Origin of the sequence: Actinocatenispora rupis (genome assembly GCF_016861975.1) — a bacterium.
Classification (GTDB): domain Bacteria; phylum Actinomycetota; class Actinomycetes; order Mycobacteriales; family Micromonosporaceae; genus Actinocatenispora; species Actinocatenispora rupis.
Genome location: NZ_BOMB01000021.1, coordinates 115,344 through 228,980, shown reverse-complemented (window position 1 = coordinate 228,980; position 113,637 = coordinate 115,344). Strand labels below are relative to the sequence as shown.

Here is a 113,637-nt window from a genome sequence, read left to right as displayed (position 1 = left end):
CGCGCTGGTGGTGGGGGACGTGATGGGCAAGGGGATGAAGGCCGCGGCGGTGATGGGGCAGCTGCGCACCGCGGTCCGGGCGTACGCGGGGCTCGACCTGCCCCCGGCCGAGGTGCTGCGCCGGCTCGACACGCTGCTCGGCCAGCTGCCCGTCCCGCAGCTCGCCACCTGCGTGTACGCGGTGCACGACCCGCTCGCCGACACGCTGTCCGTGGCCAGCGCCGGACACGTACCGCCGGCGGTACTCGGCGGCGACGGCACCGTCCGGTACGTGGACGACCGGTTGGGCCCGCCGCTGGGTGTCGGCTCGCGGCCGTTCGTGCAGCGGCGGGTGCCGTTCGGCGCGGGCGCGGCGCTGCTGCTGTTCACCGACGGGCTGATCGAACGGCGCGGGCAGGACATCGTCGACGGGCTGTCCCGGCTCGCCGCGCAGCTCGCCGTACCGGCGGACAGCGACGAGCGGCTCGTCGACCGGCTCGTCGCCGCCGCCGAACAGTCCGACGACACGGCCGTACTGCTCGCGCGGTGGCGGCCGACGACACCCCGGCGTACGGCGGCGTGCCGGCTGGCGCCGAGCCCCGGGTCCGCGCGGGCCGCGCGCCGGTTCGTGGCGGACACGCTGCGCGCCTGGGACGTACCGGAGGATCTGGTGGCGGACGCGGTGGCGGTCGCCGACGAGCTGGTCGTCAACGCGGTCCGGCACGCCGGTACGGACGCGCGGCTGCGGGTGCACCGGGCGGACGGCCGGATCCAGGTGGACGTGGCCGACCACGATCCGCGGCTGCCGCGCCGGATCCCGACCGGCCCGTACGACGAGGGGCACCGCGGCCTGCAGATCGTCGAATCGTTGAGCCACCGGTGGGGCGTCCGCGCCACCGAGGACGGCAAACTGGTCTGGGCCGAGCTGCGGCCCGCGGCGACGGGAGCGGCACCATGACCTCCACGTACTCCGGCGACGGCGCCGGGCTCACGTTCCGCACCGGCGACCTGCCGGACGGGCTCCGGCTCGCGGTGGGCGGCGAGATCGACTTCCAGTCCGCGCACGTACTCCGGGCCCGGGCGGCGGGGCCGGCCGCCGACCCCGCCCTGGCCCGCCTGGTACTCGACCTGACGGACGTGACGTTCTGCGACTCCAGCGGACTGGGCGCGCTGATCGCGCTGCACAAGACGCGCGCGGCGGCGGGCGGCCGGCTGGAGCTGGCACACGTACCGGCACCGCTGCGTCACCTGCTGCGCATCACCAACCTGGACGAGGTATTCACGCTGATCGATGAGCCCGTGTAACACGGTCCTTCGGTCAGCGAACTATCCGGGTGTGAGGCTCCTCCGTTCGGCCGATGCCGCAGGTACGTCCGGTGGACCCCGGGGACGGCGATGACCGCCGGGGCGTGGGTGCTCGCCGCCGTCGGCACGCTGATCCTGCTGCGGCTGCTCGTACCGGCGCTGGTCCGGCCGCGGCCGGCGCGGGATCCGGGGCCGGGCCTGCCCGCCGTCTCGGTGCTGGTCCGGGCCGGCGCCGACGAGCCCGCCACCCTCGCCGCCGCGGTCCGGTCGATCACCACCGGCCGGTACCCGTGGGTCGAGGTGATCGTGCTGGCGCCCGGGCACGCGGCGGACGACCTGGCCCGACCGGACGTGACCGTACTGACCGGGGTGGACGTGGACGCCGGGGTGGCCGCCGCGCACGCCGACGTGGTGGTGGGTACCGACGGGCACACCGCGTTCGGCCCGGACACGCTCGGCCGGCTGGTGCATCCGCTCGGCGACCCGGAGGTCGGTGCGGTGTGCGGCGCCCCGGCCGTACCGGACGGGCCCGGGTACCGGCTGCGCCGCGTGGACGACGCGGTGCTGGCGCTCGACCGGCGCGGCCACGACGCGCTCGGCTGGCTGCCGACCACGCCGGGCACGCTCGTCGCGTACCGGAAGGCGGCACTGACGGACGCGGCGGGCGCGGATCCGTTGCTGTCGCTGGCCCGTACGGGGTGGCGCGTGGAGTACCTGCCGGACGTGGGGGCGACGACCCGGCCCCCGGCCACCGCCGCGGGACATCTCGCCGACCACCGGCGGTACTGGCGGCGCAGCCTGCGCGCCGTCCGCCAGTTGCGCCCGGGGGCGGCGGGCGGCGCGGCCCGGCGTACGGCCGGCTACCTGGTACTGGTCTGGCTGGTGACGCTCGCCGCGCCGGTCGCCGACGTGTGCGCCGCGTACGGGCTGCTCACCGCGGACCCGGTGGTACTGCTGGGCTGGGCCGCGCTGCTCGTGGCCGAGTCGGCGCTGCTCGCGCGGGCGCTGCGGCCGGCGTGGCTGCTCCCGCCGTACGTGCTGGCCCGCCGCTGGCTGGTCGTCCTCGCCCTGCTCTGCCCCGCGCACCGGAGGCGCGCCGAGGAACCGATTCGCTACTTGACATAGCGCGTCAAGTACTTGACGATCACTGTCATGACCACCCGGGACCTGCCGGGCCGGGACGAGCTGCGCGACCAGCTCGTCCGGCTCGTCGACGCGCGCCTGCTCGACCCGCTGGAGATCCTGCTCGACGACACCGCCGTACGGGTCGCCCGGCGCGCGGCGCACCGCGGCGCCGACGACTGGGCCGGCACGCTGCTCGGCGCCGACCCGGCCGCCGCGACCATGACCGCCGCCCGCCTCGTCGCCGCGCTGTACCCCGGCGACACCGCGTTCGACCCGCCGCTCGACTGGTGGGCCACCCCGCTCGGCCGGGTCGTCGCGCACCGCGTCGGCCACCCCGGCGCCACCGCCGTGTCGTACGCGGTGGCCGGGGCGATGCTCGGCGTCACCCGGCAGGGCGTCCACGACCTCGTCACCCGGCACAAGCTCGACCGGCACCCCGACGGCGGCGTGCGTACCGACTCGGTGCGCGACCGCCTCCACCAGCTCTCCGGAAGGACGACATGATCGCGTACGACGACGACGGTGGCGCCGGCCGCCCCGTCCTGCTGCTGCACGGCGCCGGCGGCAACCTGGCCGACTGGGAGCCGCTGCGCACCCGGCTCACCGGGTACCGGACGGTGGCGGTGGACCTGCGCGGCCACGGCGCCTCCCCCGACGGCCCCACGAACCCGGGCCCGGCGGACGGCTGGCCGGACGACGGGCCGGCGGCGTGGAGTTTCGGGGCGGCGTGCGACGACCTGACCGAACTGGCCGGCGCGCTGGACCTGCGCTCCCCCGCCGTGGTCGGCATGTCGCTCGGCGGGCTCGTCGCGCTGCACTGGGCGGCCCGTACGCCGGGGTGTGCGGGGATCGTCAACCTGGACGGCCACCCGACGCCGACCCGTACCGAGCAGGTGCCGGGGTTGGACCCGGCCCGCGCCGAGGCGCTCCTCGGCGAGCTGAACGGCATGTTCGCCGCGCTCGCCGACGGCGCCCCCGAGGTACTGCCGGACGGGATGCTGGCGCAGCTGGAGGAGCAGCGCCGGCAGGTGGCCGAGGCGTACGGACTGCCGGCGGGGCCGTTGCTCGCCGCGCTGCACCGCAACGTCGACACCCGGGACGGCCGGACGCGGCTGCGGCCGGGCCCGGCGACCGTGCGCGCGCTGCGTACGGTGCTGGCCGAGGCCGACCCGTACCCGCTGTACGCCGGGCTGTCGTGCCCCGCGCTGGTGCTGTCCGCGACGCGGGACCTGCCGGAGCAGCAGGCGTTCGCGGAGCTGAGCGCCGCATACCGGGAGTACGTGGCGTGGCGGCTCGCGGCCCTGCCGGCCGTACGGTCGGTGTGGGTGGACGCCAACCACGCGATGCTCTGGCAGCGCCCGGACGAGGTCACCGCGCTCGTCGCCGACTTCCTCGCCACCCTGCCGGACTGACGATCGGCCGCCTCCCCCGAACCGCCGGCGCGGCCGACGCCGACGCCCGGTGCCGTCAATGCCGCCGGCGCGCCGGCTGGCCGTCCATTGTGGAGGGTCAGCCGGCGGCGCGGAGGGCGGCGCGTTCGGCCCGGCGTTCGGCGGCGAGGGCCGGATCGAGCACCGGCACCGCGGCGATCAGTTCCCGGGTGTAGGTCTGCTGCGGGTCGGTGTAGACGGTCTCCGCGTCGGCGAGTTCGACGAGCCGGCCGTGGTGCATGACCGCCACCCGGTCCGACACCTGGCGTACGACGGCGAGGTCGTGCGCGACGAACACCAGCGTCAGGTCCAACTCGGCGCGCAGCTCGGCGAGCAGTTCGATGACCTGGGCCTGGGTGGACACGTCGAGCGCGGACACCGGCTCGTCGCAGACGACCAGCCGCGGCGAGCGGACCAGCGCGCGGGCGATGCCGATCCGCTGCCGCTGCCCGCCGGAGAACTCGTGCGGGTAGGCGTCGTACCGGTCCGGGTCGAGGCCGACCCGGGACAGCCAGTCGCGGACCGTGTCGCGGATCCGCCGCTCGTCCCGGATTCCGGCCGCGCGCAACGGATCCGCGACGCTCTCCCCCACCGTACGGCGGGGGTTGAGCGCGGAGATCGGGTCCTGGAACACCATCTGCAGGTCCCGCCGGTACGGTGCGAGCCGCCGGTCCGGGAGCTGCCCGATGTCGGTGCCGTCGAACTCGACCCGGCCGCCGGTCGGCCGCAGCAGCCGCACCATCATCCGGGCCAGCGTGGTCTTGCCGGACCCCGACTCCCCCACCACACCAAGGGTTTCGCCCCGGCGTACGTCGAGGGTGACGCCGTCGACCGCGGCCACCGTACGCCGCCGGCCCGGCAGCAGGCCGTGCCCCGCCGGGAAGTCCTGCCGCACGTCGACCAGGCGTACCAGGGGATCCGGGGTGGTGGGGCGGTCGGCGAGGGACAGCTGCCGGGGCGCGTCGATGCGCGGGACCGCGGCGAGCAGGTCCCGAGTGTACGGGTGCTCGGGCGCGGCGAGCACCCGGCCGACCGGGCCGCGTTCGACGGAACGGCCGTGCTGCATGACGAGGACGTCGTCGACGGTGCCGGCGATCACCCCGAGGTCGTGCGTGACGAGCAGCAGCGCCATGCCGGTCTCGGCCCGCAGCTGGTGCAGCAGGTCCAGGATCTGCGCCTGTACGGTCACGTCCAGCGCGGTCGTCGGCTCGTCGGCGATGAGCAGCCGCGGCTCGCAGGCCAGCGCCATCGCGATCAGCGCGCGCTGCCGCTGCCCGCCCGAGAACTGGTGCGGGAAGTCGCCGGCGCGCCGCGCCGCATCCGGGATGCCGACGTGGTCGAGCACCTCGATCGCCCGCGAGCGCGCCGCCTGCTTCGTGGCGCCGGTGTGCAGCCGGTATACCTCGGCGATCTGGCTACCGACGCTGAAGTACGGGTCGAGCGCGGACATCGGGTCCTGGAACACCATCGCGGCGGTCGCCCCGCGCAGCCGGCGTACCTGCTCGGGGGTGGCGGCGGTGACCTCGGTGCCGGCGACCGTGATCCGGCCGGACACCCGGGCGCCGGTGCCGTGGTGCAGGCCCAGCAACGCGAGCGCGGTGGCGCTCTTGCCCGACCCGGACTCGCCCACGATCCCGAGCGCCGCGCCGGGTGCCAGCTCGAACGACAGCCCGTCGACCGCTCGTACGCCAGGGAACTCGATGGACAGGTCGGCCACCGAGACCACCGGGGTGTCCACAGTGGACTCCGTACCGACGGCGGCCGATGTCTTCCCGGTACTCATGCCAGGGCCACCCTTCGGTCGGCCACCGAGTAGAGGACGTCGGCGGCCGCGTTCGCGACGACGATGACGGCGCCGGCCAGCAGCGTCACCCCGACGACCACCGGCAGGTCGATGTTGCGTACCGAGGAGACGAGGAGCTGGCCGAGACCGGGCAGGCCGAACAGGCTCTCCGTCAGCGTCGTACCGGTCAGCGAGGTGGCCAGGTCGATCGTGCCGATCGTGATGAGCGGGGTGAGCGCGCCGCGCAGCGCATGCCGCCCGATCACCCGCCGCTCCGGCAGCCCGTACGCCCGGAACGTGCGGATGTGGTCCTCCGACAGGGTTTCCAGCATCGACGTACGCGTCAGCCGGGTGTACACGGCGGCCGAGACGACCGACAGCGCCACCCAGGGCAGGATCAGGTTCTGCGCCCACAGCAACGGATTCACCGTCAGCGCCTGGTATCCGGGGAACGGCAGCCAGCGCAGGTACACGCAGAACACGATGAGCAGCAGCAGGCCCACCAGGAACACCGGCGTCGAGTTGCCGGCCAGGGTCAGGCCGGTCGCGATCCGGTCCACCGCGCGCCCGCGACGCAGCGCGGACAGTACGCCGAGGGCGACGCCGACGGTCACCCAGATCACGAACCCGCCCACGATCAGCGACAGCGACACCGGCAGCCGGTCCAGCAGCAGCCCCGTCACCGGCTCCCCCGTCTGGTACGAGTAGCCCAGGCACGGCGCCGCGCAGTGGATCACCTCCGGCCCGCCGGAGTACGTGCGGCCGGCCACGATGCCGACCAGGAAGTGCCAGTACTGCAACCAGATGGGTTGGTCGAGCCCCAGCCCGACCTCGATCCGGTGCAGCTGGTCGGCCTGGCAGGTCTTGGGACCGCAGACGAGCTGCGCCGGGTTTCCGGGCAGCGCGTAGAAGATGAGGTAGACGACGGCGGACAGCACCAGCAGCACCACGAGCGCGCCGAGCACCCGCTTGAGAAGGTAACGCGCCACGGCTACTCCGCCCTGCGGGAAAGGTTGGTACTGCGGGGATCCAGCGCGTTGCGCAGGCCGTCGCCGAGCAGCGTGAAGGACAGTACGGTGACGAACAGCAGGACGCCGGGCACGAACACGTACATCGGGTCGCCGCCGAACCAGGTGGTGGCCGCCGACAGCATCTGCCCCCACGACGGGGTCGGCGGGTTGATGCCCACCCCGAGGAACGACAGGCCGGCCTCGGCGATGATGTTGCCGGGCACCATGAGCGCCGCGTACGTGATGACGGGGGCGGCGAGGCCGGGCAGGATCTCCCGGCGCGCCAACCGGAACCCGCCGCCGCCGGCGAGCCGCGCGGCCGCCACGTAGTCCCGGGTCTTGAGGGTCAGGGCCTGGCCGCGGGCGATCCGGGCCGTGCCCGCCCACCCGAACAGCGCCAGTACGAGGACCAGCAGCACCGGCCGCGGGAACGACTGCGGCACGATACCGAGCAGCGCGATCGAGAAGATCAGCGACGGGAACGCGAGGATCAGGTCCGTGAAGCGGGACAGTACGCCGTCGGCGATGCGGCCGGCGAGACCCGCGGTGAGGCCGACCGCGAGGCCGATCAGCAGTTGCAGCACGGTCGCGCTGATCGCCACGGCGAGCGAGACGCGCGCGCCGTACACGACGCGGGCGAACAGGTCCCGGCCGGTCTGCGGCTCCACGCCCAGCCAGTGCGCGCCGCCGATCCCGCCGAGATCACCGGTCGGTACGCCGCCGCGCGCGGAGTTCAGCAGGGTGTCGTGGTAGGTGGTGTAGTCCTGGCCCTCGATCGCGGTCAGCAGCGGTGCCGCGACGGCGACCAGGATGAGCAGGACCACCACGGCAAGGCCGACCATGGCGGCGCGTTCCCGGCGCAGCTTGCGCCAGACCGCACGGGCACCGGTACTGGCCGGAACCGGTGCGGGCGGCCCGATCTCGTCGGCCGCGAGGGCCTCGGTCGTCACGTTTCCTTCTCCACGTTCGGATCGCGGCGCGCCGTACCATCCACAGTGGACAGTACGGCGCGCCCGGACGGCACCCGGCCCGGTGCCGCGTCGGATCGTCCGGCTACTTGACGGACACCTGCGACACGTCGTACACGCCGGTCCAGTCGCTGACCCAGGCGTTCTTGACGTTCTTGCCGAACAGGGCGAGGTTCTTGCCGTGGTAGAGCGGCACGTACCACGCCTGCTTGCCCATCGACGCGTCGAGCGCGCCCCACGCCTTCGCCGCCTGCGCCGGGTCGGTGATCCCGTTGATCTTGTCGATCTCGGCGTTGACGGCCTTGTCGTTCACCATCGCGGTGTTGAAGTTGCCGCCGGACGGGATGATCTGCCGCCCGTCGAACAGCGGGATCAGGAACGGCCCGCCGCTCGGCCAGTCCGCACCCCAGCCGGCGACCGCGAGCTGCGGCTGCGTCTTCGGGTTGTTGAGCTGGTCGTAGAACGAGTTGCTGTCCACAGTGGACAGCTTGACCGTGATGCCGGCCTTCTTCAGCGCGTCCTGCAGCGCGGTCGCCACCTCCGGGCCGCTCGGGTCGGCCGCGGCGTTGTTGTGCGCCAGGGTGACCGTCAGCCCGTGCGGGTAGCCCGCCTGGGCCAGCAGCTGCTTCGCCTTCGCCGGGTTGCCGCTCTTGCCGGCCGGGAAGTAGTCGTACGCCTGGTAGCCCATCGACTTCTGCGCCGGCAGGAACGTCGTCGCCGGGTACGCCAGCGAACTGCCGCCCACCGCGTTGATCACCGAGTTCCGGTTCACCGCGTACGAGAACGCCTCGCGTACCTGCGGCTTGTCGAACGGCGCCTTCGTCGTGTCGTACGTCAGGTAGTACGTGTACGGGAAGTTGCCCTTCGCCACCCGCTTCGCCAGCTCCGGGTTGCTGTTCAGCTGGGACAGCTGCGCCGGGCCGAGATCGGTGTCGGTGGTGACCGCGTTCGCGTCGTCGCCGCTGCCGGCGGCGAGCCGCTGGTTGATCACGTCGGGGTTCAGCCCCGAGGTCACGTCGACCACGTCCGGGCACGCCAGCCGCTCCGGGTCGACCTTGCGCGACCAGTTCGTGTTGCGCTCCAGTACCAGACTCTTGTTCTTCTGGTACGACTTGATCTTGTACGGGCCGCTCGACACCGGGTGCTTCTCGTAGTCCACCCCGGTGTCCTTCGCCTTCGGCACCGGCGCGAACTGCGTCGCCGTCGCCAGGTACGGGAAGTCGCCGTGCGGACTGTTCAGGTGGAACACGATCGTCGTGGTGTTCGGCGTCTCGATCGCCGCCAGGTCACGAGACTTCGCGTCCCCCTTGTACGGCCCGGCGTAGTTCTTCGCGCCGACCAGCCAGTCCCGCAGGTACGCGGCGCCGCCCGGCAGGTCCGGCGAGAACGACCGCTCGATCCCGTACTTGACGTCCTGGCTCGTGATCGCCGTGCCGTCCTCGAACTTCACCCCGGCGCGCAGGTGGTACGTCCAGGTCTTCGCGTTGTCCGACGGCGTACCGGTGTCGGTGGCGAGGTCCGGCACCACCTTCGCACCCGCGGCGCCCGCCTCCCGGTTCCGCGTCGTCAACGTACGGAACAGCAGCGACGGGATGTTGCCGCCGCCCGAGGTGTAGATCCGGGCCGGGTCCAGGTGCGTGATGTCCTTCTGGTTCAACACCTTCAGCGTGCCGCCCTGGCACGTCTTCGGGTCGAACGCGGTGGTGGACGTGCCGCTGCCGCTCTGGCCGCACGCGGCGAGCGTGCCCGCCAGCAGCGCGCCGGCGCCGACCAGCACGACGGTCTTTCTGATCACGAGGGCTCCTCGAAACGCCGGAGGGGTACCGGCACACGACAGCGCGCGCCGGCCGACGTACCACCGAGGAGGCGCCTCGGCTGGCACGACTCTAAGCCAGCGACATCGCGGGGAAAAGGGGTGAGAACCACACAGAATGCCGTCCCGGCCCGGACGACCGCACAGCGAGGGACGAAGTCGGGTCGCGTTTCAGCGACAGTGCACGTCGGCGACGCTGTGCTCGTGCACGGCGAGCAGCGCCAGCTCGTAGCCGACCCGGAGGTGTGTCCCCATGACCGGGAAACTATCCGGCCAGTTCGTCCACCGTCAACATGACGCCGTTCGCATCACACCCCCGCCGACCAGCACGGGGATCCGGCACGGACGGCCCGGTGGGGGGTGGGCGACGGTGTGCCGCGGTCTGCCGCGCGGCGGGATCCGGCCGCGTGATGCGTGTGGGTAGCCAGAGCACGCCCTGCACACCTGGGCGCGTCACCGCACCCTCGCGTCACCGGCCGAGTGATGCACGGGTAGGCAGAGCACGCTCCGCACGCCCCACGCATCGCCGCGCCGTCGCGGCACCGGAAGACGTTGGTACACAAGCGAAAGCGGCGGAGCCGGGTCGGGTCAGGGCGGCGACACGTCGAGCCGCGCCAGCAACCACTCCGCGTACTCCGGGCCGAGGCGGTCGGGGCGGGTCAGCACCAGGTACCAGAGGGTGCCGAAGACGAGGTCGGCGGCGAGTTCGGGGTCGGCGGCGGGCAGTTCCCGGCGTACGAGGGTGGTCAGGGTGGCGCGGCGGCGGTCCAGGAAGTCGGTGCGGAACCGCGCGGCGAAGCCGGGGTCGAGCTGCGCCTCGGCCATCAGCCCGCTGAGCACCGGCACGTACTCCGGGGCCACGGTGAACGTCGCGCGCAGGAACGTGGCGAGGTCGTCGGCGGGGATCTCCAGGTCGGCCTGCGCACCGATCGCCTCCAGTACGACGTCGGCCTTGGTGTGCCACCAGCGGTAGACGGTCTGCCGTCCGACGCCGGCGCGGCGGGCGATCCCGTCGATGGTGAGCCGGCCGTACCCGTGCTCGACGAGCAGGTCGCGGGCGGCGCGGTGGATGGCGGCGCGGACGTTCTCGTCCCGGGGCCGGCCCCGCTTCTTCTCCATGCCAGCCAGTTTACGAGACAGCCTGACTCGTATATATTACGAGACATGATGTCTCAGAAAGAAGCTCTCGAAGGTCGCTCCGTCCTCGTCGTCGGCGGCAGCTCCGGCATCGGGCTCGCCGTCGCCCGCGCCGCCCACGCGGCCGGCGCCGACGTCACCGTGACCGGCCGGAACGAGGCGCGGCTGCGCGCCGCCGGCGACGGCATCACCTGGCACGTCGCCGACATCACCGACCGCACCGCGCTCGCCGCCGCCGTACCGGAACGGCTCGACCACCTCGTCCTCGCCGCCGGGGACAGCGCGGGGATCGGCCCCGTCGCCGGCCTCGACCTCGCCGGGGTCCGCGCCGGCCTGGAGACCAAGGCCATCGGGTACCTGACGGCGGTGCAGGTGGCGCTGCCCGCGTTCGGTGACGGGGGCTCGATCACCCTGGTCGGTGCGGCCAGCGCCCGGCACCCCGCACCCGGTGCCGCCGGCCTCGCGCTGATCAACGGCGCCGTCGAGGCCGTCGTACCGAGCCTCGCGGCGGAACTCGCGCCGGTCCGCGTCAACGCGGTCTCCCCCGGCGTCGTCGACACCGACTGGTGGTCCGGGTTCGGGCCGGAGGCCCGCGCCGCCACCTTCGAGCAGTACGGGAGGACGGTCGCGGTCGGCCGGGTGGGTCGCGCCGAGGAGGTCGCCGCCGCCGTACTCTCCTTGGCCACCAACGGTTTCGTCACCGGCGCGGTGCTCGCCGTCGACGGTGGGCCGACCGGTGCCTGAGGTACTCGTCACCGGCGCGACCGCCGGCGTCGGCCGCCACCTCGCCGTACGCCTGGGCCAGGCCGGCGCCACCGTCCTCGTGCACGGCCGGGATCCGGCGAAGGTCGCCGACACCGCCCGCGCCGTACGGTCCACCGGGGGCACCGCCCGGGAGTACGTGGCGGACCTGTCGGTCCTCGCCGAGGTCCGCGCGCTCGCCGCGCGCATCGACTCGCTCGACGTGCTCGTCAACAACGCCGGCGTCGGCGGGCTGCACCGGCGGCAGCTGTCCGCCGACGGGTACGAGATGCACTGGGCGGTGAACTACCTGGCGCCCGTCGCGCTCACCCGCGGACTGCTGGACGTGTTGCGGCGCAACGGATCCGCCCGCATCGTCAACGTCGGATCGGCCGGCCAGGCGCCGCCGGACCCGGACGACCCGCGACTGGACGCCGGGTACGACCCACAGCTGGCGTACGCGCGGAGCAAGCTGGCGCTCGCGGCCTGGACGTTCGACCTGGCGGAGTCGCTGGCCGGCACTGGCGTCACCGCGACCGTGCTGCATCCCGCGACGTACATGGACACCGCGATGGTCCGCGCCGCCGGCATCACCCCACTGTCCACAGTGGACGAAGGCACCGCCGCGGTACTCCGGCTCGCCACCGACCCCGCCCTCGCCGGCGTCACCGGCCGGTACTACGACGGCACCCGCGAGGCGCGCGCCCACCCGCTCGCGTACGACCCGGGGTTCCGGGCGCGGCTGGCCGCCGCAACCGACCGCCAGCTCTCCTGTTGAACAAGTGCACAATTGAACAAGTGCACAATTGGACAATCGATTTGTGCACTCGACCCCCTCGCACCGAGCACCGCCGCGGCCCGGAAACCCCATCACCGCAACGCCTCACCCGCCATCACCCCGTCCCGCCCGGTCCACGGCAACCCGCCGGCCGGACGGTACGGGTGCCGGCACGGACGCTGACAGGCAGTACGGGCCGCTGCGGGCCGGTCAGGCGTTGTGGAGGCCGCCGTCGACGTACAGGGTCTGGCCCGTGACGTACCCGGCGTCGTCGGAGGCCAGGAACGCGATGACCGCGGCGATCTCGGCCGGCTGCGCGACCCGGCCGAGGGGGATGTGCTCCGCCACCGCGCGCCCGTGGTCCGCCGGGCTCATCCCCAGCCGCTCGGCCGTCGCCGCGGTCATCGGCGTCTCGACGTACCCGGGGGCGACGGCGTTGACGGTGATGCCGTAGCGCGCCAGTTCGATCGCGAGCGTCGCGGTCAGGCCCTGCACGCCGGCCTTCGCCGCGGAGTAGTTGGCCTGGCCGCGGTTGCCGAGCGCGGACACGCTGCTCAGGTTCACGATCCGGCCGTACCGCGCGGCGACCATGTGCCGCTGCACCGCGCGACTGACCAGGTACGCGCCCTTGAGGTTGACGTCGAGCACGGTGTCCCAGTCGTCCTCGGTCAGCTTGTGGATCAGGTTGTCCCGGGTCACGCCGGCGTTGTTGACGAGGACGTCGATCCGCCCGTACGCCCCGGCAACGGCGTCCACCCCCGCGGCCACCGACACCGCGTCCGCCACGTCCACCCGGAACCCGTCGGCCCGCCGCCCGGACGCCCGGATCGCCGTCACCGTCTCCTCGGTACGTTCCTCGGTCAGGTCCAGGACCGCCACCGCGGCACCGTCCGCCGCCAGCCGCCGGGCCGTGGCCGCACCGATCCCCCGGCCGGCACCGGTCACCACCGCCACCCGATCGGCGAACCTGTCCACAGTGGACCCCCTCGGCGTCGCTACCCATCGGTAAGGTAGGCACGGCGGGACAGCCGCGTCAATCGACCCGCGGAGGATGCCGGTGCGGACGGGACTGAGCGGAAAGACGGCGCTGGTGACGGGTGCGTCGCGGGGCATCGGGCGGGCGGTCGCCGGCGCGCTCGCCGCCGAGGGCTGCCACGTCGTCCTCGTCTCCCGCCGGCAGGAGGCCCTGGACGAGGTCGCCGCCGAGCTGGGCGCGGCGTACCCGGAGAGCCGGTTCCTGCCGTACGCGGCGCACGTCGGTGAACCGGACGCGGCGCGGGCCTGCGTCGCCGCGGCCGTGGACACGTTCGGCGCGGTGGACGTGCTGGTCAACAATGCCGGCACCAACCCGTACTTCGGGCCCATGGTCGACCTCGACGTGCCGCGCGCGGAGAAGACCGTGCAGGTCAACCAGCTCTCGGTGGTGCTGTGGACGCAGGCGGTGTGGCACGCGTCGATGGCCGACCGGGGCGGCGCGATCGTCAACCTCGCGTCCCTCGGCGGCATGCTCACCGAGCCCGGCATCGGGTACTACAACGCGACGAAGGCCGCGGTCATCCACCTCACCCGGCAGTTCGCCGCCGAACTCGCGCCCCGGGTACGGGTGAACGCGATCGCACCCGGCGTCGTCCGTACGAAACTGGCCAGGGCACTCTGGGAACCGCACGAGGCGGCGCTGTCCGCGGCGCTGCCGCTCGGCCGGATCGGCGAACCCGACGACATCGCGTCCGCGGCCGTGTTCCTTGCCGGGGACGGCGCGTCCTGGCTGACCGGGCAGACCCTCGTCGTCGACGGCGGCGCGGCCGTCCGACCCGCGCTCACCGGCGGCTGACGCCCCCGCCGGCCGGTAGGGTGCGAACCGGCCACCGAACGAAAGGTGTGCGGATGGACGCGCGACCGGCGGGTGCCGTACCGGGGCTGGACCCGGCGCAGCTCCGGGCGTACCTGGTGGACCGGTTGGACGGGCCGGTCGGCGAGCTGCGCGCCGAGGTCATCGCCGGCGGCCGCTCCAACCTCACGTACCGGGTGACCGACGGGACCTCCCGCTGGGTACTGCGCCGGCCGCCGCTCGGCCACGTGCTGCCGACCGCGCACGACATGGGCCGCGAGTACCGGGTGATCTCGGCGCTGGGGGCGACGGCGGTGCCGGTACCGGAGGCGCTGCTGCTGTGCACCGACGAGACCGTGCTCGGCGCGCCGTTCTACCTGATGGCCGAGGTGCCCGGGGTCGTGCTGCGAACCGCCGCCGACTACGCGGGCGTCGACCGGGCCGGGATGGCGCGCGCCGCGCGGCTGCTGGTCGACACGCTCGTGACGCTGCACGGCATCGAGCCGGACACGGTGGGGTTGGGCGACTTCGGCCGCCCCGCCGGCTACCTGACCCGCCAGGTCGAGCGGTGGTACCGGCAGTGGGGCGGGTCGGCGACCCGGGTGCTGCCCGCGCTCGACGAGCTGCACGACCGGCTCGCCGCCGCCGTCCCGGACACCCCGCGGTACGGGATCGTGCACGGCGACTACCGCCTCGACAACCTCATGTACGACCCGGACCTCACCCGCGTCACCGCCGTACTCGACTGGGAGATGGCCACCACCGGCGATCCGCTCGCCGACGTCGGACTGCTCGTCGTCTACACCGACCTGGCCCGGCACGGCCTCGGCACCGCCGCCGAACCACCGCCCGCGTCGCTCGGCTTCCCCACCGGCGCCGAGCTGCGCACCGCGTACGCCGACGCGCGCGGCATCCGGCTCCACCGCCTCGACTGGTACGTCGGCCTCGGGTACTACAAGCTCGCGATCATCTCCGAAGGCATCCACGCGCGCTACCTGGCCGGCGAGACCGTCGGCGCCGACTTCGACGCGATCGGCGCGCGCGTACCGGACCTCGTCGACCTCGGCCTGACCGCCCTGTCCGGACCGCACTGAGAGGACCAGCCATGGACTTCGGGTACGGCGAGCGCGCGACGGCACTGCACCGCGCCGCCGAACGGTTCCTGACCGACCACGTACTCCCCGCCGAACCCGAGTTCGCCGCGCAGGCCGCCGCCGCACCCGACGTCTGGGACGCCCCGCCCGCCATGGCCGGACTCAGGGCGAAGGCCCGGGAACTCGGCCTGTGGAACCTGTTCCTGCCCGACCCCGACCTCGGCGCCGGACTGTCCATTGTGGAGTACGCGCCGATCGCCGAACTGTCCGGGCACAGCCCGCGCATCATGCCCGAAGCCATGAACTGCTCCGCCCCCGACACCGGCAACATGGAACTGCTCGCCATGTTCGGTACCGACGAGCAACGCGCCACCTGGCTGGAACCGTTGCTGCGCGGGGAGATCCGCTCCTGCTTCTCCATGACCGAACCCGACGTCGCCAGCTCCGACGCGTCCAACGTCACCACCCGCATCGAACGCGACGGCGACACGTACGTCGTCACCGGCCACAAATGGTGGTCCTCCGGCGGCATGAACCCCCGCTGCCGCATCGCGATCGTCCTCGGCGTCACCGACCCCGACGGGCCACGCCACCGCCGGCACAGCATGATCCTCGTCCCCCTCGACACCCCCGGCGTCCGGATCCGCCGCGCCACCACCGTCTTCGGGTACGACGAGCGCACCCACGGCGGCCACGCCGAGATCGAGTACGACCAGGTGCGGGTGCCCGCCGGCAACCTGCTCGGCGGCGAGAACGAAGGCTTCGCCATCGCCCAGGCCCGCCTCGGCCCCGGCCGCATCCACCACTGCATGCGACTCATCGGCATGGCCGAACGAGCGCTTTCCCTGATGTGCCAACGGGTCCGTACCCGCACCGCGTTCGGCCGACCGCTCGCCGACCAGGGTGTCATCCGCGACTGGATCGCCGAAGCGCGCATCCGCATCGAACAGGCCCGGCTCCTCGTCCTCAAGACCGCCTGGCTCATGGACACCGTCGGAAACCGGGGCGCCGCAACCGAAATCGCCGCCATCAAGGTCGTCGTACCCGAGATGGCCGGCTGGGTCATCGACCGCGCCATCCAGGCGTACGGTGCGGCCGGGGTGTCGGGCGACACGCCACTCGCGGAACTGTACGCGCACGCCCGGACGCTGCGGATCGCCGACGGGCCCGACGAGGTGCACCGGCGGACCGTGGCTCGACAGGAACTCGGTCGGTACTAGACGGGGTTGCGCGCGGGCGGGTTTCGCGCAGACGGGTTGCGCGGGCGGGGTTGCGCGAGCCGGACTGCGCGGGCGGGGGCTGTGCGTGGTCGGGTTGCGGGGCTGCAGAGTCAGCGCCAGGCCGCTGGTCACGCCGCCGGCTGCGGGTCGAGATGGGTGAACCCGTTCGGCTCGGTCAGCACACCGCCGGCTCCTGGTACCCGCGGGCGCACGGGGTTGCGCGCGAGCCGGACTGCGGGCGAGCCGGACTCCGCGCGCGGGCTCCGCGTGGGCGCGGGGCTTGGTGTGGGCGCGGGGCTCCGCGTGGGGGCTGCGCGTGGGCGCGGGGCTGCGCGTGGGCGCGGGGCTGCGCGTGGGCGCGGGGCTGCGCGTGAGCAGGTGACTGCGCGTGGGGCGGTTGACGAGGTGGCGCGCTGGTTTTGTGCCGCCTTTTGTTTGTTCAATTGTCTCATTGTTCAACTGTTCAATTGTTGAACAATGAGACAATTGAACAGTTGAACAATTGGACAATCCGCGGCTAGTTGATCTTGCCGCCGACGGCGCCACGCTCACCGCAGTGCCGGAAGCGCGCCCCGACATCGGCCTCGCCAGCAGCGGCGCCCACCCGGCGCCCGCCTCCCGGAGAACCCAACCGCACTCAGCCCCACGACCCACCACCCGCCACCCCGGCCGCCCCCGACGAACCACACACCCCGGACTCACCGCACCGCAGCCACCTCCCCCCGCAGTACGGCAATGGCAGTGTCCGGGTCGTCGGCGTGGAACCGTACGCGCGTGACTTCGGCCGGTCGCCCGAATGGCCGCACCACGCCCACCGGGCCGTCCAATTCGAGCAGGATCGATGTCTGCCCGGCGACGGCGACGACGGCGACACCGTCGGCCACCCGTACTGCACCGCGTTCCCCGTACTCGCGGACGCGTCGTACCGAGGCGATTCGGGTGCGCGGGACGCGCAGGTCGAAGAACACGCCGTACCGGATGCGTATCTCGTCGGTCGTGACCACGTGCGGTCGGGTGACGCAGCCCGCGATGACGGTGACCCCGATGAGCACGCCGTACGCGTCGAGGATCAGCAGCGGTGTCCGTACCGCCACGGCGACACCGAGTGCGCGGAGCAGCAGTTCGACGGCGACGAGTTCGGCGACGGACAGCGCCAGGAACGTGGCGAGCAGCGCCGTCTGCGTCTTCGAGTACGTGAGGGCGACGGCCCCGCGCGGAACACCGTGCCGGCGCCCGGTGACCCAGAGCCCGAGACTGACGATTCCCTTGCTGTCAAAGCCGATCAGCCGCCGCACCGCCACCGGCACAACCCGCTGGTACACCCGCATCAGGCTCGCGACCGGCCGCCCAGCCCCCGATCCGCCGCGCATGAGCACCCTCTTCGGCGGAGTCCATCGGCGCCACCCCGCCGACGCTCCACGCACCACCCGGCGACACCAGCGCGTCGCGGTTCGCCGCACCGTCATGGCGTACCGCCGGACAGGTGGCGGAAGACGGCGGCCTGGGCGGGGCCGAGTTCGCGGGACAGTTCGTCGAGCCAGGTACGGCCGCGCGGGTCGCGCATGGCGGCGAGGAGTTCGGCGGGCAGGCAGTCGGCGAGGTCGGTGGCGAGTACGGGGACGCGGGGGTCGGTGGGGTCGGCGTCGGCGAGGTCGTCGAGCCGGGCGTACAGGTCGGGCAGGCGGGCGGCGATGTCGGGGTCGGCGAGTGGTTGGAGAAGTGCGGTGAACGCGGCGCGTTCGGCGGGTGCGGCGCCGGTGTCGATGAGGGCGAGCATGTCGCGGTCGAGTGCGGCGGACGGTGAGCCGGCGACGGGCAGGCCGCGGAGTACGGCGGCGAGGTCGGGTGAGACGGCGGCGTCGGGGTCGGGTTCGCCGGCGGCGAGGAGGGCGGCGAGCCGGTCGCGCTGGGCGCCGATGGCCTCCTGTTGCCGGGCGAGGTCGGCGTCGAGTTCCTCCAGTACTTCGCGGAGCTCGCGGCCGCGGTCGTCGGCGAGTACGTCGCGGACCTCGTCGAGGCTGAGCCCGAGTTCGGTGAGCCGGCGTACCCGGGCGAGTTCGACGGCGTCGCGCAGCCGGTACTCGCGGTATCCGTTGCCGAGCCGGGTCGGTTCGGGCAGCAGGCCGAGGTGGTGGTAGTGGCGCACGGTCCGGGTGGTGACCCCGACGAGTGCGGCGAGTTCGCCGATTCGCATGTGTCCAGTAGAGACGTTGACGTCGCGGCAGGGTCAAGAACGGTGCGGGCCGGCGCTACGCTCGCCGGATGACCGAGCCGATCACGGTACGGCCCGCGGTGCCGGCCGACGCGGGCGCGGTGGCCGACGTGCACCGGGACGCGCGTGCCGCGACGATGCCGTACCTGCCGCCGCAACGGCGTACCCGGGAGCAGGTGGTGGCGTGGGCGGAGGCGCTGATCGGCGGCCCGGTCACGGTCCTGGTCGCCGTGCGGGGCACCACCGTCCTCGGGTACGCGGCGCTCGACGGCGACGTCCTCGACCACCTGTACGTGCGGCCGGACGTGCTGCGGCGCGGTGTCGGCAGCCGGCTGCTCGCGGCGGTACGGCGGCGCGCGCCGGGCGGGTTGCGGCTGCACGTGTTCGAGGCGAACGTGGACGCGCGCGCGTTCTACGCCCGGCACGGTTTCACGGTGGTCTCCCGGGACTGCGACAACATGGAACGGCTGCCGTCGCTCACCCTCCGCTCGACCCGAGACAGTCCACAGTGGACTGTCGGTACGACGGAGTGAGCACAATGGACGACCGGCGACGGGACCGGGGGGCGGCCGTGGCGGCGGCCGTCGGGCGCTGGATCCGGCCCACCGTCAGGGATCTGGCCCTCGCCGACTACGCCGCGGTGGCGCTCGACGCGGTGAACAGTCCGGAGATCCGGGTGGCCGCCACCGAGCTCCTGGACGACCCGCGGCCTGCCGAGCTGCTGTACCGGAGCTGCGTCGACAACGCGGAGCGGATCCTGACCGGCGCCGGGATCACGTCCGTGGGGGTGAACTGGCGGGGCCGGCCGATCCCGCTCGACCGCGACCCGGTGCAGGTCGTCCTCGCGCAGACGGGCGCCGCGCTGGTGACGATGCTCGCCGTCGCCTCCGCCGCGGTCCTCGTCGTACTCCGGGCTCCGGTGTCGGTGCCCGGTCTCGTGACCGTCCCGGCGGTCGTCCTCGCTGTCGTCGTGGCCCTGGCCGTACGGGCCCGGGTGGTGCGGCTGCTCACCCGGCTCGGCCGGGCGGACGGCACCCGCTGGCGCACCCGGGTACGCGAGGAGGCGGTGCTGCCGTACCTGCGGGAGTACCTGAACCGGCGGGCGACGGACGGGCAGGTGCTGGCGTTGCGGCACGTGCCGGGCCTGGGCGCGGCGGACGGCATGTCGCGGGTGGTGGACCGGCGGGTGATCGACACGACCCGCGAGCTGGTCAACGACCTGGACTCGGGCGCGATCGCGGTGGCCGGCTCGCGCGGGGCGGCAAGACGACGCTGCTGCGGGTGCTCTGCTCCCCCGAGTACGCGAGCCCGGGGTCGCCGGATCTGCGGGTGCTGGTGTCCGCGCCGGTCGACTACGACGCGCGGGACTTCCTGATCCACGTGTACCTGCGGCTCTGCGAGACGGTGCGCGACCTGACCGGCCGCCGTCGCCGGCTCCGGATCGTCCCCGCCCTGTCGGTGCTCGCGGGTCTCGCGCTGGTCGGCTGGCAGCTCGGGTGGCCGGAGGTGGCGCCACCCCGCCCGACGGTACGGGAGGGGCTGCTCGCGCTGGGGGTGGCGCTGGTCGCCGCGGGCCTCGGGTACCGGCGGCTGGTGCGGCGGCGGGCGGACGACCGGGGCCGGTCGCTGGCGGAACGGGCCCGGCACCGGCTGGAGCAGCTCCGCTACGTGCGGACGTACACGACGGGGCACAGTGTCGGGGCGTCGGGCGGTGGGCTGGAGTGGGCCCGGAGTACGGGCCGGCAGTTGGCGGAGCAGCCGCTGACGCTGCCGGAGCTGGTGGCGAGCTACCGGGAGTTCGTGGAGGCGGCGACGGCGTGGTGGCGGCGCCGGAGCCCGACGGGCCGGCTCGTCGTCGGCATCGACGAGGTCGACCGGATCGCCGATCCGGCCAAGGTGGAGCGGTTCGTCAACGATCTCAAGGCGATGTTCGGCACCCGCGACTGCGTGTACCTGGTGACCGTGTCGGACGAGGCTCTGTCCAGTGTGGAGGGTCGGGCCCGGGGCGCCCGGACGGCGCTGGACTCGACGTTCGAGGAGCTGGTCCGGGTACCGGCGATGGATCTGCCGACGGCGGTGGCGCTGGTGCAGCGGCGGGTGGTGGGCCTGCCGTACCCGTTCCTGCTGTTGTGTCACTGCCTGGCGGCCGGGCTGCCGCGGGAACTGATCCGGGTGGCGCGGCGGATCGTCGCCGCGCGCCGGGAGACCCGCCGCAACGAGCTGGCCGCGATCGCCCGGCACGTGCTGCTCGCCGACGCCCGCGCCGCGCACGCGTCGCTGCTGTCGCCGTTCGCCGCGGTCCCCGGCGCCGACGCGCTGCTCGCGCTGCCGGACGGCGCGGCCGGGCCGGCGGACGTCCTGCGCGGCCTGCGTACCGACGAGCCGGAGCTGGCGGCCGCGGTCGACCGGCTGGACGCGGGATGGCGGGTGACGGCGACGCTGCTGGACGTGTTCAGCCGGCGCGCCGACGAGGTGGCCGCGCTGTTCGCCGCGCCGCCGGAGACGCCGCCGCCGGCGGACCCGTGGCTGTCCGCGCTGCGCCCGTACGAGGCGGGCGAGGGCCGGATCGGCTTCTCCTACAACGGGATCCGGTACGAGCAGGACGCCAGCGGCGGGTACGTCGGGGTCGACGAGGCGGAGTCCGGACCGCCGCCGCCACCGCCCGACCCGCGTACGGCGCTGCTGCCGGCGATCGGCGAGCTGTTCGAGCCGCTGGTGGCCGCGCGGGACGCGGCGTGGCGGCAACCGGACCGGGCCCGTGACGCGCTGGCCCGCTTCACCGACCGCGCCGGCTCCGGCGCCCTCCGGGTCGATCCGCGATCCGTTGGTACGCAAGGGAAACGGGAAGGACCACCGGTGGTCCTCCCCGTTCCGTGACCCGCCGCCGCGCGCTCGGAGACGACCCGGGCGTACGACGGTGGGTCCGACGCGGCCGACTCCGGCCGCGGTCGCGGAGTCGCGCGCCGTCCCGCCGGTGGACGGATCCGCCGGCCGGAACCGCCGGTCAGGCCACGGGGATGCCCTTCTCGGCGGCGATCGCGGCGAACGCCCCAGCCAGGTCGGCCAGCTCGCCGCCGTCCGCGTCGTACGCGAGGATCGGCGGCACCACCTCGGGGCGCTCGGTCATCAGGTCGGCGAACAGCATCAGCAGCGCGTGCCGCACGGTCGGGTCCGGGTGCGCGACGGTGCGCTCCGCCATCGTCCGGTACCGGTCGTCGGGCGTGGTCGGCATCCCCCGCAACCGCCGGATCAGGTACTGCGTGGCGAGCCGGTGCAGCGCGCGCAGCGCCTCCGCCGGTTCGGCCGGGTCGTCGGCGGTGAGGACGGCGAGCATCGCGTCCTCGGTGACGACCGGGAGTACGCCGGCCAGCGCCTCGGCGGTCGCCGCCACGTCGGTGCCGGACGGGCCGGCGACGCAGACGAAGCGCACGCCGTACCGGCCGGACTCCATCCACAGCGCGGACGTGTCGCCGTTCTCCCAGCCGACCTGGCGCATGGTGGCGTACCCGGGCGGCGTGTCGGCGGTGCGCGGCCAGCCGCGGCCGCTGGCGTACCGGTCGAGGTCGGCCAGCTCGGCGCTCTCGGCCAGTACCAGGGTGCGTTCGTGGGCCCACTGGTCGTCGGTCACGACTCGTCCTCGTCCTCGTCCTCGTCGTCCTCGTACTCGTCGCCGGTGGCCCAGGTGGGTACCGGTTCGCCGGCGTCGTCGATCATGACGGGCTCGTCGCCGAAGTAGTCGCCGAACGCGTTGAACGTGTCGGGGCCGAACCCGCCGGCCTGGATCAGGTCCACGACCGCGGCGCGGCGCTGCGGGTCGGTCTCCGCCGCGAGCGCCTCGTACAGCAGGAAGTGGTGCCCGTACCAGGCGGCGGCGCGCACGGTCGCGTCGCGTACCTCGGACTCGGGGTGGCGGGCGAACTCGCGCAGCCGGGCGACGGCGCCGAGGTCGTCGTGCCGCAGCGCGTACATGACGCGGACCATCTCGCCGACCTGCCCGGCCGGTACGTCCGGGGCGAGGTTGTGCGCGAGCGTCTCCTCGGTGCCCCAGGTGAACCCGGTCAGCGCGCCGATCACGTCCAGCGGCAGGTCCACCGGGTACGCCGTGTCGAACTCGGCGTTGAGCCGCTCGACGGTGGCGCGGTGGCTGGCCGGCGTCGGCTCGTACCGCACGGCGGCGCACACCACCTCGCGGGTGTGGATCTCGACGCTCAGGTACGACTGGGACTGCATGGTCCGCCACGTCATCGACGGCACCCGGCCGAGCCGCTGGGTGAGGCTGCCGCGCGAGACGCCCATCATCTCCAGCGGCTTCACGAAGCCGATGTCGGTACGCAGCGGGTCGTCCACGTACCGGCTGCCCCAGGCACCCTGCATCGTGTACGCCACCATCAGGAAGTACCGGTCGAGGTCGTGGCCGTTGATCTCGGTGAACTCGCCGCTGTACACGTTCGGCACCTCGACGTCGTGCGTGTAGCCGAGGAAGCCGCGGGCGCTGGCGGGCAGCCCGGTACGGAACAGGTCCCGCCGCGGGAACGTCGAGGACAGCACCTCACGCAACCCGTCCGCGGTCGGCGCCACCTCCACCCACAGCCACGCCGGGTAGTAGCCGGCGAGCGCGCACCACAGGCCGCCCTTCTCGTCGGCGTACCAGTGCACGTCCTGTTCGAAGCCCATCAGCCGCGCCGTCACCGACGGCCCGGTACCGACGAGGAACCGCCCCGCCCGCTGCGCGCGGTCGTACTCGTCGCGGCCGTGTGGCACGATCGTCCGCGGGCTCTGGTCGAAGTCGTCGCCGAGGTCGTCCGCGGGCCGGAACGCCCCGGGGTCGAGCCAGTCGATGCCCAGCTCGGCCCCGGGTTCCGCGAGCGACCCCCACCACTCCGGCGGGGTGTACGTCATGCGTGCCTCACTGCGCCTTGGCGATGCACAGGATGAAGTCGTCCTTCGTACCGGTGCCGTCCTGGGTCAGCGTCTCGGTCGCGTCGGTACTGTCGCACGCGCTGTCCGCGGTCGTGTAGTTGACCCGCAGCAGCACCTTGTACGCGCCCGGGTCGGTGCACTGCGCCTCGCTCACGTCGTTCGAGCCGTTCTCGATCGTGAGGCAGTCGCCGGTGTGGTAGCCGTCGAGGTCCGAGTTGACGTCGCCGGTGGTCGGCGCGGTCGGCGTGGCCGAGTCACCGGACGACGAGTCACCGGACGCCGAGGTCGACGTGTCGTCCTTGCTGAAGTACGCGGCGGCGCCGCCACCGCCGCAGCAGAGTACGAGGACGCCGACGATGATCAGGATGATCATCGGTGCCTTGCTCTTCTTCGGCGGCGCCGGCGGCGGGGGCATGCCGGGCGCGCCCATCCCGGGCGGCGGCGGCATCCCCGGCCCGTTCTGCTGCGGGTACGCCGGGGGTTCCTGGCCCGACCAGTGCGGCTGACCGTCGGGGGCGGGGCCGCCGGTCGGCGGGATCGTCGACATGGTTCTCCTGGGTTCTGCGCGCTCGTGGCACGCGGTGTGCGTTGACGGCGCCGCCCACCGCTCTCGGGGAACGACAGGCAGCCGTACCGCACGGTCGCCCGCCGGTGCGGCGGTGCTCTCCGTACGCTGCCGGGTGGCACGCGGGGGCCACGGGGATCGGCCGGACGGCGCGCAACAGAAAGTAGTCATCGGCGCCGGGCGACGCAAAGCACCATATCGCCCAAAAGCCGCGTCGTATGGCGGCTGTATGGCGCAACCATGGCGTACCGGTCGCTCCGTGACGGGCCGGTCGCGTACCGGTTGCCGCTCCGGTTGATCACGCCGTCTACCCTCCGTACACCTGGCGGAGAAACACGTGCGGCCGAACGACACGGGGACCGGCGGCGCGGCGACGAGGGAAGTGGAGCGGCGTGAGGTACCAGGTGCTCGGTCCCCTGCTCGTGTGCGACGACGACGGGAGCCCGGTCCGCGTCCCCGGCCGGCACGCCCGCACGGTGCTGGCCGTCCTCCTCTTCCACGCCGGCACCGCGGTACCGGTGGAGAAGCTCACCGAGGCGCTGTGGCACGGCACGCCGCCCGCGTCGTACCAGGCGAACCTGCAGAGCTACGTGTCGCGGCTGCGCCGGGTGCTGCCGGCCGGCGCGATCGAGCACACCGGCGGCGCGTACCGGTTGCGGGTGTCGGCGGCGGAGCTGGACCTGACCGCGTTCCGGGACACCGCCGCCGACGCCCGCCGGTACGCCGCGCGCGGTGCACACGCCGCCGCGGCCGACCGGTTCCGCGCCGCGCTGGCGATGTGGCGGGACACGCCGCTCGCGGGCCTGCCCGTACCGGTGCTGGCCGGGGAGATCACCGCGCTGGAGACCGACCGGCTGGTACTCGTCGAGGACCGGCTCGACGCGGAACTCGCCGCGGGCGGCGGCCCCGAGCTGCTCGGCGAGCTGCACGCCCTGGTCGCCGACCACCCGCTCCGGGAACGCCTGCGCGGCCAGCTGATGCGCGCCCTGGCCCGGGCCGGTCAACCCGCCCGGGCCCTCGACGTGTACGCCACCGGTCGAGACCGGTCCGTGGACGCGCTCGGCGTCGAGCCGGGGCCGCAGCTGCGCCGGATCCAGGTGGAGATCCTGCGCGGCGAGACCGTTCCGCCGCAGTCCGGCGCGTTCCCGGTGTGCCAGCTGCCGCCGGACGTCGCCGACTTCACCGGCCGGGCCGACCGGATCGACCGGTGCGCCGCGGCGCTGACCGTACCGGGGCGTGCGGTGCCGCTGCTCGTCGCCGCGGGTGCGCCCGGCGTCGGCAAGACCGCGTTCGCGCTGCACGTCGCGCACCGGGTACGGGACCGCTTCCCGGACGGGCAGCTGTTCGTACGGCTGAGCGACGACGCGGGCGCCGCGCGCGACGCCTCCGACGTACTCGGCGAGCTGCTGCCGGCGCTCGGCATGCCGGCGCAGTCCGTACCGGACGGGTTGGCGGCGCGGACCGACGCGTACCGGGCGCGGCTGTCCGACCGCCGGGTCCTCGTCGTCCTCGACGACGCGCACGAGGCGGCGCAGGTCCGACCCCTGGTCCCCGGTACGGCCGGCTGCGCGGTGCTGGTGACGAGCCGGCTGCGGCTGGCGGGGCTGGAGTCGGCGCGGGTCGGCACGCTCGAACCGCTCGGCCCGGACGAGGCGACCGCGATGCTGGCGACGCTCGCCGGGGCGGAACGGGTGGCCGCCGAGCCGGCCGCGGCGGACCGGATCGCCCGCGCCTGCGGCTACCTGCCGCTCGCGCTGCGCATCGCCGGCGCCCGCCTCGCCGGCCGTACCGACTGGACCCTGGCGTACCTGGCGGACCGGTTGGCGCGGCACCGGCTGGACGAGCTGGCCGTCGCCGGGCTGACCGTGCGGGCGACGCTCACGGACAGCTACGCCGGGCTGGGCGCCACCGAGCAGCGGGCGTTGCGGCTGCTGGCCGAGTACGGGCCGACGGACTTCGCCGCGTGGAGTGCCGCGGCGCTGCTCGGCCGGGACGACGCCGACGCCGTACTCGACCGCCTCGTCGACGCGCACCTGCTGGAGCCGGTCGGCGCGGACGCCGCCGGCCAGCCGCGGTACCGGATGCACGACCTGTTGCGCGACTTCGGCCGGGAGCGGGCGGCGGCCGAGGAGGAGCCCCGGCCGGACCACGGGGACGCGCTGCGCCGGCTCGCCGACACCGCCGTACGGCTGGCTGCCGCGGCGACGACGCAGATCCCCGACTCGCCGTTCGACCCGTGGGAACCGGTGCCCGAGCCGCCCGCCACCCTCGCCGACCACCTGGTACGTCCCGCCGAGCGGTGCGGCACCGACTGGCTGACCGCCGAGTACCACTATCTGACGTCGCTGGTGTTCCGGGTCGCGGCGGTCGACCTGTCGCTCGCGGTACGCCTGGCCGCGCGGATCACCGGCCTGCTGCGGCGGGACGGCCGCGCGCACGAACTGTGGGCGCTGCACGAACGGCTGCGCCGGGCCGCGACCGCCGCCGGCGCGACCGTCGCCGCGCTGCACAGCCGGTTCACCATGGCGCAGGCGGACACCCTGCGCGGCCGACTGTCCCGGGCGCTGGGCGAGTTCGAGGAGTGCGCGCTCGCCGCCCGCCACCACGACGCGGAGGTACTACTGGGCTGCTGCCGGATCGCGCAGGCCGCGTTCCTGCCGACCGTACGTGGCGCGCACGCGCACGCCGAGGTACTGGCGCGCGAGGCGGTCCGGATCTTCACCGGGCGCGGCGACCGGCGTCGTACCGCGGCGGCGTTGCGGGCGCTCGGCCTGGCGCTGAACGAGAACGGCCGCACCGCCGAGGCCGCCGAGGTGATCGAGCGGGCGTACCGGATCTGCACGGAGCTGGACATCGACGGGCTGATCGACCCGATGCTGATGCAGCACGTCCTGAACGCGTACGTGCCGATCCAGCTGGCGCTGCGCCGGCCGGAACCGGCGCGGGAGGCGGCGGAACGCGGGGTGAGCCTGGCCCACCGGATCGGCGACTACGAGGGCGCCGCGGCGATGCGGTCGCAACTGTCGCTGGTGGAGGCGGCGCTCGGCAACCGGGCCACCGCGGTACGACTGTTCACGGAGGTACGGGACGTGACGCGGGCCGCCGGCAACGAGATGGCGGTCGCGCTGATGACCCGGAACCTCGCCGCCGCGGCGATCGGCGCGGGCCGGCCCCGGGAGGCCGCCGACACGCTGCGCGGCTGCCTGGCCGAGTTCCGCCGGCTGGGCAGCGGCCGCCCGCTCAACGAGACCCGGTACCTGCTGGCCGAGGCGCTGCGCCGGTCCGGCGACGACGCGGCGGCGGGCGCGGTACTCGCGGACGCGGACGAACCCGTCGGGTACGGCGCGGAGCGGATCCGGATCCTGCTCAGCCTCACGCGCCCGGCGGACGTGCGGGATCCGGCCACCGCGACCGGCGGCTGACCGATACGTCCACAGTGGACGGTCTCAGGTCTCCCCGCCGAGATCGATCACGTACGCCTCGTACAGCAGGTCGGTGCCGCGGCGGTGGTGCCGGTCGATGGTGCGCAACGCGACCGCGGCACCGACCGGCGGCCGGGTCGTCGCGGTCTCCGCCAGTACCCGGGCCAGATCTGCGAGGTCGACGCCGATCCGCGGATGCTCGCGCAGCAACCGCTCGACCGGCCCGGCCAGCCGGGGCGCCGCGGCCACGAGTTCCGCGTACCGGCCGCCGGGGCCCTCGGACGCGGCCACGTGCGCGCTGAACGCCTCCCGCAGCGCGTCGAGCGTTCCCGCGGCGCGGTTCCGCCAGCCCGGTCCGGCCGGCGCGCCGACCGCTTCCTCGAAGTCCCGGATCCGCGCGTACAGATCGGCGTCCGTCGAGGATCGGCGCGGTGCCGTCGTCGCCATGACACACCTCCCGCCCTGCCCCGCTGGGAGTGTTCACCCATCGTGACCAGCCACGAGACCGCCTGTCGACCCCCCGAACGGATGGACCCCCACGCGGCACCGACCCTGTGGTACGACAACGCAGACGCTTCGGGAGGAGCTGTGATGCCGGACGGATACCGCGGGGTCTGCGCACCGGACGTACCGGACGCGGTGCGGCGGCGACTCAGCGACGCCGGCCCCGACCCGGCGACCGTACTGCTGGCCGCGGTCGTCGCCGTGCTCGCCGGCGTCGCCGGTACCGCCGTGCTCGTGTCGGGCGCCCGGCCGGACGGCGCGTCGCCGGTGTTCGGCGCGGTCGTCGGCGGCGGCGGGCTGCTGGTCGCGCTCGTCTCCACCGCCCTCGCCGTACGCGGGGCCGCCGCACTGCGCCGCCGGCGTACCGCGGAACGGGCCGGGTGGTACGTGTCGGCCGGGTCGCTGGCCGAGCTGGCCGCGCGCGATCCCGCCGCCGGTGACCTGGTGGCGCAGGCACAGGCCGCGGTCGAACGGATCCGTTGCGCCGCACCGGGTACGCCGGCCGCGGCAGTGGACGGGGTGGCGCTGCGGCGGATCGAGTGGTCGGTGGTGGAGGCGGCGCGCGCGCCGGCGGACGACGCCGGCCGGGCGCGGCTGGCGGCCGAGGTGACCCGCCTGACCGAACTCGCCGAGTCGGCCGGCGGGCACGGCGTGGAACCTGCGCCCGACGGTACGGCTCCGGTGTCCCGGCTCGCCGACGAGCTCGACCGGGCGGGCCTGATCGCCACCGAGATGCGGCGATTCGCCCACGGCGACAAGGAAACCACCGACTGAGGTGGTCCTGGACCATCCACCCACAGATCGCCCGGCGCATGGCAGGATCGCACCCTCTGACCGAACCGAGTACCGAGGAGTGGCCATGACACCGGGGAACGGCCTCCTGGTCATCGAACGGATCCTGCGCGACCGGGCCGGCATCTGGCAGCAGATCGTCGAGGAACGCGACCTGAGACGGTTGTCGGGGCAGATGCTGGCGTCGTCCGCCATCGCGCTCGCCGCGTACGGTGCGGTGCTCGGCGCGTCGAGCGGTTGGCAGCAGGCGGTCTCGTCGGCGGTGAAGCTGCCGCTGCTGTTCCTGATCACCCTGGTGATCTGCCTGCCGACGCTGTACCTGTTCAACCTGGTGTTCGGGTCGCGGCTGTCGATCCGGCAGGCCGTCGCGCTGGTGTCCACCGCGGTCACGGTGCTGTCCATGCTGTCCGTGGCGTTCGCGCCGATCAGCCTGTTCTTCCTGATCACCGCACCGAACTACGCGTTCTACAAGCTGCTCAACGTCGGCATCCTCGTCCTCACCGCCATTGTCGGGTTGCGGTTCCTGGTCGCCGGCATGCGCGCGATGAACATCGCCGCCAACCCGCTGCCCGAGCCCGCGCCGCAGCCCACACCTCAGCCCGTCCCGGTACCGCAGCCGGAACCGGTCGCCGTCGGCGCCGGTGCGGCGCACCCCGCCGCGCAGCAGCCCCACCCGAACGGCACGGTGCCGGTGCCGATGCCGCACCCGGCCGGGGCCCGGCCCGTACCGCAGCAGAAGTCGGCGAGCATGGGCCTGCTGTACGTGTGGATCGTGGTGTTCGGCTTCGTCGGTACGCAGCTCGCGTGGACGCTGCGCCCGTTCGTCGGCAGCCCGGGCGAGGGCTTCGCGCTGTTCCGGCACATCGAGGGCAACTTCTACGTCGACATCGTGCGCACCCTCACACACCTCTAGATCCCCTGGTACGCAAGCGAAAGCGGCGCCGACCCAGCCGGGCCGGCGCCGCTTCGTACACTGTGGACAGTGTTGGGTCAGTGTCCGGGCGGGGGTGTCGCGGACGCCGAGGCGAGGCCGGGCGGCGCCGCGTCGAGCGCGGCGAGCAGCGCGCCCGCGAGCGCCCGCGCCGACTCCTCGGTCAGCTCCACCGCGACCCGCGCGCCGGCACCGAGCGCCGGGTTCAGGAAGTCCACGTTCACCGTGTGGCCGAACGGCGCGTGCACCGGATGGTCCACGTACACGCTGGCGTCGGTGACGGGGAACCAGCCCTGCGCCCCCTTGCCGCTGCCCTCCATGTCCGCCTTGACGGTCAGGTAGGTGCACATCAGACGAGATTCCTCCGGAAGAAGTCCAGGATCTTCGCCCAGCCGTCGACCGCGGCCTCCGGCCGGTAGTTCGGGCGGTCCGCGCCGAAGAAGCCGTGCCCGGCCCCGTCGTACCGGTGGAACTCGTGCGGCTTGCCGAGGCGGGTCAGCTCCGCCTCCAGCTCGTCGACGTTCTCCGGGGACGGGTAGCGGTCGTCGTTGCCGAACATGCCGAGCACCGGGCACGACAGCTTCGGCGCCTGGTCCACGACCGGGGTGACGGCCAGCGGGAAGTCGTCCGGCACGGTGCCCGTGACGAACGCCCCGTAGCAGTCGACCGCCGCGTCGAGGTCCAGGTTGCAGGCCGACAGGAAGGCGTGCCGGCCACCGGAGCAGTGCCCGATCACGCCCACCTTGCCGTTGCTCGACGTCATCTCCCGCAGGTACGCCGCGGCGCCGGCCACGTCCCCCACCAACCGCTCGTCCGGTACTCCGCCCGCCGCGCGGACGAGCGCCGCCGCGTCGTCCGGGGACGCGCCGGGCGCCTCGCGGGAGTACAGGTTGGGGCACAGGACGAGGAAGCCCGCGTCGGCCAGGCGCCGCACGTACTCCTTCGTCTCGCGGTCGTACCCGGGCAGGTGGTGGATGACCACGACCGCGCCGTACGGCCCCGGGCCGAGCGGACGCCCCAGGTACGCCTCGATCCGGTCGCCGCCGTGCCCGCCGATGGTGACGGTCTCGGCCTGCGTCGCGTCGTACATTGCTTGCTACACCTCGGTTTCCGCCTGTTCGCGGGTGGCCCACTCGGTGTGGAACGTGCCCGGCCGGTCGACCCGCTGGTACGTGTGGGCCCCAAAGTAGTCCCGCTGCCCCTGTACGAGCGCGGCGGGCAGCCGCTCGGCGCGCAGCCCGTCGTAGTACGCCAGGGCGGAGGAGAAGCCGGGCACCGGGATGCCGAGCCGTACGGCGGTGGCCACCACGGAACGCCACGAGTCCTGCGCGTCGCGTACCGCGGCGGCGAAGCCGGCATCGGTGAGCAGCGTCGGCAGCGCCGGATCCGCCGCGTACGCCGCGCGGATGTCGTCGAGGAAGCCGGCGCGGATGATGCAGCCGCCGCGCCAGATCGTCGCCACCGCACCGAGATCGATCGGCCAGCCGTACTCCTTGGCGCCGGCCTGGATCTGGTTGAAGCCCTGCGCGTACGCGACGACCTTGGAGGCGTAGAGCGCGCGCTCGATGTCGGCGGCGAAGTCGGCGCCGCCCTCGATCGGCGTACGCGCCGGGCCGGGCAGACCGCGCGCCGCGTCCCGCAGCGCCGCGTCACCGGACAGCGACCGGGCGAACGTGGCCTCCGCGATACCGGTCACCGGGATCCCCAGGTCCAGCGCGGTCTGCACGGTCCAGCGGCCGGTGCCCTTCTGCTCCGCCCGGTCCGCCACCACGTCCACGAACGGCTGGCCCGTCGCCGCGTCGGTGTGCGCCAGCACCTCCGCCGTGATCTCGATCAGGTACGAGTTGAGCCGGCCGGAGTTCCAGCCGCGGAACACCTCCGCGATCTCCGCCGGTGAAAGCCCCGACGCGTGCCGCAGCAGGTCGTACGCCTCGGCGATGAGCTGCATGTCCGCGTACTCGATGCCGTTGTGGACCATCTTCACGAAGTGGCCGGCGCCGTCCGGGCCGATGTGCGTGCAGCACGGCGTGCCGTCGACGGTCGCGGCGATGTCGGTCAGGATCGGCCCGAGCGCCGCGTACGCCTCCGCCGAGCCGCCCGGCATGATGCTCGGCCCGTGCAGCGCGCCCTCCTCGCCACCGGACACGCCCGTACCGACGAAGTGCAGGCCCTTCTCGCGCAGCGCCTGCTCCCGGCGGCGGGTGTCGGCGAAGTGCGCGTTGCCGGCGTCGACGATCATGTCGCCCGGCTCCAGCAGCGGCGCGAACTCCTCGATCACCGCGTCCGTCGGCTGGCCCGCCTTCACCATCACGACCAGCTTGCGCGGCCGGGCGAGCGCCGCCACGAACTCCTCCGCCGAGTACGTCGGCACGAACGTGCCCTCGTCCCCGTACCGCTCGACCAGGTCCCGGGTACGGCCCTCGGTCCGGTTGTGCAGCGCCACCGTGTGGCCGTGCCGGGCCAGGTTCCGGGCCAGGTTGCGGCCCATCACGGCAAGTCCGGTCACACCGATGTTCGCCTCTGCGCTCATGTTGTCGTGCCTCTCGACTTCTCTCGACTGGAGGACTGCCGTGGCCGCGCCCCGCGGTACGCCACGGCCGGGCGACCGCGGTCGCCCGGGAAGACGGGGCCCGGCACCCCCGGACGGCTCCCGCCGGAACGGCGGGCGCGTCGGTCCGCGGCCCCTGACGTCGATGTCTGCGGCGACCCTACCCAGCGGCGCCGGCCCGGCGGAGAATCTTCCCATGATCCGGGTCCGTACCGGTCAGTCCAGGTGGAAGATCTCCACCAGCGGCGCCATCTGCTCGTCCGGCCGGTCGCCGGTGGTGAAGTAGCCGGCCATCTCCCGCTGCCAGCGGGCGTTCACCTCGGTCGCGTCCATCGCCGCCTGCGCCGCGGCGAAGTCGTCCGTCTCCAGGTACCCGACGAGCAGCCCGTCCGGCCGCAGGAAGATCGAGTAGTTGCGCCAGCCGGCGGCCCGCAGCGCGTCGAGCATCGCCGGCCACACCGCCGCATGCCGCTCCCGGTACTCGTCGAGCCGGTCCGGTCGTACGGTCAGGACGAAACACACGCGCTGCACGGCGCCACCTCCAGCTCGACCCGTACCGGCGGCGCCGGCGGGCGTCACTCCTCGATCGACGCAAGGTACGCGTCGGCCGCCTCCGGTGTGAAGAAGAAGTGCTGGAAGTCCGACGGGTCGCTGAAGCCGTTGACGAACCGGTCCGCGGTCGGCGTGTGCGTGGTGGCCTTCATCAGGATCCTCGCCGCGTGCTCCGGCATCTCGCCGAGCATGCCGTTGGTCCACATGGTCGCCCACTGCCCCGACGTCTCCCAGAAGTCGGCGAACGTACGCTCCATCCACTCCCGGTCGAACGGCTTGTCGCCGTGCGCCACGATCGCCGCCAGGTACGCCGCGGCCATCTTCGCCGCACCGTTCGCGCCCTGCCCGGTGACCGGGTCGTTCGAGATGACGACGTCACCGGCGCCGAGCACGAGCCCACCGGACGGCAGCTGCGCCACCGGCCGCCGCACCACCGGCGTGTACCGGCCGGACAGGGTCGCCTTGCCGTCGGTCAGCTCCACGTTGTCGCACCGCTCACCCAGCCACGGCGCGTACTCCCGGGCCTGCTTGACCATCAGCGACAGATGCTCGTCGGGCGGCAGCCGCTTCTGCCAGATGTCGGCCGGGCTGCCCGGCACCGCCTCGAAGAAGAGGATGTCGCACTCGCCGGACAGCGTGTACCCCGGGATCGCGAACATCTCGCCCAGGCCCGGGATCCCGTTGAACGCCCCGCTGCGCTCCGGGTACGACGGGTTCGGCGCCAGCCCGTGCACGTACGCCACGGACAGGCCGCGCTGCGGCACGGTGAACGGCGACCGGTCCACGTCCCGGTCGAACAGCGCGGTCAGCTCACCCTTGCCGGCCGCCACGATCGTCAGGTCGTACCGCAGGAGCGCGGTGAGGCCGTCCAGGTCGCCGGTCGTGACGCCCTGGTAGATGACCGTGCCGCCGCGCTCCTCGAACAGTTCCAGCCAGGCCGGGAACTTGACCCGCTGGTCCGTCGACTGACCGGGCGAGTTCAGGTGGGCGATGATGCTCATCGCCATCGTGCCGGGCGGCATGGCGACCGCGATGTGCATGCCGTTGATCTTCGGCGCCGGGTCGTCCCACAGGTTCAGGCCCTGCGCGCGCTCGGTGTTCAGCGCCTGCTCGAACATCGCCTGGGTGGACGTCGGCCAGCCGGCACGGATCTCCTCCGGCGTCCGGGCCGACATGATCGTCACCTCGTAGCCGGCGGCCAGCAGCCCCAGCCCGAGCTGCAGCCCGCACTGGCCGGCGCCGACGATCAGGATCCTGCGCATTCGACTAAAACCTCTCCTCGCGCGCCGGCGTCACTGCCGCGCGGTCGACGACATGGTGTGCTCGACGACGCCCACCAGGGCGCGCGCCACCGCACCGGGCTCACGTACGTCCGCGGCCAGCAGCGGCACCTCCGGCGACAGCGACAGCGCCTCGCGTACGTCGTCGAGGTGGTGGGTCTGCCGGCCGTGGAACAGGTTGACGCAGACCGCGAACGGCACGTCGGAGTCCTGCTCGAAGTAGTTGACCGCGGCGAACGAGGCGTCCAACCGCCGCGTGTCCACGAGTACCAGAGCGCCCATCGCGCCCCGGCACAGGTCGTCCCACATCGGCCAGAACCGGGCCTGCCCCGGCGTACCGAACAGATAGAGCACCAGGTCGTCGGCGATCGCCCGGCGGCCGAAGTCCATCGCGACCGTCGTCGTCCGCTTGTCGATGCCCGGGTCCAGGTGGTCCACCGGCTCGGACGCGGCGGTCATCCACGCCTCGGTGTTGATCGGCGGGATCTCCGAGATGGCGGACACCAGCGTCGTCTTCCCGACCCCGAACCCGCCGGCCACCACGATCTTGGCCGAGGTCGGAACCGTACCGTCAGTTGGCACCGTTTCCCCTTCAGGCGAGCCGGAGCAGGCCGTCACGGACCCTCTCCAGCAGGTTGCGGTCGTACGGCGAGTCGTACGTCTCGGGGTGGATGCGCACCCGGTCGCTCGCCGCCAGGTCGCCGAGGATCACCCGGGTCACCCCGAGCGACACCCCGCACGACGCGGACAGCTCGGCCACCGACCGCGTCACCCTGGCCTGCTCGTACAGGCCGCGGGCCTCGGGCAGCAGGCCGCCGGCGAACGCCGCGTCGTAGTACGGCACGGAGACCAGCGTGTGCACGAGCAGCCGGTGCCTCACGTGCGTCCGCCCGCCGGTCAGCAGGTACGGCCGGACCTTCCAGTGCGTCGCCACGACTCCCTCGATCCCTTGCCGGTCCAACTACCGTGCCGAGACGCCGGTGCGTACGTCCGGCGTGAGCACGTGCCCGACGCTGCCCACGAACTGCGTCATCTGGTACGCCACCACCCGTAGGTCACAGCTCGCGTCCGCGACCACCGCCAGCCCGGCCGACTCGCTCACCCGCATGAACAGCAGATGCCCGCGCGGCAACCGGATCGTGATGTACTCCGAGTCGCCGAGCGACAGCAGCGCCGCCGTACGGTCCGCCATCGACAGCAACCCGGCGGTCAGCGCCGCCATCTGGTCACCGAGATCCCGCGACAGCGACCGGGACGAGACGAGCTGCAACCCGTCCAGCGACACGATCAGCGCGTGCAGGACACCCGGCACCTCCCCGGTGAACTGGTTGACCAGCCACTCGAAGTCGGCCGGGGTGCTCGCCTTGTCGGCGGATGTGCTCATTCACGCCTGCCCTTCGTGGCGTTGTTCGTCCTCGGCCCCGGCGGCGAACGCCGCCACGTCCTCGTGCCACGGCCGCCGGTCCGCCGGTACCGGCAGCGCGGGCACCTCGACCGTCTCGTCCGCCGGTGGCGTACCGCGCAGGCTCGCCTTGACCCGGCGCGGCAGTACGGGTGCGGCCCGCGGCGCCTCGCGTTCGTGCGGCCACACGTCACCGGGCGGGGCCGCCGGCGCGTCCGCGACCCGTACCAGATGCGGGCGGTCGGACGCGGACGGCGCGGCGTGCGGCGGCGCCGCCGCGGAGGGGATCTCGCACAGCAGCGCGGACGGCAGCAGCACGGTCGCCGTCGTACCGCCACTCTGCCGGGCGGTCAGGCTGACCCGCAGGTGGTGCGCGGCGGCGAGCCGGGCGACGACGGGCAGGCCGAGCCGCCCGGTGTCCGGCCGGCCCGGCAGCTCACCGGACAGCAGCGCGTTCAACGCGGCCAGATCCGCCGGCCGTACGCCGAGACCGGTGTCCTCGATCCGGACCAGTACGCTGCCCTGCTCGGTCAGGTGCGCGGACACGGTGACCGGCGTGTTGGGCGGCGAGTACCGGGTGGCGTTGTCGAGCAGCTCGGTGACGACCCGCATCGCGTCGTCCGCGGCGAACTCCACCACGGCGAGGTCGGCGATCCGCCCGAGCTGCACCCGGTCGTACTGGTCGATCGCGGAGGCCGCCGCCCGGATCACGTCGAGCAGGCCGGTGACCTGCCGGTCCGCGTCCTCGACCGGGCGGCCGGCCAGCACCTGCATGTTCTCGGCGTGCCGGCGGATCCGGGTGACCGCGTGGTCGACCCGGTACAGCCGGTCGAGCCGCGCCGGGTCCTGCTCGTCGTGCTCCATCGACTCAAGCTGACCGGCCGTCTGGTAGACCGCGGACAGGATCCGCAGCGACAACTGTTCGAGTACGCCGGACCACTGCCGCGCGGCGTCGTCGGCCGGGCCGCGGCCACCGACCGGCACCGGGTGCCGGGTCGGCGGCGGGGCGACGGGCCGGAGTGCCGCCGGGTCGTCCACCGTCGGGGCGGTCGGATCCAGCCACCGGGCCAGCCGCCGACGCGTACCGCCGAGCATCGTGCGCCGTTCGCGCCGCATGGATCTCCTCATTCGACAGCAAATCCCGTTCCGTCGTCGGATTGTCCACGATGACGGACACGGGGCGTCAGTTAATCATTGCGGGCGCGAAACCTCAACGAGCGGGGGTGTACGGCGTTGCGCTGTCGGGACAGGCCCGGCAGGCTGCCGGCCCGGCGGGCCCACCGGCCGGGGACCGATCAGCGCCCGCGACGGCCCGGACAGCCGGTGTTCCGCCCGTACCCGGCGGCGGGACGATGGCGCCATCGTGGAAGGCGGTGGGTGCCATGCGCATGATGGCGCGCTTCGAGATCGACACCGAGGCCGGCAACGAACTGATCCGGACGGGCGAGATGCTCAAGGGCCTCGACCAGATGCTGGAGATGCTCAAGCCGGAGGCGGCGTACTTCTTCCCGTCCGAGGGCAGCCGCGGCGGGGTCCTGGTCTTCGACCTGGACGACCCGGCGCAGATCGTGTCGGTGGTGGAACCGATGTGGGTCGCCATGCGGGCCAGGGTGGAGCTGACCCCGGTGATGAACGCCGAGGAGCTGCGCGCCGGCGTCTCGGCCTTCCAGCCTCGGTAGCCGCCACCGCGCCCCGATCGCGTTACGATCCGTACAGAGGGTCACGCGCGAGGAGCGCGGCATGGTTGTCGTCGACATCGTGATCGCGGCGCTCGGCGTCGCCGGCCTGTGGCTGGCCACCAGCGCCCGCATCATCAAACAGTACGAGCGGGGTCTGGTCTTCCGCTTCGGGCGGTTGCGTTCCGGGGTGCGCGGGCCGGGGCTGGCGATGATCACCCCGGTCGTGGACCGGCTCCGCAAGGTCAACATGCAGATCGTCACGATGCCCGTACCGGCGCAGGAGGGCATCACGCGTGACAACGTGACCGTACGGGTCGACGCGGTCGTGTACTTCAACGTCCTGGACCCGGCACGCGCGATCGTCAACGTGCAGGACTACGACTTCGCCGTGGCCCAGGTGGCGCAGACGTCGCTGCGGTCGATCATCGGCAAGAGCGACCTGGACGACCTGCTGTCCAACCGGGAGAAGCTCAACCAGGGCCTGGAGGTCATGATCGACAACCCGGCACTGAACTGGGGCATCCACATCGACCGGGTCGAGATCAAGGACGTGGCGCTGCCGGAGACGATGAAGCGTTCGATGTCGCGCCAGGCCGAGGCCGAACGCGAACGCCGCGCCCGCGTCATCTCCGCGGACGGCGAGTTGCAGGCGTCGGAGAAGCTGTCGCTGGCCGCCGGCCGGATGGCGGACACCCCCGGCGCGCTCCAGCTGCGCCTGCTGGAGACCGTGGTCGAGGTCGCCGCCGAGAAGAACTCGACGCTGGTCCTGCCGTTCCCGGTGGAACTGCTGCGGTTCGTGGAGAAGCTGCCCGCCGCGGACCGCGAACGCCTGCCCGCACCGCTGCGCGACGCGCTGCCCCGAAAGACCGGATCCTGACCCCGCCCGCGGCTAGGGTGACGGGATGTCGCCCGCCGCCAAGGTCCTCGCGGTACTCGCGACCTGCCTCGCCGCCGCCGCGTGTACGCCGTCCGCCGCGCAGCCGCGCCCGCACGCGTCGGCCGCGTCGCCGTCCGCGAGCGGCCCGCGTACGGTGACCGTGCTGGGCGCGGGCGACGTGCTCGTACATCCGCCGGTGTGGCGGCAGGCGCAGGCCGACGCGCGGGCCGAGGGGCGTACCGGGATGGACTTCGGGCCGATCTTCGCGGGCGTGAAACCGGTGGTGTCGAAGGCGGATCTGGCCGTGTGCCACCTGGAGACGCCGCTCGCCGCGCCGGGCGCGCACCCGGTGGGCTGGCCGCGGTTCGCCGCGCCGCCGCAGGTCGCCACCGCGGTCCGGGACACCGGGTTCGACGACTGCTCCACCGCCTCGAACCACTCGTACGACCAGGGCGCCGCCGGGGTGCGCAGCACACTGTCCACTTTGGACAAGGTGGGCCTGCGGCACGACGGTACGGCCCGGTCCGCGGCCGAGGCCGCCCGCCCCGACCTGGTCGACGTACACGGGGTGAAGGTCGCCGACGTGGCGTACACGTTCGGGCTGAACTCGGGGCTGTCGCTGCCGTCCGGGCAACCGTGGCTGGTCAACATCACCGACGCGCACCGGATCCTGGCCGCGGCACACGCCGCCCGGCGGGCCGGCGCGCAGATCGTCGTACTGTCCCTGCACTGGGGCACCGAGTACCAGCAGGCGCCGACGGATCTCCAGGTGGCGCAGGCGAAGACGCTGCTCGCCTCGCCCGACGTGGACCTCATCCTCGGCTGCCACGCGCACGTGGTGCAGCCGTTCGAGAAGATCGGCGACAAGTGGGTCGTGTACGGGATGGGCAACGAGATCGCCCGGCACGCGGACCCGGTCGCGGCGAGCCGCGAGGGCGTCATGCCGCGGGTGACGTTCACCGAGACGGCGCCCGGCCACTGGCGCGCCACGCACGTCGACGCGGTGCCCACCTGGGTGGACATCGCGCCGAAGATCCGCCTCGTCGACCTGCCCGCCGCGCTCGCCGCCCACCGCGACGCCACCTACCAGCGGGAGTACGACCGGATCATGGCCGCGGTCCGCTCCCGCGGCGCCGCCGTCCCCGTCGGACGCTGACCGGGGACACGGCGTTCCGACCGCGCGTACGGACTGCGTGCGGTGCGGGGCGGGTCGCCGTCAGGCGTGGTGCGGGTTGGTCTGCTCGTCGAGCACGTCGGTGTTGACGAAGTGCGGATCCCCGCTCGACAGCTTCCGGAACTCCGCCGCGAACTCCTGCGTCGCCGGCAGGTCGTTGTTCACCATCGCGTCCTCGTACGACGGGAACTCGACGATCGCGTAGTAGTGGTCCTTGCGGTCCCGGTCCCGGACGAGCATCGAATGCGTGGCGCGGGCGTCGTCACCGGCGCGTTCCGACCACTTCTTGTCCAGCTCGACCATCTCGTCGGCGTGTTCGCTGGTGAACTCGATCATCTGCACGAACTTCATGGTCGCCCCCCTGTCGTGCCTCGAACGTGCACACCGTCGGCCCGCCGGGCGGCGCTGTCAACGGGTTCCGCGGCAACCCTGCCCGAACGGCCGATGACCGCCCTCCCGGTACGGCCCGGACCGGTCAGGTGTCGCGCAGTTCGAGCGCGAGGTGCAGGTCCAGGCGGTCCCGCTCGGTACGCAGCGAGCGGCCGATCAGCCGCTCCGCCTGCCGCAGCCGGTACCGGACGGTGTTGACGTGCACGTGCAGCGTCGCCGCGGTCCGCTTCCACGACCCCGACGAGTCGAGGAACACCTCGACGGTGGCGAGCAGCTGGCTGCCGTGCCGCTCGTCGTGCCGTACCAGGGGGTCGACCAGGCGGGCCCGGTGCGCGTCGCGGGCCCGCGGCGGTACCAGGGAGAGCAGGAACTCGCGGGTGCCGACCGCCGACTCGGCGACCACGGCGAGCGGGCGCGGACCGCGGGCGGCCCAGTCGTACGCGGCGGTCGCGGCGGCCAGCGCGTCGGCGAGCGCCGGCCCGACCGGTACCGGTTCGCTGAGGCCGACCCGCAGCCGGTCACCGCCGTCGAGTGCCGTGCCGTACCAGTCCAGGTGCGCGCGGACCGCGTCGGCCGGACCCGGCAGGTACCCGAGGACCGTGCCGTCGGGGCCGTCCACCAGGCCGGCGCCGCCGGGCGTCTCGGCGAGGATCTGCCGCAGCACGCCGGGCGGCGGCCCGGTCAGCCCCGCCTTGAGTACGACGACGGTCGACGGGCGGTCCGGCGTGGTTCGGGCGGGCACGGCTCCGGCGGGCGTAGCTCCGGCGGGCGTGGCTCCTCCGGGCGCGGCTCCGGCGGGCGCGGCCCCGGTGGCGAGCGCGTGCACGTGGTCGGTCCACGCCGGGGCGACGGGCGGGTTGCCGGCGGTCGCGCCGAGGTGCTCGACGGCCGCCTCGACCGTCAGCGCCAGGTCGTCCGACCAGTCGCGCCGCTCCCCCGGTACGGCCAGGTAACCGGACAGCCGGCCCACGTCGTGCGCGAGTACCGGAAGCACCGTGTGGCCGTCGGCGGTGACGGGCAGGCCCGGTGAACCGACGCCGGCCCGCCACACCCGGGCACGTACCCGGGCCGGCAGTGGACCCGGCCAGCACCCGCGTACGGCGCCGGCGGCGGACAGGTGGGCGCAGGTGCCACCGGCCGCGTCGGCGACGACCCGGAGCGCGCCGGTCCCGCCCGGCTCGACGGATCCGGCGAACCGGGCGAGCCGGGACCGTTCGTCCAGCAGCAACCGGACGACGGTCTCGGAGAGGAAGTTGAACGACATCTCGACCGGTACGGTCAGCAGCGCCAACCCCTCGGTACGGCAGGCGTCGAGCAGGTCCGGCGGCATCCCGTCGCGTTCGGCGAGCCCGGCGACCAGCCCCGCGGCGCGCGCCCGGACCAGCGACCGTACGAAGGTGGCCGCGTCGCCCGGCGCGCGGTGCCAGCCCAGGCTGGTCAGCACCAGCTCGCCGCCGGCCATGTACCGCGCCGGTTCCCGCAGGTCGGTCGTGTACACCCAGCGGACGCGCCGGCCGAGCCCGCCGCCGGGCTCGACGACCGTCAGCCGCAGCGCGGGCAGTTCCACCAGTTGACCCAGTCGCATCGCGCACCTCCGTCGCACCGCTCCGCGTTGGACGATGCTACAAAGCGCGGCCGGGAGTGACCCGGGAGCTTTGTCGACCTGGCGCCTCACGTACCGCGCTGACCTCGTGGTCTACTGGCGGCTGCGCCCGTCGCGAGGTCGGGCCGCCGGGTCGGTCGACCCCTTCGGCGATACGTACGGTCACGGAGGTCGTTCTCGCGATGCGGTTGAACGGGATCACGGTCTGGGACGGCACCGAGCAGCTCGGCGTCGCCGACCTGAGCTGGGAGTCGGACATCCTGGACACGGTCGCGGCGGCGCCGGTCGACCGGCACCCCGACCTCGCCGTCATACCCGGACTCATCGACACACACGTCCACCTGACCGGGCCGGCGCAGCCCGGCGACTACACGTACGGCACGTGGCCGCTGGTCACCACCACCGCCGAACGGACCCTGCACGCCGCGGCCAACGCCCAGGCCCTCCTCCGGTACGGCGTGACGACCGTGCGGGACATGGCGTCCGACGAGCGGCCCGTCGCCCTGCGCCGGGTGTACGACGCGGGCCTGCTGCCCGGACCGCGCGTGCTCGCGTACGGGGTGGTGAACATGACCGCGGGGCACCAGGACCTGTTCACCCCGCCGGACGTCGCGGACCGGCCCCCGACGGCGGACGGCCCCGACGCCTGCCGCGCCCTCGTCCGCCGGTACGCCCGGGCCGGGATGGACGGCATCAAGGTGATGACCGGCGGCGGCGTCCTGTCGTCCGGAGACCGGGCCGAATGGCGCAACTACACCGCCGCGGAACTCGACGCGATCGTCGACGAGGCGCACGCGCTGAGCCTGCCGGTCGCCGCGCACGCGCACACCGAGCCGGCCGTACAGGCGGCGCTGGATGCCGGAGTCGACTCGATCGAGCACGGCACGCTGCTGTCCGCCGCGCAGGCCGAGACGATCGCCGCCCGCGGCATCACCGTCGCGCCCACGCTCGTCATCAACGACGGCATCGCGGACGGGACCGTACCGGCGTCGGCGGAGAGCCGGGCGAAGGCCAAGGCACTCGTCGCCGACCGGGACGGGAAGATGCGGGCCGCGCACGCCGCCGGCGTCCGGTACGTGCTCGGCACCGACTCGAACGGTTCGCTGCTGCCCTGGGGCTCGGTGTACCCGGAACTGGCGGCGTTCACCCGGATCCTCGGCGCCACCGCCGAACAGGCGCTCACCGCCGCCACCTCGCACGCCGCCGCCGCGGTCGGCCTCGGCCACCGGATCGGCCGCCTCGCCGAGGGGTACGCCGCCGACCTCGTCGTCGTCCGCGGCCGGCCGTGGCAGCGGATCACCGACCTGACCGCCGACGCCGTCGTCGCGGTCGTCTGCCGCGGGCGGCTGCGGTACGGCGCGCTGCCGAGCTGACCCCGCCGCCCCCGACCCCCCGGAAGGCAGCCATGTCCCAGACCGTCGCCCCCACCGAGTCCCGCTCGCTGCTCCGCCGTACCGGCGGGTTCTGGCTCGTCACCGGCCTCGCCCTGGTGGTCGCCGCGATCAGCCAGGCCATCGGCCCCGTCACCGTCCACCTGTGGCGCAGCCAGATCGGGCTGCTGCCGATCATCTACGCGGTCGTCCTCGGCGCCGTCGTCAGCATGCAGCGGATCCGCCCGCTGCCGATCCCCGCGCAGCGTACGGCCGCCGGCCTCGTCGCCCCCGTCATCGCCGTGTTCATGGCCCGGCTCGGCCTGCTCATCGGCCCGGAGATGAAGAACCTCGGCGCGTCCAGCGCCGCCCTGCTGCTCCAGGAGGTCGGCCACGTCTTCGGTTCCGTGCTGTTCTGCCTGCCGATCGCCGTGGTACTCCTCGGTCTCGGCCGCGCCGGCATCGGCGCCACGTACTCCATCGACCGGGAGCCGATGCTCGGCGTGATCGCCGAACGCTTCGGCGGCGAGGCGCCGGAGTACAAGGGTGCGCTGGGCACGTACGTGGTGGGCACGGTGTTCGGGGCGATCATCGCCGCGGTCCTCGCCAGCGTGCTCGGTTCGCTCGGCGTGTTCAGCCCGGACGCGCTCAGCATCGGTTCCGCGGTCGGCTCCACCAGCATGATGCTGGGCGCGGTCGGCGCGCTCACGGCCATGTTCCCGAAGCAGTCCGACCACCTGTTCGCGCTGTCCGCCGCGGCGAGCGCGGTCACCGGCATCACCGGCACGTACGCCGCCGCGTTCCTGGCGCTGCCGCTCACCCGCCGCCTCTACCCCTTCTGGGTACGCGTCGCGGCGCGGCTCGGGCGTACCGGTACGGCGGTCGAACCGCTGCCGCCGATGCGCCGCGGTACCGGACTGGCCGGCGCCGCCACGGACACCGCCCGCCCGTCGCTGCGGTCCACCGCCGCCACGCTCGGCGTGTTCGGGGTGGTGATGCTGGTGATCCAGGTGATCGCCACCCGCGCGCTGCACCCGGCCACGCTCGGCGGCATGGTGCTGCTGCTCGTCCTCGCCTGGGTGTCCATCGCCGTCAGCCGGTACCTGCGCTGGCTGCCGTACATCGTGGTGACGATGGCGCTGTCCACCCTGCTCAGCGCGCCGTTCTCGCCGGTCGCGGGCGTGATCCTCGGCCTGGTGAAGGACATCGACCTGGTCGCCCTCGGTACGCCGGTGCTCGCGCTCGTCGGCCTGTCCCTCGGCCGCGACACCAAGCTGCTGCTGGCCAGCGGCTGGAAGCTGGTCGTCGTGGCGGTCACCGTGATCGCCGCGTCGTTCGTGTGCGCCACCGCGGTCGCCGAGCTGTCCCTGTCGTTCCTGTCCTTCTGACCGCCGCTCCTTCTGACCGCCGCGGCCGGGACGCCCCGCGCGGGCCGGCACACTGGACGGGTGCTGCCGCCCGAACCCGACCTGCCGATCCGTACGGTGCTCGGCGAGCTGACCTGTACCCTGCGCGGGCACGGGTCGGCGATCCTCGTCGCCCCACCCGGTACGGGCAAGACCACGCTGGTGCCGCTCGCGCTCGCCGACGCCGTACCGGGGCGGGTGGTGGTGGCGGAGCCGCGGCGGGTCGCGGCGCGCGCGGCGGCCCGGCGGATGGCCGACCTGCTCGGCGAACCCGTCGGCCGCACCGTCGGGTACGCGGTCCGCGGTGACCGGCGGGTCGGCCCGGACACCCGGGTCGAGGTCGTCACCACCGGCCTGCTGGTACGCCGGATGCAGCACGCGGAGGACCTGCCCGGCGTGGCCGCCGTCGTGCTCGACGAGTGCCACGAACGGTCGCTCGACTCGGATCTGGCGCTGGCGTTCGGTGCGGACATCCGGGCGGCGCTGCGCGAGGACCTGTGGCTGCTGGCCACGTCGGCGACCGCGGACGTACCGGCGCTCGGTGCGGCGCTCGCGGCGCCGGTGGTCGAGGCGGCGGCCGCGCTGCACCCGGTGGAGACGGTGTGGGCGCCGCCGCCGTCGCCGCTCCCGCCGCCGCACGGCCTGCACGTGGACCCGCGGCTGCTGGACCACGTCGCCGCGACGGTACGCACCGCGCTGGCGGAGACGGCCGGCGACGTGCTGGTGTTCCTGCCCGGTGCCGGCGAGATCGCGGGCGTACGGCGGCGCCTGGGCACCGTCGACGCCGACGTACGGGAGCTGTCCGGCCGTACGCCGGCGGCGGTGCAGGACGAGGTGCTGCGGCCCGCCGGCCACCGCCGCGTCGTACTCGCCACCGCGGTGGCGGAGAGCAGCCTGACGGTGCCCGGCGTACGGGTCGTCGTGGACGCCGGGCTGGCCCGCGTACCCCGGACGGACCTGGCGCGCGGGCTCGGCGCGCTGGTCACGGTGCCGGCGTCGCGGGCCGCGGCCGAGCAGCGCGCCGGGCGGGCCGGTCGCGAGGCTCCGGGCCGGGTGTACCGGTGCTGGTCGCGGGCCACCCACGAGCGGCTGCCGGCCCGGCCCGAGGCGGAGATCGCGACCGCCGACCTGACCGGGTTCGCGCTGCACCTGGCCTGCTGGGGCGACCCGGACGGGCACGGTCTCGCGCTGCCCGAACCGCCGCCCGCCGCCGCGCTGTCCGTCGCCCGCGACACGTTGCGGTCGCTCGGCGCCGTCGCCCCGGACGGCCGGGCCACCGACCGCGGCCGGCGCCTCGCCGCCGTCGGTACGCACCCGCGCCTGGCCCGCGCGCTGCTCGACGGCGCGCCGCTGGTCGGCGCGCGGACCGCGACCGAGGTGGTGGCGCTGCTCGGCGAGGACGTCCGCGGCGACTCCGACGACCTCACCGCCGTACTCCGGGCCCTGCGTACGGGTGGCGGTCCGGAGTCGACGCGCTGGCGCGCCGAGGTACGCCGGCTCGCGGCCGCGCTGCCCGCCGGTACCCCGGACCGTACGGCGACGGCGGTGGACGCGGCTGCCGGGCTGCTCGTCGGGCTGGCGTTCCCGGAACGGTTGGCGCGGGCGCGCCGGGACGGCGACCGGGCGTACCTGATGGCGGGTGGGACCGCGGCGGACCTGGCGCCCGGCAGCGGACTGCGCGGGTGCCCGTGGCTGGCCGTCGCCGTCGCCGACCGTCCCGCGGGCGCCGCCTCCGCCCGGGTACGCCTGGCCGCGGTGATCGACGCCGACACCGCCCGGCAGGCCGGCGCCGCGCTGCTCGCCGACACCGACCGCACCGGCTGGTACGACGGGGACGTGCGGGCGCACCGGGTCGAGTCGCTGGGCGCCATCACGCTCGCCGAACGGCCGATCGCGCACCCCGACCCCGCCGCGGTACGCGCCGCCCTCGAAACCGGCCTGCGTACGGTCGGGCTCGGGCTGCTGCGGTGGACCGACGCGGCACGGACGCTGCGCGCCCGGCTGGCGTTCTGCCGGCACGCGCTCGGCCCGCCGTGGCCGGACGTCGGCGACGAGGCACTGCTCGACACGCTGCCCGACTGGCTCGGCCCGGCGCTCACCCGCGCCCGGCGCCGCGCCGACCTCGCCACCGTGGACGCCGGCGACGCGCTCCGTTCCCTGCTGCCCTGGCCGGCCGCCGCCCGGTTCGACGACCTCGCGCCGGAACGGATCACCGTGCCGTCCGGCTCCCGGATCCGCGTCGACTACACCGATCCGGCCGCGCCCGTCCTCGCCGTACGGGTGCAGGAGGTGTTCGGCTGGACGGACACGCCACGGCTCGCCGGCGTACCGGTGCGGCTGCACCTGCTGTCGCCCGCCGGCCGGCCCGCCGCCGTCACCGCCGACCTGGCGTCCTTCTGGCACACCGGCTACCCGGCGGTCCGGGCCGAGCTGCGCGGCCGGTACCCGCGGCACGCCTGGCCGGCGGACCCGACGACCGCCGAACCGACCCGCCGCGCCAAGCCCCGCCACTGACCGGTCAGGGCAGGATGCCGGCCTCGCTGAGCAGCCGGGACAGCCCGGCCCCGTCCGGCGCCGCGAGCCAGGTCGTACGACGGGAGTGCGGTGCGCCGTGCGGCGCCGGAAGTCCGCGGGCCAGCAGCGACTGGGTCGGCGACAGCCGCCGGATCGCCACGCCCGCCACGTTGTCCGGGTACGCCGCGGCGAACTCCGCGTAGATCTGCTCGTCGTGCTGCCCGTCGTCGCCGACCAGCAGCCACCGGATGTCCGGGAACTCGCGGGCCAGCCGGCGCAGCGTGGCCCGCTTGTGCTCGCGGCCGCTGCGGAACCACGCGTCGGTGGTCGGCCCCCAGTCGGTGAGCAGCAGCGGGCCGGGCGGGAACAGGTGCCGCGACAGGAACCGGGTCAGCGCGGGCGCCACGTTCCACGCGCCGGTCGACAGGTACAGCACGGGGGCGCCGGGGTGCGCGGTGGCGAGCCGCTCGTACAGGACGGACATGCCGGGCACCGAGGCACGCGCGTGCTCGTCGAGGACGAACGTGTTCCACGCGGCGAGCAGCGGCCGCGGCAGCGCGGTGACCATCACGGTGTCGTCGACGTCGGAGACGATGCCGAAGCGCACCGCCGGGTCGACCACCCGGATCGGCGCCTCGACCGGGTCGGCGCCCGAGCCGGACAGCCGCGCGCTCGCCCACCCGGGCGGCAGGTCGGCCTCGACGGTGATGTCCACAAACCCACCCCGGTCCGTGTACGCCTCGTGCCGCGTGCCGTCCGCCTCGATGACGACCTTGGTGTTCTGCGCCGGCAGCGACGTGAAGCTGCGCCACCCCCGGACCTTCCGGTGCCGGGTACGCCGGGGCGGACGGGGCCGCGGGTCCGGCGGACGCAGCAGAACGCGGCAGATCACCCGGATCCACCCGGGCGCACCGTATCCGGTGTACGGGATGATCATCGGTCCCCAGCCACGCTGCCGCAGCCGCCGCTCCGCCACCTCCTGCATCGCGTCGGACATCCGGGCCGCGCGGTGCACAGTGACCTCCGTACTCGTGGACACGCTGCCACAGTGCCACATCCGTACGACCGCACGGTGGCGACAACCTTTCCGTCGTTGTCGTGTCCCGCGTGCCGATCCGCTCCGCCCGAGCTGACGGCGCTCCGCGACCCGGACGCCCGGACGACGCATGCGCCCACGCTGTACAGGTCGGTCGGGGTGGCGGTGCAGGACGCCGCGGCCCTGGTGGTGGCCGCCTGGTGGTGGCCGCCGCCCGCGCCGGCCGCGAGGTCCCCCTGTAGCGTCGGCGGCGATCGGACATCCGGGGCGAACCGGGGTCCGGCGGCGTAGGGGCGTCAGCCGGCGGGGCGGTCGGCGAGGCCGTGCCGCACCGCCCACAACGCCGCCTCGGTACGCGACGCCGCGCCCGTCTTGCGCAGCAGGTTCGACACGTGCACGGTGACCGTACGGATGGAGATGCCGAGGGCGCGGGCCATCTGCTGGTTGGTCATGCCGGCGGCGAGCAGCCGGATCACCTCGCGTTCCCGGGCGGTGAGCAGCCCGTCGTCCGGCGCGGCCGGGCCCACCTCCCGCGCCACCGCGGTACGCAGCGACGGCAGCGCGCCCGCCGCCAGCCCCTCCGCCAGCACCGGGTACGCGAAGCGCATCCCGCCGTCGACGTCCACCCGCAGGACGCCGGCGGCGACGAGCCGGTCGATGCCCGCCTCGGCGTCGTCGCAGACCCGGCCGAGCGCCACCGTGTCGACCGGCTCGCCGAGCAGGGCGGCCGCCCGCGCCACCCGCAGCGCGTCCGCCGGTACCCGGTCGGCGGCGAGCGCGGCCAGGTGTGCCGGTGGCGGGCCGCCCAGCGCCTCGGGGGCGGTGGCCAGCAGTTCGCTCAACCAGTACGGGTTTCCGCCGGTACGGCGGTGCGCGGCGGCCACGACGGCGTCCGTCGCCGGCGCACCGAGTACGGCCTCGACGACGGCGGCGACGTCGGTGGCGGCGAGCGGGCCGAGGTGCCGGCGCACCGACCGGGGAGTACCGGAGACGCGGGCGAGGACGCGGGCGGCGAGGCCGGTGGCGGACCGGCTGGTGACCATGAGCAGCACCGGCAGGTCGGCGGCCACGGCGAGCTCGCTGACCAGGTCGAGGCTGGCGGGGTCGAGGTCGTGCAGGTCCTCCACCACGAGGACGCCGGGCCGGCCGCGCTGCACCGCGCGTACCGCGTCGACGCCGGCGCGCAGCAGCGCCTCCGGGGCGAACCGGCGGTCGGGCAGTTCGGGCCGCTGGGTCAGCCAGGCGAGCGCGTCGTCGGGGACGTCGATGCCGTCGAGGGACCGGCCGGACAGCGCCGACGCCATCCAGTCGTACGGGGCGGGCCCGACCGCGCGGGACTGCCCGCTGAGGACGAGGCCGGGCGCCGGGTCGAGCCGGGCCACCGCCTCGGCGACGAGCCGGCTCTTGCCCGCGCCCGCGTCCCCGGTCACCACCACGATCCGAGCGTGTTGCGGCTCCTCGCGCAGCTGCCGCCAGGCAGCGTCGACGGTGGCCAGGTCCTCGTCCCGTCCCACCATCGGCACCGCTGTCACGGACATGACCCTAGGCGGTGACGCGGCGGGCCCGTCCGCCGCCCGCGCGGCCTGCGTACGCAGAAGTGCGTACAGACAGCGGTACGGGCGCTCGCGCAGGCTGGACCGGTGCGACTGGTGCTGCGACACGCGACGGCGAGCCACGTGGGCCTGGTGTACGACCACAACGAGGACAGCGCGTACGCCGGGCGGCGCCTGGTCGCGGTGGCCGACGGGGTGGGCGGCGAGGTGGCCGGTGAGGTGGCGAGCGGTCTCGCCGTCGCCGCCGTACGTGCCGCGGACCGGCAGGCGCGCGCCGGTGGCCTGCGTACCGCGGCGGAGGACGCGAACGACCGGATCGCCGCGGCCGTCGCCGAGGACCCCGCCCTGTCCGGGATGGCCACCACGCTCACCGCCGTCCTCCTCGACCGCGACGCGGTACGCCTGGCGCACGTCGGCGACTCCCGCGCGTACCGGTTGCGGGACGGGGAGGTGCTCCAGCTGACCCGGGACGACACGTTCGTGCAGTACCTGGTGGATTCGGGGCATCTGGCCGCGGCGGACGTGCCGCACCACCCGCACCGCAACGTCGTCACCCGCGTACTCTCCGGCGCCCCGGTCGCGGTGACGCACAGCCGGCTCCCCGCCCGCGTCGGCGACCGGTACCTGCTGTGCAGCGACGGGCTGCCGGACGCGGTCGCGGCGGACGACATCGCCGCGACACTGCGGGACGTACCGGACGCGGACGCCTGCGCCGACCGGCTGATCAACCTGGCGCTCGCCGGCGGCGGGCCGGACAACGTGACGGTCATCGTCGCCGACGTGGCCGCCGCCCGACCCCGGCGTACGCCGCTGGTGGCGGTGCTCGCGCTCACCCTCTGCGTGGCCGGCGTACTCGCCGCGTGGCTCGTCGCTTGACGATGCGACGGCCGCGCTGTCAGGCTGGCCGCTGACCCCCGACCCCCCACACCGCAAGAGATCCCCCATGGCACACGTCAAGACCGGCGCCGCCCTCGTCGGCGCACTCGCCCTGCTCGTCCTGTTCCTCGCGCTCTGCACCGCCGGTCCGGCCACACGCTGAGCGACTTGCACCGCGACCCGCCGTCACCACCCGGCCGTACGCCCGCGAATGTGGTTCCATCCGTGCACGAGCCACGGGAGGCGGCATGGATCCGGTCGACGAACTGCGCGCGCTGGTGCCCCGGGTCGTCACCGACCCCGACGCGGTGCAGGCGTACCGCTTCGACGAGGCGTACCTGGCGCCCGCCGGTCAGCCGTGCGCGGTGGTACTCGCCGAGCGCACCGCCGACGTCGTCGCCACCCTCAGGTGGGCGACCGCGCACCGCGTCCCCGTCGTACCGCGGGGGGCCGGGACCGGGCTGTCCGGCGGTGCCGCGGCCGTCGACGGCGGCGTGGTGCTGTCCCTGGCGCGGATGACCGCGATCCGCGAACTCGACGCCGACAACCTGCTCGCCGTTGTCGAGCCCGGCGTGCTCAACGCGGACGTGAGCCGGGCGGCCGAGGAGTACGGGCTGTTCTACCCGCCGGACCCGTCCAGCTTCGAGATCTCCACCATCGGCGGGAACGTCGCCACGAACGCCGGCGGGCTGCGCTGCGTCAAGTACGGCGTGACCCGCGACTCGGTACTCGGCCTGGAGGTCGTCCTCGCCGACGGCCGTACGGTCCGGACCGGTGGGCGCACCGTCAAGCACGTCGCCGGGTACGACCTGACCAGGCTGTTCGTCGGGTCGGAGGGCACCCTCGGCGTGGTCACCGAGGCGACGCTGCGGCTGCGGCCACGGCCGGCGACACCGCCGGTGACGTTCGTCGCGACGTTCCCGACGCTGGCCGGGGCGGGCGCGGCGGTCGCCGGCATCCTGCGTACCGGCGGGGCGCCGAGCCTGCTCGAACTGCTCGACAACACCAGCATCAACCTGATCGAGGACCACCACCGGATGGACCTCGACCGGACCGCCGCGGCGCTCGTGGTCGGCCAGTCCGACGCGCCGACCGCACCCGCGGACGTCGCCCGGATGACCGACGCGTGCACCAGGCACGGCGCCGTCGACGTCGTCACCACCGACGACCGCGCCGAGACCGAGATGCTGCTCGCGGCCCGTCGCGCCCACCACGGCGCGGTCACCGCCGCCGGCGCCACCCTCATCGACGACGTCGGCGTACCCCCGGCGCGGCTGCCGGACCTGCTGACCGGCATCGAGGCGGTGGCGGCCGAGTACGGCGTGGTCATCGCGACGGTGGGGCACGCCGGCGACGGCAACGTGCACCCGACCGTCATCTTCCCGCCGAACGACCCCGCCGCCCGGGACCGTGCGGTACGCGCCGCAGAGGCCGTCTGCCACCTCGCCGTACGGCTCGGCGGGACGATCACCGGCGAGCACGGCGTCGGCTCCGTCAAACGAGACTGGCTCGCCGCCGAACTCGACCCGGACACCCGCGCCGTGCACCACGCGATCAAGGCGGCGCTCGACCCGCTCGGCATCCTCAACCCCGGCAAGGCCATCTGAGTACGCCCGCGCCAGCGTCCGTCCACAGTGGATCGATGCGCACCAGCTCGCCGGCACCGTCCGCTCGTCCACTGTGGACAGTGTCGCATCGGCTCAACGGCACCGTTCCAGCCCTTGTGGGCAGGGCGCATCGGGTCGGCAGCACCGGCGCGCGTTCGTTCGCCGTGGTCAGGTGAGGGCGAGGGCGACGTTGGCGGCGGCCACGCCGAGGAACACGAACGCCAACCCGAACTGCGCGCCGTAGTCGCCGGCCCGGACGTGCGTGTAGAGCGCGCAGGTGAAGTACAGGACGAGGCCGATCGACGCGGCGAGGCCGACGACCGGTACGGCGAGGCCGACGGCGATGCCCGCCGCGCCGGCCAGTTTCAGCACGCCGATCGGGAACACCAGCCACGACTCCGGTACGCCGGCGCGCCGCATCCCGGGCAGGATCACCGACCAGCGGAGTACGGCGGCAGTACCGGAGAAGGTGTTGAGGGCGATCGCGGTCAGCGCGAGCACGAGGTGCGTCATGGCCGGAACCGGTCCGCGTGGCGCGCCGCCCACTCGGCGAACGTGCGGGCCGGGCGGCCGGTCACCCGCGCGACGTCGTCGGTGACGACGTGCCCGCGCGGATCGTCCGCGCCGTACACCCGGAGGAGGAACTCGATGCGCTCGGCGACCGGCGCGTCGGCGAGCACCGAGAACAGCAGCCGGTCGGGCGGCGCGGCGGCCCACTCCGCCCGGGTACGCTCCGGCGACAGTTCCTCGAACCGCAGCGCCCGCCCGGTCGCCCCGGCCAGGATCCGTACCTTGTCGCGCGGGGTCAGCACGGCCGGCCCGGTCAGCTGGTAGGTGGCGCCCGCGTGCCCGTCCGCGGTCAGCGCGACCGCCGCCACCGCACCGATGTCGTACTCGTCGACCGGCGCGCTGCACCGGTCCCCGTACGGCTCGCGGACGGCGCCGGTGGCCCGCAGCTCCGGACCCCAGTCGGCGAGCGTGTTGCCCATGAACTCCAGCGGCCGCAACTGGGTCCACGCAAGCGAACTGGCCCGTACGGCCGGCTCCAGCGCGCTCTCCTGCCAGCCGCCGAGCAGCGTGACCCGCTCGACCCCGGCAGCTTCGGCGGCGGCGACCAGCTCCGTGGCGTTCGTCAGCGGCCGGTACGCCCCGCCGAACGTGATCAGGTGCGCCGCACGTACTCCGGCGAACGCGGGCGCCAGCGTGTCGGTGTCGGTGATGTCGCCGGCCACGACCTCGACGTCGGCGGGCAGCCGCGCGCGGGCCGGGTCGCGGGTGAGCGCGCGGACCGGGTGGCCGGCGGCGCGCAGGTGGTCGACGACGTGCCGGCCGACGGTCCCGGTGGCGCCGGTGACCAGCACGGTCCCCGGTACGGGCGGTCGGTGGCGGGCTGGCTCGGCCATGACGGCTCCTCGGGTACGCCGGGATCCTGTTCTGGTTCCCGTACTACCTGACGAAGATATCATACGAGATTCAAAGTATTGGAGGGACGGGAGCCCCGCCGGCACGGGACCGTCGGGGCTCAGGCGTCGTGGCGGTTCAGGTGTTCTGGCGGTTCAGGTGTCGTGACGGGCGCGGGACGGCTGCACGCGCGGCGGTTCGCCCGGCATCTTCGGATAGTCCGGCGGGTACGGCAGGTCGCCCAGGCCGTCGCGCTCCTGCCGGTCCGCCAGCTCCAGCAACGCCTCCAACCCGTACGCCGCGTCGTCCAGCCCGGCGTGCGGGTCGCCGACCGTACGCAGGCGGTCCGGGACGGTGGTCAGGGTGAAGTCGTCCGGGTCCACGTCGGGCAGCTCGTCCCAGGTGACCGGGGTGGACACCGTCGCGCGCGGCGTCGGACGCAGCGAGTACGCGCAGGCGATGGTGCGGTCCCGGGCGGCCTGGTTGTAGTCGACGAAGACCCGCTCGCCGCGCTCCTCCTTCCACCACGCGGTCGTCACCGCCGACGGCATCCGCCGCTCCAGCTCGCGACCGAACGCGATCAGCGCCCGGCGCACCTCGGTGAACTGCCACTCCGGCCGGATCCGCACGTAGATGTGCACGCCGCGGCCGCCGGAGGTCTTCGGGTGGCCGACCAGGCCGACCTCGTCGAGCAGCGCGCGGGCCTCCGCCGCGACCGTGACCGCGTCGCGGAAGTCGGTGCCCGGCTGCGGATCCAGGTCGATACGCAGCTCGTCCGGCCGGTCCACGTCGGTGACCCGCACCGGCCACGGGTGGAACGTGATCGTGCCCAGGTTCGCCGCCCACACCACGTGCGACAGGTCGTCCGGCGCCAGCTCGTCGGCGCTGCGCCCGCTGGGGAACCGGATCGTCGCCGTACGCAGCCAGTCGGCGCGCTTGGCCGGCACCCGCTTCTGGAAGAACATCTCGCCGTCGACGCCGGACGGGAACCGTTGCAGCATCGTCGGCCGGTTCCGCAGGGACCGCAGGATCCCCTCCGAGACCGCCAGATAGTACGAGACGGTGTCCCACTTGGTCAGGCCGCGGGCCGGGAAGTAGACCTTGCCGGGGCTGCTCACCTTCAGCGTCCGCCCGTCGACGCTGACCTCTTCGTACTCGGCTGCCATGTCCCGAGCGTAGGCGCCAGGTACGACAGGCGGGGTCGGTCGCTAACGTTCAACGCTCGGATTCCGTCGCGCTACTGACACGTAGGGGGTGCGGGTGGTACCCAAGAGGGTCGCCCAGAGCGGGGCGGCCGAGGTCGGTGGTGACGCTCTCGCCGCCGGCCTCCTACGACCCAGGAGGTCCCTCGCGTGTCCACGCGCACCCGTGCCGCCCTCGGCGGCGTGCTCGCGCTGACCACCGCCGCCGGGCTGACCCTCGCGTTCGTCGGTACGGCGTCCGCGGCGTCGGCCGACGTGGTGGTCAGCCAGGTGTACGGCGGTGGCGGCAACTCCGGAGCCACCTACACCAACGACTACGTGCAGCTCACCAACCGCGGCGGCACCGCCGTCGACCTGTCCGGCTGGAGCGTCCAGTACTCCTCGGCCAGCGGTACGAACTGGCAGGTGACCGCGCTGTCCGGCAGCCTCGCCGCCGGCGCGTCGTACCTGGTCGGCGAGGCCGCCGGCAGCGGCGGCACGACCGCCCTGCCCAGTCCGAACGTCACCGGTTCGATCGCGATGAGCGCCACCACGGGCCGCGTCGCGCTGGTCTCCGCCGCCACCGCGCTGTCCTGCGGCGCGAGCTGCGCGCACGCCGACGGCGTCCACGACTTCGTCGGGTACGGCCCGGTCACCGACGCCGAGGGTTCCCCGGTGCCGGCGCTGAGCAACACGACCGCCGCGCTGCGGAGTACCGCGGCGGACTCCGACGACAACGCCGCCGACTTCACCGTCGGCGCGCCCGACCCGTCCGGTACCGGGGGCGGGTCGTCGCCGTCGCCGACCCCGTCGCCGACCGGGCAGCCGGCGCGGATCCACGACATCCAGGGCGCCGCGCACCGGTCGCCGCTGGCCGGCAAGGCCGTCGTCGGCGTACCGGGCGTGGTGACCGCGGTGGGGCCGAAGGGCTTCTGGTTCCAGGACCCGCACCCGGACGGCGACCCCGCCACCAGCGAGGGCCTGTACGTGTTCACCTCGGCCAAGCCGACGGTGGCGCGGGGCGACGCGGTCACGGTGGCCGGCACGGTCAGCGAGTACCGGGCGGCGAACACCGCGACGAACCTGACCACCACCGAGCTCGACCACCCGACCGTCACCGTCGACGCGCACGACCAGGCGCTGCCCACGGCGACGCTGATCGGGCCGGGCGGGCTGCGCATCCCGGACGCTGCGCGTACCGACGACCCGGGTGACGTCGAGGCGAGCAGCACGTTCGACCCCACGCACAACGCGATCGACGCGTACGAGTCGGTCGAGGGGATGCTGGTCGAGGTCCGCGACTCGGTCGCCGTCGGCCCCACCAACTCGTACGGTGAGCTGCCGGTGCTGCCGGCCGGCGTCGGCGGGGTGCGTACCCCGAACGGCGGCGTCAAGTACACCGGGTACGCCAAGGCGAACACGAAGCGGCTGATCCTGTCGAGCGCGCTGGCGAAGGTGCCCGCCGCCAACACCGGCGACACGCTGCCCGGCGCCGTCGACGGCGTCCTGGACTACTCGTTCGGCAACTACATGCTCGACCCGGTGGCCGCGCCGAAGGTCGTCCCCGGCGGCATCACCCCCGGTACGACCCGGCCGCAGCGCGACGGCGAGCTGTCCGTCGCCACGTACAACGTGGAGAACCTGGCGCCCGGCGACCCGGCCGACAAGTACCGGCGGCTGGCCGAGGGCATCGTGCACAACCTGTCCGCGCCGGACATCGTTGCGGTGGAAGAGATCCAGGACAACGACGGCGCGACCGACGACGGTGTCGTCGCGGCCGACCAGACCTGGGGCAAGCTGATCGCGGCGATCCAGGCGGCCGGCGGCCCGACGTACTCGTACCGGTCGATCGACCCGGTGAACGACGCCGACGGCGGGCAGCCGGGCGGCAACATCCGCGTCGGTTTCCTGTTCCGTACCGACCGGGGCGTGGCGTTCGTGGACCGGGCGCCCGGCGACGCGACCACCGCGACCGACGTCACCGAGGTGAACGGCGCGCCGCAGCTCACCCACTCGCCGGGCCGGGTCTCCCCCGCCGACGGCGCGTGGCAGGACTCGCGCAAGCCGCTCGCCGGCGAGTTCACGTACCGCGGGAAGACGCTGTTCGTACTGGCCAACCACTTCAACTCGAAGGGCGGCGACCAGCCGCTGATGGGCCGGTACCAGCCGCCCGCGCGCTCCTCGGAGACGCAGCGGCACCAGCAGGCCACGCTGGTGCACGACTTCGTGCGGAAGATCCAGGCGATCGACGCGAACGCCCGGGTCGTCGTGCTCGGTGACCTGAACGACTTCGAGTTCTCCACGACCGCGAAGACGCTCACCGCGGGCCGTTCGCTGGTGGACCTGCCGTCGACGCTGCCGCTCGACCAGCGCTACACGTACGACTACGAGGGCAACTCGGAGGTGCTCGACCACGTGCTCGTGTCGCCGGCGCTGCTGCCGCGGCACGACTACCAGGTCGTGCACATCAACTCCGAGTTCGCGAACCAGACGAGCGACCACGACCCGCAGATCGTCCGGCTGCGGCCGTGACCGGTCCCCGGGGTACGCGCGATCCGCGTACCCCGGGGGCACCCGGTCAGTCGCCGACCCGGTCGGCCACCGACACCGACAGGGCCGCCGAGTCCAGCACCGTCCCCTCCGGTACCGCGCCCGATCCGGTCTGTACCAACCGGAACCCAATGTACTGCCCGGACGCCGGGTCGATGATCACGTCCCGCCGGTACCCGACGGCCTCGATGCCGAGCGCGGTGCCGCGCCTGCCGTCCAGGTTCGCGAACCTCTCCGTCACCGTCAGGTGCGGCAGCAACGCGAGCGTCCGGTACAGCGTGGCGCGCCGGTCCGCGGGCACGATCCCGCTCTGCAGCAACAGTTGCGCGCGTTGCAGCACGTAGTCCTCGCTGTCCGGGCTCAGCCGCTGCCCGTCCAGCATCAGCGCCAGCAGCCGCCTCGGATCCGTCGGCAGCGTCGCCAGCAGCGCCGCCGTCGGCTGCTTCCAGTCCTTCGTACGGTCGCACCGCGCGGCGTGGTGCGCGTACACGGCGAAGAAGTCGCCGCAGCGCGCGGACCAGCGGCCGTCCGGATCGCCGTCGGACTGCGGCCGGACGCCGTGCCTCGCCGCGTCCACCGCGTTGCCCACCAGCCACGTGGTCCCGCCGATGCGGCGGTTGTCCTGCACCCACGTACCGCCGTCGTCCGCCGGCACCCAGGTACGGCTCTGCCGCGTGGTCCGGTACGCGAAGTCGCCCGGCATGTTCGTGGCCTGGCCGACCGTCGTCACCCGGTTCGTGACCACCAGGTACTGGCCCGGCCCCGGCTGCTCCCCCGTACCCGCGGACACGTTGCGGGCGGCGGTGTTCAGCGTGCCCGCCGCCGGAACCGCCGGCACCGGCCGGGACGTACCGGTGCCGTGGTCGCCGCCGAACGGGTCGGCCACCGCGATCCCGGCCGCGGCGAGCACCGCGACACCGGCCGCGACCGCCGCGTACGGCCAGCGCCGGCGCCGCTGCCGCTGCGGCCTTCCCGCCGGCGTGACGACCGGGTCGGCGGCGGTCTCGGCGGCGAGCGCCTCCGCCAGCGCGGTACGCACCCGGCTCAGGTCACCCCGCCCACCGCGCGCCGCAGTGCCAGCGTGCGACGCGGTTCCGTTGTACAGCACGCTTTCGTTGTGTGGCCCGGTGTGCGGTGCGGTGCTGGCGGGCGACGCGGTTTCGCTGTGCAGCGCGGTTTCGTTGCCTGGCGCGGTGCCGGCGTGCAGCGCGGTTTCGTTGTGTAGCACAGTTTCGTTTGCAGGCGCGGTGCCGGCGTTCAGCACGGTTTCGTTGTGCAGCGCGGTGTCGGCGGGCGGCGCGCTTTCGGGGTGCAGGGCGCGGAGCGCGTCGTCCAGCTCCGGCTCGGTCCAGAGCGTACGCACGGGGTCGGTCTGCCGGTCAGTCATCGGTGCGGTCCTCACGGTCGGTGGGTGCGGTGGTGGGGGCGTGGCTGCGCAACCAGCGGCGCACCCGGTGCAGCCGGGACCGCACCGTGCCGGCCGGGATGTCCAGTGCCGCACCGATCTCGCCCGCCGTCAGCCCGGCCCAGCTCGTCAGCAGCAGTACCTCGCGGTCGCCGGGCGTCAGCTCGGCCAGCGCCGCGGCGAGCTGCCCGACCCGCTGCTGCGCGTCCACCCGGGCGCTCACCGCCTCGGCGTGGTCCTCCCCCACCCCCGCCTGGTACGCCAGCCGCGCGGTGGCGCGCAGCGCCCGCACCTCCCCGCGTACGTGGTGGCGCAGCAGGTTCGCGGCGATCCCGTACAGCCAGGCGCGGACGCCGGCACGGGCCGGGTCGTACCCCCGCCGGCCGCGCAGCGCCGCCAGGAACGTCTCCGCCACCACGTCCTCCGCCGCCGACGTACCGATCCGCCGCGCCAGGTAGTGGTGCAGCGCCTCGGCGTGCTCGTCGAACAACCGGCCGAACGTGGCGGTCAGGTCCGGCCCGGCCAGTCCCGCCAGATCCGGCCGGTCGGCGTCGGGCGGGCTGCCCACCTCGGGCGGGTCGTCCCCGGCCCGGGTCGTTCTCGCGTACAACCGTCGTCCCTTCCCGCGGCGGTGGCCGCGTGTACGGTCCGCGCTCGTCGTCCGAGCGGACGTGTCACGAGCTGCTTGCCCGTACGGCCGCGGGGTGTTCACGCGCCGATGATGCGCCAGGGCACGCGGAGCCGGCTCACCCGCCGGCGTCGAGGGCGCCGCCGCCGAACCCGACGGCAGTTGGGAGGCCACCGTCGCCGGCCGCCCCGCACCCCGGCTCGGCGGCGGCTCGGGGCGGGCACGGTGCCGGCGCTGGGGCCGGCGGACGCGGACCGCCACCCGTCACCAGGCCGCGACGCGGCACCCCTGCTCGGGCCGGCTCGGGGCGGGCACGGTGTCAGCGGCGGACGCGGACCGCCACCCGTCAGCGGACGCCACGTCCGCCGCGGCGACCCGCACACCGTGACGCCGATGCGCCGATCCGGCCCGGTACACCGCGACGCGTCAGCGCACGCATGAGGCGTGGAGGTGGGCAGAGCGGGCTCTGCACGCCGCCACGCATCGAGTACCTGGGTCAGGCGACCGGGGTTGCGGCCGGGCGGCCCACCCAGCGGGCGAGCGCGGCGGCCAGCCCCGGGTCCGCCCCGTCCGTACCGTCGCTCGCGTACGCGACGTATCCGTCCGGGCGGACCAGCAGCGTGTCCCGGCGCCCGTCGGCCCAGTGCGCCACCCGTACGCCGTCGACCGGCGCCGGGCTGACGTCCGCCGGGGTGACGAGCACGAACGTCCGCGCGCGGAGCGCCTCGTACAGGCGAGTGCCGGCGAGGGGCAGGTCGGGGGCCCGGCGGCCGGTGAGCCGGTGCGTGCCGCGCGGTGCCGGGTAGTGGATGCCGATGCCGGTGATCTGGTCCCGGACCCGGCGGTTCACCGGCCCGATCCGCCCGACGAGTCCGGCGGCGGCGGCGCGCACCGCCCGGCGTACGGGGGTGGCGGCGACGGCGAGCCGCATCATGGTGCCGCTGCTGCGGAGTACGGACCGGCCGACGGGCCACCGCTCCGCCTGGTACGTGTCGAGCAGCCCGGCCGGCGCCGTGCCGTGTACCGCGGCGGCCAGCTTCCAGCTGAGGTTGGCGGCGTCCTGGAGTCCGGTGTTCATGCCCTGGCCGCCGGCGGGGGTGTGCACGTGCGCGGCGTCGCCGGCGAGGAACACCCGGCCGACCCGGTACTCGGGCGACTGCCGCTCGTCGCTGCCGAACCGGGACAGCCAGCGCGGGTCGTGCATGCCGTAGTCGGTGCCGTGCGTGCGCAGGAGTACGTCGCGGATCTGGTCGAGGGTGACCGGCGCGGAGGTCGGCAGGTCGTTGCCCTTGTCCATCCCCATCACCCGGTACCAGCCGTCGCCGAACGACGCGACGAGCGCCAGCGCCTTCCCCGCTCCCTTGGCCAGGAGTACGTCACCGGTCGGCGGCGTGGTCATGCGTACGTCGGCCAGCATGATCGAACGGACCGCGGTGTCGCCGGGGAACGGCAGCCCGAGCAGCTGGCGTACGGCGCTGCGGTGGCCGTCCGCGCCGACCACGTACCGGGCGCGGACGGTGGCGACGCCGATCTTGGCGGTCACCCCGGTCGCGTCCTGCCGCAGCGCGGTCAGCCCGGCGTCGTGCACGATCGTCGCCCCGGCCCGCTCGGCGCGCGCCCGCAGCACCCGCTCCACCTCGTACTGCGGGACGGTCAGCAGGTACGGGAAGCGGCTCGGCAGGGTGGTGAGGTCGAGGTCGGCGGCGAGGAACAGCTGGAGGTCGCCGATGGTGCCGCCGGCGGCGACCAGCTCGTCGGCGAGGCCGCGGGCGTCGAGCTGTTCGAGGGTACGGGCGTGCACGGTGAACGCGCGGGACAGGTTGCTGACGGTGTCGGGCCGGCGCTCGGCGACGGTGACGGCGACGCCGGCGGCGGCGAGGTCGCCGGCGAGCAGCAGGCCGGTGGGTCCGGCGCCGACGACGAGCACGTCGGTGGTGGCGGGTACGGGGCGGCTGTCCGACATGACGTCCTCCGAAGTATGCCAACGGTTGTTGGTCAACATCTGTTGGCAACATAGGACGAGCCGCCCACCGATGTCAACGCTTGTGGGCAAACACGTGTTGGCATACAGTCGTGGGCATGACTGCCGAGAATCGACCGCGCCGCTCGTACGCCACCCGGGCCGCGATCCTCGCCGCCGCCCGCGAGCGCTTCGCCGTCGACGGGTACGAGCGGGCCACTATCCGCGCCATCGCCCGCGACGCGGCCATCGACCCGTCCATGGTCATGCGGTACTACGGCAGCAAGGAGAAGCTGTTCGCCGCGGCGTCCGAACTGGAGCTGCGGCTGCCGGCGGCGGACGGGATACCGCCCGGCGAGATCGGTACCACGCTGGTCGGGCACTTCCTCGACCACTGGGAGGCCGACGGCACGCTCGCCGCGATGCTGCGGGTCGGCGTCACCAACCCGGCCGGCGCCGAACGCCTGCGCGAGGTGATGGCCCAGCAACTCGGGCCGTACGTGGCGGCGCTGTGTCCGGACCCGGCCGAGGCGCCGCGGCGCGCCGCGCTGGTGGCCACCCAGATGCTCGGCGTCGCGCTCTGCCGGTACGTGCTGCGCCTGCCGCCCGTCGCCGACCTGACCCGCGCCGAGATCGTCGCCTGGCTGGCCCCCACCGTCGAGCGGTACGCCACCGCCGCGCACCCCTGACCCGGGGTGCCCGCAAGAAGTCGCGGACGCCCCGGGTCGGCGGATCAGAAGGCGCCGAGTCCGTCCGGCGTACCGTTCCCGGTCGGCCCGTCGTACCCGGGCAGGGCGGTGCACTGGTAGTCGCCGCCGCAGTCGGCCCGGTCCGTACCGTTGGCGCCGCCGACGACGTCGGTGAGCCCGGCCGTGCCGTACAGGTGGGCGGCGGTGGCGAAGCGGTCGGGATGGCCGGCGAGGGCGGTGATCCCGGCGACCACGGGCGCCGCCGCGCTGGTACCGCCGACCACGGTCCAGCCCGCGCCGTCGTGCGCGTCGTACACGGCGAGGCCGGTGTCGGGGTCGGCGACGGCGGCCACGTCGGCGACCATCCGGCCGGGACAGTTCGGGTCGTGCTGCCAGGACGGCTTCGCGATCCACGCCGAGCAGCCGGATCCGGCCCCGGACCACGCCGTCTCGTGCCACCCGTCCCCGGTACGGGTCAGCGTCGTGCCGCCGACCGCGACCACCGAGTCGTACGCCGCGGGGACGTTCGGCTGCCCGTAGCCGTCGTCGCCGGACGACACGACCATCGCCACCCCCGCATGCCGGTACGAGCCGGCCAGGCGCGGCGCGTCGCCGTTCTCCCGCGCGCCGTAGCTGTTGGAGACCACAGTGGCGCCGAGCGCGACGGCCGTGTCGACCGCCGCCGCCATGTCGTCGACCCCGGGGCTGTCCGCCTCGACCAGCAGCAGGTGGCAGTCCGGGCAGACCGCCGACACGGCGTCCAGGTCGAGCGAGATCTCCACACCCCACCCGGCATCGGCCGGCAGCGGGGACGCCCGCCCCGCCTGGTTCACCTTCCGGAAGCAGCCGTTGCCGGTCGTACACGCGGGAAGGCCGTAGTGGTCGCGGTACACCGCCAGGTCCGCCTCCGCGCCGGCGTCGTCGCCCGCGTCGACGATCGCCACCGTCCGCCCGTCCCCGCCGCCCACCGGCAGCCGGTACGCGGAACGCAGGTCGGCCGGGCCGTACCCGGCGGGCGTGCCGGTGGCGGCGCGGACCGTACCGGTGCGGATCTCGGCGAAGCAGCGCACCTGCCCCGGTCGCGCCGGACCGCACGCGTCCCGGGCCCCGGGCGTACCGGCGTGCGCGGTGGTGACGCCGGCGAGTACGGGCAGGGCGAGGGCGGCGAGCACCACCGCGGTACGGCGCATGCGCGTGCCCCTCATCGGTCGGCCACCGTGTACGCGGCGGTCACGGTCTGGGTGATGCTGCCGCCGAGCGCGTCGGCGGCGCGTACCCGCAGGGCGGGCGAGGTGCCGGGCGCCGGGTTGGGCCAGCTCACCGCGTACCGGCCGGCGGTGCCGGTGACGGTCGCCGCGGTCCAGTGTGCGCCGCCGTCGGTGGACACGTCGACCCGGACGTCGGTAACGGGCGCGCGCGAGCCCGCCCCGCCGTACGTGAGGTGGCCGACGTCCAGCCGCATCCGCGCGGTGGCGCCGCCCAGCCGGTTGCGCTCGTCGCCGCCCAGCCGGTACCCGAGGGTGAGCGCCGGCAGGATCCGGCACGGCGTGTCCGCGGACTGGCCGCCGCAGGTGTCGTCGACCGGCAGCAGGTCACCGGATCCCGGCCGGTACGGCACGGACACGTCGGTGCGCGTCACCGTGGACTGGCCGACCCCGGCGACCGCGCCGAGGTCCTGGTCGTACACGACGCGGTAGGTGGCGGGTTCGGCCGGCACACCGGTCACCCGCACGATGGAGCGGCCGTCGACCGTACCGAGTGAGGTGCCGTCGCGGTACACGGTGAGGTGCGCGGCGAGCCCCTTGCCGCCGGGGCTGCCCGCGTGCCCGGCCGTACTGTCGGTCCAGCCGTCGAGCCCCAGCGACAGCGTGTCGCCGGCGGCGCAGGCACCGCAGTCGGCCGTACCGTCCTGGCTGACGAACCCCGGCACGAGCGGCCCGTGGTACCAGTCCACCGCGTACTCCCGGCCGGCGGTGACGTGCTGAACGTCGCCGAACATCGGCTGGTTGGCCGGGGTGAGCGCGGCCTGCCGCCACCCGCCGCCGTCCGCGGTCCCGAGGTACTGCGTGACGGTGCCGGGCATGCTCTGCGCCGGCGACGGGATCAGCAGCGCCGCCACCCCGCCGAGTACGTCGTCCGCGACGCCGGCGTAGAGCATGCCCGGGGCGGGGTCGCCCGCGGCCGGGTCGGCGGAGAACCGGTGTCGTACCACGGCGAGCCGGGTCGCGTCGACCGTCAGGTGCTGGTCCGCCGGTACGTCCGGGAACGGGAACGCCACGTCGTACCGGTACGGCCGGGCCGGGTCGGTGCCGAGCCCGGACCACTGCACCACGTAGTGCAGCGCGCCGGTGGTGGGCGCCGGCTGCGCGTTGACGTACACGGGGCTGCCGTCGCTGGTGGCGGCCTCGACGAAGCTGCGGCCGGTGGCGTCCCGCCGGGCGTACAGGAGGTTGACGAGGGCTGGGGTGGTCGGCCGCGGGGCGGTCACGGTGACCGGGACGGTCGAGTCCCGTTCGTCCAGGGCGACCTCGCCGCTGTCGCCGACGGTGACGTCGTTGCGCGCGACGAGCCGGGTCTCGGTGAGCCGGCCGCCGTCGTCGTAGTGGCCGAACATGGTCGACACGTCGTAGTGGCCGGCCGGTACGTTGATGCGCGCCTCGCCGTCGACCGCCAGTACGCCGGCGTCGACCCGGCGCAGGTCGTCCACGTTGCAGACGAAGACGTACATGGTGGCCGGCGCGCCGTCCCGGTCGGTGACGTGCACCGTCAACGTCCTCAGCGGGTACTTCGGTTGCACCGCAACGGTTCCTCCCCCGGTACGGCGGACCCCGGCAAGCCCGGGGAGCCCGCCCGTGCCGGGCCGCCGACCCGCGCGTACGTCCGCGGCGAGGCCCGCGCGCAGTGCCCCGGCGAACCGCCGCCCCGCGCTGACGTACCCGGTGGCGGTGTGGCCGCTGGTGCCGGTGAGGGTGACGCCGGGCGGCGCGACGGGCGCGTGCCCCGCGGCGTACGTGAGGGTCAGGGTGCGGGGCGCGCCGGCTGCCAGCGCGGTCACGTCGAACAGCGCCGGGTCGAGCAGCCGCCCCAGGTACGGCTGGGCGACGGCCGGCACGACGTGCAGGTGCCCGTCCGCCGTCGTGTACTGGTGGGCGCCGTCGACCCGGGACCGCAGCAGCGCCGGGCGTCCGGGCGTCGCGACGACCTGGTCGCCGGTGACGAGGGTGACGGTGGTGGCGGCCGGCGGGGCGGTGGCGAGCCGCGGTGTGCTGCCGGCCGCGGCGGGGCCGACGGCGACGGCGCCGGCCACGAGGGCACCCGCGGCGAGGGCCGCGGCGAGGGTGCGGCGCGTTCGGAACCGGGGCACGGCCCCGGCTGATCCGCGTGTCGTACGCACAGGGAATCCCGTCTGTGAGGGGGATCTGACGTGTCTGCTTGCCCGCGGCGGCCGGAGGTGTTCACGCGAATCGGCGCGGCCCGACTGTCCCAAATTACGGCCTTGACCGTAAACCGGCCCGGCGCTACGGTCCTGGGCACGCCGTACCGGGAGGTCCCTCATGCGTCGCCGCATCCTCGCCGTACTCGCCGCGCTCGCCGCGGTGCTGTTGCCCGCCGTGCCCGCCCACGCGGCACCGCCGGGCACGTTCACCGATCTCGGTGCGAAGGTCACCGGGCTGACGATCATGCAGGGCGTCCTGGGCAAGGACGCCGCCGGCAACGACGCCCTCTACGCGGTCCCCGCCGGGGAGAACGCCGCGCTCAACGTCGTCGACGCGCGCAGCCACACGCTGGAGAAGACGGTGCCGCTGCCCGGCGCGTCCGGCGCCTGGGCGATCACCGTCGCCTCCGACGGCACCGTGTACGTCGGCAGCTACTCCAACGCCCACCTGTACGCGTACCACCCGGCCAGCGGTGCGGTCGACGACCTCGGCCAGCCCGTCGCGGGCGAGCAGTTCCTGTACGGCCTGACCGCCGGCGACGACGGCGTCGTGTACGGCGGGACGTACCCGCACGCGCACGCGTTCCGGTACGACCCGGCGGCCGGCTACACCGACTACGGTTCGCTCGACCCGGTGCAGCAGTACGCCCGGTCCGCCGCGTACGACCCGGTCGACAAGGTGCTGTACGTGGGGCTCGCGACACCGAAGGCGCGGCTGTTCCGGATCGACGTGACGACCGGAGCGCACACCGAGGTGACGCCGGCCGGCCTGACCGGCAACGGCTTCTCGGATCTCAACTACGCCAACGGAATCCTCTTCGGCAACGTCGACTCGAAGCTCGTCACGTTCGACGCCGCCACCGGTACCCAGCTGTCCATAGTGGACGGTGACGCCGGCACGACCGCCACGACGTACGGGATGACGGGCCGGGGCGTGTCGCCGGGCCGGGACGGGAAGGTCTGGTTCACCGCCGCCGGCAACGTCATCGCCAGCTACGACACCGCCACGCACACCGCCCGCAAGGCCACCGTGAACGGCAGCCCGGTGGTGTCCGGCCGCGGCGCCGGCATCGGGTACGGCTGGGGTTCCGACGGCCTGCTCTACGCCCTGGCCGGCAACTACTCCGGCGGCACGTTCTCGTTCGACCCGGCCACGGGCAAGCTGACCAGCTGGACCTCGCCCTTCGCGTACGTCCCGGCGCCGCTCGCCGACGTGCTCGCCGGACCCGACGGAACGGTGTGGTTGAGCGCGTTCCTCAACGGCCAGACCGCCGCGTACGACCCGGCCACCGGCGTCACCACCCAATCCGTACGCCTCGGTCAGGTCGAGGACTGGGCCTTCGACGGCGACACCCTCTACGCCGGCATCTACCCGTACGGGAAGGTGACGGCGTGGCAGCCCGGCGGTACCGCGAAGGACCTGTTCAGCCTGGAGGACTCGGACCAGCAGAACCGGCCCGTCGCCGTCGTCCCGCACGACGGCACGCTCTACGTCGGCACCACCCCCGGCTACGGCGTCCACGGCGGCGCGCTCACCACGTACGACCTCGGCAGCGGCGCACTGTCGGTGCACCGCAACGTGGTCCAGGACCAGACCGTCGCCGCGCTGGCGTTCGACGGGGGCACGCTGTGGGGCGGCTCGTCCATCGACGGCGGCCAGGGCACCACCCCGATCGCCGAGGAGGCGGTGCTGTTCTCGTGGGATCCGAGCACCGGGCAGAAGACCGGGACGTACACGCCGGTGCCGGGGGCGCGCAGCATCAACGCGCTCACCGTCGGGCCGGACGGGCGGCTGTGGGGCCTCGCCGACGGCACCCTGTTCGTGTTCGACCCGCACACCCACGCGGTCAAGCGCACCACCCGGATCTTCCCCGGTACGACCGGCGCGCAGGACGGCGCGCTCGTCTGGCACCCCGACGGCAACCTGTACGGCGTCACCGGCGGGCGACTGTTCCGGATCGACCCGCACAACGCCGAGGCGACCGTACTGCGTGACCACGGTCTGCTCCGGCTCACCCTGGGCGCCGACGGCACCATGTACACGCTGCTCGCCCCGGACGGGTACACCAACCAGACCGACCTCGCGAGCTACCGACCGCACTGACGCGTCCCCGGGCCGGGCGGTGGATGCACCGCCCGGCCCCGGTACGCCGGACCGGGGCGGGTGCGCCGCCGCCCGACGTACGGTGGGGGCATGAGCGAGCAACCCGGATCCGAGACCACGCCGGCCCCCGACACCAAGCTCCGGGACCTGCCGGCCAGCGAGGCCGAGTGGCGCGAGCGGCTCAGCCCCGCGGAGTACGCGGTGCTGCGCGAGGCGGGCACCGAGCGCCCCTTCACCGGGGAGTACGTGGACACGAAGACCGAGGGTGTCTACCGGTGCCGGGCCTGCGGCGCCGAACTGTTCCGCAGCGATACCAAGTTCGAGTCGCACTGCGGGTGGCCGTCGTTCTTCTCGCCGCTGGCCGGCGACTCGGTGCGGCTGCTGCGCGACAGCACCCTCGGCATGGAACGCGTCGAGGTCCGCTGCGCCCGCTGCGACTCGCACCTCGGCCACGTGTTCGAGGGCGAGGGCTACGACACCCCCACCGACCAGCGGTACTGCATCAACTCCGTCTCCCTCACCCTGGAACCGCGCAGCTGAGCCGTTCCCGGGCGAACCGCACCGACCGCCGCTGCCCCCGGACGCCCCGGTACCGGCCGGTCGTAGGCTCGGCTGCGTGCGTGAGCTGACACCGCGGCGGGCGACGTTCGCCGAGCTGACCCCGGCCGAGCTGTACCGGATCCTGCGGTTGCGGGTGGACGTGTTCGTGGTCGAGCAGGACTGCCCGTACCCGGAGCTGGACGGCCGGGACACCGAACCCGACGCCCTGCACCTCTGGTACGAGCGGGACGGAGCCGTCGCGGCGTACCTGCGGGTGCTCGCGGAGCCGGACGGCGGCGCCCGGATCGGCCGGGTCTGCACCTCCCCCGACGCCCGCGGCGCCGGACTCGCCGGCAGGCTGATCGACGCCGCCCTCGCCGAGATCGGCGACCGCCGCACCGTACTCGGCGCGCAGAGCCACCTGACCGATTTCTACGCGCGGCACGGTTTTCGTCCCGACGGCCCCGGGTACCTGGAGGACGGCATCCCCCACACTCCGATGGTCCGGGACTGATTCCCGACACCCGCGCCGCGTGACATCGACGAACTTCGACGTAGGGTCGTACCGGTGTCCCGACGACGGGTGCCGAGGGCCGCAGGTCCCGGAGCCGGGCAGAGCCACCACAGCTCGACATCCGGGTGCCCCCAGCCCGGCGAAAGGAGTCGGTACATGCCCGCAGGTAGCCAGGGCGCCGTCGGCGCCGAGGACATCGAACTGCTGCGCAAGCAGTTCGCCGCGAACCCGGCGTACCGGGTGGCGCAGAACGCGCTGGCGACGACGCCCGTCGACGAGGTCGCGCTGGACCGCGCGGTGGTCAACGCCACCGACCACTCGATGTCGCACCAGCTCGACGACTGGAAGGTCACCGACCAGCAGAAGTCCGGTCGCTGCTGGCTGTTCGCCGGGCTGAACCTGCTGCGCGTCGGCGCCAAGCGCAAGCTGAACCTGGCCGACTTCGAGTTCTCCCAGAACCACCTGATGTTCTGGGACAAGTTCGAGCGGGCCAACTACTTCCTTGAGGCCATCCTCGACACCGCCGACCGCGACCGTGACGACCGTACCGTCGCGCACCTCCTCGAACACGTCGCCGACGACGGCGGCCAGTGGAACATGTTCGTCGCGCTGGTCGACAAGCACGGCCTCGTACCCAAGTCGGTCATGCCGGAAACCCAGTCGTCCGGCAACACCGCCCGGCTCAACGGCACCCTTCGCAAGGTCCTGCGCGAAGGGGCGCACACCCTCCGCGGTCTCGCCGCCGCCGGCGACACCGACGCCGTACGCGACGGCAAACGCGACGTGCTCGCCGTCGTCTGGCGCGTCCTCGCCATCCACCTCGGCACCCCGCCCGAGACGTTCGACTGGCAGTGGCTCGACAAGGACAAGGAATTCCACCGCGACGGGGTGCTCACCCCGCGCGAGTTCGCCGAGAAGTACGTCGACGTGCCGCTCGACGAGTACGTGTGCCTCGTACACGACCCGCGCGCCACCAGCCCCACCGGCCGCACCTTCACCGTCGAGTACCTCGGAAACGTGCTCGGCGGGCCGCGCGTCACGTACCTCAACGTCGACATCGACGTCATCAAGGACGCCGCCGCCAAGACCATCTCCGGCGGCGAACCCGTCTGGTTCGGCTGCGACGTGGCCCAACAATTCGCCCGCAAGCCCGGACTCTGGGACGCCGACCTCATCGACTACGAGTCCGTCTACGGCGCCACGTTCGGCCTCGACAAGGCCGCACGCCTTGAGTACCACGAGTCCGCCATGACCCACGCCATGCTCTTCACCGGCGTCGACATCCTCGACGGCACACCCCGCCGCTGGCGCGTCGAAAACTCGTGGGGCGACGAGATCGGCCAGGACGGCTACTTCACCATGAACGACTCCTGGTTCGACGAGTACGTCTTCGAGATCGCCGCCCGGCGTGACCTCCTCCCCGCCGCGCTCCAGGAAGCGCTCGCCGCCGAACCCATCGTGCTGCCCGCCTGGGACCCCATGGGGGCGCTCGCCTGAGTCGCAGCACCAGCCGTCACACCAGGTCGCCGCCGGACACGTCACGTGCCTGGCGGCGACCTTTTTCGTACGGCGGGATGTGTTGCGGCGGTTGGGTTCTCGCGGGGTGGCGTGGCCTCGCAGGGTGACGTGGTCTCGCGGGGTGACGTGGCCTCGCGGGGCGCGCGGGCGCGGGGGCGCGGGGGCGTGGGGGCGCGGGGGCGCGCGGTGATGGCGCGGGGTGGCTGTGGGGCGACCGTGGGGGCGGTTGGCGGTCACAAATCGATTGTCCAATTGTGCACTTGTTCAACTGTGCACTTGTTGAACAAGTGCACAGTTGAACAGTCTCACCGAGTGCAACCATGCCGACGCGTCACGTCAGCGCACCCCACCCCCGCCGAACACCACGTCCGATTCGTTCAATCGACCCCCGCCGCCCGAACCGTACGGTCGGGTCATGACCACGAACCTGACCGCGATCGGCCTGGTGACAAGGGATCTGGCCGCGTCGCTCGCCTTCTACCGTCTGCTCGGCGTCGAGGTACCGGAGGACGCGGCCGGGCCGCACGCCGAGGCCACGCTGCCGAGCGGGCTGCGGCTGATGTGGGACACCGTCGATCTGGTACGCAGCCTGGATCGGTCGTGGGAGCCGCCGTCGGGCGGTGTCCGGGTCGGTCTGTGTTTCGAGTGCGCGGACGCCGCCGCGGTGGACGACTTGTACCGGACGCTGACGGGCGCCGGCCACGTGGGCCATCTGGCGCCGTTCGACGCCCCGTGGGGCCAGCGGTACGCGAGTGTGCGTGACCCGGACGGCAACGGCGTCGACCTGTTCGCCTGACCCCGGCCGGCATCCCGTAAGCAACGGAACCGTTGGCGCGCAACGGATCCCGCAGGCAGCGGAGCGCTCAGCCGGCGAGCAGCACGCTGGGTGGTACTCCGCTGAGCGCGCGTGTGTCGCGGGTGAGGTGGGCCTGGTCGGCGTACCCGGTGTCGGCGGCGACGGCGGCGAGGTCGCGGCCGCCGCGGGCGAGGTCGAGTGCGGCGTTCAGCCGGAGGATCCGGTGCAGTGTCTTCGCGCCGTACCCGAAGGCGGCGAGGCATCGCCGGTGCAGCTGCCGTTCGCTGAGGTGTACGGCACGCGCGACGTCACGTACGGCGGCACCGGCGGCGACCCGCCGGACGATCTCGCCGACGAGCGGGTCGGGTGGGGGTGCCTCGCCGGCGACGGCGGTCTCGATCGCGCGGGCGGGGTCGGGGGCGGCGGCGATGAGCGCGGTGAGCCGCCGGATCCGCGCGGCCGGCCACATGGCGGACAGCGGCACCCGCGCGTCCCGCAGTTCGTCCGCTGGTACGCCGAGGATCGCGGGGCCGACGCCGGGCCGGAACCGGATCGCCGCGTACCGGGTGCCGGGCGGGCTGTGGACCTGTTGCGCGCGGGTGTCCGGTCCGGCGACGAGCAGGTCGCCGTCGGACCAGATCAGGTCCATGCAGCCGTCGGGCAGGACCCGGAAGTCGGAGCCGGCCGGGCCGACGTCCCGCGACCACAGCAGGACGCCGGGCAGCAGGGACCGGCGCTCGACGTACATGAGGATGTTGTACCGCTTGGGTCCGACAGGGTTACGGCAGCGCGGCGACGATGTCCGCGATGTCCCGGCGCCGGCCGGTGTGGAACGGGATCTCCACCCGGGTGTGCCGCCGCGCCGTCGCGGCCCGCAGTTCCCGCATCAGGTCGACGATGCGGTGCAGTTCGTCGGCCTCGAACGCGAGGACCCACTCGTGGTCGCCGAGCGCGAACGCCGGCACCGTGTTCGCCCGTACGTCGGGGAAGTCGCGCGCCATCTTCCCGTGCTCGGCGAGCATGAACCGCCGCTCTTCGTCGGGCAGCAGGTACCACTCGTACGACCGGTCGAAGGGGTAGACGGCGACGTAGTTCTTGGGCTCCTCGCCGGACAGGAACGCCGGCAGGTGGCTCTTGTTGAACTCGGCGGGCCGGTGCACCGCCATCGCCGACCACGTCGGCGTCAGGTACCGGCCGAGCTGGGTGCGGCGCAGCGCGCCGAACGCCTCCTGCAGCGCGTCCGGATCCTCGGCGTGCCACCAGACCATCAGGTCCGCGCCCGCCCGCAGCGCCGACACGTCGTACGTGCCGCGCACCTCGACGCCCTTGTCCGGCAGCGCCGCGAGCAGGTTGGCGACCTCGTTCGTCAGTTCGTCGCGCAGCGGCGGCAGCGGCGCGTTCGCCGCGAACACCGACCACATCGTGTACCGGACGGTGGAGTTCAGCTCGCGGATGCGGGCGGCGTTGGGGTTGCTGGGGTTCTCAGTGGGCATCGTGCAGTTCTCCTGTGATGGTGTCGGCGGCGGCGTAGCCGGACCGTACGCAGGCCGGCACGCCCACCCCGTCGTACGCGGCGCCGGCCAGTGCCAGCGTCGGATGCTCGGCCAGCCCTGCCCGCGCGCGGGCGATCCGGTCCAGGTGGCCCGGCCCGTACTGCGGGAGGCCGCCGCCCCACCGCCGGACCGTACTCCCGACCGGGGTGGGCAGCCGCTCCCCCAGTACCGCGGAGAGGTCCGCGCGGGCGAGCGCGACCAGCTCGTCGTCGTCGCGTTGCAGCACCCGGGTCTCGCCGTACCGGCCGAGCGACAGCCGTACCAGCGAACGGCCCGGCACGGCCAGATGCGGCCACTTGCGGCCGACGAACGTCGCCGCCTTGATCGCGTACCCCTCGGTCGCCGGCACCAGGAACCCGGACGCCTCCGGCAGCACGTCGCCGGGGAGTACGAGGGTGACGAGGGCGATGCTCGCGTAGTCGAGCACGCCGACCTCCGCCGCGACCGCGGGCGCGAAGCCGGTCAGCAGCCGCGCCGCCGGACGCGCCGGTACGGCCAGGACCACCGCGTCGGCGTCCAGCGGCTCCGGATCACGAGTCGACCCGACCGTCAGCCGCCAGCCGTCCGGTGTCGGAGCCAGCTCGCGTACCGGAAGGTCCAGCCGCGGCGTCACGTCCGCGGCGGCGGCGACCGCCTCGGCCAGCGCGGACAGCCCACCGGCGACCACCCCGAACGCGGGGCCACCGACCGCGGGCGTGTCCCGCTGCGCCGCCCGTACCGCGCCGGACAGGGTCGACTCGTGCTGCGCCGCCTCGTACAGGGCGGGCAGGGTCACGGCCAGCGACAGGTCGTCGGCGCGGCCCGCGTACACCCCGCCGAGGAGCGGGTCGACCAGCCGGTCCACGATCTCGTCCCCGTACCGGGAGCGGACGAGGGCACCGACGGCGATGTCCGCAGCCGGCGCGACCAGCGGCCCCGGGGTCACCGGCGCCGGCTCCGGCAACGCGTACGCGGGGGCGGTGCCGTCCAGCGCGGCCGGATCGGCCGGAATGCCCATCAGCGTGCCGCGCGGCACCGGCACCGTACGCCCGCCGACGACGATCCCCGCCGCCAACGGCGCCGGATGTACCAGCGGGCCCAGGCCGACCTCGGCGGCCAGCTCCGCCACGACCGGGTCGCGCAGCAGGATCGACTCGGCGCCCTGCTCGACCCGGGCGCCCGCCACCTCGCCGGTCGCGAGCTTCCCGCCGACCCGGCCGGACTGGTCGAGCAGCGTGATCCGCACACCCGCGCCGAGCCGCCGGCGCAACCGCAGCGCCGCGCTCAGACCACTGATCCCGGCCCCGACGATCGCCACATGTGCCACGCACCCATCATCGCGTGACCCCGGGAACGGGCTACGCCGGGGGCAGCGCGTGCACCAGCTCGACCACCCGGGCCAGCGCGTCCGGATCGGTCTCCGGCAGTACGCCGTGGCCCAGGTTGAACACGTGCCCCGGCGTGCCGTCGCCCTCCGCGCAGATCCGCCGCACCTCGGCCTCCAGCACCGGCCACGGCGCCAGCAGCAGCGCCGGATCCAGGTTGCCCTGCACGGCACGGTCCGGGCCGACCGCGGCCGACGCCTGGTCCAGCGGCGTACGCCAGTCGGCGCCGACCACCGTCGCGCCCGCCTCCGCCATCGCCGGCAGCAGATGCCCCGTACCGACACCGAAGTGGATCCGCGGCAGGTCCGGCGCAACCGCCGCGACCGCGGACAACACGGCCGCCGAGTGCGGCGCCACGTACCGCCGGTAGTCGGCCTCGGACAGCGCGCCCGCCCACGAGTCGAACAGCTGCACCGCCGACACCCCCGCCGCCACCTGCACCCGCAGGAACTCGACGGTGATCTGCACCAGCCGCTCGCACAGCGCGTGCCACACCTCCGGCGCGCCGTGCATCAGCGCCTTCGTCCGCGCGTGGCTGCGCGACGGCCCGCCCTCCACCAGGTAGCTCGCGAGCGTGAACGGCGCGCCCGCGAACCCGATCAGCGGCGTGTCGCCCAGCTCCGCGGTCAGCAGCCGCACCGACTCCGCCACGTGCGCCACCTGGTCGGCGGCCAGCGGCCGGATCGCCGCGACCGCGTCCGCGTCCCGGACCGGCTCGGCGATCACGGGACCGACGCCGGGCTGGATGTCCACGTCCACGCCCGCCGCCGCCAGCGGTACGACGATGTCCGAGAACAGGATCGCCGCGTCCACGCCGAGCCGACGCACGGGCTGGAGCGTGATCTCCGCGACCATCTCCGGGCGCCGGCACGACTCCAGCATCGTCGTGCCCTCGCGCAGCTTCCGGTACTCGGGCAGTGAACGGCCCGCCTGCCGCATAAACCACACCGGTCGCCGGGTCACGGACTCGCGCCGGCACGCGCGCAGGAACTCAGACGTGGTACTCATCGCCGTCATCCTCGCACGGGCCCCCGACACGGATTCCGGTACACCGGCGCGGCGCCGCACCGGCGTGCCGTGCCGGTACGGGCGCTCGTGGCGCATAGGCTCGGGGCATGGCGCCGTCGACCGTGCTGCCCCCCGAAACGTTCACGCGCGCCGTGCAGGGGCTGAATTCGGTAGAGCCTCGGGCAGAGATCCTGCTTGAGGAGTTTCCGGCACCCAAAAAACTCGCCCCGTACTCGTTCGCGCTCGGCGCCACGGTGCTGCGCGACGGCGACGAGGTGTCGACCGGGCGGCTGATCCTGCTGCACGACCCGGACGGTCACCCGGCCTGGGCCGGCACGCTTCGCCTCGTCACGTACATCACGGCGGAGATCGAACCGGAACTCGCCGCCGACCCGCTGCTGCCCGGCGTCGGCTGGAGCTGGCTGATCGACGCGCTGGAGGCGCACGGCGCGGAGTACACGGCGATCGGCGGCACCGTCACCCAGACCACCTCCACCCGGTACGGCGATCTCGCGGGACCGCCGGCCACCGCCGACCTGGAGATCCGGGCGTCGTGGACCCCGGAGTCCACCGACCTCGGCGTACATCTGGAGGCGTGGTGCGGGTTGCTGTCGTCGACGGCCGGCCTGCCGCCGCCCGGCGTGTCCGCCCTCGCCACGTCCTGACCGACCGCCGTCGACCCCGGACACGGTCGTGGCGCCCACCCGCGGGCGCCACGACCACCACTCACTTCAGGTACTGGTCGGCTTCCTTGCACGGCGCGTCGAGCTCCTTGAGGAGCTTCCTCGTCTTCGCCTGGTCGCCCTTGCCGGACGCGACGATCGCCTGCTCCAGCAGGCCCAGGCACTTCGCGATGGTGTCGCGCTGCTTGGTCAGGTCGCTGTTCTGGTTCTTGGCGCCGGACAGGTCCTGCTTGGCCTTGTCCCGCTCCTTCTTCGTGTCGTCGAGCTGCTTGTTCAGATCGTCGATCTTGGTCTTCTGACCGTCGATCGTGTTCTGCCGGTCGGCCGCGACCTTCTTCTCGCTGGTCAGGTCACCGCTCTTCGACACGTACAGCACGGTCATGGTGGCGGAGAGGATCAGGAAGACCGCGGCGGCCGCGGCCAGCACCGGGATCCACGGGCCACGCTTGCGCTCGCTCGGATCCGGGGCGAACCGGTTCGCCGGCGGCGGGCCGCCCGGGGCACCGGGGCCACCCGGGCCGACGGTCGGCATGACCGTGGTGTGCTGCGCGCCGTCACCGAACTGGCCGGAGTCCGGCGGCGTGAACGGCGCGGTCTGCTGCGGACCGCCGTATCCGGGGCCGCTGGACGGGGCGGCCGGGCCGCTGACCGGCGCACCGAAGCCCGGCGCACCGCTCGTCGGCGGCTGCGGGCCGAACCCCGGCTGCGGCGGCTGCTCGCCGAACCCGGGCTGGGGCGGCTGCTCCCCGTACCCCGGCTGGGGCGGCTGCTCACCGTACGCCGGCTGGGGCGGCTGGCCGTACTGCGGGCCGTACGGATCGGCGGGCGGCTGGTTGTTCGGCTGGCCCCCGCCCCAACCCGGCTGCGGGTTGTTGTTCGGCGGGTACGGCCCGCCGGGTCCGATTCCCGGCTGGCTCATGACGCGACTCCTCCTCCACGGGGCACGGCCCCGGTGTCCTTGCTGATGCCCCACGTACCGCCGATGGTCGCGGACGGGCGCCAGTCCGCTGCCGTACGGCCGGGTGGGGTGCCCGATCGACCACTGCCGATCATGACCCGCACACCGAGAACTTGTCACACGGCACCGAGATCGGGATGGCCAGGCCGATCCCCTCGGCGTCCCGGGCCTTCTCCGTGGCGATGCCGACGACCTCACCCTTGGCGTTCATCACCGGGCCGCCCGAGTTGCCCGGGTTGATCGCCGCATCGAACTGGATGAACTTCTCACCGCTACCCGGCACGTCACGCTGCGCCGAACTGACGACACCGGTGGTGACCGAATCGTTCAGTCCCAGCGGGGAACCGACCACGACCACCGGCTCGCCCGGCTGTACCGGCTTGCTGACCCGGTTCAGCTTGTCGAACTTCTCGTCGGTCTGCAGCACCGCGATGTCCAGATCCTTGTCGTACTGGGTGACCGTCGCCGGGAACGTGCTGCTGCCCCGCTGCAACTTCACGCTCTTGCTGCCGGAGTCGATCAACGGCTGCACCACGTGGTCGTTGGTCAGCAGATACGACCCGCCGCCCGGCGCCGGCCCGATCACGAACGAGCTGCCGGTGTAGTCGCCCGCCACCACCTGGAACACGCTCGGCAACACCTTCTTGGCCACCGACGCGGCGTCCAGCGAACTCTCCTCCAGCGCCTTGACCGTGCCCTCCAGTGCCTTCAACCGCTTGTCGTTGCTGCTCTGCGCCGCCGACTGGGCCTGCTTCTGGTCGTTCAGCGCCGAATGCGTCTGCACCAGCAGCACCGTCTGCGCGACCGCCACCGCGAGCAGCACGCACGCCAGCACCAGCGCGACCCGCGCGATCCGGCCGGGACGCGGCGCCGGCGCCCAACCGCCCGGCTGCTGTCCGGGCGTCGCGGACCACGGGTTCGGCGTGCCCGCCCAGGTCTGCGGTCCGGCCGGCGGCTGCCCCGGCCCGTTCTCGCCGGTCCATGCCGTCTGCGGCGCACCGGCCTGACCCATCGGGTACGCCCCGGTCTGCCCCGGCATCCCCGCCTGCCCCGCGTACTCGCCGCCGCCCGGTCCCGGCATCGCCCCGGGCTGGGCGCCGACGGGAGTCGGTGCGGCGGTGGACGCCATGCTCGGCCACCCGGCGGTCTGGTCCGCACCCGGACCGGACGCCGGCGACTGCCCCGGTACGCCGGGCGTCGGGCCGCCCTGCCCGTACCCCGGACCAGCGGGGCCGGAGGCCGGGGCCGCAGGACCGGAGGTCGGGGCGGCAGGGCCGTATCCCGGACCGCCAGGGGCGGAAGTCGGGGCGGCGGGGCCGGATGTCGGGCCGAGCGGTCCGGGGCCGGAGGTGGGCCCGGACGGGGCGGGACCGGCGGGGCCCGATGCACCGGGCTGGCCGTACGCCGGGGGCTGCGGCGGGATGTCACCGGGCAGCGGTGGCGGCGGTACGGAGCCGGCGTCGGGTTCCTGCGGGGCTCCGGGCGCGCCGGCGTCACCGGACGACGGGGGCGACACGCGCTGGGTCCGGTCCGTGCCGTACTGCTGGTCGGCGGGCGCCGGGTCGCCGGGCGGTGCGGGTGCCGCGGGCGTACCGGGCTGCGGGTCCGGCCGGCCACCCGGCGGATACGGATCGGTCATCTGGGTTGTCGTCCTCCCCTGAACGCGGCCCGCGCGCGGGCGGGCCCGGACCCGGCCGCGCGTACCCACGCGCCGCTGTCCGCCGGCACACGGTATCGGTCGCCCGCCAGTACCGGAAAGCACGGGCAGTGGCCCGATCGGATGCCAGGCGGGAAAGCCGCCACAATCCCCCGCCGTACGGGAGAAATCCCCCGCCCGATCGAGGCCGGCCGGAAATACCTGGCGGTTGACCCGTACGGTGAGCGGGTGGTCGACGGATCAACTCCGGTACGTCGGGACGCCACCCCGGATCCGTCCGCGGCCGCTGCGGGCGAGGGGGGCGCCCCCGACGACCGTACCGACAAGGCGTCCGACGCCGTCCTGCTGCGCGAGCCGGGCGACGGCATCCCCGAGCCCATCGGCGACCCGGCCGTGCTCGCGTCGACGGTGGCGCGGTTCGCCGGCGGTGCCGGGCCGGTCGCGATCGACGCCGAGCGGGCCTCGGGCTACCGGTACAGCCAGCGGGCGTACCTGGTGCAGTTGCGGCGGGCGGGCGCGGGCACGGCGCTGATCGACCCGGTTCCGTTGACCGCGGCCGGCACCGACCTGACCGACCTGTCCACCGCGCTCGCCGACACCGAGTGGGTACTGCACGCGGCGAGTCAGGACCTGCCCTGCCTGGCGGAGCTGAACCTGCGGCCGACCCGGCTGTTCGACACCGAGCTGGCGGCGCGGCTCGCCGGCTTCGACCGCGTCGGGCTGGGCGCCATCACCGAGCGGCTGCTCGGCTACGCGCTGGAGAAGCAGCATTCGGCGGCGGACTGGTCGACCCGGCCGCTGCCGGCGAGCTGGCTGGCGTACGCGGCGCTCGACGTGGAGCTGCTGGTCGAGTTGCGCGACGCGCTGGCCGCCGAGCTGGACCGGCAGGGCAAGGCGGAGTGGGCGGCGCAGGAGTTCGCGGCGCTGGTCGTGGGCCTGCCGACCCGGCCGCGCCCGGAGCCGTGGCGCCGCACCTCCGGCATCCACCGGGTACGCGGGGCGCGCGCGCTCGGCCGCGTCCGGTCGATGTGGACGGCGCGGGACGAGGTGGCGCGCCGGCGTGACGTGGCGCCCGGCCGGGTGCTGCCGGACGCGGCGATCGTGGCCGCCGCGCAGGCCGATCCGGGCGACGAGCAGAGCCTGCTGGCCGTACCGGGGTTCGGCACCCGCGGCGCCCGCCGCCAGCTCGGTACGTGGCTGGCCGCGCTGCGCGAGGCCCGTACGACGCCGGATGGCGAGCTGCCAGCGACGAGCGTGCCGACCGACGGCCCGCCCCCGCCGCACCGGTGGGCGGAGCGCGACCCGGCGGCGGCGTCCCGGCTGGTGCACTGCCGTGCCGCGGTCGCCGAGATCGCGGCGGCCAACACCCTGCCGACGGAGAACCTGATCGCGCCGGACACGGTGCGCCGGCTGGCCTGGGCCCCGCCCGTACCGGCGGACCGGGAGGCGGTCGCCGCGTTCCTGACCGGGCACGGCGCCCGGCGCTGGCAGGTGGAGCTGACCGCGGACGCGCTCACCGCGGCCCTCGCGGAGGCCTGACCGTCCCGCTGTGACCTGATCCACGGGGTACCGCGCACCATCTTGGTTACCGGCGAGTAGCATCTGCGGGAGAAGGACCGTACCCGCAAGGAGGCTCGCGTGCCCCGTACCGTCCGCGACGTCGTGTTCGTCGACGGCGTTCGCACCCCGTTCGGCAAGGCGGGCGGCATGTACGCGGAGACCCGCGCCGATGACCTCGTCATCCGCTGCATCCGCGAACTGATCCGCCGCCACCCGGAACTGCCGCCCGAGCGCGTCGACGAGGTCGCCATCGCGGCGACCACCCAGATCGGCGACCAGGGCCTGACCATCGGCCGTACCGCCGCGTTGCTCGCCGGTCTGCCCAAGACCGTGCCCGGGTACGCCATCGACCGCATGTGCGCGGGCGCCATGACCGCGGTGACCACGGTCGCCTCCGGCATCGCGTTCGGCGCGTACGACGTGGCCCTGGCGGGCGGCGTCGAGCACATGGGCCGGCATCCGATGGGCGAGGGCGTCGACCCGAACCCGCGGATCCTGTCCGAGAAGCTGGTCGACCCGTCCGCGCTGGTGATGGGCTCGACGGCGGAGAACCTGCACGACCGCCTGCCCGGCGTCACCAAGGCGCGGGCCGACGCGTTCGCGCTGGCCAGCCAGCAGAAGGTGGCCAAGGCGTACGCGGAGGGCAAGCTCCAGCCGGACCTGGTGACGGTCGCGACCCGGTCGGTCGAGGAGGGCTGGGGCCTGGCCGCCGTCGACGAGGCGCCCCGGGACACCAGCATGGAGAAGCTGGCCGGGCTGAAGACCCCGTTCCGGCCGCACGGCCGCGTCACCGCGGGCAACGCCGCCGGCCTCAACGACGGCGCGACCTGCTCGATCATCGCCGCCGAGGACGTCGCCCGCGAGCTGGGCCTGCCGGTCGCGATGCGGCTGGTCAGCTACGGCTTCGCCGGGGTCGAGCCGGAGGTCATGGGCGTCGGCCCGATCCCGTCCACCGAGCGCGCGCTGCGCCTGGCCGGGCTGAGCATCGACGACATCGGCCTGTTCGAGCTGAACGAGGCGTTCGCGGTGCAGGTACTGGCGTTCCTGGACCACTTCGGCATCGCCGACGACGATCCGCGGGTCAACCCGTGGGGCGGCGCGATCGCGATGGGCCACCCGCTGGCGTCCTCGGGCGTACGGCTGATGACGCAGCTGGCGCGGCACTTCGCCGAGCACCCCGAGGTGCGGTACGGGCTGACCGCGATGTGCATCGGCATCGGCATGGGCGGCTCGGTCATCTGGGAGAACCCCGCGTGGGAGGGCGAGAAGTGAGCGACGCAACGACACCGGTCGCGGCCGCCGACCAGAACCCGAACGAGGTCGTCACGAACGCCCACCTGCGGTACGTGCGGGTGCCGGGGCTCGACGGCGAGGCCGCGCTCATCACCCTCGACAACGGCTTCGACCACAAGAAGCCGAACTCGCTGGGTCCGGCCGGGCTCGCCGAGCTGAGCCGCGCGCTGGACGAGGTGCACGCGCACTCGCCGCGGGTACGGTTCATCGCCGTCACCGGCAAGCCGTTCATCTTCTGCGTCGGCGCGGACGTCACGGCGATGCCGCTGCTGCGCGACCGGGACCAGGCGTACCGGGTGACGAACGCGGGGCACCGGGTGTTCGCGCGGCTGCGGGACTCGGAGATCCCGACGTTCGCGTTCGTCAACGGGGCGACCATGGGCGGCGGGCTGGAGCTGGCGCTGCACTGCCAGTACCGGACGCTGTCGTCGGGTGCGGCGGCGCTGGCGTTCCCGGAGACGTTCCTGGGGATCGTGCCGGCGTGGGGCGGCACCCAGCTGCTGCCGAACCTGGTCGGCGCGGACAACGCCGTCAAGGTCATCATCGAGAACCCGCTCAACCAGAACCGCATGCTCAAGGCGAAGCAGGCGTACGAGCTGGGCATCGCGGACGTGCTGCTGGAGCCGGCCGACTTCCTCGAACTGTCGCTCGCCTGGGCCGCCGCGGTCGTCGCGGGTGAGGTCACGGTGCAGCGTCCGGAGGTGGACCGGGGCGAGGCGTGGGACGCCGCGCTGGCCCGCGGCCGGGCGACCGTGGACGCGCGGCTGCACGGCGGGGCGCCGGCACCGTACAAGGCGCTGGAGCTGATGGCGCTGGCGAAGACGGCGAGCTTCGCCGACGGTACGGCCGCCGAGGACGAGACGAACGCCGACCTGCTGATGAGCGAGGAGTTCCGCAGCGGGCTGTACTCGTTCGATCTGGTGCAGCGGCGGGCGAAGCGCCCGGTCGGCGCGCCGGACAAGGCGCTGGCGCGCACGGTCACCAAGGTCGGCGTGCTCGGCGCCGGGCTGATGGCCAGCCAGCTCGCGCTGCTGTTCGCGCGCCGCCTGGAGGTACCGGTCGTGCTGACCGACCTGGACCAGGAGCGCGTCGACAAGGGCGTCGGGTACGTGCACGCGGAGCTGGACAAGCTCGCCGCGAAGGGCCGGCTCAGCGCCGACAAGGCCGCGCGGTACAAGGCGTCGGTGACCGGGTCGGTCGACAAGTCGGTGTTCGCCGACGCGGACTTCCTCATCGAGGCCGTGTTCGAGGACATGGCGGTGAAGAAGGCGCTGTTCGCCGAAATCGAGCCGATCGTCTCGCCCGAGGCGGTCCTCGCGACGAACACCTCGTCGCTGTCGATCACCGAGATGGCCGCCGACCTGAAGTACCCGGAGCGGGTCGTCGGGTTCCACTTCTTCAACCCGGTCGCGGTCCTGCCGCTACTGGAGATCGTCCGCGGCGACGCGACGGACGACGCGACGTTGGCGACCGCGTTCGCGGTGAGCAAGCAGCTGCGGAAGAACTCGGTGCTGTGCTCCGACTCCCCCGCGTTCGTGGTGAACCGGCTGCTCACCCGCTTCCTCGGCGAGGTGTTCGCGACGGTCGACGAGGGCACCCCGATCGAGGTGGCCGACCGGGCGCTGTCGCCGCTGGGCCTGCCGATGAGCCCGTTCGTACTCCTCCAGTTCGTCGGGATCGCGGTGGCGCACCACGTGTCGGAGACGCTGCACGCGGCGTTCCCTGAGCGGTTCGGCGTGTCGGCGAACCTGGCCCGGCTGGTCGCGGCCGGCAAGCCCGGCGTGTACACCTGGGACGCCAGCGGTCAGCAGACCGTCGACCCCGAGGTACTGGCCATGCTGGAGGTCGGCGACACCGTCCTCACCGAGGAGCAGGTACGTGACCGGGCGCTCGGCGCGGTCGCGCAGGAGGCGCGGCTGATGCTCGACGAGGGCGTCGTCGCGGAGGCGCAGGACATCGACCTGTGCATGATCCTCGGCGCCGGCTGGCCGTTCCACCTCGGCGGCATCACGCCGTACCTGGACCGCACCGGCGTCAGCGAGAAGGTCACCGGCCAGCGGTTCCTGCCGCGCGGCGTGGCGAGCCTGCCCGCCTGACCGGCGGGTGACGCGATCGGCGCCCGGGTCAGGTGACCCGGGCGCCGTTTCCCGTTCCCGACCCCGCGATCCCTTGTACCGCAAGGGTTGTGGCCCGTCCGCCCGGTGGCGGCACTCCCGGTTCGCGCTGGTGTCAGGCGTTCGTGGCGGGCGTTACCCGGTCAGCCGGCACCGTCGGAGTCGGAGGCAGCGCGGAGGGTGTCGCGGAGCCATTTCAGCCAGCGCAGCTCCTCGCGTTCGGAGCCGATGCCGGCGAGAAGCGTTGCGTAGTCGGCGAACCGGACCGAGCGCGGGTCGTCCGGCGTCCCGTTCGCGTCGAACGCGGCGCGCAGCTCCTGGTACGTGCCGAGCGTGTCGCGGTGCCGGGCGATCTCGCCGTCGAGCATCGCGACGACCGCGGCCGGGTCGGCGAGCCACCCGTTGTACACCCGGAGCAGCATCTCGTTGCGCGGCTGCGGCGCGGGCGGCGGGCTGGCCGCCCAGCGGGCCAGTTCGGTACGGCCCGCCGGGGTCAGCGTGTACATCTTCTTGTCGTACGGGCCGGGCCCGGGTTCCGTGGTGTACGCGGCGAGTCCGGCCTCGACGAGCTTGCTGAGCGTGCCGTGGATCTGCGCGTGGCTGGCGGTCCAGAAGTACCCGATGGGTGTGCGCATCCGCGCGGCCACCTCGTACCCGCTGTGCGGGCGGCGGGCGAGCAACCCGAGGACGGCGTACCCGAGGGTGGTGGTCACCCGTTCATGATGTCCAGTCGGGATGGCCGGGCATCGGTGGGGTGGTCGTGCCGTACAGCCAGGCGTGCAGGAAGCCGCCGAGGTCGCGGCCGGCGACCTGCGAGGCGAGCGTGACGAACTGGGCGGTGCCGGCGGATCCGTTGGCGTACCGGGCGAGCCAGGCGCGTTCGATCCGCTGGAACGTGGCCGCGCCGACCTTCTCGTGCAGCGCGTACAGCACGAGGGCGCCGCCGTCGTACACGTCGTCGTTGAAGAGGTCGTCGGCGCGGGGCGCGGCCGGCGCCCCGTACTGCGCGCGCCACGAGTCGCCGTTCCGGTACGCGGTGCGCATCCGGTCGGTGAACGACGCGTACCCGGCGGAGTCGGCGTACGCGGCCTCGTAGTAGGTGGCGTGGCCCTCGTTGAGCCACACGTCGGACCAGCGCGCGGGCGACACCAGGTCGCCGAACCACTGGTGGGCCAGCTCGTGCGCGAGCACGGGCGCCCAGTACGGCCTGGGTGTGAAGCGCAGCATCCCGGCGGACACCAGCGTGAGCGTCTGCGTCTCCAGCGCGAAGTGGAACTCGGCCGGCGCCGCGAGGATCCCGTACTCGCCGAACGGGTAGCGGCCGAGCCGGTCGCCGAGCCAGGCCAGCTGCCCGGTGGTGACGGACAGGTCGGGCCGCAGCTCGTCGGCGAGCGTGGTGGGCAGCACGTCGCGCTGCACCACGCCACCCGGCCCCCGCTGCGTCACCACCGTGTACTCCCCGACGGCGAGCTGTGCCAGTTCGGTCGCCATCGGCGCCGCCTCGACGTACGTCCACGTGGTGTCGTCGCCGGTGGTACGGCGGGAGACGAGCGTCCCGTTGGCGACGGCGGTCAGCGCCCGCGGCGCGGTGAGCCGGAACGTGTACGTGGCCTTGTCGCTGGGATGGTCGCTGCCCGGGAACACCGACCGGGCGCAGCTCGGCTGCCCGGCGACGACGAAGCCGTCCGGGGTCGGCAGCCAGCCCGAGGTCGTCGGCGCGTTCAGCGGCGCGCAGTCGTGCGCGGCCCGCGGATCCGCCGCGTACGTGACCGTCACCGCGAACGGTGCGCCGCGGTGCACCGGCCGCGGCGGCGTGACGACGAGTTCGTCGCCGTCCCGCGACCAGCGCGCCGCGGCCCCGCCCACGCGTACGCCGGTGACGGTGTTGCCGTCGAAGTCCAGGTCGAACCGGGTCAGCTCCTGCGTCGCCCGCGCCGCCACCCGGGTACGCGCGGCGACGGTACGGCTGGCCGCGTCGTACCGCATGGTCAGGTCGTAGTGGGTGACGTCGAAGCCGCCGTTGCCGAGGGTGGGGAACAGCGGGTCGCCGACGCCGGGCGCGCCCCAGCTCGGCGGTGTCGCCTGGACCGCCCCGGACGGCACGCCGACCAGTACGCCAAGCAGGAGTCCGGCCGCGGCCGCCCCCGTCCATCTGTGCCTCGCCGTCATCAGCTGGCTCCTCCCGCCGTGCCGCCCGGTCGTTCCCAGCATCGGACCGCCAGCCGCACTATGTCAACGCCGACATAGTTACGATCCGGCCGCGCACACACCCGGCACACAGCGGTCCCCCACGGAGTTGTCCGATACCGCTAACCTCGGTCGGCGTGCTGATCAACCGCAAGGGAATCGTCGTCGCCGTGGTGGCGGTCGCGCTCGCCGCCGCCGGGATCTGGTATGCGGTGGGCCCGTCGTACCTGTCGAACCCGGTCGTCTCGGCGAGCGTCAAACAGTGCAAGGGCCGCGGCGCGGACCGCTTCTGCGTCGGCAGCTGGCAGGGCGGGCACGGCGGTATCGAGGCGGTGCCCGACTCGGCCGGCGCCGGCGACAGCGTCCCGGTGAAGGCCAAGGACGAGTCGAGCGCGACGGCGAAGCTCGCGCTGACCACGTTCGACTGGATCGTGCGGGAGCTGGTCTCCGCGATCCTGCTCGCGGTGGCCGCGGTGCTCGTCGTCTACCTGGTGCGCCGCCGCCGTCGGTACGTCACGGAGAACCCGGACAACCTGGCGAAGCTCGACCCGCGCTCCTGACGCACCGCCGTACCGCACCGCCCGGCACTCGTACGCGTGCCGGGCGGTGTCGTGTCCGGGGCCGTATTCCCGCTGTGATTAACGAGACGAGCTGGTTCCGAAACTCCGGTGGACCGGACTAGTTTCGTTACGACACAGTTCCGTATCTGAATCGGAGAATCATGGAAGCGGCCGAGAACAGCGGCCACCCGCGCCGCTGGTTGATCCTCGGGGTTCTGGTCGTCAGCCTGCTGGTGGTCGTCCTCGACAACACCGTTCTCAACGTGGCGATGAAGGTCATCGCCGACCCGCACGCCGGCCTGGGCGCGTCCCAGAGCCAGCTCGAATGGGCGATCAACGCCTACACCCTCGTCTTCGCCGGGCTGCTGTTCAGCTTCGGCATCCTCGGCGACCGGTTCGGCCGGCGCCGCGCGCTGTTCCTCGGCCTGGCCGTCTTCGGCCTCGCCTCCCTGGCCTCCGCGTACGCGCAGTCGGCCGGGGCGCTGATCGGGGCCCGCGCGCTCATGGGCATCGGCGGCGCCGCCGTGCTGCCCGCGACCCTGTCGATCATCTCGAACGTGTTCGACCCGCGCGAGCGCGCCCGCGCCATCGGCATCTGGGCCGGCGCCGTCGGCCTCGCCGTGGCGATCGGCCCGATCCTGGGCGGGTTCCTGCTGGAGCACTTCTGGTGGGGCTCGGTCTTCCTGATCAACGTACCGATCGTGGCGGTGGGCCTGGTCGCGATAGCGACGCTGGTACCGGAGTCGAAGGACCCGAAGCCGGGCCGGATCGACGTCGTCGGCGTGCTGCTGTCGATCGCCGGCCTGGTCTCCCTCGTGTACGGGATCGTCTCGGGCGGCGACCACGGCGACTGGGGCAAGCCGACCGTGTGGGGTTCGATCGCGCTCGGCGCCGCCATCCTCGTCGGCTTCGTCCTGTACGAGCGGCGCAGCGACCACCCGTCCCTGGACGTACGGCTGTTCCGCGACCCGCGGTTCTCCGCGGCGGTCGTGGCGACCGGCCTGATGTTCTTCGCCGCGATGGGCACGTTCTTCTTCTCGGTGTTCTACATCCAGAACGTGCGGGGGTTCAGCCCGCTGACCGCCGGTCTTTTGATGCTGCCGTTCGCCGCCGCGCAGGTGGTGTTCGCGCCGCGCAGTTCCCGGCTGGTCGCTCGGTTCGGCGCCAAGCTGGTCTGCACGGTCGGGCTCGCCCTGGTCGCGGTGTCGCTGGGCGGCTTCACCCTGCTCGGGGTGGACACCCCGATCTGGGTGCTGGAGGTGCTGTTCTTCGTGCAGGGCGTGGGCATGGCCAACGTCGCCGCCCCCACCACCGAGGCCATCATGTCGGTACTCCCGCGGGAGAAGGCCGGCGTGGGTTCCGCGATCGGCAACACCATCCGGCAGGTCGGCGGCGCGCTCGGCGTCGCGGTACTCGGTTCCGTGCTGTCCCAGGTGTACCGGGGTGACATCACGCCGCACCTGGCGCGCGTACCGGCTCCGTACCGGGACGCGGCGGCCGAGTCGCTGCCCGCGACGTACGGGGTGGCGGGTCGGTTCGGGGACGCCGGTCGGGCGCTGGTCGGCCCGGCGAACGACGCGTTCGTACACGCCATGCACACCGCCGCGGCCGGTTCCGGCATCGTCGCCGTACTCGGGGCCCTGGTGGTCCTGGTGTGGCTGCCGGGTCGCCGGGTCGCGCAGCACCGGCGCCAGCACGTACCGGCGCAGCGGGTTGCCGACCGGGTGGCCGAGACGGCCGGGGCACGGGAAGAATGAGGGTGTGAGCGAGCACAACGCCACCGCTGCGCGGCCGCCTGGTCGGCCGCGCAGCGCGCGCGCCGACGAGGCGATCATCGAGGCTGCTCTCGACATCATCGCCGAGGGCAACACGGTGGACGCGCTGTCGATGGACGCGGTGGCGGCCCGGGCCGGCGTCGGTAAGGCCACGGTCTACCGGCGCTGGTCCAACAAGGAGGCGCTGATGATGGACGCCATCGTCGCGCTCAAGGGAGACATCCCGAAACCGGCGGGCGAGTCGGTCCGGGCCGACCTGATCGCCCTGCTCGGCCGGGTCGGCCGGTACGGGGGGCGGGCCGGCAAGATCATGCCGTGCCTGGCCCCCGAGATCCACCGCAACCCCGAGCTGTACGACAGGTACGTGGCGTGGGTCGAGGAGCGCCGTGAGGTGATCCGCGACGTGCTGCGCCGCGGGATCGGTACCGGGGAGCTGGATCCGGACCTGGACATCGAGCTGGCCGTGGCCGCGCTGACGAGCCCGGTGACGATGCAGTCCCAGTTGCGCTGGCATCCGCACCTGACGAAGGAGCGGCTCGCCGAGCGGCTGGTCGACATGGTGCTCAACGGCATCCGCCCGCCGGCCCGCTGACCCGGGGGTCGGCGGCCGGTCGGGCGTGGATGGCGTGGGTCAGCCCTGCTTCGGCATGCCGGCCGGCACGTACCGCTCGCCGGCGATCCGCTCCGGGGCGAACGCGGCGTCCAGCGCGGCGAGGTCGGCCGCGGACAGCGCCAGGTCCGCCGCCGCGACGTTGTCCTGCAGGTACTTCGAGCGCCGGGTGCCGGGGATCGCGACGACGTTGTCGCCCTGGGCGAGTACCCACGCGAGGGCGACGCGGGACGGCGGTACGTCGTGCGCCTCGGCGACCCGGCGTACCTCGGCCAGCATGGCCAGGTTGGCCTCCAGGTTGCCGTCCGCGAAGCGCGGGTTGGTACGGCGGAAGTCGTCCGGGGCCAGGTTCGTCACGCTCGACACGGCGCCGGTGAGGAACCCGCGACCGAGCGGCGAGTACGCCACGAGCGTGGTGCCGAGCTCCGCCGCGGTGGCGAGTACCCCGTTGTCGAGGACGTCGCGGGTCCACAGCGACAGTTCGCTCTGCAGCGCGGCGATCGGGTGTACGGCGGCGGCGCGGCGCAGCAGGTCGGCGTTCACCTCGCTGAGGCCGATCTGCCGGATCTTGCCGGCGGCGACCAGCTCGGCCAGCGCGCCGACGGTCTCCTCGATCGGCGTCACCCCGTCCCAGCGGTGCATGTAGTACAGGTCGATGGTGTCGACGCCGAGGCGGGACAGCGACGCGTCCACCGCCCGCTTCGCGTACTCCGGGGTCGAGTCGAGGGAGCGGTTGCCCGCCTCGTCGCGCCGGATCGCGAACTTGGTGGCCAGTACGGCGTCGTCGCGGCGGCCGGCGAGGGCGCGGCCGACGAGCCGCTCGTTGTGCCCGGCACCGTACATGTCGGCGGTGTCGAGCAGCCGTACGCCGGAGTCGAGCGCCTCGTGGATCAGCGCGACCGACGCGTCGTCGTCGGCCGGACCGTAGAACTCGCTCATGCCCATGCACCCGAGGCCGATCGCCGGCACCTCGACGGTACCGATGCGGCGGTGGGGAAGTCCGGTCATGACTGGTGTGTCCCTTCTGATGCGGATCGGTACTCCGCGGCGGGGTTGCCCGCCGCGACCTCTCCACGGTGCGGCATCCGGCCGCCCGGTGGCAGGGCGGGTCACGACCGGCACCGGCGTTCCTGGGTGTGCCGGGACCAGTCACCGGCCGTACGCCGCTGGCAGACTGGGCGCATGACCTCCTCGACGCCGCGCCGGAGTACGGACAACGGGCTGGGCGAGTTCCTGCGCGCCCGGCGGGCCCGGGTGACGCCGTCCGACGTGGGCCTGCCGACCGGCGCCGGCCTCCGCCGTACGCCGGGGCTGCGGCGGGAGGAGCTGGCCGCCGTGGCCGGTGTCAGCGTCGACTACTACATCCGGCTGGAACAGGGCAAGGAGACCCGCCCGAGCAGTACGGTGGTGGACGCGTTGGCGCGGGCGCTGCGGCTGGACGCCGACGAGCACGGGCACCTGCGGGCGCTGGCGGAGCGGGCGGCGCGCGGTGCCCGGTCCGGCCGCCCGGCCCCGGCGCGTACGGTGCGGCCCGGGTTGCGCCGGATGCTCGACACCGTCCTGCCCTCCCCGGCGTACGTGCTGAGTCGTACCAACGACGTGCTCGCGGCGAACGAACCGGGCCTGCGACTGCTCGCCGGCATCGACGAATGGCCTGCGGCGCAACGCAACACGGTGCGCTTCATCTTCCTGCACCCCAACGCCCGCACCCTCTTCCCGTACTGGGAGCGCATCGCCGCGGAGACCGTCGCGCACCTGCGTACGGTGGCGGGCACGGACCCGGACGCGCCCGATCTGGCCGCGCTCGTCGGCGAGCTGGTCGTCAAGTCCGACGAGTTCGCGACCATGTGGCGGCGGTACGACGTGAAGGTCAAGGGCGGCGGGCGGAAGGACTTCGAGCACCCGGTCGTGGGCCGGTTCGGCCTGGACTACGAGGTGCTGTCCGCCGCGGGGTCGGACGGTCAGCGCATCGTCGTCTACCAGGCCGATCCGGGCACGCCGGACCACGACGCGATGCTGCTGCTCGGCATGACCGCGCCGGCCGCCGCCCCCGAGTCCGAGTCCGCCTCCCGCGACTGATCCCCCGGTACTGTCCCAGCCGCGCGGTAGCGTGCCGACCGTGTGGACGTACGAGAGGTATCTGGACGCGATGGCCGCCGGCGCCACCGCGTACGTGACGACGGTGGCCGGCACGGATCCCACCACCCCGGTCCCGACGTGTCCACAGTGGACACTCGCGGACCTGCACCGGCACCACGGCACCACGTACCGGTGGGTGGACCACCTGGTGCGTACCGGGACGCGGGCGCGGATCTGGTCCCGGGACGTACCGAAGGAGTTGCCGGACGACCCGGCCGCGCTGCCCGACTGGGTGGCCGCCGGCGCCGGTCGGCTGCTGGACACCTTGCGTGGCACCGATCCCGACAGTCCACTGTGGACCTGGGGAGCCGGGCGCACCGCGCGGTTCTGGCCCCGGCGGGTGCTGCACGAGGCGACCGTGCACGGCGCCGACGCCACGATCGCGCTCGGCGGCTCCCCCACCGTCGACCCGGACATCGCGGCCGACGGGATCGAGGAGTTCCTGCTCAACCTGCCGCACGCGGCGTGGATCGCGCCCCGGCTGGCCGGCGCCGGCCCGGACGGCGCGTCGATCCTGTTGCGCCCCAACGGATCCGCGGACGGCTGGCGGATCCTGTTCACCGAGGGCTGGTTCGAGTGGGGCCGCGGCGACGAGGGCACCGCCGAGGTCACCGGCTCCCCCGGCGACCTGCTCCTCCTGCTGTACGGCCGGCTCGGCGCCGGCGATCCCCGCCTCACCGTCTCCGGTACGGGGTCGCTGCTCACCGACTGGCTGAGCGTCCTGACCTTCTGAGCGCGGGCCTCGGGTGCCGGCCGGCGGACATCGGCGCCCGGCCGGAAAGCCAGGCGCCGCAAGGGAAGCAACGGCCCGGCGGGTGCTCCCCGCCGGGCCGCCGGCGTCAGGCGCGCTCGCCGACGCTGCGCTCCACGCAGAACTCGTTGCCCTCGGGGTCGGCCAGGACGACGAACCCGGAGCCGTCCGCGCGCCGGTGGTCCGCGACCTGGGTCGCGCCGAGCGCGATGGCCCGGTCGACCTCCTGGTCGCGGGTCCGGTCACCGGACGGCTGCAGGTCCAGGTGGACCCGGTTCTTCACCGTCTTGCCCTCGGGTACCTGGACGAACAGCATGCCAGGGCAGCCGTCCGTCGGCAGTACGAGAGCCGCGGGGTCGCCGGGCTGGTCCTCGACCGCCAGCGGCCGCCCCAGCAGGGTCGACCAGAACCGGGCGACATCGTACGGGTCGCCGACGGTGTCGTACGTGATGTGCTGTACGAAGGGATGCACTGCGGTCTCCTCTAGAGACTCGGTGCGCTCCCGGTGGCCGGGAGCGCGGAACTGATCGTGGCGAACACTCTCCGCACCTCCTCTCGGCTCGTACGGTCGCGCTCTGTCTACCGGAGCGCCGGCCGGTCCGGCAACCGGATTGGACCCGACGTGATCTTCGGCACGGCACAATCGGCTTGAGTCTCCACCGACGGGAAGGACGACGGTTGACGCGATGAGCGAGCAGGGCATGTCGATCGGCCGGTTGGCGGCCCGGTCCGGCGTCCCGGTCAAGACCATCCGGTACTACTCGGACGTCGGTCTGCTGCCGGAGACGACCCGCACCGGCGCCGGCTACCGGCAGTACGACGAGGATTCCGCGGCACGGCTGGCGTACATCCGGACGCTGCGGGAGCTCGGTCTCGGCCTGGCCACGATCCGGCAGGTACTGGACCGCCGGGTCGGGCTGGCCGAGGTCGCCGCGGCACACGCCGCCGCGCTCGACGGCCAGATCCGCATCCTGCGTACGCACCGGGCCGTCCTGCGCGCGCTCGCCCATCGCGAACCCGACCCTGTGGAGGTGGCACGGATGAACGACATCGCACGCGCGTCAGCGGCGGAACGCCAACGGATCCTGGACGAGTTCCTCGACCACGTGTTCGGCGGGCTGCGCGTGAACCCCGACTTCGAGCGGATGATGCGCTCGGTCTCGCCCGACCTGCCCGACGACCCGACGACCGAACAGCTCGACGCCTGGATCGAGCTCGCCGACCTGCTCGCCGACCCCGACTTCCGCGCCACCGTACGGCGGATGGCGGAGGCGCACGCAGCCGACCCGGCGCTCGTCGACGGCCGCCGGGACGCGCGCACCTCCCGCGAACTCGGCGATATGGTCGCCGAACGCGCCGGTGCCGCCCTCGCCGCCGGTACCGATCCGGCAGCCCCCGCCGCCACCCCGGTACTCGACGGCATCGTCGCCGCGTTCGCCGAGTACGACGGCGTCGCGGACACCCCGGAGTACCGGGAACGGATGCTGGCGAACATCGGCGGCGGCGGCGATCCGCGCACCGAGCGGTACTGGCAGCTGCTCGCGGTCATCAACGGCTGGCCGCCGGTGCCGACCACGATGCCCGCGTGGCGCTGGGTCCAGGACGCCCTCGCCGCCCGCCGCTGAACCGGTTCCCACGGGCCGGGAATGCGTTGCAGGGACTGCGAATCAGCAGTCCGGGGGCAGGACCGGGGCGGCGGCACGGACCGGGGGTGTGGTGCCGGCGGCGGGCAGGGTGCAGGTGACCTCCAGCCCGCCGCCGGCCAGCGCGCGGGCACTGGCCGAGCCGCCGTGCGCGTCGACGACGGCGCGGACGATGGACAGCCCCAGCCCGGCCCCGCGCGTCCCGGTACGCTCCCGGCCGCCGCGCCGGAACGGTTCGAACAACCCGGGCACCTCGGTCGGGTCCAGCTCGGCGCCGGAGTTGCCGACGACCAGCCGGGCGTGCTCGTCGTCGCCGGACGTGCGGACCCACACCGTCCCGCCGACGTGGTTGTACCGGACGGCGTTCTCGACGAGGTTGCCGGCGAGCCGTTCCAGCAGGCTCGGGTCGCCGACGACCGGCACCGGCGGCGTGGCGACCTGCACGGTCAGGTGCATCCGGTCGACGTCCGGGCGTACCGCGGAGAGGGCGACGGCCACGCCCGCGGCCAGGTCCGTCGGCACCTTGCGAACCAGCCGCCGCCCCGCCTGCGCCTCGGTACGCGCCAGCAGCAGCAGCGCCTCGACCAGCGTATTCGCCCGCTCGGACGCCTCCCGGACGACCCGGCCCATCCGGCGCAGCTCCTCCTGGTCCGACTCGGGGTCGGCCAGCACCACGTCCACCTCGGTACGCATCACGGCGAGCGGGGTACGCAGCTCGTGGCTGGCGTTCGCGACGAAGCGGCGCTGCGACTCGAACGCCGTACCGATCCGGTCGAGCATCGCGTCGAACGTGTTCGCCAACTCGCGGATCTCGTCGTCCGGCCCGGTGTACCGGATGCGCTGGTCCATCGTCTCGCCGGTCAGCCGGCGCGCGGTCGAGGTGACGGCGGTGAGCGGGCGCAGCGCCCGCCCGGTCACGACGTACCCGCCGATCACGCCGGCCGAGCTGATCACCACCAGCGCCGCCAGACCCTTGAGTACGACCTCGATCTCGGTGTCCCGGGCGACCCGGCTCTGGTACTCGCGGGCGTCGACGACGCGGCCGTCGGCCAGCGTGACGCGGGAACCGGGCCGCAGGTCGGCGGTCGGGTTGAGGGACTGCTGGAGCACCACCCAGGCGAGTACGAGCAGCAGCGCGCCCGCCCCGATCAGCAGGATCCCGTTGAGCAGCGTCAACCGCAGCCGGAGCGTGGGCCGGGGCGTACCGACGGGGCGGCGCAGACCGGGGCGCGGCAGTCGGAAGCGGCGGCCGGCCGCGGATCCGGTCATGCGGCGGAGATGCGGTAGCCGGCGCCCACCACCGTCTCGATGAGCGGCGGATCACCCAGCTTTCGACGCAGGGTCATCACGGTGACCCGGACGGTCGTGGTGAACGGGTCGGCGTTCGCGTCCCACACCCGTTCGAGCAGTTCCTCGCTGGACACCACGCCGCCGCGCGCCTTGATCAACTCTTCCAGTACGCCGAACTCCTTGCGGGTCAGGTCGAGCGCGCGGCCGGCACGCAGCACGCCGCGCTTCGCCGGATCCAGCTCCACGTCGGCGACCCGCAGGACGGGCGGTGCGGCCGGCGTCGCCCGCCGACCCAGCGCCCGCACCCGCGCCACCAGCTCGTCGAACGCGAACGGCTTCGCCAGGTAGTCGTCGGCGCCCAGCTCCAGCCCCTCCACCCGCTCGGCCACGCTGCCCGACGCGGTCAGCATCAGCACCCGGGTCAGCGCCGCGGACCGCACCAGGTCGACGCAGATCTCGTCGCCGTGCACGCCGGGCAGGTCACGGTCGAGCACGACCACGTCGTACCGCGTGGTGAGGGCCATCTCGTGGCCGATGGTGCCGTCGTACGCGGTGTCGACGGCCATGCCCTCGCGCCGCAGCCCGCGGGCGACGGCATCGGTGAGCGCCCGCTCGTCCTCGATGACCAGGACGCGCATCGCCGTTGCCTCCCCTCGACCGCGGCACGGCCGCCCGGGAGTACCGGTGCGGCGGTGCGAGAAATCCTCCGGTGGCGTGCATCATCCCCGGTCGGCGGGGCGCCGGGCAAGCCGGGCCCCGGGACACGCGGCGGCCGCCGAGGCGAACCCCGGCGGCCATATTGACCTGCGTAGATGTTCCGTTGGATGGATCAGCGGGTCGCGGCGACCCGGCCGCTACTGTGTCGCATCCCGGACACTGTTCTCGACCTTCTGCAGATCCTTCGCCGACGACGTCGGGCCGGTCAACCGGACGACCACCTGACGGTCCATCGGCCCGCCCGGCTTACTGTGCCAGTAACGGACCAGCACCAGTCCGTATCCGGTGCCGCCGCTCGGCACGGCGACCTTCTTGCCCTCGGCCCACGACGAGTTCCCGCCGTCCCGGACCCACTGGAGACCGAACGCCTCCTCGTCCTGGCGCATCTTGATCTTCTTGGCCGGATCGCACGGCTCCCCGCAGGTACGCACGATCACGTCACCGCCGGCCTTCGTCTTGCTGCTGCCGCAGTGGTAGTTCACGTACGTCGTGGACTGGTCCCGCTTGGTGCACGTCCAGTCCCCCGGCGTACTGAACGTGAAGCCCAGGCCGGCCAGGTCCGCCTGCTGCTTCGCCTTGTCACCCGACCCGAACTTCGCGAAGCTCGCCGGCCACGAGCCGTTCTTCGGCGGCTCCTTGCCGGGCTGCTTCGGCGTACTCGGTGCGCTCTTCTGGGTCTGCGGCGTGGGCTGGCCCTGCTTCGTGGCCGACCCGCCGCTCGGCTTCGGACCCGCCGTCGGCTTGGTGTCCGGCTTGCCGCCCTGCGTGAAGTACACCGCGCCGCCGACACCGCCGGCGAGCACCACCAGTACGACCACGATCAGCACGACGAGCAGGCCCTTGCGGCTCTTCTTCGGCGGCGGCTCGTCGTCGAACCGGTTCTGCGCCGGGTACTGCGGCGGCTGCTGCGGGTAGCCGTTGGCGTCCGGCTGCGGCTGCTGCGCTTGCTGCTGGAACGCCTCCGGCCGCGGCTGGAACGGATCGGGCTGCGGCTGGAACGGCTGCTGCTGCGGCGGCTGGGCCTGCTGGGGCTGCGGCTGCTGCGGCGAGAACGGATCGGCGGGCGCCTGACCGCCGTTGGCGTTGAACGGGTCGACCGGCTCGAACGGGTTCGCCGGCTCGGCCTCCGCGAACCCCGGCCCGGGATGCTCGCCCGGGCCGAAGCCCTGCTGCGGCACCTGCGGCGGCACCTGCTGCTGCGGCGGCGCGAAGCCCTCCGCACCCGGCCGGAGCATCGTCGTGGGCGGCTCGTCGTCGGTCGGCTGCGGCTGCGCCGACATGGGCTGCCCGGACACCGGCATGCCCGACACCGGCGTCGGCAGCGGCTGGCCCGGCACCGGCTGCTGTGGCCCCGGCTGGGGCGGCTGCTGCATCGGCTGGCCGGACGCGGGCGCCGCGGACACCGGCCCCGGTACGCCGCTGGTCGGCGCGGCGACCGGCTCGCACGGCACACCCATCGCGGCGAAGATGTTCGCCGCCGTGGCCCCACCGTCGTCGTGGTACGCCACCCACGGCACCTGCCCGACCAGGTCGGCGGCGACCGGCGCACCGGCGGGCGAGGACTGCCGCGCCTGCTCGACCGTCGTACTGAACTGCCAGCGCCGCTGGGGGTCGTTGGCTGCCGGGCCTTCGAGCACGGCCATGGTGACCTGGCCGCCCTGCTGGTCGTACGCTCGCCAGACCCGGCCCGCGGCACCCGCGCCGAGCAGGTCCCGCAACGTGTACGGGCCGATTGTCTGCATCTCACTCTCTCTCTTCCGTACCGCCGTGCTCTGCGACGGATGGTATAGGTCGCCGATGTGCGTGCGGTACCGGCGCGAGGGCGGAGATCCCGCGCCACCACAAGGGTCCGACCAACCCCGTGGTGGTGACGTGCACGACATCGTGATTCAACGGCATCGATGCGGGTCGGGGCGGATTGCGATCAAGCGGTATCTTGGGCACTCCGTCACAACCCCCCAGATCGTGGCCGCCTGTCACAGTGGCCGAGAGTCGCAACCGATCAGGTGCACCCCCTGCGATGAACCGTGAGTGAACTCGACGAAACCTCGATGCTGTCCGGACGCGAGGGCACCGAGCCGCGCAGCGGCACGGGTACGCCGTCTCGTCGGGACCGGCACGCCTCGGCGGAGGCGGCCGAGGCCGAGGCAGAGGCCGAGGCGTTCGCCGGCTGGCTGAACGGCGACCGGTCCGCGCCGGGCGCTCCGGAGGCCCGACCCGCCGGCCGTGCCACGGTCGACCGCGGCGACGGTGGCCTCCCCGCGCAGTCCCGCCGACCGGCGGACCGCCCGACCGGCGGTACGCCACGGCCGGGCCGCGCGTCGGTGCCGGCGGTGCGGCCCGCCTCCCCCGACCGTGACGAGGACCACGGCACCGACCGGCCCGCGGCACCGCCGTCCCGGCTGCGCGACGGCGTGCCGCCGCGCGACCACGGTTCCGCGCCGGTCCCGGCCGGCGACCGGGGCCACGCGCCCCCCGACCGCGGCCACGCGCCCACCGACCGCGGACATGCCGCGGTGGCGGACCGGAGCCACGGTGCGGCACCGGTACGCGACGAGGACCGTGCGCACGGGGCCGCCGCCGTCGAGCGACCGCGTGGTGCGGCGGGCGTACGGGACGGCGACCGTGGCCACGATTCCACGGTGCTCCGCGACGGCGACTCCCGGAACGCCAGCGACGACACCGACGTGCTGCACCTCGACCTCGACCGCCACGACGAGCCGGTCTCGTCCGCGCCGTCGTCGCCGGCTCCGGTCGTCGGTACGGCGATGGTGGCCGGCGGATTCCGCGGTACCAACCGGGCGTTGACCCAGCTCGCGTGGCTCGGCGCGGCGCTGCTCACCGCGGTCATCGGCATCTTCCGCGCGGACCGCCCGGGACTCTGGGCGGACGAGCTGGCCACCTGGGGCATGACCACCGTGCCGTGGCAGTCGATGTGGGGCCTGCTGCGCTCCACCGACATGGTCAACGGCCCGTACTACGTGTTCATGCGCGCCTGGACGCAGCTGCTCGGCTCGTCGGACCTGTCGCTGCGGCTGCCGTCGGTGATCGCGATGACGGTCACCGCGGCGCTGGTCGCCGCGCTCGGCTCCCGGTTCGGCGGCCCGCGCGCCGGCCTGATCGCCGGCCTGCTGTTCGCCGTCCTCCCCGCCACCTCGCGCTACGGGCAGGAGGCCCGGGTGTACGCGCTGGTGGTGTGCGCGGCGACGCTGGCCACGCTGCTGCTGGCGCGGGCGCTGGACCGGCCGCGGTTCGTGCGCTTCCTGCCGTACGTGCTGGTCGTCGCGGTCATGGGGCTGTTCAACGTGATCTCGCTGGTACTGCTGGTCGCGCACGGCCTGCTGGTACTGGCGATGCGGCGCCGCGCGTTCGCCGGCTGGCTGCCGAGTGCGCTGGTCGGCGGGGCGCCGGCGGTGGTCCTGCTGGTGGCGTCGATGGGGCAGCGCGGCCAGGTCGGGTGGGTGGCGCCGTCGAGCATCACGAGCCTGGCCGCCTTCCCGTACCAGTTGTTCGGGGCGACGGCGATCGGTGGGGCGCTGCTGGTGCTGGGCGCGCTGGCCGTGACGTACCGGCATCCGGCGGTGGTGTACACGGCGTGGGCGGTGCTGCCGGCGGCGGTGCTGTTCGTCGCCGGGCACTACACGTCGGTGTGGCTGCCGCGGTACCTGCTGTTCACGCTGCCGGCCTGGGTGCTGCTCGCCGCGGTGACCCTGGACCGGATCCCGTTGGTACGCGGGCTGCTGGTGGTGGCGGCGGTGGCGCTGGTGGGCATCCCGGCGCAGGCGACGCTGCGTGCGCAGGCCGGGCACGACCAGGACACCCGCGGCATGGCGACCATCATCGCGAACAACGAGCAACCCGGCGACGGCATCGTGTACGGGACGGACGATCCCGGCGGTGGCTGGGTCGGCCGGGACACCGTGGCGCACTACCTGGCGGCCGGGTCGCGGCCGAAGGACCTGATGCTCACGCAGGCGCAGCGCACCAACGGCAAGGTGCTGGCGGTGGAGTGCCCGGACGCGACGAAGTGCCTGCCCACCAAGGTGAGCCGGGTGTGGGTGGTACGGCTCGGCGCGGTGTCGGACCCGTTGCGCAACATCGGCGGGACGAAGGAGACGGCGCTGCGGGCCCAGTTCCAGACGAGCCGCACGTGGCATCCGGCGGGGCTGACCCTGGCGCTGCTGACCCGGAAGCCGTCGTAGGTAGGCATCGTGCTGGCGTTCCTGTTGCAGATCTCGGAGTGGCTGCACTCCGGCCACATCTACCCGTTCGCGGTGTTCATGGCCGTGATCTGGTTGCTGTGGCTGACGAAGGCGATCCTGGCCCGGCAGTACCGGCCGTGGCAGGCGGACTGGCACACCACGACGTCGGTGGTGATCCCGGTGGTGGACGAGGAGGAGGAACTCTTCGTCTCGGTACTGGAGCGCATCGTCCTGCAGCGGCCGACCGAGGTCATCGTGGTCATCAACGGGCCGCGCAACGAGACGCTGGAGAAGGTGTGCGAGCGGGTCGGCGTGGGCTGGACCTGGACGGAGACGCCGGGCAAGCGCAACGCCGTGGACATCGGCGTGGAGCTGGCGACCGGCGACATCGTGGTACTGGTCGACTCGGACACCATGTGGACCCGGGACACGTTGCGCGAGCTGGTGAAGCCGTTCCGTGACCCGGAGGTGGGCGGGGTCAGCACCCGGCAGCGCATCCTCAACCCGGAGCGCGGCATGCTGACCCGCTGGGCCGACTGGTTGGAGAACATCCGGAACGAGTACTCGATGCCGGCGATGAGCGTGCTCGGCACGGTCGGCTGCCTGCCGGGGCGCACGATCGCGTTCCGGCGGAAGATCCTGGTGGACAACATGATGCGGTTCCGGACGGAGCCGTTCCTCGGCGTGTTCATCGAGGTGTCGGACGACCGCACGCTCACCAACTACACCCTGATCGACGGGTACAAGACGGTCGTGCAGTCCACCTCGCTGGTGTACACGGACGCGCCGACGAAGTTGAAGAAGCTGGTGAAGCAGCAGTTCCGGTGGGCCCGCGGGTCGCAGTACAACACGCTCCGGATGTTGCCGTGGATGCTGCGCAACGCGCCCGTGCTGGCGCTGTTCTACGTGGCGGACATCGTGGTGCCGTTCATCCTGATCGGCTCGTTCGCGTCGTGGATGGTGGCGCTGTTCACCGGTTCCCGGTCCGAGCTGTACGGGCGGCTTCCGTTGCCGGAGACCGGCTGGCTGGCGCTCGTAACGCTGCTCGTGTTCAGCGCGATGATGACGGTGATGGGACTCGGCATCAGGTTCGGCAGGCACTTCGCGTACCGCCCCAACGACATGGCGTACCTGCCGATCTTCATGCTCATCAACACGTTCGTCCTGATGCCGGTGCGGGTGGTGGGCTTCTTCCGGCTGGCACACAACGCATCGTGGGGCACCCGGGCCGGCGGGTTCGAGGGCAAGCGCGGACGCAACCCCCAGGCCCTCATTCCGTACGTGTTGGGTGGACTGCTGCTGGCCGCTACGGTGATGAGCAGTGTCTAGGCATCGACTCATCTCCCAGCGCAGCTACCGGATCTGGATGGGTGTCAACGCTGTCCTGCTGTTGCTGCTCTCCGGAGGCGTGCTCTACTTCACGGTCGGCGGCGGGTTCCGCGGCATGGAGGCGTCCGCCCGCGGTTTCGCCACGCCGGACCCGACGGCGAGCCGGCAGCTGGCCGCGCGGATCCCGACCAAGGCCGAGGTCCTCGACCCGAAGGGGAAGTACTTCGGGCTCTCGACGCCGCAGGCGCCGTGGTCGGAGAACGAGATCAACGGCATCGCCGGCAAGGCCGGCAAGCAGCCCAACCTGCTGGAGTACTTCGTCAACTGGACGGAGGACTTCCGCCCGCAGGCGGTCGTGGCGAGCTACCAGCAGGGCGCGGTGCCGGCGATCACCTGGGAGCCGTGGGCAGGGTTGCAGCAGGGCACCAGCCAGAAGCAGTACGCGTTGTCCCGGATCATCGACGGCGGCTACGACGGGTACGTGACGCGGTTCGCGACGGCGGTCAAGGACCAGAAGTGGCCGATCGTGCTGCGGTTCGGCCACGAGATGAACGGCAACTGGTACCCGTGGTCGGAGAGCAAGTCCGGCAACAGCCCGGGTCAGTACGTGAAGGCGTGGCGGCACGTGCACGACATCTTCACGAAGGTCGGCGCGGACAACGTCATCTGGGTGTGGAGCCCGAACATCGTGCGCCCGGTGCCGAGCGTCTCGCTGCGCCCGCTGTACCCGGGCGACAGGTACGTCGACTGGATCGGCATGGTGGGGTACGCGGCGGACGAGGAGACGCGGGCGTCGCAGACGTTCGAGGAGACGATCCTGCGGCTGCGCACGTTCACGAAGAAGAAGATCCTCATCACCGAGACCGGTGCCGGGCCGGGGAAGAACCAGGCGACCTGGACGACCGCGTTCTTCAACTGGCTGACCGGTCGGGACGACGTCGTGGGCTTCGTGTGGTTCGAGTACAACAAGGAGAGCACCGGTACGAAGGACTGGCGGTTCACCGTCAATCCGGACACACTCGACGCGTTCCGGGCCGGTGTGCACAAGATCCGGGTGGCACGCCCGGTCAAGTCGTAGGCAGCGAGCGTGGGGACCGACGTGGACGGGCCGGATCCGGCGCAGCGGCGCGACATTTCGCCATCAACGCTGCGCAGGCGGACGCTGCTGCGCGGGGCGTTGGGGCTGCCGCCGGCGCTGGCCGCGGCGGGGCTGCTCGCCGCGTGCGAGCCGAGCGGCAAGGCGGCGCACGACGCCCCGCCGCCGAGCATGGTCGACGACGTCGATCCGTTCATCGGCACCGACACCCCGGGCAACACGTACCCGGGGGCGCACCTGCCATTCGGGTTCGCGGCGGCCAGCCCGGACACCGACAACCCGTCCAGCGCCGGCTACTCCGCGACCGACCCGATCGTCGGCTTCTCGCAGACGCACGTGTCCGGCACCGGCGGCGACTCGCGGTACGGGAACTTCCGCGTCTCGCCGATCACCGGGCGGATCCGCACCGACGGGCTGAGTTCCGGCCGCGCCGACGAGCACGCCGAGCCGGGGTACTACCGGGTGCGCCTGACGTACCCGAAGGTGCTGGTGGAGCTGACGGCGAGCCGGCGGTGCGCGGTGCACCGATACACGTTCCCGGACGGGCACGGCGGGCATCTGGTGCTGGACGCCAGTTCGGTGATCGACACGAACGGTGCGCAGACGCCGACGAAGACCACGCTGAAGGTGGTCGGCGACAACAAGCTGGAGGGTTCGGTCACGGTCACCGGCGGGTGGGGTGACCGGGGCGGGGAGTACACGCTGTACTTCGCGGCGCGGCTGGACCAGCCGTTCGCGGCGGTGGCGACGTTCGTCGACGAGACGCTCAGCTCGGGCTTCCGGGAGGTGACCGGCGGGCGCCGGCAGCAGGTCGGCGCGGTGGTCTCGGTGCGTACCGGGGTGCACCGCGCGGTGGAGTTGAAGGTCGCGGTGTCGTTCGTCAGTACGGCGCAGGCGCATCGGACGCTCGCCGACGAGCTGGGCATGCGCGACTTCGACGCGGTCCGGCGCGACGCGCGTACCGCGTGGAAGGACGCGCTGAGCCGGGCGGTCGTGACCGGCGGCAGCGCCGAGCAGCGCAAGGTGTTCGCCACCGCGCTCTACCACTGCCAGCTCATGCCGCACGACCTGACCGGCGAGAACGTGTGGTGGAAGGCGAAGACGCCGCACTACGAGGACTACTACACGCTCTGGGACACCAGTCGCGCGCTGCACCCGCTGCTGACGCTGATCCAGCCGGCGCGGCAGGCGCAGATGGTCGCCTCGCTGATCGAGACGTACCAGTACACGGGGTGGCTGCCGGATGCGCGGATCGCCGGCGTCAACTGCTTCATCCAGGGCGGGACGAACGGTGACGTGCTCGTCGCGGACGCGGTGGTGAAGGGGTTGGCCGGCGTCGACTTCCGCACGGCGTACCGGGCGCTGCGCAAGGACGGCGAGCACGACTCGCCGAAGCCGCAGGTCGAGGGGCGCGAGCTGACCGACTACCTGCGCATCGGATACCTGCCGGTCGACCACGAGCGGCCCGCCGACTCGCACGGCAGCCGCACCGCCTCGCGCACCCTGGAGTACGCGTACGAGGACTTCTGCATCGGGCAGGTGGCGACGCACTTCGGCGACTCGGCCGTGGCCGAACGGTACCGACGGCGCTCGCGCAACTGGACGAACCTGTGGGACGGGTCCACCGGCACGATCCGCCCGCGGTACGCGGACGGCCGCTGGCTCTCGCCGTTCGACCCGAACGACGCGGGCAGCCCGCACTTCTACGAGGGCAGCGCCTACCAGTACACGACGATGGTGCCGCACGACGTGCAGGGCCTGATCGTGAAGATGGGCGGCGACGCGAAGTTCGTGGCGTGGCTGGACCGGCTGTTCGACAAGCAGCGGTTCGACGCGTCGAACGAGCCGGACCTGCACGCGCCGTTCCTCTACCTGCACGCCGGCCGGCCGGACCGCACCGCGGACGTGACGCGGCGGCTGCTCGCCGAGGGGTACCGGACTGGCCGCGACGGGCTGCCCGGCAACGACGACGCCGGCGCGATGTCCGCCTGGTTCGTGTGGGCCGCGCTCGGCCTCTACCCCAACCCCGGCCACGACTGGTACTACGTGTCCGCGCCGCTGTTCCCCGGCGCGACGCTCCGGCTCGCCGGCGACCGTACGCTGCGGATCACCGCGGACGGCGCCTCCGACACCACGCGGTACGTGCAGTCCGTGCGGCTCAACGGCAAGGCGCTCACCGGCCCGTGGGTACGGCACGCCGACCTGGTGCGCGGCGGCACGCTCGCCTTCGTACTGGGGGCGAAGCCGTCGACGTGGGGGCGCGACAACCGTCCCCCGTCGGTCACCCCGCGCTGACGCCGTTGACACCGTCCACATCGGACGGTTCCGCCATGGATCCCTTGCCGCACAATGCCTCTCGCGCTACGGCGTGAAGACGCCCCGTCCCGGCGGCGGCGACCTGGATCGCTCGCCGCCGGCGGGCTCGCGTCGTTCAGGAGGCGGCGACGATGCGGGCGATCATCTGTTCGGCGGCGTCGCCGACGCGTACCGAGGTGGACACGCGGGCGGTGCCGGCGCCCTCGGTGAGCCGGCTGATGCCGTCGCCCGGGTCCACGGTGACCGTGCCCGTGGCGTACTCGAAGAGGTCGCCGGTGAGCATGGTGAGGACGGTCAGCGGGTCGTGCGGGGTGTTCCACTGCTCGCCGTTGAAGCGCCACCACTGCGCGATCTCGGCCTTCAGCGCGGCACCGAACGCGCCGGCCGCGGCGATCCGCTCGACCCCGTCCGCCGCCAGCTGTACGGTCTGGGTGACCTCCAGACCCGTTGTGGTGGAACCGATCCCGGCCGAGTAGACGATGTCGGCGGCCTCCGGGTCGGACCTGAAGTTGTGCTCGGGGTCGGCGCGGTCGAAACGCCCACCCATCACGTACAGGTGGCGCAGGGCGCCGGCGAAGCGCTCGTCGGCGCGGATCGCGCGGGCCACGTTGGTCAGCGGGCCGATGGCGACGAGGTCGATCTCGCCGGGCCGGGAGAGTAGGGTGTCGACCAGGAAACGTACACCGTCCACTGTGGACACCGGTTCGTCCGCCAGGTCGTCGAACACCTTGCCCTCGTGCCCGGCCCACCACACGTCGCGGCCCGTCAGCGTCTCGGACTCCCCCGGTACGACGGTGATCTCGCGCCCGGCGAGCCGGGCCAGCCGGGACGCCAGCCGCGCCCGCAGCGTGGTGTCGCCGTACACGGTGGTGACGCCGACGAGCTCGACCTCGGGCGAACCGAGGAGTACGCCGAGGGCGAGGGCGTCGTCCACATCGGACCCGATGTCGGTGTCGAGGATGACGTGGTGGGTCATGACGTGCCTTTCAGTCCTTGGTACCGGTGGAGGCGAGCGACTGGGTGTAGTGCCGCTGGAAGACGAGGATCAGGACGAGCGGGATCACCGTCAGGACAAGCGATCCGGCGAACACCTGTCCAAAGTCGACGGTGAACTGGCCGCGCATGTTGGCCAGCGCGATCGGGGCGAGCTGCTTGCTGGGCTCGGTGCCGATGAGCAACGGCCACATGTACGCCTGCCACTGGAACAGGAACAGCGTCATGCCGGCGCCGACCAGCGTCGGCTTCGACAGCGGCAGGTAGATCCGGGTGAACACGCCCCACCAGCCGAGCCCGTCCATCCGGGCCGCCTCGACGATCTCGGTGGGGATCGCGAGAAAGAACTGCCGCATCAGGAAGATGGCCAGCCCGTTGCCGATCCCGGGCAGGATCAGCCCCAGGTACGTGTTCTGCAGGTTCACGTCGCGGAACAGGTCGGCGAGCGGGATCGAGATCGCGTCGAACGGGATCAGGAAGCTCAGTACCACGATCCCGAACAGCACCCCCTGCCCGCGGAACTTGATCGCGGACAGCCCGAACGCCGCCATCGCCGAGAACAGCAACCCGAACACGACGGTGACCAGGCTGACCACGATCGAGTTCAGGATCGCCCGGCCGAAGTCGCTGTGCACCAGCGCGCCGTAGCTCGCCGGGTCGGCGTGGATCGGCAGGAAGCTACCGATCGACAGCGGCGACAGGTACGAGAAGATGTCGTTGCCGGGGCGCAACGAACTGGTCAGCACCCACAGCAGCGGGAACGCGAACGCGATGCCGATGACCGCCGCGGCGACGGTCCCGACGGTACGGCCGAGGCGGCGCCGGGGCACGGATGGGGTCGTCATCAACTACTCCTTGCTCCGCAGGAGGCGGAACTGGACGGCCACCACGACGAGCGTGACGAGCATCAGCAGTACCACCTCGGCCTGGGCCAGGTTCATGTTCCCAAGCGTGAACGCGCGCCGGTAGATGTCGAACATGGCGAGGTTGGTGGCGTTCTCCGGGCCGCCGTTGGTGAGGATCTGCACCGGCGCGAACACCAGGAAGTTCGACACCGTGTCGGCCACCAGGACGAACGCCAGCGGCCGGCGCAGCATCGGGAACGTGATGTACCAGAAGCGTTTCCAGGCGCCGGCACCGTCCAGTGTGGACGCTTCGTACAGGGAGGTCGGGATGTCGTTGAGGCCGGAGATGAGGAACATCATCCAGTAGCCGACGCCGATCCAGGAGCAGAGGATCATGATCGACCACAGCGCCTGGCTGCCCGACGTGAGGAACGGCTGCGCCGGCAGCCCGAACACCCGCAGGAACGCGTTGATCAGACCGTTCGGCTGGAACGCCACGTCCCAGACGACGGCCGACACCGCCGGCGGTACGGCGATGGGCAGGAACACCAGCGCGCGCCAGAACCGTACGCCGGCGAGCTTCTGGTTGAGCAGCACGGCCAGCGCCAGCGACACCGCGATCTGGAGCGGGTTGATGATCACGTTGAACAGCAACGTGACCAGGACGGCCTGGTGGAAGTCGCTGTCGCGGAACAGCGTCGCGTAGTTGTCGAACCCCACGAACGACGTGGTGTCGCGCAGCAGGCTGTAGTGGAACAGGCTGCTGGCCACCGCCGAGACGGCCGGCGCGATACGCAGGACGACCAGGAACAGCAGGCCCGGCGCCAGGAACAGCAGCGCCGCGGCGGCCGGACTCTGCCGCAACCGCATCCACAGTGGACGTTTCGCCTTCCGTTGCGGCGCAACGGTTTCCTTCGTCTTCGTCACGGTCGTCATCGCAACTGCTCCCAGGCGCTGCGCAGGGCCGCCGCCGCGGACCGCAGCCGGCGCGCCGGATCGGCACCGTTGCGGATGTCGGCGAACGCCTTGTTCATGATGTCCTCGAACTGGATGTACCCGATGGTGCGCGGCCGGTGGATCGCGGTGCGGGTCAGCTCGTACTCCATCAGCGCGCCGACCCCGGCCGACGACTCCCCGCCCTGCTCCGCCAACACCGTCTTGTACGCGGGGAACGCGGCGGCGTTGGCCGGGATGATCGGGTTGTTGCGGATGGTGGCGAGGCTGCCGGCCTTCGTCAGCGCCGCGTACCGCACGAAGTCGAGGCCCAGCCCGGCGTTCGCGCCGTACGGGTTGACGCCCCAACCCCAGGAATCCGTTGGGGTGACGGGACTTCCGCCCTCGAAGTACGGGTGCGGGGCGATGCCCCAGCGGAACTTCTTCTGCGCCGACAGGGTGCCGATGTTCCACGGGCCGCCGACCATGAACGCCGCGTGCCCGCCCGAGAAGATCGCGTTCATCTGGTCGGAGGACACCCCGCGCGGGGCGACGCCGGTGGCGAAGATCCGACCGTACCAGCGCATCGCGCGTACCCAGGCGTCGTTGGTGACGGCCGGGGTCAGCTCGTCGTGCGGGTCGATGCCGGACCCGCCGCCGAGCGACGCCGGCAGCGGCTGGAGCTGGTAGTAGCGGTCGGTCTGCTCCAGCAGCAGCCCGTACTCCGCGCCGGACTTCTGCGCCTTCCGGCCCAGTTCGACGACGCGCTCCCAGGTGAGTCGGTCGGCGGGGCCCCGGCCGGGCGGCGTGATGCCGGCCTTGGCGAGCAGATCGGTGTTGTAGTAAAGGAACTGGGTCGAACTCCAGATCGGCACCGTCCACAGTCGACTCCGGAAGTACGACGGGTCGGCCTGGCCGGGCAGCACCGCCCGGTCCACCTCCCCGCGGTACGAGGTGAGGTCCTTGAGGAAGCCGCGCGCCGCCAGCGCCGACACCCGCGGCGGGTCCACGGTGAACACGTCGACCTCGGCGTCCTTCGCGCCCAACCGCGCCTGGAGCACGTCGTTCACCCGGTCGAACGGCACCGACGTGTACTTCACGGTCACGCCCGGATGCGCGCGCTCGAACCCGGCGATCACCGGCGCGAACGTCTTCGGCAGCTCCGGACCGACGAACTGCACGGTCCGGCCACCACCGCCGGATCCGCCGCACGCGGCGAGCAGCCCGGCCGCGGGCACTGCCGCCCCCAGCCCGAGCAGCGCCCGCCGGCTCACTGTTCTGGTCACTGCGCGGCCTCCTGTCCGCACCCGCACGAGCGGCGCAGCAGCAGCTCGAAGGGCAGTACGTGGTGTTCCGGCGTACGGTCGCCGCCGGCGAGCAGGACGTCCATGGCGCGCGCGGCGAGCCGCTCCACCGGCTGCCGTACCGTCGTGAGGGGCGGGTGCGCGAACTCGCCGTCCTCGGTGCCGTCGAACGTCACCAGCGCCAGGTCCGCCGGCACCCGTACGCCACGGTCGGCGGCGGCGCGCAGGACGCCGATGGCCTGCTGCTCGCTGGCCACGAACACGGCGGTCGGCCGGTCGTGGGCGGCGAGCAGTTCGGCGGCCGCGGCGTACCCGCCGGCGCGGGTGAACGGTGCCGGCACGGACACCTCCGCGCCGCCGGCCGCACGTACCGCCTCGCGCCAGCCGCGGAAGCGTTCGTCGGCGACGGGCAACCCGGTGGGGCCGGACACGCAGGCGACGGTGGCGTGGCCGTGGTCGAGCAGGTGGCGGGTGGCCTCGTTGGCGCCGCCGGCGTTGTCCACGACGACCGACGACGCGTCCCCGCCCGGTACCTGCCGGTCGAGCAGGACGACGGGCGTGCCGACCCGGTGCACCTCGGCGAGTTCGGGCTCACCGTCGACGCTGATCAGCAGGATCGCCTCCACCTGCCGTTCCAGGAACGTCGAGAGGTACCGCTGCTCGCGGTCGGTGCTCTCGGTGGAGTTGCCGAGCAGGACGGCGTAGTCCTGCGCGAAGGCGGCGTCCTCGACGGCGCGGGCGAGCGTGGCGAAGAACGGGTTGGAGTTGTCCGGGACGATCAGCCCGATGGTCCGGGACCGGCCGCCGCGGAGGGCGCGGGCCACCCCGTTCGGCCGGTATCCGAGTTCGGCGACGGCGCGCAGGACCTTCTCCCGGGTCGCGGGGGACACGTTCCGCGGGCCGTCGTTGAGCACGTAGCTGACCACGGCGGCCGAGGTGCCGGCGAGCTTCGCGACGTCATTGCGCGTCGGCATCCGTCCTCCGATCTACACGTGTCGTCAACACGTGTAGAAGCTAGCCCCGCGTTCACCCCCGCGCAACACCCAGGAAAGAAAATTCAGCCGGTACGACGCGCGCGCCAGTCCGCGGCGGTCAGCCGGTACACCACGTGCGGGCGCAGCCGGTGCCCCGGCGGCAGGACGGGATGGTCGAAATCGTCCGCCGGGTCGTACGTCATGCCCAGTCGGCGCATCACGGCCAGCGAGCGTACGTTCGTCCGGGCGGTGAACGACACGACCGACGGCAACCCGGCCACGTCGAACCCGTGGTCCAGCGCGGCGGTCGCCGCCTCCGTGGCGTACCCGTGGCCCCAGGCGTGTGCGGCGAGCCGCCAGCCGATCTCGACGGACCGGCCCCACGGCGGTTCGAAACTCGGCACCGCCAGCCCCGTGAAGCCCACGAACTCGCCCGACCCGGCCACCTCGACCGCCCACAGGCCGAAGCCGTACTCCTCGAAGCCGGCCTCGATCCGGTCCACCAGCGCGTCGCTGCGCTCCCGGCTCAGCGGGGACCGGAAATGCTCGGTCACCCGCGGATCCGCGTTCAGCTCGGCGAACGGGACGCGGTCGGCGTCCCGCCACCGGCGCAGAACCAGTCGCTCGGTACGAAGCTCCGGTCCGGACACCGCGCCAGCGTACGCCGGGCCGGCACGACGACCGGCCGGCGTACGAACCGGGTCAGCGGGCGGGGCGGCGGAGCTGGTCGGCCGGCAGCGAACCCGGCGCGGTGTGGTCGGCGTCCGCGCCGGCCACCCACTCGGTCACCTGGCGCGCCACGTCCTGCGCGGTCAGGCCCAGGTCGGACAGGATCTCGCCGCGGGTGCCGTGCGGATGGAACCCCACCGGTACGGCCAGGTCGCGCAGCGGTACGTGCACCTCGGCGTCGGACAGCGCCTGGTCGAGCGCCGAGCCGACGCTGCCGGCGCGTACGCCGTCCTCCAGGGTGACGACGAGCCGGTGCCCGGCGGCCAGCTCGACCAGCCGGTCGGACACGGGGCGCACCCAGCGCGGGTCGACCACGGTCACGCCGTACCCCTGGCCGGCGACGCGGTCGGCGATCTCCATGCCCAGGTGCGCGAACGAGCCGACCGCGACGAGCAGTACGTCGGCGGACCCGTCGCGGCGGAGGACGTCGACGGCGCCGATGCCCTCGCCGAGGCGTTCCACGGCGGGCAGGTCGGCGGGCAGGCTGCCGGTGGGCAGCCGCACCACGGACGGCCCGTCCGACACCCCGACCGCCTCGCGGAACTCCTCCCGTACGGTCGTCTCGTCGCGCGGCGCGGCGAGCCGCAGCCCGGGGACCACGCCGAGGATCGACATGTCGTAGATGCCGTAGTGGCTCGGCCCGTCGGGGCCGGTGATACCGGACCGGTGCAGTACGAACGTGACCGCCTGCCCGTGCAGCGCCACGTCCAGCAGTACCTGGTCGAAGGCCCGGTTCAGGAACGTGGAGTACACGGCGACGACGGGGTGCAGGCCGCCGAGGGCCAGGCCGGCGGCCGACGTGACGGCGTGCTGCTCGGCGATGCCCACGTCGAACACCCGCTCCGGGTACACGGCGCGCATCTTCTCGATGCCGGTCGGGCCGGCCATCGCCGCGGTCACGCCGACGATGTCGGGGCGCTCGCCGGCGACCGCGACCAGTTCCTCCACGAACGGCGCGGTCCAGCTGCGGCCCGGGGCGGCGAGCGGCTTGCCGGTCTCCGGATCGAACTGGGCGGACTGGTGCAGGCAGTCCACCTCGTCGGTCTCCGCCGGGCCGTACCCCCTGCCCTTCTGGGTCAGGGCGTGCACGATGACCGGGCCGCCGAACCGCTTCGCCTTCGCCAGCGCGCTCTCCAGCGCCACGAAGTCGTGCCCGTCCACCGGCCCCACGTACTTCAGGCCCAGGTCCTCGAACATCGCCTGCGGCGCGACGGCGTCCTTCAGGCCCTTCTTGACCGCGTGCAGCACCTCGTACAGCGGGGCGCCGACGAGCGGGGTGCGCCCCAGCGACTCCTTGACCAGATCCAGGACCTTCTCGTACCCGGGGCTCAGGCGCAGCGAGGCGAGGTGGCTGGCGAGGCCGCCGATGGTCGGCGAGTACGACCGGCCGTTGTCGTTGACGACGATGACCAGCGGGCGGTCGGAGGCGGCGATGTTGTTCAGCGCCTCCCAGCACATGCCGCCGGTCAGCGCCCCGTCGCCGACCACGGCGACGACGTGCCGCCGCTCCCCCTTCAGCGCGTACGCCTTCGCCAACCCGTCCGCGTACGACAGGGCGGTGGAGGCGTGCGAGTTCTCGATGGTGTCGTGCTCGCTCTCGGCCCGGTCCGGGTAGCCGGAGAGGCCGCCGCGCTGCCGGAGCAGGTCGAAGCCCTCCTGGCGCCCGGTGAGGATCTTGTGCACGTACGCCTGGTGGCCGGTGTCGAACAGGATCCGGTCCTCGGGCGAGTCGAACACCCGGTGCAGCGCGATCGTCAGCTCGACGACGCCCAGGTTGGGGCCGAGGTGGCCGCCGGTCTTCGACACCTTGTCGACCAGGAAGTCGCGGATCTCGGTCGCCAGCGCGGGCAGTTGGCCCACCGGCATCCGGCGCAGGTCCGCGGGGCTCCGCACCGAACCGAGCAGTGCATCGTCAGTCGATGTCATGGGCTCGAAGTCTAGACCCGCAGGTCGGACGCCACCTGTGTGCGCCGTCGCTACCTCACCACATTCCCCCGCCGGCTTCACATTTCCCACACAACTCGCCCGGCCGTCCCGCCCGGTGCCGGCTGCGCCCGATGGCCCCCGCTGCCCGGTGTACCGGGTGCGCGCTCGCTGACCTGCGGCGACACCCCCGCCGTACGAGGGTGTCGCCGGGGCTCAGCGGACGATGCGCAGCCGGGACGGCATGGCCGCCGGCTCGGGCAGCCGCAGCGCCGCGGTACCGGGGGTGACGGAGCCGAGGACCGCGGCGCGGCTGGCGCCGGTGACGCTGGGCAGGGCGCCGGGCAGGCCGTGCCAGGTGAGCCAGCCGAGCAGGGCGAAGGCGTACGCCTCCTTGGCGTCCGGGTCGATCCCGTACCGGTCGATCGAGTCCAGCCGGCAGCCGGCCAGCTCGGCGATCCGGGCGGTGAGGACCGGGTTGCGCAGGCCGCCGCCGGCCGCGACGACCTCGGCGATGCGGTGCGCCCGCAGCTGGTCGGCGACGGTACGCGCGGTCAGTTCGGTGAGGGTCGCCACCACGTCCGCGCCGCGCTCGTCCCCGCTCAGGAACCCGTCCAGGTACTCGGGGTGGAACAGTTCCTTGCCGGTGGACTTGGGCGCCGGCGCCGCGTAGTACGGCTCGGCGAGGAGGGCGGCGAGCAGGTCGGGCAGCACCGTACCGGCGGCGGCGTGCCGGCCACCGTCGTCGTACGGCTCGCCGAACCAGCGCGCGCACGCGACGTCCACCAGCGCGTTCGCCGGACCGGTGTCGTACCCGAGGACGGTGTCGTCGGACAGCACGGTGATGTTGGCGATGCCGCCGAGGTTGAGCGCGGCGCGGCGCGGGCCGCCGGGGTCCGGGGCGAGCAGCAGCGCGTCGAACGCCGGGACCAGCGGCGCGCCCTGACCACCGGCGGCCACGTCGGCGGAGCGTACGTCGGAGACGACGGGCAGGCCGGTCGCCGCGGCGAGCCACGCCGGCTGGCCGAGCTGGAGCGTGCCGAGCGCGCGGCCGTCGGACACCCAGTGGTAGACGGTCTGGCCGTGCGAGCACACCAGGTCCGCGGTACCGCCGCACAGTTCGGCGAGCGCCCGCCCGGCGGCGCCGGCGTACGTGTGGCCGAGGTCGGTGGTGAGCCGGCAGACCGCCTCGATGGTGGTCGGCGCGGGCGGCAGTACGGCGGCGATCGCGTCCCGCGTGGCCGGCTCGTACGGGATCGACAGGGCGCCGAGCGGGCGGAGCAGCAGCGTGTCCCCGTCGGCGGTGAACTCCGCGGCGGCCACGTCGATCGCGTCGTACGACGTGCCGGACATCAGCCCGATCACCCGGGTGCTGCCGTCGTTGTCGGTCATGCCTCATCCCTCACGGTCGCGAGCGTGCGGTCCCAGTAGGGGCCGAGGTCGAGCAGGTCGGTGCCGGCGGCGTGCACCCGGTTGGTCATGAGCACGACGATCGCACCCGACGCGGGAAGTACGGCGAACCGGATGCCGGTGAAGCCGGCGTGCCCGACCGCGCCGTACTCCGGCCAGCGCCAGAAACCCAGTCCCTGACCGGGATCCGGCCCCGCCGCGGTGAACCGCGCGACGGTGTCGGGGCGCCACGGGCCGTCCGCGTCGAGCAGCGCCCGGCCGTACGCGACGAGGTCGTCGGCGCCGCCGAACAGCCCGGCGTGCCCGGCCACCCCGCCGAAGGCGTGCCACGCGTTCCCGTCGTGCACCTCACCCTCGATCGTGTACTCCCGCCACCGGTCGAACGCGTCCGCGGAAACGCCTGTGGGGTAAGGGTTTCCGGTGGCGATCATGCGCCGCTCGTACCAGTCGCCGTGGCCGGTCGCGACGAGCGGCACGGCCGGACCGGCGCCGCCGGGACGGTAGTGCGCGCCGGTCATGCCGGCCGGGTCGAACACCAGCCGCCGGGTCGCGTCCGCCAGCGGCTCGCCGGCCGCGCGTTCCACCACCCGGCCGAGCAGCATGAACCCGAGGTCCGAGTAGTGCCGGCCGGCCCCGACCGGGTACCGCGCCGGTACGCCGGCGGCCACGGCGCCCGGCTCCCCCGCCCCGGCGTACACCGGCCACCACTCGGCGAGGCCGGCGCGGTGCCGGAGCAGGTCGCGCAGGCGTACCGGGACGGGCAGGTCGGGCAGCCAGTCGCGGGCCGGGGCGTCCGGGTCGACGAGTCCGGCGTCGGTGAGCGACATCAGCGCGGCGGTGGTGCCGGCGAGCTTGCTCACCGAGGCCAGGTCGAACACCGCGTCGGGGGTCATCGGCGGCGGGTCGTCGAGCCGTCGCAGTTCCCGGCGCCCCTCCCCCGGGCCCGGCAGCCACCCCGGCCCGTCCACCATCCGGTACGTCCGGCGGTGGCCGGCGAGGTGCTCGACCACGGTGCCGGTCCGGTCGGCGACGCGCAGCAGTACGCCGGGCACGCCGGCGTCGGTCAGGTCACGGACGATCTCGGCGAGCGCTGATGCGCGGTCCCGTTGCACACCAGGGACTGTAAATAACCTTCGAAGTGTGTTTCCAACCCGGTGCCACTTGACGGTGCGGATCGTGGCCGGGTTACTGTCTGTCGATCACACCAGCGAGTACGGAGGACCAACAGTGACAAGGATTCCAGCCCGTCGGTGGGGAATCGGCGCCGCGATCCTGGCACTGGGTGCCGGAGCGGTGGCATGCAGCCCGAGCCCGACCAACGGCGGCAAGACCGGCGAGTCCGCCCAACTGGTCGTCGCGCGCACCGCCGACGTCGACGTGCTCGATCCGGCCCGCGCCACCGCATTCGCCACCAACCAGACGCTCGCGCTTGTGTACGACAGGTTGGTGCAGGTCGACGCGAACGGCAAGCTGGTGCCCGGTCTCGCCACGAAGTGGACGGTGGGCGACGGCGGCAGGAGTCTCACGTTCACCCTGCGGGACGGCGTGAAGTTCCACAATGGACAGACGTTCACC

General features: G+C 73.5%; 102 protein-coding genes (2 of these 102 running past the window's edge). 46 read left to right on the top strand and 56 right to left on the bottom strand.

The window, feature by feature from the left end; all coding sequences use genetic code 11:
* The 5 genes from Aru02nite_RS19000 to Aru02nite_RS18980 all read left to right on the top strand — a co-directional run.
* Window positions 1-937: the 3' portion of an ATP-binding SpoIIE family protein phosphatase gene (locus Aru02nite_RS19000; RefSeq protein ID WP_203659464.1), read on the top strand. 1,523 nt of this gene lie to the left of the window's left edge; 937 of the gene's 2,460 nt are visible here — the last part of the coding sequence; the start codon falls outside the window, past its left edge; the stop codon is at window positions 935-937.
* Complete coding sequence (locus Aru02nite_RS18995) at window positions 934-1,284, top strand: STAS domain-containing protein (RefSeq protein ID WP_203659462.1); 351 nt, start codon at window positions 934-936, stop codon at window positions 1,282-1,284. Before Aru02nite_RS19000 ends, Aru02nite_RS18995 begins: the two co-directional genes overlap by 4 nt.
* A 90-nt stretch (window positions 1,285-1,374) precedes the next feature.
* Window positions 1,375-2,409, top strand: coding sequence for a glycosyltransferase family 2 protein (locus tag Aru02nite_RS18990; protein WP_203659460.1), 1,035 nt, complete (start codon window positions 1,375-1,377; stop codon window positions 2,407-2,409).
* Window positions 2,410-2,436: 27 nt separating this feature from the next.
* Entirely contained in the window at window positions 2,437-2,913 is a 477-nt protein-coding gene (locus tag Aru02nite_RS18985; RefSeq protein ID WP_203659458.1) for a hypothetical protein, read from the top strand.
* A complete protein-coding gene (locus Aru02nite_RS18980; protein ID WP_203659456.1) occupies window positions 2,910-3,821 on the top strand; it encodes an alpha/beta fold hydrolase in 912 nt (303 codons plus the stop codon). Before Aru02nite_RS18985 ends, Aru02nite_RS18980 begins: the two co-directional genes overlap by 4 nt.
* A gap of 97 nt (window positions 3,822-3,918) precedes the next feature.
* Here Aru02nite_RS18980 and Aru02nite_RS18975 read toward each other — a convergent pair whose 3' ends face one another.
* From Aru02nite_RS18975 to Aru02nite_RS18955, 6 genes are all read right to left on the bottom strand, one after another.
* On the bottom strand, window positions 3,919-5,622 hold the full coding sequence (locus tag Aru02nite_RS18975) for an ABC transporter ATP-binding protein (RefSeq protein ID WP_203659454.1): 1,704 nt from the start codon (window positions 5,620-5,622) through the stop codon (window positions 3,919-3,921).
* Window positions 5,619-6,611, bottom strand: a complete 993-nt coding sequence (locus Aru02nite_RS18970; protein WP_203659452.1) for an ABC transporter permease — start codon at window positions 6,609-6,611, stop codon at window positions 5,619-5,621. The genes Aru02nite_RS18975 and Aru02nite_RS18970 overlap by 4 nt, the downstream gene beginning before the upstream one ends.
* Window positions 6,612-6,613: 2 nt before the next feature.
* Window positions 6,614-7,582, bottom strand: a complete 969-nt coding sequence (locus Aru02nite_RS18965; RefSeq protein WP_239076788.1) for an ABC transporter permease — start codon at window positions 7,580-7,582, stop codon at window positions 6,614-6,616.
* 103 nt (window positions 7,583-7,685) lie between these two features.
* Window positions 7,686-9,395 (bottom strand): ABC transporter substrate-binding protein, encoded by a 1,710-nt coding sequence (locus tag Aru02nite_RS18960; protein WP_239076787.1) that lies wholly within the window; start codon window positions 9,393-9,395, stop codon window positions 7,686-7,688.
* Window positions 9,396-9,584: 189 nt separating this feature from the next.
* Window positions 9,585-9,668 (bottom strand): Ms4533A family Cys-rich leader peptide, encoded by an 84-nt coding sequence (locus Aru02nite_RS37605; RefSeq protein ID WP_373324915.1) that lies wholly within the window; start codon window positions 9,666-9,668, stop codon window positions 9,585-9,587.
* 333 nt (window positions 9,669-10,001) lie between these two features.
* Window positions 10,002-10,532, bottom strand: coding sequence for a TetR/AcrR family transcriptional regulator (locus Aru02nite_RS18955; RefSeq protein ID WP_203659450.1), 531 nt, complete (start codon window positions 10,530-10,532; stop codon window positions 10,002-10,004).
* A 45-nt stretch (window positions 10,533-10,577) separates the two neighbouring features.
* Here Aru02nite_RS18955 and Aru02nite_RS18950 point away from each other — a divergent pair, with 45 nt between their 5' ends.
* Window positions 10,578-11,294, top strand: a complete 717-nt coding sequence (locus Aru02nite_RS18950) for an SDR family oxidoreductase (RefSeq protein WP_239076786.1) — start codon at window positions 10,578-10,580, stop codon at window positions 11,292-11,294.
* On the top strand, window positions 11,287-12,069 hold the full coding sequence (locus Aru02nite_RS18945) for an SDR family NAD(P)-dependent oxidoreductase (protein WP_203659448.1): 783 nt from the start codon (window positions 11,287-11,289) through the stop codon (window positions 12,067-12,069). The genes Aru02nite_RS18950 and Aru02nite_RS18945 overlap by 8 nt, the downstream gene beginning before the upstream one ends.
* A 210-nt stretch (window positions 12,070-12,279) precedes the next feature.
* Here the strand turns inward: Aru02nite_RS18945 and fabG are convergent, their stop codons facing one another.
* A complete protein-coding gene (gene fabG / locus Aru02nite_RS18940) occupies window positions 12,280-13,044 on the bottom strand; it encodes a 3-oxoacyl-ACP reductase FabG (RefSeq protein WP_239076785.1) in 765 nt (254 codons plus the stop codon).
* A gap of 82 nt (window positions 13,045-13,126) precedes the next feature.
* Here fabG and Aru02nite_RS18935 point away from each other — a divergent pair, with 82 nt between their 5' ends.
* From Aru02nite_RS18935 to Aru02nite_RS18925, 3 genes are read left to right on the top strand one after another with little or no spacing between them, the layout of a single operon-like run.
* Complete coding sequence (locus Aru02nite_RS18935) at window positions 13,127-13,900, top strand: SDR family oxidoreductase (protein WP_239076784.1); 774 nt, start codon at window positions 13,127-13,129, stop codon at window positions 13,898-13,900.
* A gap of 53 nt (window positions 13,901-13,953) precedes the next feature.
* Complete coding sequence (locus Aru02nite_RS18930; RefSeq protein ID WP_203659442.1) at window positions 13,954-14,991, top strand: phosphotransferase family protein; 1,038 nt, start codon at window positions 13,954-13,956, stop codon at window positions 14,989-14,991.
* A gap of 11 nt (window positions 14,992-15,002) precedes the next feature.
* Complete coding sequence (locus Aru02nite_RS18925; RefSeq protein ID WP_203659440.1) at window positions 15,003-16,211, top strand: acyl-CoA dehydrogenase family protein; 1,209 nt, start codon at window positions 15,003-15,005, stop codon at window positions 16,209-16,211.
* 698 nt (window positions 16,212-16,909) lie between these two features.
* On the opposite strand, the gene Aru02nite_RS18920 is transcribed toward Aru02nite_RS18925, so the two are convergent.
* Both Aru02nite_RS18920 and Aru02nite_RS18915 read right to left on the bottom strand, forming a co-directional pair.
* Window positions 16,910-17,533, bottom strand: a complete 624-nt coding sequence (locus Aru02nite_RS18920; protein ID WP_203659438.1) for a hypothetical protein — start codon at window positions 17,531-17,533, stop codon at window positions 16,910-16,912.
* A gap of 140 nt (window positions 17,534-17,673) precedes the next feature.
* Window positions 17,674-18,405 carry a MerR family transcriptional regulator gene (locus tag Aru02nite_RS18915; protein WP_203659436.1) on the bottom strand — a complete coding sequence of 244 codons (732 nt, stop codon included), beginning with the start codon at window positions 18,403-18,405 and terminating at the stop codon, window positions 17,674-17,676.
* 68 nt (window positions 18,406-18,473) lie between these two features.
* Between Aru02nite_RS18915 and Aru02nite_RS18910 the strand changes: the two genes are divergently transcribed.
* The 3 genes from Aru02nite_RS18910 to Aru02nite_RS18900 are packed head-to-tail and all read left to right on the top strand — an operon-like array spanning window position 18,474 to window position 21,300.
* Window positions 18,474-18,956 (top strand): GNAT family N-acetyltransferase, encoded by a 483-nt coding sequence (locus tag Aru02nite_RS18910; RefSeq protein ID WP_203659434.1) that lies wholly within the window; start codon window positions 18,474-18,476, stop codon window positions 18,954-18,956.
* Window positions 18,957-18,961: 5 nt separating this feature from the next.
* On the top strand, window positions 18,962-19,798 hold the full coding sequence (locus Aru02nite_RS18905) for a hypothetical protein (RefSeq protein WP_203659432.1): 837 nt from the start codon (window positions 18,962-18,964) through the stop codon (window positions 19,796-19,798).
* Entirely contained in the window at window positions 19,705-21,300 is a 1,596-nt protein-coding gene (locus Aru02nite_RS18900; RefSeq protein ID WP_203659430.1) for a hypothetical protein, read from the top strand. The genes Aru02nite_RS18905 and Aru02nite_RS18900 overlap by 94 nt, the downstream gene beginning before the upstream one ends.
* Window positions 21,301-21,427: 127 nt before the next feature.
* On the opposite strand, the gene Aru02nite_RS18895 is transcribed toward Aru02nite_RS18900, so the two are convergent.
* The 3 genes from Aru02nite_RS18895 to Aru02nite_RS18885 are packed head-to-tail and all read right to left on the bottom strand — an operon-like array spanning window position 21,428 to window position 23,890.
* Complete coding sequence (locus Aru02nite_RS18895) at window positions 21,428-22,051, bottom strand: hypothetical protein (RefSeq protein WP_203659428.1); 624 nt, start codon at window positions 22,049-22,051, stop codon at window positions 21,428-21,430.
* Window positions 22,048-23,322: a HEAT repeat domain-containing protein gene (locus tag Aru02nite_RS18890; protein WP_203659426.1), complete on the bottom strand. Its 1,275-nt coding sequence runs from the start codon at window positions 23,320-23,322 to the stop codon at window positions 22,048-22,050. Before Aru02nite_RS18890 ends, Aru02nite_RS18895 begins: the two co-directional genes overlap by 4 nt.
* Before the next feature lie 7 nt (window positions 23,323-23,329).
* Window positions 23,330-23,890, bottom strand: coding sequence for an LppU/SCO3897 family protein (locus tag Aru02nite_RS18885; RefSeq protein WP_203659424.1), 561 nt, complete (start codon window positions 23,888-23,890; stop codon window positions 23,330-23,332).
* Between the two features lie 410 nt (window positions 23,891-24,300).
* On the opposite strand from Aru02nite_RS18885, the gene Aru02nite_RS18880 reads away from it, so the two are divergent.
* Window positions 24,301-27,330 carry an AfsR/SARP family transcriptional regulator gene (locus Aru02nite_RS18880; RefSeq protein ID WP_203659422.1) on the top strand — a complete coding sequence of 1,010 codons (3,030 nt, stop codon included), beginning with the start codon at window positions 24,301-24,303 and terminating at the stop codon, window positions 27,328-27,330.
* 24 nt (window positions 27,331-27,354) lie between these two features.
* Here Aru02nite_RS18880 and Aru02nite_RS18875 read toward each other — a convergent pair whose 3' ends face one another.
* Window positions 27,355-27,777, bottom strand: coding sequence for a hemerythrin domain-containing protein (locus Aru02nite_RS18875; protein WP_203659420.1), 423 nt, complete (start codon window positions 27,775-27,777; stop codon window positions 27,355-27,357).
* 144 nt (window positions 27,778-27,921) lie between these two features.
* Here Aru02nite_RS18875 and Aru02nite_RS18870 point away from each other — a divergent pair, with 144 nt between their 5' ends.
* Window positions 27,922-28,608 carry a hypothetical protein gene (locus tag Aru02nite_RS18870; RefSeq protein WP_203659418.1) on the top strand — a complete coding sequence of 229 codons (687 nt, stop codon included), beginning with the start codon at window positions 27,922-27,924 and terminating at the stop codon, window positions 28,606-28,608.
* 85 nt (window positions 28,609-28,693) lie between these two features.
* Window positions 28,694-29,539 (top strand): hypothetical protein, encoded by an 846-nt coding sequence (locus tag Aru02nite_RS18865; protein WP_203659416.1) that lies wholly within the window; start codon window positions 28,694-28,696, stop codon window positions 29,537-29,539.
* Between the two features lie 77 nt (window positions 29,540-29,616).
* Here Aru02nite_RS18865 and Aru02nite_RS18860 read toward each other — a convergent pair whose 3' ends face one another.
* The 9 genes from Aru02nite_RS18860 to Aru02nite_RS18820 all read right to left on the bottom strand — a co-directional run bounded on the left by Aru02nite_RS18860 (window position 29,617) and on the right by Aru02nite_RS18820 (window position 36,455).
* Window positions 29,617-29,907, bottom strand: a complete 291-nt coding sequence (locus Aru02nite_RS18860) for a DUF6295 family protein (protein ID WP_203659414.1) — start codon at window positions 29,905-29,907, stop codon at window positions 29,617-29,619.
* Window positions 29,907-30,647: a dienelactone hydrolase family protein gene (locus tag Aru02nite_RS18855; protein WP_203659412.1), complete on the bottom strand. Its 741-nt coding sequence runs from the start codon at window positions 30,645-30,647 to the stop codon at window positions 29,907-29,909. The genes Aru02nite_RS18860 and Aru02nite_RS18855 overlap by 1 nt, the downstream gene beginning before the upstream one ends.
* 6 nt (window positions 30,648-30,653) lie before the next feature.
* Entirely contained in the window at window positions 30,654-32,087 is a 1,434-nt protein-coding gene (gene gnd / locus Aru02nite_RS18850) for an NADP-dependent phosphogluconate dehydrogenase (RefSeq protein WP_203659410.1), read from the bottom strand.
* A 234-nt stretch (window positions 32,088-32,321) separates the two neighbouring features.
* Complete coding sequence (locus Aru02nite_RS18845) at window positions 32,322-32,636, bottom strand: L-rhamnose mutarotase (protein WP_203659407.1); 315 nt, start codon at window positions 32,634-32,636, stop codon at window positions 32,322-32,324.
* A gap of 44 nt (window positions 32,637-32,680) precedes the next feature.
* Window positions 32,681-33,919 carry a styrene monooxygenase/indole monooxygenase family protein gene (locus Aru02nite_RS18840; protein WP_203659405.1) on the bottom strand — a complete coding sequence of 413 codons (1,239 nt, stop codon included), beginning with the start codon at window positions 33,917-33,919 and terminating at the stop codon, window positions 32,681-32,683.
* A gap of 30 nt (window positions 33,920-33,949) precedes the next feature.
* Entirely contained in the window at window positions 33,950-34,519 is a 570-nt protein-coding gene (locus Aru02nite_RS18835; RefSeq protein WP_203659403.1) for a GTP-binding protein, read from the bottom strand.
* Window positions 34,520-34,529: 10 nt separating this feature from the next.
* The gene (locus tag Aru02nite_RS18830; protein ID WP_203659401.1) at window positions 34,530-34,871 is read right to left on the bottom strand and encodes a DUF742 domain-containing protein; all 342 of its coding nucleotides are present in this window, start codon (window positions 34,869-34,871) and stop codon (window positions 34,530-34,532) included.
* 27 nt (window positions 34,872-34,898) lie between these two features.
* Complete coding sequence (locus Aru02nite_RS18825) at window positions 34,899-35,321, bottom strand: roadblock/LC7 domain-containing protein (RefSeq protein WP_203659399.1); 423 nt, start codon at window positions 35,319-35,321, stop codon at window positions 34,899-34,901.
* Window positions 35,322-36,455, bottom strand: a complete 1,134-nt coding sequence (locus Aru02nite_RS18820; RefSeq protein WP_203659397.1) for a sensor histidine kinase — start codon at window positions 36,453-36,455, stop codon at window positions 35,322-35,324.
* Between the two features lie 266 nt (window positions 36,456-36,721).
* On the opposite strand from Aru02nite_RS18820, the gene Aru02nite_RS18815 reads away from it, so the two are divergent.
* The 3 genes from Aru02nite_RS18815 (at window position 36,722) to Aru02nite_RS18805 (ending at window position 39,051) form a co-directional block, all read left to right on the top strand.
* On the top strand, window positions 36,722-37,018 hold the full coding sequence (locus tag Aru02nite_RS18815) for a DUF3303 family protein (protein ID WP_203659395.1): 297 nt from the start codon (window positions 36,722-36,724) through the stop codon (window positions 37,016-37,018).
* A gap of 61 nt (window positions 37,019-37,079) precedes the next feature.
* Window positions 37,080-37,895, top strand: a complete 816-nt coding sequence (locus Aru02nite_RS18810) for a slipin family protein (protein ID WP_203659393.1) — start codon at window positions 37,080-37,082, stop codon at window positions 37,893-37,895.
* Window positions 37,896-37,920: 25 nt separating this feature from the next.
* The gene (locus Aru02nite_RS18805) at window positions 37,921-39,051 is read left to right on the top strand and encodes a CapA family protein (RefSeq protein ID WP_239076783.1); all 1,131 of its coding nucleotides are present in this window, start codon (window positions 37,921-37,923) and stop codon (window positions 39,049-39,051) included.
* A 60-nt stretch (window positions 39,052-39,111) separates the two neighbouring features.
* Here the strand turns inward: Aru02nite_RS18805 and Aru02nite_RS18800 are convergent, their stop codons facing one another.
* Window positions 39,112-39,420 (bottom strand): hypothetical protein, encoded by a 309-nt coding sequence (locus Aru02nite_RS18800; RefSeq protein WP_203659391.1) that lies wholly within the window; start codon window positions 39,418-39,420, stop codon window positions 39,112-39,114.
* A 124-nt stretch (window positions 39,421-39,544) separates the two neighbouring features.
* On the bottom strand, window positions 39,545-41,044 hold the full coding sequence (locus tag Aru02nite_RS18795) for a PucR family transcriptional regulator (protein ID WP_203659389.1): 1,500 nt from the start codon (window positions 41,042-41,044) through the stop codon (window positions 39,545-39,547).
* Window positions 41,045-41,244: 200 nt separating this feature from the next.
* Between Aru02nite_RS18795 and Aru02nite_RS18790 the strand changes: the two genes are divergently transcribed.
* The 3 genes from Aru02nite_RS18790 to hrpB are packed head-to-tail and all read left to right on the top strand — an operon-like array spanning window position 41,245 to window position 46,352.
* Window positions 41,245-42,435, top strand: coding sequence for a metal-dependent hydrolase family protein (locus Aru02nite_RS18790; protein WP_203659387.1), 1,191 nt, complete (start codon window positions 41,245-41,247; stop codon window positions 42,433-42,435).
* A 32-nt stretch (window positions 42,436-42,467) separates the two neighbouring features.
* Complete coding sequence (locus Aru02nite_RS18785; RefSeq protein WP_203659385.1) at window positions 42,468-43,820, top strand: DUF3100 domain-containing protein; 1,353 nt, start codon at window positions 42,468-42,470, stop codon at window positions 43,818-43,820.
* A 60-nt stretch (window positions 43,821-43,880) separates the two neighbouring features.
* Window positions 43,881-46,352, top strand: a complete 2,472-nt coding sequence (gene hrpB, locus Aru02nite_RS18780; RefSeq protein ID WP_203659383.1) for an ATP-dependent helicase HrpB — start codon at window positions 43,881-43,883, stop codon at window positions 46,350-46,352.
* A 4-nt stretch (window positions 46,353-46,356) separates the two neighbouring features.
* Here hrpB and Aru02nite_RS18775 read toward each other — a convergent pair whose 3' ends face one another.
* Window positions 46,357-47,349: an App1 family protein phosphatidate phosphatase gene (locus Aru02nite_RS18775; RefSeq protein WP_203659697.1), complete on the bottom strand. Its 993-nt coding sequence runs from the start codon at window positions 47,347-47,349 to the stop codon at window positions 46,357-46,359.
* 335 nt (window positions 47,350-47,684) lie between these two features.
* Window positions 47,685-48,920, bottom strand: coding sequence for a helix-turn-helix transcriptional regulator (locus tag Aru02nite_RS18770; RefSeq protein WP_203659381.1), 1,236 nt, complete (start codon window positions 48,918-48,920; stop codon window positions 47,685-47,687).
* Window positions 48,921-49,028: 108 nt separating this feature from the next.
* Between Aru02nite_RS18770 and Aru02nite_RS18765 the strand changes: the two genes are divergently transcribed.
* Both Aru02nite_RS18765 and Aru02nite_RS18760 read left to right on the top strand, forming a co-directional pair.
* Window positions 49,029-49,817, top strand: a complete 789-nt coding sequence (locus Aru02nite_RS18765; protein ID WP_203659379.1) for a PP2C family protein-serine/threonine phosphatase — start codon at window positions 49,029-49,031, stop codon at window positions 49,815-49,817.
* 248 nt (window positions 49,818-50,065) lie between these two features.
* Window positions 50,066-51,424 carry an FAD-binding oxidoreductase gene (locus tag Aru02nite_RS18760; RefSeq protein WP_203659377.1) on the top strand — a complete coding sequence of 453 codons (1,359 nt, stop codon included), beginning with the start codon at window positions 50,066-50,068 and terminating at the stop codon, window positions 51,422-51,424.
* Window positions 51,425-51,592: 168 nt separating this feature from the next.
* Here the strand turns inward: Aru02nite_RS18760 and Aru02nite_RS18755 are convergent, their stop codons facing one another.
* The 3 genes from Aru02nite_RS18755 to ligD form a co-directional block, all read right to left on the bottom strand.
* A complete protein-coding gene (locus Aru02nite_RS18755) occupies window positions 51,593-51,937 on the bottom strand; it encodes a DoxX family protein (protein ID WP_203659375.1) in 345 nt (114 codons plus the stop codon).
* Window positions 51,934-52,827 carry an SDR family oxidoreductase gene (locus Aru02nite_RS18750; RefSeq protein WP_203659373.1) on the bottom strand — a complete coding sequence of 298 codons (894 nt, stop codon included), beginning with the start codon at window positions 52,825-52,827 and terminating at the stop codon, window positions 51,934-51,936. The genes Aru02nite_RS18755 and Aru02nite_RS18750 overlap by 4 nt, the downstream gene beginning before the upstream one ends.
* A gap of 153 nt (window positions 52,828-52,980) precedes the next feature.
* On the bottom strand, window positions 52,981-53,991 hold the full coding sequence (ligD, locus tag Aru02nite_RS18745) for a non-homologous end-joining DNA ligase (protein WP_203659371.1): 1,011 nt from the start codon (window positions 53,989-53,991) through the stop codon (window positions 52,981-52,983).
* 186 nt (window positions 53,992-54,177) lie between these two features.
* Here ligD and Aru02nite_RS18740 point away from each other — a divergent pair, with 186 nt between their 5' ends.
* Window positions 54,178-56,538 (top strand): DUF8508 domain-containing protein, encoded by a 2,361-nt coding sequence (locus tag Aru02nite_RS18740; protein WP_203659369.1) that lies wholly within the window; start codon window positions 54,178-54,180, stop codon window positions 56,536-56,538.
* A 46-nt stretch (window positions 56,539-56,584) separates the two neighbouring features.
* Here the strand turns inward: Aru02nite_RS18740 and Aru02nite_RS18735 are convergent, their stop codons facing one another.
* The 3 genes from Aru02nite_RS18735 to Aru02nite_RS18725 form a co-directional block, all read right to left on the bottom strand.
* Window positions 56,585-57,943 carry a CU044_5270 family protein gene (locus Aru02nite_RS18735; RefSeq protein ID WP_203659367.1) on the bottom strand — a complete coding sequence of 453 codons (1,359 nt, stop codon included), beginning with the start codon at window positions 57,941-57,943 and terminating at the stop codon, window positions 56,585-56,587.
* On the bottom strand, window positions 57,936-58,571 hold the full coding sequence (locus Aru02nite_RS18730; RefSeq protein ID WP_203659365.1) for an RNA polymerase sigma factor: 636 nt from the start codon (window positions 58,569-58,571) through the stop codon (window positions 57,936-57,938). Before Aru02nite_RS18730 ends, Aru02nite_RS18735 begins: the two co-directional genes overlap by 8 nt.
* Before the next feature lie 514 nt (window positions 58,572-59,085).
* Window positions 59,086-60,552, bottom strand: a complete 1,467-nt coding sequence (locus Aru02nite_RS18725; protein WP_203659363.1) for an FAD-dependent monooxygenase — start codon at window positions 60,550-60,552, stop codon at window positions 59,086-59,088.
* Window positions 60,553-60,668: 116 nt separating this feature from the next.
* On the opposite strand from Aru02nite_RS18725, the gene Aru02nite_RS18720 reads away from it, so the two are divergent.
* Window positions 60,669-61,238, top strand: coding sequence for a TetR/AcrR family transcriptional regulator (locus Aru02nite_RS18720; protein WP_203659361.1), 570 nt, complete (start codon window positions 60,669-60,671; stop codon window positions 61,236-61,238).
* 44 nt (window positions 61,239-61,282) lie between these two features.
* Here the strand turns inward: Aru02nite_RS18720 and Aru02nite_RS18715 are convergent, their stop codons facing one another.
* Both Aru02nite_RS18715 and Aru02nite_RS18710 read right to left on the bottom strand, forming a co-directional pair.
* Complete coding sequence (locus tag Aru02nite_RS18715; protein WP_203659359.1) at window positions 61,283-62,443, bottom strand: S53 family peptidase; 1,161 nt, start codon at window positions 62,441-62,443, stop codon at window positions 61,283-61,285.
* Entirely contained in the window at window positions 62,440-64,602 is a 2,163-nt protein-coding gene (locus Aru02nite_RS18710; RefSeq protein WP_203659357.1) for a hypothetical protein, read from the bottom strand. The genes Aru02nite_RS18715 and Aru02nite_RS18710 overlap by 4 nt, the downstream gene beginning before the upstream one ends.
* Before the next feature lie 190 nt (window positions 64,603-64,792).
* Here Aru02nite_RS18710 and Aru02nite_RS18705 point away from each other — a divergent pair, with 190 nt between their 5' ends.
* The 5 genes from Aru02nite_RS18705 to Aru02nite_RS18685 all read left to right on the top strand — a co-directional run bounded on the left by Aru02nite_RS18705 (window position 64,793) and on the right by Aru02nite_RS18685 (window position 70,146).
* Complete coding sequence (locus Aru02nite_RS18705; RefSeq protein ID WP_203659355.1) at window positions 64,793-66,778, top strand: DUF6923 family protein; 1,986 nt, start codon at window positions 64,793-64,795, stop codon at window positions 66,776-66,778.
* Window positions 66,779-66,868: 90 nt separating this feature from the next.
* Window positions 66,869-67,318 (top strand): peptide-methionine (R)-S-oxide reductase MsrB, encoded by a 450-nt coding sequence (msrB, locus tag Aru02nite_RS18700; RefSeq protein ID WP_203659353.1) that lies wholly within the window; start codon window positions 66,869-66,871, stop codon window positions 67,316-67,318.
* A gap of 76 nt (window positions 67,319-67,394) precedes the next feature.
* Window positions 67,395-67,832 carry a GNAT family N-acetyltransferase gene (locus tag Aru02nite_RS18695; RefSeq protein WP_203659351.1) on the top strand — a complete coding sequence of 146 codons (438 nt, stop codon included), beginning with the start codon at window positions 67,395-67,397 and terminating at the stop codon, window positions 67,830-67,832.
* Window positions 67,833-67,988: 156 nt separating this feature from the next.
* Complete coding sequence (locus tag Aru02nite_RS18690) at window positions 67,989-69,329, top strand: C1 family peptidase (protein ID WP_203659349.1); 1,341 nt, start codon at window positions 67,989-67,991, stop codon at window positions 69,327-69,329.
* 436 nt (window positions 69,330-69,765) lie between these two features.
* Window positions 69,766-70,146: a VOC family protein gene (locus tag Aru02nite_RS18685; protein ID WP_203659347.1), complete on the top strand. Its 381-nt coding sequence runs from the start codon at window positions 69,766-69,768 to the stop codon at window positions 70,144-70,146.
* Between the two features lie 67 nt (window positions 70,147-70,213).
* Here Aru02nite_RS18685 and Aru02nite_RS18680 read toward each other — a convergent pair whose 3' ends face one another.
* The 4 genes from Aru02nite_RS18680 to hemE are packed head-to-tail and all read right to left on the bottom strand — an operon-like array spanning window position 70,214 to window position 74,080.
* A complete protein-coding gene (locus Aru02nite_RS18680) occupies window positions 70,214-70,894 on the bottom strand; it encodes a helix-turn-helix transcriptional regulator (RefSeq protein WP_203659345.1) in 681 nt (226 codons plus the stop codon).
* A gap of 31 nt (window positions 70,895-70,925) precedes the next feature.
* A complete protein-coding gene (hemQ, locus tag Aru02nite_RS18675; RefSeq protein WP_203659343.1) occupies window positions 70,926-71,639 on the bottom strand; it encodes a hydrogen peroxide-dependent heme synthase in 714 nt (237 codons plus the stop codon).
* Window positions 71,629-73,005, bottom strand: a complete 1,377-nt coding sequence (gene hemG / locus Aru02nite_RS18670; RefSeq protein ID WP_203659341.1) for a protoporphyrinogen oxidase — start codon at window positions 73,003-73,005, stop codon at window positions 71,629-71,631. The genes hemQ and hemG overlap by 11 nt, the downstream gene beginning before the upstream one ends.
* A gap of 31 nt (window positions 73,006-73,036) precedes the next feature.
* On the bottom strand, window positions 73,037-74,080 hold the full coding sequence (hemE, locus tag Aru02nite_RS18665; protein WP_203659339.1) for a uroporphyrinogen decarboxylase: 1,044 nt from the start codon (window positions 74,078-74,080) through the stop codon (window positions 73,037-73,039).
* A 98-nt stretch (window positions 74,081-74,178) separates the two neighbouring features.
* Here hemE and Aru02nite_RS18660 point away from each other — a divergent pair, with 98 nt between their 5' ends.
* A complete protein-coding gene (locus Aru02nite_RS18660; protein WP_203659337.1) occupies window positions 74,179-74,736 on the top strand; it encodes a DUF3000 domain-containing protein in 558 nt (185 codons plus the stop codon).
* Between the two features lie 61 nt (window positions 74,737-74,797).
* On the opposite strand, the gene Aru02nite_RS18655 is transcribed toward Aru02nite_RS18660, so the two are convergent.
* Together Aru02nite_RS18655 and Aru02nite_RS18650 are read right to left on the bottom strand one after the other, a co-directional pair.
* A complete protein-coding gene (locus Aru02nite_RS18655) occupies window positions 74,798-75,673 on the bottom strand; it encodes a coiled-coil domain-containing protein (protein ID WP_203659335.1) in 876 nt (291 codons plus the stop codon).
* 130 nt (window positions 75,674-75,803) lie between these two features.
* Window positions 75,804-76,841: a S1C family serine protease gene (locus Aru02nite_RS18650; protein ID WP_203659333.1), complete on the bottom strand. Its 1,038-nt coding sequence runs from the start codon at window positions 76,839-76,841 to the stop codon at window positions 75,804-75,806.
* A 651-nt stretch (window positions 76,842-77,492) separates the two neighbouring features.
* Between Aru02nite_RS18650 and Aru02nite_RS18645 the strand changes: the two genes are divergently transcribed.
* The 3 genes from Aru02nite_RS18645 (at window position 77,493) to Aru02nite_RS18635 (ending at window position 82,318) form a co-directional block, all read left to right on the top strand.
* A complete protein-coding gene (locus tag Aru02nite_RS18645) occupies window positions 77,493-78,908 on the top strand; it encodes an HRDC domain-containing protein (RefSeq protein WP_203659331.1) in 1,416 nt (471 codons plus the stop codon).
* A gap of 99 nt (window positions 78,909-79,007) precedes the next feature.
* Window positions 79,008-80,201, top strand: a complete 1,194-nt coding sequence (locus Aru02nite_RS18640) for a thiolase family protein (RefSeq protein ID WP_203659329.1) — start codon at window positions 79,008-79,010, stop codon at window positions 80,199-80,201.
* Complete coding sequence (locus tag Aru02nite_RS18635) at window positions 80,198-82,318, top strand: 3-hydroxyacyl-CoA dehydrogenase NAD-binding domain-containing protein (protein ID WP_203659327.1); 2,121 nt, start codon at window positions 80,198-80,200, stop codon at window positions 82,316-82,318. The genes Aru02nite_RS18640 and Aru02nite_RS18635 overlap by 4 nt, the downstream gene beginning before the upstream one ends.
* 161 nt (window positions 82,319-82,479) lie before the next feature.
* On the opposite strand, the gene Aru02nite_RS18630 is transcribed toward Aru02nite_RS18635, so the two are convergent.
* Window positions 82,480-83,049, bottom strand: coding sequence for a PadR family transcriptional regulator (locus Aru02nite_RS18630; RefSeq protein ID WP_203659325.1), 570 nt, complete (start codon window positions 83,047-83,049; stop codon window positions 82,480-82,482).
* A 4-nt stretch (window positions 83,050-83,053) separates the two neighbouring features.
* Window positions 83,054-84,505, bottom strand: a complete 1,452-nt coding sequence (locus Aru02nite_RS18625) for a M1 family metallopeptidase (protein ID WP_203659323.1) — start codon at window positions 84,503-84,505, stop codon at window positions 83,054-83,056.
* Window positions 84,506-84,660: 155 nt separating this feature from the next.
* On the opposite strand from Aru02nite_RS18625, the gene Aru02nite_RS18620 reads away from it, so the two are divergent.
* The 3 genes from Aru02nite_RS18620 (at window position 84,661) to Aru02nite_RS18610 (ending at window position 87,450) form a co-directional block, all read left to right on the top strand.
* Entirely contained in the window at window positions 84,661-85,083 is a 423-nt protein-coding gene (locus tag Aru02nite_RS18620; RefSeq protein ID WP_203659321.1) for a hypothetical protein, read from the top strand.
* 161 nt (window positions 85,084-85,244) lie between these two features.
* Entirely contained in the window at window positions 85,245-86,840 is a 1,596-nt protein-coding gene (locus tag Aru02nite_RS18615; protein ID WP_203659319.1) for an MFS transporter, read from the top strand.
* Between the two features lie 4 nt (window positions 86,841-86,844).
* A complete protein-coding gene (locus tag Aru02nite_RS18610; protein ID WP_203659317.1) occupies window positions 86,845-87,450 on the top strand; it encodes a TetR/AcrR family transcriptional regulator in 606 nt (201 codons plus the stop codon).
* 39 nt (window positions 87,451-87,489) lie between these two features.
* On the opposite strand, the gene Aru02nite_RS18605 is transcribed toward Aru02nite_RS18610, so the two are convergent.
* Window positions 87,490-88,476 carry an aldo/keto reductase gene (locus Aru02nite_RS18605; RefSeq protein WP_203659314.1) on the bottom strand — a complete coding sequence of 329 codons (987 nt, stop codon included), beginning with the start codon at window positions 88,474-88,476 and terminating at the stop codon, window positions 87,490-87,492.
* Between the two features lie 174 nt (window positions 88,477-88,650).
* Between Aru02nite_RS18605 and Aru02nite_RS18600 the strand changes: the two genes are divergently transcribed.
* Together Aru02nite_RS18600 and Aru02nite_RS18595 are read left to right on the top strand one after the other, a co-directional pair.
* Complete coding sequence (locus tag Aru02nite_RS18600) at window positions 88,651-89,547, top strand: helix-turn-helix domain-containing protein (RefSeq protein ID WP_203659311.1); 897 nt, start codon at window positions 88,651-88,653, stop codon at window positions 89,545-89,547.
* Window positions 89,548-89,587: 40 nt separating this feature from the next.
* The gene (locus Aru02nite_RS18595) at window positions 89,588-90,340 is read left to right on the top strand and encodes a maleylpyruvate isomerase family mycothiol-dependent enzyme (RefSeq protein WP_203659308.1); all 753 of its coding nucleotides are present in this window, start codon (window positions 89,588-89,590) and stop codon (window positions 90,338-90,340) included.
* A 106-nt stretch (window positions 90,341-90,446) separates the two neighbouring features.
* On the opposite strand, the gene Aru02nite_RS36745 is transcribed toward Aru02nite_RS18595, so the two are convergent.
* Window positions 90,447-90,830, bottom strand: coding sequence for a VOC family protein (locus Aru02nite_RS36745; protein WP_239076780.1), 384 nt, complete (start codon window positions 90,828-90,830; stop codon window positions 90,447-90,449).
* Between the two features lie 214 nt (window positions 90,831-91,044).
* On the opposite strand from Aru02nite_RS36745, the gene Aru02nite_RS18585 reads away from it, so the two are divergent.
* Entirely contained in the window at window positions 91,045-91,983 is a 939-nt protein-coding gene (locus Aru02nite_RS18585) for a MerR family transcriptional regulator (RefSeq protein WP_203659305.1), read from the top strand.
* Window positions 91,984-92,025: 42 nt separating this feature from the next.
* Here the strand turns inward: Aru02nite_RS18585 and Aru02nite_RS18580 are convergent, their stop codons facing one another.
* The 3 genes from Aru02nite_RS18580 to Aru02nite_RS18570 form a co-directional block, all read right to left on the bottom strand.
* Window positions 92,026-93,270: a sensor histidine kinase gene (locus Aru02nite_RS18580; RefSeq protein ID WP_203659302.1), complete on the bottom strand. Its 1,245-nt coding sequence runs from the start codon at window positions 93,268-93,270 to the stop codon at window positions 92,026-92,028.
* Window positions 93,267-93,929, bottom strand: a complete 663-nt coding sequence (locus tag Aru02nite_RS18575; RefSeq protein ID WP_203659299.1) for a response regulator transcription factor — start codon at window positions 93,927-93,929, stop codon at window positions 93,267-93,269. The genes Aru02nite_RS18580 and Aru02nite_RS18575 overlap by 4 nt, the downstream gene beginning before the upstream one ends.
* Window positions 93,930-94,145: 216 nt before the next feature.
* Window positions 94,146-95,750 (bottom strand): protein kinase family protein, encoded by a 1,605-nt coding sequence (locus Aru02nite_RS18570; protein WP_203659296.1) that lies wholly within the window; start codon window positions 95,748-95,750, stop codon window positions 94,146-94,148.
* Between the two features lie 285 nt (window positions 95,751-96,035).
* On the opposite strand from Aru02nite_RS18570, the gene Aru02nite_RS18565 reads away from it, so the two are divergent.
* Genes Aru02nite_RS18565 through Aru02nite_RS18550 form a run of 4 tightly spaced genes read left to right on the top strand, consistent with a single transcriptional unit; the run spans window position 96,036 to window position 102,930 of the window.
* Complete coding sequence (locus tag Aru02nite_RS18565) at window positions 96,036-98,210, top strand: glycosyltransferase family 39 protein (RefSeq protein WP_203659293.1); 2,175 nt, start codon at window positions 96,036-96,038, stop codon at window positions 98,208-98,210.
* A 9-nt stretch (window positions 98,211-98,219) separates the two neighbouring features.
* Entirely contained in the window at window positions 98,220-99,539 is a 1,320-nt protein-coding gene (locus Aru02nite_RS18560; RefSeq protein ID WP_203659290.1) for a glycosyltransferase, read from the top strand.
* Window positions 99,532-100,617 carry a glycoside hydrolase family 26 protein gene (locus Aru02nite_RS18555; RefSeq protein ID WP_203659287.1) on the top strand — a complete coding sequence of 362 codons (1,086 nt, stop codon included), beginning with the start codon at window positions 99,532-99,534 and terminating at the stop codon, window positions 100,615-100,617. Before Aru02nite_RS18560 ends, Aru02nite_RS18555 begins: the two co-directional genes overlap by 8 nt.
* Before the next feature lie 9 nt (window positions 100,618-100,626).
* Window positions 100,627-102,930, top strand: coding sequence for a GH92 family glycosyl hydrolase (locus Aru02nite_RS18550; RefSeq protein WP_203659284.1), 2,304 nt, complete (start codon window positions 100,627-100,629; stop codon window positions 102,928-102,930).
* A 136-nt stretch (window positions 102,931-103,066) separates the two neighbouring features.
* Here Aru02nite_RS18550 and Aru02nite_RS18545 read toward each other — a convergent pair whose 3' ends face one another.
* From Aru02nite_RS18545 to Aru02nite_RS18505, 9 genes are all read right to left on the bottom strand, one after another.
* Window positions 103,067-103,927, bottom strand: a complete 861-nt coding sequence (locus tag Aru02nite_RS18545) for a nucleoside hydrolase (protein ID WP_203659281.1) — start codon at window positions 103,925-103,927, stop codon at window positions 103,067-103,069.
* Window positions 103,928-103,937: 10 nt separating this feature from the next.
* Window positions 103,938-104,789 (bottom strand): carbohydrate ABC transporter permease, encoded by an 852-nt coding sequence (locus Aru02nite_RS18540; protein ID WP_203659278.1) that lies wholly within the window; start codon window positions 104,787-104,789, stop codon window positions 103,938-103,940.
* A 3-nt stretch (window positions 104,790-104,792) separates the two neighbouring features.
* A complete protein-coding gene (locus Aru02nite_RS18535; protein ID WP_203659275.1) occupies window positions 104,793-105,725 on the bottom strand; it encodes a carbohydrate ABC transporter permease in 933 nt (310 codons plus the stop codon).
* Window positions 105,722-107,008, bottom strand: coding sequence for an ABC transporter substrate-binding protein (locus Aru02nite_RS18530; protein ID WP_203659272.1), 1,287 nt, complete (start codon window positions 107,006-107,008; stop codon window positions 105,722-105,724). Before Aru02nite_RS18530 ends, Aru02nite_RS18535 begins: the two co-directional genes overlap by 4 nt.
* On the bottom strand, window positions 107,005-108,000 hold the full coding sequence (locus Aru02nite_RS18525; RefSeq protein ID WP_203659269.1) for a LacI family DNA-binding transcriptional regulator: 996 nt from the start codon (window positions 107,998-108,000) through the stop codon (window positions 107,005-107,007). The genes Aru02nite_RS18530 and Aru02nite_RS18525 overlap by 4 nt, the downstream gene beginning before the upstream one ends.
* An 83-nt stretch (window positions 108,001-108,083) precedes the next feature.
* Complete coding sequence (locus Aru02nite_RS18520) at window positions 108,084-108,650, bottom strand: GNAT family N-acetyltransferase (protein WP_203659266.1); 567 nt, start codon at window positions 108,648-108,650, stop codon at window positions 108,084-108,086.
* 52 nt (window positions 108,651-108,702) lie between these two features.
* On the bottom strand, window positions 108,703-110,655 hold the full coding sequence (dxs, locus tag Aru02nite_RS18515; protein WP_203659263.1) for a 1-deoxy-D-xylulose-5-phosphate synthase: 1,953 nt from the start codon (window positions 110,653-110,655) through the stop codon (window positions 108,703-108,705).
* A gap of 213 nt (window positions 110,656-110,868) precedes the next feature.
* Entirely contained in the window at window positions 110,869-112,044 is a 1,176-nt protein-coding gene (locus tag Aru02nite_RS18510) for an anhydro-N-acetylmuramic acid kinase (protein WP_203659260.1), read from the bottom strand.
* Window positions 112,041-113,174, bottom strand: coding sequence for a serine hydrolase domain-containing protein (locus tag Aru02nite_RS18505; RefSeq protein ID WP_203659258.1), 1,134 nt, complete (start codon window positions 113,172-113,174; stop codon window positions 112,041-112,043). Before Aru02nite_RS18505 ends, Aru02nite_RS18510 begins: the two co-directional genes overlap by 4 nt.
* A gap of 115 nt (window positions 113,175-113,289) precedes the next feature.
* On the opposite strand from Aru02nite_RS18505, the gene Aru02nite_RS18500 reads away from it, so the two are divergent.
* On the top strand, window positions 113,290-113,637 hold the start of the coding sequence (locus tag Aru02nite_RS18500) for an ABC transporter substrate-binding protein (protein ID WP_203659255.1). 1,200 nt of this gene lie beyond the right edge of the window; 348 of the gene's 1,548 nt are visible here — the first part of the coding sequence; the start codon lies at window positions 113,290-113,292; the stop codon falls past the right edge of the window.

What these genes read in the sequence shown, in the direction of transcription:
- Aru02nite_RS18755 (WP_203659375.1), bottom strand. Translation starts at nt 51,937, where the DNA reads ATGACGCACCTCGTGCTCGCGCTGACCGCGATCGCCCTCAACACCTTC.
- Aru02nite_RS18785 (WP_203659385.1), top strand. Translation starts at nt 42,468, where the DNA reads ATGTCCCAGACCGTCGCCCCCACCGAGTCCCGCTCGCTGCTCCGCCGT.
- Aru02nite_RS18735 (WP_203659367.1), bottom strand. Translation starts at nt 57,943, where the DNA reads ATGACTGACCGGCAGACCGACCCCGTGCGTACGCTCTGGACCGAGCCG.
- hemQ (WP_203659343.1), bottom strand. Translation starts at nt 71,639, where the DNA reads ATGCCCACTGAGAACCCCAGCAACCCCAACGCCGCCCGCATCCGCGAG.
- Aru02nite_RS18855 (WP_203659412.1), bottom strand. Translation starts at nt 30,647, where the DNA reads ATGTACGACGCGACGCAGGCCGAGACCGTCACCATCGGCGGGCACGGC.
- Aru02nite_RS18995 (WP_203659462.1), top strand. Translation starts at nt 934, where the DNA reads ATGACCTCCACGTACTCCGGCGACGGCGCCGGGCTCACGTTCCGCACC.
- Aru02nite_RS18690 (WP_203659349.1), top strand. Translation starts at nt 67,989, where the DNA reads ATGCCCGCAGGTAGCCAGGGCGCCGTCGGCGCCGAGGACATCGAACTG.
- Aru02nite_RS18790 (WP_203659387.1), top strand. Translation starts at nt 41,245, where the DNA reads ATGCGGTTGAACGGGATCACGGTCTGGGACGGCACCGAGCAGCTCGGC.
- Aru02nite_RS18840 (WP_203659405.1), bottom strand. Translation starts at nt 33,919, where the DNA reads ATGCGCAGGATCCTGATCGTCGGCGCCGGCCAGTGCGGGCTGCAGCTC.
- Aru02nite_RS18535 (WP_203659275.1), bottom strand. Translation starts at nt 105,725, where the DNA reads ATGACGACCGTGACGAAGACGAAGGAAACCGTTGCGCCGCAACGGAAG.
- Aru02nite_RS18885 (WP_203659424.1), bottom strand. Translation starts at nt 23,890, where the DNA reads ATGTCGACGATCCCGCCGACCGGCGGCCCCGCCCCCGACGGTCAGCCG.
- Aru02nite_RS18890 (WP_203659426.1), bottom strand. Translation starts at nt 23,322, where the DNA reads ATGACGTACACCCCGCCGGAGTGGTGGGGGTCGCTCGCGGAACCCGGG.
- Aru02nite_RS18860 (WP_203659414.1), bottom strand. Translation starts at nt 29,907, where the DNA reads ATGTGCACCTACCTGACCGTCAAGGCGGACATGGAGGGCAGCGGCAAG.
- Aru02nite_RS18720 (WP_203659361.1), top strand. Translation starts at nt 60,669, where the DNA reads ATGACTGCCGAGAATCGACCGCGCCGCTCGTACGCCACCCGGGCCGCG.
- Aru02nite_RS18975 (WP_203659454.1), bottom strand. Translation starts at nt 5,622, where the DNA reads ATGAGTACCGGGAAGACATCGGCCGCCGTCGGTACGGAGTCCACTGTG.
- Aru02nite_RS18795 (WP_203659389.1), bottom strand. Translation starts at nt 41,044, where the DNA reads ATGCGACTGGGTCAACTGGTGGAACTGCCCGCGCTGCGGCTGACGGTC.
- Aru02nite_RS18725 (WP_203659363.1), bottom strand. Translation starts at nt 60,552, where the DNA reads ATGTCGGACAGCCGCCCCGTACCCGCCACCACCGACGTGCTCGTCGTC.
- Aru02nite_RS18950 (WP_239076786.1), top strand. Translation starts at nt 10,578, where the DNA reads ATGATGTCTCAGAAAGAAGCTCTCGAAGGTCGCTCCGTCCTCGTCGTC.
- Aru02nite_RS18525 (WP_203659269.1), bottom strand. Translation starts at nt 108,000, where the DNA reads ATGCCGACGCGCAATGACGTCGCGAAGCTCGCCGGCACCTCGGCCGCC.
- Aru02nite_RS18680 (WP_203659345.1), bottom strand. Translation starts at nt 70,894, where the DNA reads ATGTACGTCGAGCGCCGGTCCCTGCTGCCCGGCGTCCTGCTGTGGTCG.
- Aru02nite_RS18815 (WP_203659395.1), top strand. Translation starts at nt 36,722, where the DNA reads ATGCGCATGATGGCGCGCTTCGAGATCGACACCGAGGCCGGCAACGAA.
- Aru02nite_RS18750 (WP_203659373.1), bottom strand. Translation starts at nt 52,827, where the DNA reads ATGGCCGAGCCAGCCCGCCACCGACCGCCCGTACCGGGGACCGTGCTG.
- Aru02nite_RS18545 (WP_203659281.1), bottom strand. Translation starts at nt 103,927, where the DNA reads ATGACCCACCACGTCATCCTCGACACCGACATCGGGTCCGATGTGGAC.
- Aru02nite_RS18925 (WP_203659440.1), top strand. Translation starts at nt 15,003, where the DNA reads ATGGACTTCGGGTACGGCGAGCGCGCGACGGCACTGCACCGCGCCGCC.
- Aru02nite_RS18810 (WP_203659393.1), top strand. Translation starts at nt 37,080, where the DNA reads ATGGTTGTCGTCGACATCGTGATCGCGGCGCTCGGCGTCGCCGGCCTG.
- Aru02nite_RS18575 (WP_203659299.1), bottom strand. Translation starts at nt 93,929, where the DNA reads ATGCGCGTCCTGGTCATCGAGGACGAGCGGGCGCTCACCGATGCCGTC.
- ligD (WP_203659371.1), bottom strand. Translation starts at nt 53,991, where the DNA reads ATGGCAGCCGAGTACGAAGAGGTCAGCGTCGACGGGCGGACGCTGAAG.
- Aru02nite_RS18705 (WP_203659355.1), top strand. Translation starts at nt 64,793, where the DNA reads ATGCGTCGCCGCATCCTCGCCGTACTCGCCGCGCTCGCCGCGGTGCTG.
- msrB (WP_203659353.1), top strand. Translation starts at nt 66,869, where the DNA reads ATGAGCGAGCAACCCGGATCCGAGACCACGCCGGCCCCCGACACCAAG.
- Aru02nite_RS18600 (WP_203659311.1), top strand. Translation starts at nt 88,651, where the DNA reads ATGACCTCCTCGACGCCGCGCCGGAGTACGGACAACGGGCTGGGCGAG.
- gnd (WP_203659410.1), bottom strand. Translation starts at nt 32,087, where the DNA reads ATGAGCGCAGAGGCGAACATCGGTGTGACCGGACTTGCCGTGATGGGC.
- Aru02nite_RS18800 (WP_203659391.1), bottom strand. Translation starts at nt 39,420, where the DNA reads ATGAAGTTCGTGCAGATGATCGAGTTCACCAGCGAACACGCCGACGAG.
- Aru02nite_RS18990 (WP_203659460.1), top strand. Translation starts at nt 1,375, where the DNA reads ATGACCGCCGGGGCGTGGGTGCTCGCCGCCGTCGGCACGCTGATCCTG.
- dxs (WP_203659263.1), bottom strand. Translation starts at nt 110,655, where the DNA reads ATGACATCGACTGACGATGCACTGCTCGGTTCGGTGCGGAGCCCCGCG.
- Aru02nite_RS18825 (WP_203659399.1), bottom strand. Translation starts at nt 35,321, where the DNA reads ATGAGCACATCCGCCGACAAGGCGAGCACCCCGGCCGACTTCGAGTGG.
- Aru02nite_RS18760 (WP_203659377.1), top strand. Translation starts at nt 50,066, where the DNA reads ATGGATCCGGTCGACGAACTGCGCGCGCTGGTGCCCCGGGTCGTCACC.
- Aru02nite_RS18775 (WP_203659697.1), bottom strand. Translation starts at nt 47,349, where the DNA reads ATGTCCGACGCGATGCAGGAGGTGGCGGAGCGGCGGCTGCGGCAGCGT.
- Aru02nite_RS18685 (WP_203659347.1), top strand. Translation starts at nt 69,766, where the DNA reads ATGACCACGAACCTGACCGCGATCGGCCTGGTGACAAGGGATCTGGCC.
- Aru02nite_RS18580 (WP_203659302.1), bottom strand. Translation starts at nt 93,270, where the DNA reads ATGACCGGATCCGCGGCCGGCCGCCGCTTCCGACTGCCGCGCCCCGGT.
- Aru02nite_RS18930 (WP_203659442.1), top strand. Translation starts at nt 13,954, where the DNA reads ATGGACGCGCGACCGGCGGGTGCCGTACCGGGGCTGGACCCGGCGCAG.
- Aru02nite_RS18905 (WP_203659432.1), top strand. Translation starts at nt 18,962, where the DNA reads ATGGACGACCGGCGACGGGACCGGGGGGCGGCCGTGGCGGCGGCCGTC.
- Aru02nite_RS18650 (WP_203659333.1), bottom strand. Translation starts at nt 76,841, where the DNA reads ATGGCGTCCACCGCCGCACCGACTCCCGTCGGCGCCCAGCCCGGGGCG.
- Aru02nite_RS18660 (WP_203659337.1), top strand. Translation starts at nt 74,179, where the DNA reads ATGGCGCCGTCGACCGTGCTGCCCCCCGAAACGTTCACGCGCGCCGTG.
- Aru02nite_RS18510 (WP_203659260.1), bottom strand. Translation starts at nt 112,044, where the DNA reads ATGACCGACAACGACGGCAGCACCCGGGTGATCGGGCTGATGTCCGGC.
- Aru02nite_RS18585 (WP_203659305.1), top strand. Translation starts at nt 91,045, where the DNA reads ATGAGCGAGCAGGGCATGTCGATCGGCCGGTTGGCGGCCCGGTCCGGC.
- Aru02nite_RS18980 (WP_203659456.1), top strand. Translation starts at nt 2,910, where the DNA reads ATGATCGCGTACGACGACGACGGTGGCGCCGGCCGCCCCGTCCTGCTG.
- Aru02nite_RS18805 (WP_239076783.1), top strand. Translation starts at nt 37,921, where the DNA reads ATGTCGCCCGCCGCCAAGGTCCTCGCGGTACTCGCGACCTGCCTCGCC.
- Aru02nite_RS18915 (WP_203659436.1), bottom strand. Translation starts at nt 18,405, where the DNA reads ATGCGAATCGGCGAACTCGCCGCACTCGTCGGGGTCACCACCCGGACC.
- Aru02nite_RS37605 (WP_373324915.1), bottom strand. Translation starts at nt 9,668, where the DNA reads ATGGGGACACACCTCCGGGTCGGCTACGAGCTGGCGCTGCTCGCCGTG.
- Aru02nite_RS18985 (WP_203659458.1), top strand. Translation starts at nt 2,437, where the DNA reads ATGACCACCCGGGACCTGCCGGGCCGGGACGAGCTGCGCGACCAGCTC.
- Aru02nite_RS18645 (WP_203659331.1), top strand. Translation starts at nt 77,493, where the DNA reads ATGCCAGGCGGGAAAGCCGCCACAATCCCCCGCCGTACGGGAGAAATC.
- Aru02nite_RS18910 (WP_203659434.1), top strand. Translation starts at nt 18,474, where the DNA reads ATGACCGAGCCGATCACGGTACGGCCCGCGGTGCCGGCCGACGCGGGC.
- Aru02nite_RS18615 (WP_203659319.1), top strand. Translation starts at nt 85,245, where the DNA reads ATGGAAGCGGCCGAGAACAGCGGCCACCCGCGCCGCTGGTTGATCCTC.
- Aru02nite_RS18955 (WP_203659450.1), bottom strand. Translation starts at nt 10,532, where the DNA reads ATGGAGAAGAAGCGGGGCCGGCCCCGGGACGAGAACGTCCGCGCCGCC.
- Aru02nite_RS18570 (WP_203659296.1), bottom strand. Translation starts at nt 95,750, where the DNA reads ATGCAGACAATCGGCCCGTACACGTTGCGGGACCTGCTCGGCGCGGGT.
- Aru02nite_RS18865 (WP_203659416.1), top strand. Translation starts at nt 28,694, where the DNA reads ATGACACCGGGGAACGGCCTCCTGGTCATCGAACGGATCCTGCGCGAC.
- Aru02nite_RS18715 (WP_203659359.1), bottom strand. Translation starts at nt 62,443, where the DNA reads ATGAGGGGCACGCGCATGCGCCGTACCGCGGTGGTGCTCGCCGCCCTC.
- Aru02nite_RS18820 (WP_203659397.1), bottom strand. Translation starts at nt 36,455, where the DNA reads ATGCGGCGCGAACGGCGCACGATGCTCGGCGGTACGCGTCGGCGGCTG.
- Aru02nite_RS18655 (WP_203659335.1), bottom strand. Translation starts at nt 75,673, where the DNA reads ATGAGCCAGCCGGGAATCGGACCCGGCGGGCCGTACCCGCCGAACAAC.
- Aru02nite_RS18540 (WP_203659278.1), bottom strand. Translation starts at nt 104,789, where the DNA reads ATGACGACCCCATCCGTGCCCCGGCGCCGCCTCGGCCGTACCGTCGGG.
- hemE (WP_203659339.1), bottom strand. Translation starts at nt 74,080, where the DNA reads ATGACGGCGATGAGTACCACGTCTGAGTTCCTGCGCGCGTGCCGGCGC.
- Aru02nite_RS18625 (WP_203659323.1), bottom strand. Translation starts at nt 84,505, where the DNA reads ATGACGGCGAGGCACAGATGGACGGGGGCGGCCGCGGCCGGACTCCTG.
- Aru02nite_RS18875 (WP_203659420.1), bottom strand. Translation starts at nt 27,777, where the DNA reads ATGGCGACGACGGCACCGCGCCGATCCTCGACGGACGCCGATCTGTAC.
- Aru02nite_RS18605 (WP_203659314.1), bottom strand. Translation starts at nt 88,476, where the DNA reads ATGACCGGACTTCCCCACCGCCGCATCGGTACCGTCGAGGTGCCGGCG.
- Aru02nite_RS18870 (WP_203659418.1), top strand. Translation starts at nt 27,922, where the DNA reads ATGCCGGACGGATACCGCGGGGTCTGCGCACCGGACGTACCGGACGCG.